General features: G+C 57.8%; 103 protein-coding genes, 5 tRNA genes, 3 pseudogenes and 1 riboswitch (1 of these 112 only partly in view). Of the genes and pseudogenes, 71 read left to right on the top strand and 40 right to left on the bottom strand.

The genetic code is table 11. The annotated features are described in order from the left end of the window. The 8 genes from CKW38_RS06620 to CKW38_RS06585 all read left to right on the top strand — a co-directional run. A protein-coding gene (locus tag CKW38_RS06620; protein ID WP_007917878.1) for an ATP-binding protein crosses the window boundary here: on the top strand, positions 1–1,398 show its 3' portion. 72 nt of this gene lie to the left of the window's left edge; only the last 1,398 of its 1,470 coding nucleotides appear in the window; its start codon lies off the left edge, out of view; the stop codon is at positions 1,396–1,398. A gap of 295 nt (positions 1,399–1,693) precedes the next feature. Continuing rightward, positions 1,694–2,953: an AGE family epimerase/isomerase gene (locus tag CKW38_RS06615; protein WP_095112264.1), complete on the top strand. Its 1,260-nt coding sequence runs from the start codon at positions 1,694–1,696 to the stop codon at positions 2,951–2,953. Between the two features lie 118 nt (positions 2,954–3,071). Next, entirely contained in the window at positions 3,072–4,373 is a 1,302-nt protein-coding gene (locus tag CKW38_RS06610; RefSeq protein WP_007917875.1) for an ABC transporter substrate-binding protein, read from the top strand. Between the two features lie 150 nt (positions 4,374–4,523). Beyond that, complete coding sequence (locus CKW38_RS06605; protein ID WP_007917874.1) at positions 4,524–5,432, top strand: carbohydrate ABC transporter permease; 909 nt, start codon at positions 4,524–4,526, stop codon at positions 5,430–5,432. After that, positions 5,425–6,270 (top strand): carbohydrate ABC transporter permease, encoded by an 846-nt coding sequence (locus tag CKW38_RS06600; RefSeq protein WP_007917872.1) that lies wholly within the window; start codon positions 5,425–5,427, stop codon positions 6,268–6,270. The genes CKW38_RS06605 and CKW38_RS06600 overlap by 8 nt, the downstream gene beginning before the upstream one ends. A 2-nt stretch (positions 6,271–6,272) precedes the next feature. Further along, complete coding sequence (locus tag CKW38_RS06595; RefSeq protein ID WP_095112263.1) at positions 6,273–7,433, top strand: ABC transporter ATP-binding protein; 1,161 nt, start codon at positions 6,273–6,275, stop codon at positions 7,431–7,433. Between the two features lie 223 nt (positions 7,434–7,656). Further along, on the top strand, positions 7,657–9,006 hold the full coding sequence (locus CKW38_RS06590; RefSeq protein WP_007917870.1) for a carbohydrate porin: 1,350 nt from the start codon (positions 7,657–7,659) through the stop codon (positions 9,004–9,006). A 113-nt stretch (positions 9,007–9,119) separates the two neighbouring features. Then, complete coding sequence (locus CKW38_RS06585; RefSeq protein ID WP_007917868.1) at positions 9,120–9,974, top strand: D-hexose-6-phosphate mutarotase; 855 nt, start codon at positions 9,120–9,122, stop codon at positions 9,972–9,974. A gap of 217 nt (positions 9,975–10,191) precedes the next feature. Here the strand turns inward: CKW38_RS06585 and CKW38_RS06580 are convergent, their stop codons facing one another. After that, positions 10,192–11,052 (bottom strand): MurR/RpiR family transcriptional regulator, encoded by an 861-nt coding sequence (locus CKW38_RS06580; RefSeq protein WP_171057240.1) that lies wholly within the window; start codon positions 11,050–11,052, stop codon positions 10,192–10,194. 226 nt (positions 11,053–11,278) lie between these two features. On the opposite strand from CKW38_RS06580, the gene zwf reads away from it, so the two are divergent. From zwf to CKW38_RS06560, 4 genes are all read left to right on the top strand, one after another. Then, positions 11,279–12,745, top strand: coding sequence for a glucose-6-phosphate dehydrogenase (gene zwf / locus CKW38_RS06575; protein ID WP_007917863.1), 1,467 nt, complete (start codon positions 11,279–11,281; stop codon positions 12,743–12,745). Beyond that, positions 12,732–13,445 carry a 6-phosphogluconolactonase gene (gene pgl, locus CKW38_RS06570; RefSeq protein ID WP_095112262.1) on the top strand — a complete coding sequence of 238 codons (714 nt, stop codon included), beginning with the start codon at positions 12,732–12,734 and terminating at the stop codon, positions 13,443–13,445. The genes zwf and pgl overlap by 14 nt, the downstream gene beginning before the upstream one ends. A gap of 17 nt (positions 13,446–13,462) precedes the next feature. Beyond that, a complete protein-coding gene (locus tag CKW38_RS06565) occupies positions 13,463–14,128 on the top strand; it encodes a bifunctional 4-hydroxy-2-oxoglutarate aldolase/2-dehydro-3-deoxy-phosphogluconate aldolase (RefSeq protein ID WP_008082815.1) in 666 nt (221 codons plus the stop codon). Positions 14,129–14,408: 280 nt separating this feature from the next. Continuing rightward, the gene (locus tag CKW38_RS06560) at positions 14,409–14,987 is read left to right on the top strand and encodes a hypothetical protein (protein WP_095112261.1); all 579 of its coding nucleotides are present in this window, start codon (positions 14,409–14,411) and stop codon (positions 14,985–14,987) included. Here CKW38_RS06560 and CKW38_RS06555 read toward each other — a convergent pair. Further along, positions 14,984–16,165 carry an aminotransferase class V-fold PLP-dependent enzyme gene (locus tag CKW38_RS06555; RefSeq protein WP_095112260.1) on the bottom strand — a complete coding sequence of 394 codons (1,182 nt, stop codon included), beginning with the start codon at positions 16,163–16,165 and terminating at the stop codon, positions 14,984–14,986. The two genes, CKW38_RS06560 and CKW38_RS06555, sit on opposite strands and share 4 nt — an antisense overlap. A gap of 29 nt (positions 16,166–16,194) precedes the next feature. Beyond that, positions 16,195–16,431 carry a DUF3820 family protein gene (locus CKW38_RS06550; protein ID WP_095112259.1) on the bottom strand — a complete coding sequence of 79 codons (237 nt, stop codon included), beginning with the start codon at positions 16,429–16,431 and terminating at the stop codon, positions 16,195–16,197. 205 nt (positions 16,432–16,636) lie between these two features. Between CKW38_RS06550 and CKW38_RS06545 the strand changes: the two genes are divergently transcribed. After that, positions 16,637–17,104 carry a PA2169 family four-helix-bundle protein gene (locus CKW38_RS06545; RefSeq protein WP_095112258.1) on the top strand — a complete coding sequence of 156 codons (468 nt, stop codon included), beginning with the start codon at positions 16,637–16,639 and terminating at the stop codon, positions 17,102–17,104. Between the two features lie 378 nt (positions 17,105–17,482). On the opposite strand, the gene CKW38_RS06540 is transcribed toward CKW38_RS06545, so the two are convergent. After that, entirely contained in the window at positions 17,483–17,953 is a 471-nt protein-coding gene (locus CKW38_RS06540; protein ID WP_003227420.1) for a MaoC family dehydratase, read from the bottom strand. A 42-nt stretch (positions 17,954–17,995) separates the two neighbouring features. Next, complete coding sequence (locus CKW38_RS06535) at positions 17,996–18,940, bottom strand: alpha/beta hydrolase (protein WP_095112257.1); 945 nt, start codon at positions 18,938–18,940, stop codon at positions 17,996–17,998. 200 nt (positions 18,941–19,140) lie between these two features. Between CKW38_RS06535 and fadD2 the strand changes: the two genes are divergently transcribed. After that, positions 19,141–20,829 (top strand): long-chain-fatty-acid--CoA ligase FadD2, encoded by a 1,689-nt coding sequence (gene fadD2, locus CKW38_RS06530; protein WP_095112256.1) that lies wholly within the window; start codon positions 19,141–19,143, stop codon positions 20,827–20,829. A gap of 347 nt (positions 20,830–21,176) precedes the next feature. Beyond that, complete coding sequence (gene fadD1, locus CKW38_RS06525) at positions 21,177–22,874, top strand: long-chain-fatty-acid--CoA ligase FadD1 (RefSeq protein WP_095112255.1); 1,698 nt, start codon at positions 21,177–21,179, stop codon at positions 22,872–22,874. A gap of 246 nt (positions 22,875–23,120) precedes the next feature. On the opposite strand, the gene CKW38_RS06520 is transcribed toward fadD1, so the two are convergent. After that, on the bottom strand, positions 23,121–23,498 hold the full coding sequence (locus tag CKW38_RS06520; RefSeq protein ID WP_007917843.1) for a hypothetical protein: 378 nt from the start codon (positions 23,496–23,498) through the stop codon (positions 23,121–23,123). Positions 23,499–23,695: 197 nt separating this feature from the next. On the opposite strand from CKW38_RS06520, the gene CKW38_RS06515 reads away from it, so the two are divergent. The 3 genes from CKW38_RS06515 to def all read left to right on the top strand — a co-directional run bounded on the left by CKW38_RS06515 (position 23,696) and on the right by def (position 25,544). Beyond that, positions 23,696–23,887 (top strand): CsbD family protein, encoded by a 192-nt coding sequence (locus CKW38_RS06515; RefSeq protein ID WP_007917841.1) that lies wholly within the window; start codon positions 23,696–23,698, stop codon positions 23,885–23,887. 164 nt (positions 23,888–24,051) lie between these two features. Then, the gene (locus tag CKW38_RS06510) at positions 24,052–25,002 is read left to right on the top strand and encodes a YihY/virulence factor BrkB family protein (RefSeq protein ID WP_007917840.1); all 951 of its coding nucleotides are present in this window, start codon (positions 24,052–24,054) and stop codon (positions 25,000–25,002) included. Positions 25,003–25,004: 2 nt separating this feature from the next. Next, on the top strand, positions 25,005–25,544 hold the full coding sequence (gene def / locus CKW38_RS06505; protein ID WP_038362614.1) for a peptide deformylase: 540 nt from the start codon (positions 25,005–25,007) through the stop codon (positions 25,542–25,544). Positions 25,545–25,667: 123 nt separating this feature from the next. Here the strand turns inward: def and CKW38_RS06500 are convergent, their stop codons facing one another. Continuing rightward, positions 25,668–26,084, bottom strand: a complete 417-nt coding sequence (locus CKW38_RS06500; RefSeq protein ID WP_095112254.1) for a GNAT family N-acetyltransferase — start codon at positions 26,082–26,084, stop codon at positions 25,668–25,670. Positions 26,085–26,409: 325 nt separating this feature from the next. Here CKW38_RS06500 and CKW38_RS06495 point away from each other — a divergent pair, with 325 nt between their 5' ends. The 6 genes and pseudogenes from CKW38_RS06495 (at position 26,410) to CKW38_RS30610 (ending at position 31,919) form a co-directional block, all read left to right on the top strand. Continuing rightward, on the top strand, positions 26,410–27,351 hold the full coding sequence (locus CKW38_RS06495) for a fatty acid desaturase (RefSeq protein WP_095112253.1): 942 nt from the start codon (positions 26,410–26,412) through the stop codon (positions 27,349–27,351). A gap of 140 nt (positions 27,352–27,491) precedes the next feature. Then, positions 27,492–28,283 carry a phosphate/phosphite/phosphonate ABC transporter substrate-binding protein gene (locus CKW38_RS06490; protein ID WP_095112252.1) on the top strand — a complete coding sequence of 264 codons (792 nt, stop codon included), beginning with the start codon at positions 27,492–27,494 and terminating at the stop codon, positions 28,281–28,283. Positions 28,284–28,479: 196 nt separating this feature from the next. Next, positions 28,480–29,007, top strand: a complete 528-nt coding sequence (locus CKW38_RS06485) for a sigma-70 family RNA polymerase sigma factor (protein ID WP_095112251.1) — start codon at positions 28,480–28,482, stop codon at positions 29,005–29,007. Then, on the top strand, positions 29,004–30,017 hold the full coding sequence (locus tag CKW38_RS06480) for an ABC transporter substrate-binding protein (RefSeq protein WP_095112250.1): 1,014 nt from the start codon (positions 29,004–29,006) through the stop codon (positions 30,015–30,017). The genes CKW38_RS06485 and CKW38_RS06480 overlap by 4 nt, the downstream gene beginning before the upstream one ends. Before the next feature lie 582 nt (positions 30,018–30,599). Continuing rightward, positions 30,600–31,376: pseudogene (locus CKW38_RS30615) on the top strand (PAS domain-containing protein); the annotation flags it as partial. Between the two features lie 3 nt (positions 31,377–31,379). After that, positions 31,380–31,919 carry a methyl-accepting chemotaxis protein gene (locus CKW38_RS30610; RefSeq protein ID WP_225919999.1) on the top strand — a complete coding sequence of 180 codons (540 nt, stop codon included), beginning with the start codon at positions 31,380–31,382 and terminating at the stop codon, positions 31,917–31,919. A 139-nt stretch (positions 31,920–32,058) separates the two neighbouring features. Here the strand turns inward: CKW38_RS30610 and CKW38_RS06470 are convergent, their stop codons facing one another. The 3 genes from CKW38_RS06470 to CKW38_RS06460 all read right to left on the bottom strand — a co-directional run bounded on the left by CKW38_RS06470 (position 32,059) and on the right by CKW38_RS06460 (position 34,750). Beyond that, the gene (locus tag CKW38_RS06470; protein ID WP_007917816.1) at positions 32,059–32,604 is read right to left on the bottom strand and encodes a hypothetical protein; all 546 of its coding nucleotides are present in this window, start codon (positions 32,602–32,604) and stop codon (positions 32,059–32,061) included. Between the two features lie 155 nt (positions 32,605–32,759). After that, the gene (locus tag CKW38_RS06465; RefSeq protein WP_095112249.1) at positions 32,760–34,184 is read right to left on the bottom strand and encodes an MFS transporter; all 1,425 of its coding nucleotides are present in this window, start codon (positions 34,182–34,184) and stop codon (positions 32,760–32,762) included. A gap of 125 nt (positions 34,185–34,309) precedes the next feature. Continuing rightward, the gene (locus tag CKW38_RS06460; protein ID WP_095112248.1) at positions 34,310–34,750 is read right to left on the bottom strand and encodes a PACE efflux transporter; all 441 of its coding nucleotides are present in this window, start codon (positions 34,748–34,750) and stop codon (positions 34,310–34,312) included. A gap of 122 nt (positions 34,751–34,872) precedes the next feature. Between CKW38_RS06460 and CKW38_RS06455 the strand changes: the two genes are divergently transcribed. Beyond that, entirely contained in the window at positions 34,873–35,745 is an 873-nt protein-coding gene (locus tag CKW38_RS06455; protein WP_095112247.1) for a LysR family transcriptional regulator, read from the top strand. Between the two features lie 147 nt (positions 35,746–35,892). Here the strand turns inward: CKW38_RS06455 and CKW38_RS06450 are convergent, their stop codons facing one another. Further along, entirely contained in the window at positions 35,893–36,924 is a 1,032-nt protein-coding gene (locus CKW38_RS06450) for a LacI family DNA-binding transcriptional regulator (protein ID WP_095112432.1), read from the bottom strand. Positions 36,925–37,139: 215 nt separating this feature from the next. On the opposite strand from CKW38_RS06450, the gene CKW38_RS06445 reads away from it, so the two are divergent. Both CKW38_RS06445 and CKW38_RS06440 read left to right on the top strand, forming a co-directional pair. Then, a complete protein-coding gene (locus tag CKW38_RS06445) occupies positions 37,140–37,673 on the top strand; it encodes a gluconokinase (protein ID WP_095112246.1) in 534 nt (177 codons plus the stop codon). 82 nt (positions 37,674–37,755) lie between these two features. Continuing rightward, positions 37,756–39,111, top strand: a complete 1,356-nt coding sequence (locus CKW38_RS06440; protein WP_095112245.1) for a GntP family permease — start codon at positions 37,756–37,758, stop codon at positions 39,109–39,111. 176 nt (positions 39,112–39,287) lie between these two features. Here CKW38_RS06440 and alaC read toward each other — a convergent pair whose 3' ends face one another. Then, complete coding sequence (gene alaC / locus CKW38_RS06435) at positions 39,288–40,505, bottom strand: alanine transaminase (RefSeq protein WP_077574233.1); 1,218 nt, start codon at positions 40,503–40,505, stop codon at positions 39,288–39,290. 139 nt (positions 40,506–40,644) lie between these two features. On the opposite strand from alaC, the gene CKW38_RS06430 reads away from it, so the two are divergent. From CKW38_RS06430 to CKW38_RS06420, 3 genes are all read left to right on the top strand, one after another. After that, positions 40,645–41,307, top strand: a complete 663-nt coding sequence (locus tag CKW38_RS06430) for a LysE family translocator (protein WP_007917797.1) — start codon at positions 40,645–40,647, stop codon at positions 41,305–41,307. Between the two features lie 67 nt (positions 41,308–41,374). Further along, positions 41,375–41,869 carry a GyrI-like domain-containing protein gene (locus CKW38_RS06425; protein ID WP_007917791.1) on the top strand — a complete coding sequence of 165 codons (495 nt, stop codon included), beginning with the start codon at positions 41,375–41,377 and terminating at the stop codon, positions 41,867–41,869. 310 nt (positions 41,870–42,179) lie between these two features. Then, entirely contained in the window at positions 42,180–42,668 is a 489-nt protein-coding gene (locus CKW38_RS06420) for a GNAT family N-acetyltransferase (RefSeq protein WP_095112244.1), read from the top strand. Positions 42,669–42,808: 140 nt separating this feature from the next. On the opposite strand, the gene CKW38_RS06415 is transcribed toward CKW38_RS06420, so the two are convergent. Continuing rightward, positions 42,809–43,414: a pyridoxamine 5'-phosphate oxidase family protein gene (locus CKW38_RS06415; protein WP_095112243.1), complete on the bottom strand. Its 606-nt coding sequence runs from the start codon at positions 43,412–43,414 to the stop codon at positions 42,809–42,811. Between the two features lie 18 nt (positions 43,415–43,432). Continuing rightward, entirely contained in the window at positions 43,433–43,918 is a 486-nt protein-coding gene (locus tag CKW38_RS06410) for a GNAT family N-acetyltransferase (protein WP_007917784.1), read from the bottom strand. Between the two features lie 142 nt (positions 43,919–44,060). Here CKW38_RS06410 and CKW38_RS06405 point away from each other — a divergent pair, with 142 nt between their 5' ends. From CKW38_RS06405 to CKW38_RS06395, 3 genes are read left to right on the top strand one after another with little or no spacing between them, the layout of a single operon-like run. Further along, positions 44,061–44,486 carry a nuclear transport factor 2 family protein gene (locus CKW38_RS06405; RefSeq protein ID WP_095112242.1) on the top strand — a complete coding sequence of 142 codons (426 nt, stop codon included), beginning with the start codon at positions 44,061–44,063 and terminating at the stop codon, positions 44,484–44,486. 40 nt (positions 44,487–44,526) lie between these two features. Continuing rightward, positions 44,527–44,871 carry a YciI family protein gene (locus CKW38_RS06400; protein WP_095112241.1) on the top strand — a complete coding sequence of 115 codons (345 nt, stop codon included), beginning with the start codon at positions 44,527–44,529 and terminating at the stop codon, positions 44,869–44,871. After that, a complete protein-coding gene (locus CKW38_RS06395) occupies positions 44,864–46,105 on the top strand; it encodes an RNA polymerase sigma factor (protein WP_095112240.1) in 1,242 nt (413 codons plus the stop codon). The genes CKW38_RS06400 and CKW38_RS06395 overlap by 8 nt, the downstream gene beginning before the upstream one ends. 234 nt (positions 46,106–46,339) lie before the next feature. Here the strand turns inward: CKW38_RS06395 and CKW38_RS06390 are convergent, their stop codons facing one another. Beyond that, entirely contained in the window at positions 46,340–47,194 is an 855-nt protein-coding gene (locus CKW38_RS06390; protein WP_095112239.1) for a LysR family transcriptional regulator, read from the bottom strand. Positions 47,195–47,283: 89 nt separating this feature from the next. Here CKW38_RS06390 and CKW38_RS06385 point away from each other — a divergent pair, with 89 nt between their 5' ends. Further along, on the top strand, positions 47,284–47,721 hold the full coding sequence (locus CKW38_RS06385) for a multidrug/biocide efflux PACE transporter (RefSeq protein ID WP_095112238.1): 438 nt from the start codon (positions 47,284–47,286) through the stop codon (positions 47,719–47,721). 119 nt (positions 47,722–47,840) lie between these two features. Here the strand turns inward: CKW38_RS06385 and CKW38_RS06380 are convergent, their stop codons facing one another. Continuing rightward, positions 47,841–48,599 (bottom strand): SDR family NAD(P)-dependent oxidoreductase, encoded by a 759-nt coding sequence (locus CKW38_RS06380; RefSeq protein ID WP_095112237.1) that lies wholly within the window; start codon positions 48,597–48,599, stop codon positions 47,841–47,843. Between the two features lie 120 nt (positions 48,600–48,719). On the opposite strand from CKW38_RS06380, the gene CKW38_RS06375 reads away from it, so the two are divergent. Continuing rightward, entirely contained in the window at positions 48,720–49,616 is an 897-nt protein-coding gene (locus CKW38_RS06375; RefSeq protein WP_007917769.1) for a LysR family transcriptional regulator, read from the top strand. A 124-nt stretch (positions 49,617–49,740) separates the two neighbouring features. On the opposite strand, the gene CKW38_RS06370 is transcribed toward CKW38_RS06375, so the two are convergent. Together CKW38_RS06370 and CKW38_RS06365 are read right to left on the bottom strand one after the other, a co-directional pair. Further along, positions 49,741–51,354 carry an inorganic phosphate transporter gene (locus CKW38_RS06370; RefSeq protein WP_007917765.1) on the bottom strand — a complete coding sequence of 538 codons (1,614 nt, stop codon included), beginning with the start codon at positions 51,352–51,354 and terminating at the stop codon, positions 49,741–49,743. Positions 51,355–51,578: 224 nt separating this feature from the next. After that, positions 51,579–52,601, bottom strand: coding sequence for a transporter (locus tag CKW38_RS06365; RefSeq protein WP_007917764.1), 1,023 nt, complete (start codon positions 52,599–52,601; stop codon positions 51,579–51,581). A 276-nt stretch (positions 52,602–52,877) separates the two neighbouring features. Here CKW38_RS06365 and CKW38_RS06360 point away from each other — a divergent pair, with 276 nt between their 5' ends. Both CKW38_RS06360 and CKW38_RS06355 read left to right on the top strand, forming a co-directional pair. Next, complete coding sequence (locus tag CKW38_RS06360) at positions 52,878–54,500, top strand: methyl-accepting chemotaxis protein (RefSeq protein ID WP_095112236.1); 1,623 nt, start codon at positions 52,878–52,880, stop codon at positions 54,498–54,500. A gap of 110 nt (positions 54,501–54,610) precedes the next feature. After that, a complete protein-coding gene (locus tag CKW38_RS06355) occupies positions 54,611–55,054 on the top strand; it encodes a hypothetical protein (protein ID WP_095112235.1) in 444 nt (147 codons plus the stop codon). 280 nt (positions 55,055–55,334) lie between these two features. On the opposite strand, the gene CKW38_RS06350 is transcribed toward CKW38_RS06355, so the two are convergent. Continuing rightward, positions 55,335–55,640: a PepSY domain-containing protein gene (locus tag CKW38_RS06350; RefSeq protein ID WP_007917758.1), complete on the bottom strand. Its 306-nt coding sequence runs from the start codon at positions 55,638–55,640 to the stop codon at positions 55,335–55,337. A 162-nt stretch (positions 55,641–55,802) separates the two neighbouring features. Beyond that, positions 55,803–56,930, bottom strand: coding sequence for a glycerophosphodiester phosphodiesterase (locus CKW38_RS06345; protein ID WP_007949923.1), 1,128 nt, complete (start codon positions 56,928–56,930; stop codon positions 55,803–55,805). A 221-nt stretch (positions 56,931–57,151) separates the two neighbouring features. Between CKW38_RS06345 and CKW38_RS06340 the strand changes: the two genes are divergently transcribed. Then, the gene (locus CKW38_RS06340) at positions 57,152–57,478 is read left to right on the top strand and encodes a DUF2025 family protein (RefSeq protein ID WP_095112234.1); all 327 of its coding nucleotides are present in this window, start codon (positions 57,152–57,154) and stop codon (positions 57,476–57,478) included. Between the two features lie 130 nt (positions 57,479–57,608). Here CKW38_RS06340 and CKW38_RS06335 read toward each other — a convergent pair whose 3' ends face one another. Continuing rightward, positions 57,609–57,914, bottom strand: a complete 306-nt coding sequence (locus CKW38_RS06335; protein ID WP_095112233.1) for an antibiotic biosynthesis monooxygenase — start codon at positions 57,912–57,914, stop codon at positions 57,609–57,611. Continuing rightward, on the bottom strand, positions 57,914–58,618 hold the full coding sequence (locus CKW38_RS06330; RefSeq protein ID WP_095112232.1) for a CTP synthase: 705 nt from the start codon (positions 58,616–58,618) through the stop codon (positions 57,914–57,916). The genes CKW38_RS06335 and CKW38_RS06330 overlap by 1 nt, the downstream gene beginning before the upstream one ends. A 15-nt stretch (positions 58,619–58,633) precedes the next feature. On the opposite strand from CKW38_RS06330, the gene CKW38_RS06325 reads away from it, so the two are divergent. Then, the gene (locus CKW38_RS06325) at positions 58,634–59,575 is read left to right on the top strand and encodes a LysR family transcriptional regulator (protein ID WP_095112231.1); all 942 of its coding nucleotides are present in this window, start codon (positions 58,634–58,636) and stop codon (positions 59,573–59,575) included. Here the strand turns inward: CKW38_RS06325 and CKW38_RS06320 are convergent, their stop codons facing one another. The 5 genes and pseudogenes from CKW38_RS06320 to CKW38_RS06305 all read right to left on the bottom strand — a co-directional run bounded on the left by CKW38_RS06320 (position 59,576) and on the right by CKW38_RS06305 (position 63,614). After that, the gene (locus CKW38_RS06320) at positions 59,576–60,109 is read right to left on the bottom strand and encodes a DUF1003 domain-containing protein (protein WP_095112230.1); all 534 of its coding nucleotides are present in this window, start codon (positions 60,107–60,109) and stop codon (positions 59,576–59,578) included. Between the two features lie 162 nt (positions 60,110–60,271). Then, positions 60,272–60,709, bottom strand: a pseudogene (locus CKW38_RS30605) (methyl-accepting chemotaxis protein); the annotation flags it as partial. Between the two features lie 108 nt (positions 60,710–60,817). After that, positions 60,818–61,501 (bottom strand): annotated as a pseudogene (locus CKW38_RS30600) (PAS domain-containing protein); the annotation flags it as partial. A gap of 280 nt (positions 61,502–61,781) precedes the next feature. Next, positions 61,782–62,849, bottom strand: coding sequence for a diguanylate cyclase (locus CKW38_RS06310; protein ID WP_095112430.1), 1,068 nt, complete (start codon positions 62,847–62,849; stop codon positions 61,782–61,784). A 156-nt stretch (positions 62,850–63,005) separates the two neighbouring features. After that, a complete protein-coding gene (locus tag CKW38_RS06305) occupies positions 63,006–63,614 on the bottom strand; it encodes a TetR/AcrR family transcriptional regulator (RefSeq protein WP_095112228.1) in 609 nt (202 codons plus the stop codon). A gap of 215 nt (positions 63,615–63,829) precedes the next feature. Between CKW38_RS06305 and CKW38_RS06300 the strand changes: the two genes are divergently transcribed. After that, positions 63,830–64,885, top strand: a complete 1,056-nt coding sequence (locus CKW38_RS06300; RefSeq protein ID WP_095112227.1) for an MBL fold metallo-hydrolase — start codon at positions 63,830–63,832, stop codon at positions 64,883–64,885. A 36-nt stretch (positions 64,886–64,921) separates the two neighbouring features. On the opposite strand, the gene CKW38_RS06295 is transcribed toward CKW38_RS06300, so the two are convergent. Continuing rightward, positions 64,922–65,239 (bottom strand): hypothetical protein, encoded by a 318-nt coding sequence (locus CKW38_RS06295; RefSeq protein WP_095112226.1) that lies wholly within the window; start codon positions 65,237–65,239, stop codon positions 64,922–64,924. A gap of 93 nt (positions 65,240–65,332) precedes the next feature. Continuing rightward, the gene (locus CKW38_RS06290; protein ID WP_095112225.1) at positions 65,333–66,100 is read right to left on the bottom strand and encodes a helix-turn-helix transcriptional regulator; all 768 of its coding nucleotides are present in this window, start codon (positions 66,098–66,100) and stop codon (positions 65,333–65,335) included. Between the two features lie 112 nt (positions 66,101–66,212). Between CKW38_RS06290 and CKW38_RS06285 the strand changes: the two genes are divergently transcribed. From CKW38_RS06285 to CKW38_RS06275, 3 genes are all read left to right on the top strand, one after another. Continuing rightward, positions 66,213–67,028, top strand: coding sequence for a sulfite exporter TauE/SafE family protein (locus tag CKW38_RS06285; protein WP_095112224.1), 816 nt, complete (start codon positions 66,213–66,215; stop codon positions 67,026–67,028). Positions 67,029–67,105: 77 nt separating this feature from the next. Next, the gene (locus tag CKW38_RS06280) at positions 67,106–67,780 is read left to right on the top strand and encodes a hypothetical protein (protein ID WP_095112223.1); all 675 of its coding nucleotides are present in this window, start codon (positions 67,106–67,108) and stop codon (positions 67,778–67,780) included. A gap of 132 nt (positions 67,781–67,912) precedes the next feature. Beyond that, complete coding sequence (locus tag CKW38_RS06275; RefSeq protein ID WP_095112222.1) at positions 67,913–69,061, top strand: hypothetical protein; 1,149 nt, start codon at positions 67,913–67,915, stop codon at positions 69,059–69,061. A gap of 3 nt (positions 69,062–69,064) precedes the next feature. On the opposite strand, the gene CKW38_RS06270 is transcribed toward CKW38_RS06275, so the two are convergent. The 3 genes from CKW38_RS06270 to CKW38_RS06260 all read right to left on the bottom strand — a co-directional run bounded on the left by CKW38_RS06270 (position 69,065) and on the right by CKW38_RS06260 (position 71,601). Then, positions 69,065–70,051, bottom strand: coding sequence for a hypothetical protein (locus CKW38_RS06270; protein WP_095112221.1), 987 nt, complete (start codon positions 70,049–70,051; stop codon positions 69,065–69,067). A 186-nt stretch (positions 70,052–70,237) separates the two neighbouring features. Further along, entirely contained in the window at positions 70,238–70,954 is a 717-nt protein-coding gene (locus CKW38_RS06265; protein WP_095112220.1) for an HNH endonuclease signature motif containing protein, read from the bottom strand. A gap of 113 nt (positions 70,955–71,067) precedes the next feature. Next, on the bottom strand, positions 71,068–71,601 hold the full coding sequence (locus CKW38_RS06260; RefSeq protein ID WP_095112219.1) for a Bro-N domain-containing protein: 534 nt from the start codon (positions 71,599–71,601) through the stop codon (positions 71,068–71,070). A gap of 448 nt (positions 71,602–72,049) precedes the next feature. Between CKW38_RS06260 and CKW38_RS29535 the strand changes: the two genes are divergently transcribed. From CKW38_RS29535 to CKW38_RS06245, 3 genes are all read left to right on the top strand, one after another. Next, the gene (locus tag CKW38_RS29535) at positions 72,050–72,886 is read left to right on the top strand and encodes a sce7726 family protein (RefSeq protein ID WP_141232654.1); all 837 of its coding nucleotides are present in this window, start codon (positions 72,050–72,052) and stop codon (positions 72,884–72,886) included. Positions 72,887–72,897: 11 nt separating this feature from the next. Next, on the top strand, positions 72,898–73,812 hold the full coding sequence (locus tag CKW38_RS06250; protein WP_095112217.1) for a sce7725 family protein: 915 nt from the start codon (positions 72,898–72,900) through the stop codon (positions 73,810–73,812). Between the two features lie 101 nt (positions 73,813–73,913). Further along, entirely contained in the window at positions 73,914–74,852 is a 939-nt protein-coding gene (locus tag CKW38_RS06245; RefSeq protein ID WP_176472300.1) for an RES family NAD+ phosphorylase, read from the top strand. 101 nt (positions 74,853–74,953) lie between these two features. Here the strand turns inward: CKW38_RS06245 and CKW38_RS06240 are convergent, their stop codons facing one another. Both CKW38_RS06240 and CKW38_RS06235 read right to left on the bottom strand, forming a co-directional pair. Beyond that, entirely contained in the window at positions 74,954–76,204 is a 1,251-nt protein-coding gene (locus CKW38_RS06240; protein ID WP_047599662.1) for a ribonucleotide-diphosphate reductase subunit beta, read from the bottom strand. Between the two features lie 562 nt (positions 76,205–76,766). Further along, on the bottom strand, positions 76,767–77,027 hold the full coding sequence (locus tag CKW38_RS06235; RefSeq protein ID WP_007912695.1) for a DUF2790 domain-containing protein: 261 nt from the start codon (positions 77,025–77,027) through the stop codon (positions 76,767–76,769). A 464-nt stretch (positions 77,028–77,491) separates the two neighbouring features. Between CKW38_RS06235 and acs the strand changes: the two genes are divergently transcribed. From acs to argR, 7 genes are all read left to right on the top strand, one after another. Then, on the top strand, positions 77,492–79,447 hold the full coding sequence (gene acs, locus CKW38_RS06230) for an acetate--CoA ligase (protein WP_007912698.1): 1,956 nt from the start codon (positions 77,492–77,494) through the stop codon (positions 79,445–79,447). A 1,158-nt stretch (positions 79,448–80,605) separates the two neighbouring features. Continuing rightward, positions 80,606–81,379 carry an ABC transporter substrate-binding protein gene (locus CKW38_RS06225; protein ID WP_007912701.1) on the top strand — a complete coding sequence of 258 codons (774 nt, stop codon included), beginning with the start codon at positions 80,606–80,608 and terminating at the stop codon, positions 81,377–81,379. A 91-nt stretch (positions 81,380–81,470) separates the two neighbouring features. Further along, positions 81,471–82,160: an ABC transporter permease gene (locus tag CKW38_RS06220; protein WP_007912702.1), complete on the top strand. Its 690-nt coding sequence runs from the start codon at positions 81,471–81,473 to the stop codon at positions 82,158–82,160. Beyond that, a complete protein-coding gene (locus CKW38_RS06215; protein ID WP_007912703.1) occupies positions 82,157–82,855 on the top strand; it encodes an ABC transporter permease in 699 nt (232 codons plus the stop codon). Before CKW38_RS06220 ends, CKW38_RS06215 begins: the two co-directional genes overlap by 4 nt. Before the next feature lies 1 nt (position 82,856). After that, the gene (locus CKW38_RS06210) at positions 82,857–83,969 is read left to right on the top strand and encodes a M14 family metallopeptidase (RefSeq protein ID WP_095112215.1); all 1,113 of its coding nucleotides are present in this window, start codon (positions 82,857–82,859) and stop codon (positions 83,967–83,969) included. Positions 83,970–83,996: 27 nt separating this feature from the next. After that, positions 83,997–84,761, top strand: a complete 765-nt coding sequence (locus tag CKW38_RS06205) for an ABC transporter ATP-binding protein (protein ID WP_007912705.1) — start codon at positions 83,997–83,999, stop codon at positions 84,759–84,761. A 266-nt stretch (positions 84,762–85,027) separates the two neighbouring features. After that, entirely contained in the window at positions 85,028–86,008 is a 981-nt protein-coding gene (gene argR, locus CKW38_RS06200; RefSeq protein WP_007912706.1) for a transcriptional regulator ArgR, read from the top strand. A 19-nt stretch (positions 86,009–86,027) separates the two neighbouring features. Here the strand turns inward: argR and CKW38_RS06195 are convergent, their stop codons facing one another. After that, positions 86,028–93,830, bottom strand: a complete 7,803-nt coding sequence (locus tag CKW38_RS06195) for a dermonecrotic toxin domain-containing protein (RefSeq protein WP_095112214.1) — start codon at positions 93,828–93,830, stop codon at positions 86,028–86,030. A 304-nt stretch (positions 93,831–94,134) separates the two neighbouring features. Between CKW38_RS06195 and CKW38_RS06190 the strand changes: the two genes are divergently transcribed. The 7 genes from CKW38_RS06190 to astE all read left to right on the top strand — a co-directional run bounded on the left by CKW38_RS06190 (position 94,135) and on the right by astE (position 102,013). Beyond that, positions 94,135–95,355 (top strand): aspartate aminotransferase family protein, encoded by a 1,221-nt coding sequence (locus CKW38_RS06190; protein WP_007912711.1) that lies wholly within the window; start codon positions 94,135–94,137, stop codon positions 95,353–95,355. Between the two features lie 214 nt (positions 95,356–95,569). Beyond that, entirely contained in the window at positions 95,570–96,589 is a 1,020-nt protein-coding gene (gene aruF / locus CKW38_RS06185; RefSeq protein WP_016983955.1) for an arginine/ornithine succinyltransferase subunit alpha, read from the top strand. Between the two features lie 51 nt (positions 96,590–96,640). After that, positions 96,641–97,666, top strand: coding sequence for an arginine N-succinyltransferase (gene astA, locus CKW38_RS06180; protein WP_007919351.1), 1,026 nt, complete (start codon positions 96,641–96,643; stop codon positions 97,664–97,666). Continuing rightward, positions 97,663–99,132 carry a succinylglutamate-semialdehyde dehydrogenase gene (gene astD, locus CKW38_RS06175; RefSeq protein ID WP_176472305.1) on the top strand — a complete coding sequence of 490 codons (1,470 nt, stop codon included), beginning with the start codon at positions 97,663–97,665 and terminating at the stop codon, positions 99,130–99,132. Before astA ends, astD begins: the two co-directional genes overlap by 4 nt. 163 nt (positions 99,133–99,295) lie before the next feature. After that, positions 99,296–100,642 (top strand): N-succinylarginine dihydrolase, encoded by a 1,347-nt coding sequence (gene astB / locus CKW38_RS06170; RefSeq protein WP_007919347.1) that lies wholly within the window; start codon positions 99,296–99,298, stop codon positions 100,640–100,642. Positions 100,643–100,699: 57 nt separating this feature from the next. Continuing rightward, a complete protein-coding gene (locus CKW38_RS06165; protein ID WP_007919345.1) occupies positions 100,700–100,990 on the top strand; it encodes a hypothetical protein in 291 nt (96 codons plus the stop codon). Between the two features lie 12 nt (positions 100,991–101,002). Further along, positions 101,003–102,013, top strand: coding sequence for a succinylglutamate desuccinylase (gene astE, locus CKW38_RS06160; RefSeq protein ID WP_095112212.1), 1,011 nt, complete (start codon positions 101,003–101,005; stop codon positions 102,011–102,013). A 121-nt stretch (positions 102,014–102,134) separates the two neighbouring features. Here the strand turns inward: astE and CKW38_RS06155 are convergent, their stop codons facing one another. After that, on the bottom strand, positions 102,135–102,644 hold the full coding sequence (locus tag CKW38_RS06155; RefSeq protein ID WP_007919335.1) for a 6,7-dimethyl-8-ribityllumazine synthase: 510 nt from the start codon (positions 102,642–102,644) through the stop codon (positions 102,135–102,137). A gap of 104 nt (positions 102,645–102,748) precedes the next feature. Further along, positions 102,749–102,920: riboswitch (FMN riboswitch) on the bottom strand. A gap of 198 nt (positions 102,921–103,118) precedes the next feature. On the opposite strand from CKW38_RS06155, the gene ltaE reads away from it, so the two are divergent. The 8 genes from ltaE (at position 103,119) to CKW38_RS06115 (ending at position 109,230) form a co-directional block, all read left to right on the top strand. Beyond that, a complete protein-coding gene (gene ltaE / locus CKW38_RS06150) occupies positions 103,119–104,123 on the top strand; it encodes a low-specificity L-threonine aldolase (protein ID WP_095112211.1) in 1,005 nt (334 codons plus the stop codon). 146 nt (positions 104,124–104,269) lie between these two features. Further along, the gene (alaS, locus tag CKW38_RS06145) at positions 104,270–106,888 is read left to right on the top strand and encodes an alanine--tRNA ligase (protein ID WP_007919333.1); all 2,619 of its coding nucleotides are present in this window, start codon (positions 104,270–104,272) and stop codon (positions 106,886–106,888) included. 90 nt (positions 106,889–106,978) lie between these two features. Next, positions 106,979–108,220 (top strand): aspartate kinase, encoded by a 1,242-nt coding sequence (locus CKW38_RS06140; RefSeq protein ID WP_007919332.1) that lies wholly within the window; start codon positions 106,979–106,981, stop codon positions 108,218–108,220. A gap of 187 nt (positions 108,221–108,407) precedes the next feature. Beyond that, a complete protein-coding gene (gene csrA / locus CKW38_RS06135; protein ID WP_002554426.1) occupies positions 108,408–108,596 on the top strand; it encodes a carbon storage regulator CsrA in 189 nt (62 codons plus the stop codon). A 62-nt stretch (positions 108,597–108,658) separates the two neighbouring features. Further along, a tRNA-Ser gene (locus CKW38_RS06130) sits at positions 108,659–108,749 on the top strand. A 107-nt stretch (positions 108,750–108,856) separates the two neighbouring features. Continuing rightward, positions 108,857–108,933: transfer RNA gene (locus CKW38_RS06125), tRNA-Arg, on the top strand. Between the two features lie 71 nt (positions 108,934–109,004). After that, a tRNA-Arg gene (locus CKW38_RS06120) sits at positions 109,005–109,081 on the top strand. A 72-nt stretch (positions 109,082–109,153) separates the two neighbouring features. Next, a tRNA-Arg gene (locus tag CKW38_RS06115) sits at positions 109,154–109,230 on the top strand. 19 nt (positions 109,231–109,249) lie between these two features. Here CKW38_RS06115 and CKW38_RS06110 read toward each other — a convergent pair. Continuing rightward, on the bottom strand, positions 109,250–109,768 hold the full coding sequence (locus tag CKW38_RS06110; RefSeq protein ID WP_095112210.1) for a cell envelope protein SmpA: 519 nt from the start codon (positions 109,766–109,768) through the stop codon (positions 109,250–109,252). Positions 109,769–110,089: 321 nt separating this feature from the next. Here CKW38_RS06110 and mgtE point away from each other — a divergent pair, with 321 nt between their 5' ends. Further along, positions 110,090–111,532 (top strand): magnesium transporter, encoded by a 1,443-nt coding sequence (gene mgtE, locus CKW38_RS06105; RefSeq protein ID WP_007919330.1) that lies wholly within the window; start codon positions 110,090–110,092, stop codon positions 111,530–111,532. A 113-nt stretch (positions 111,533–111,645) separates the two neighbouring features. Here the strand turns inward: mgtE and CKW38_RS06100 are convergent, their stop codons facing one another. Beyond that, positions 111,646–111,972, bottom strand: coding sequence for an Arc family DNA-binding protein (locus tag CKW38_RS06100; protein WP_003178899.1), 327 nt, complete (start codon positions 111,970–111,972; stop codon positions 111,646–111,648). 390 nt (positions 111,973–112,362) lie between these two features. Between CKW38_RS06100 and phnN the strand changes: the two genes are divergently transcribed. Then, positions 112,363–112,932 (top strand): phosphonate metabolism protein/1,5-bisphosphokinase (PRPP-forming) PhnN, encoded by a 570-nt coding sequence (phnN, locus tag CKW38_RS06095; protein WP_095112209.1) that lies wholly within the window; start codon positions 112,363–112,365, stop codon positions 112,930–112,932. Here the strand turns inward: phnN and CKW38_RS06090 are convergent. Next, positions 112,907–113,086 carry a PA3371 family protein gene (locus CKW38_RS06090; RefSeq protein ID WP_095112208.1) on the bottom strand — a complete coding sequence of 60 codons (180 nt, stop codon included), beginning with the start codon at positions 113,084–113,086 and terminating at the stop codon, positions 112,907–112,909. The two genes, phnN and CKW38_RS06090, sit on opposite strands and share 26 nt — an antisense overlap. A 20-nt stretch (positions 113,087–113,106) precedes the next feature. Continuing rightward, positions 113,107–113,343 carry a hypothetical protein gene (locus tag CKW38_RS06085; RefSeq protein ID WP_007919322.1) on the bottom strand — a complete coding sequence of 79 codons (237 nt, stop codon included), beginning with the start codon at positions 113,341–113,343 and terminating at the stop codon, positions 113,107–113,109. Between the two features lie 294 nt (positions 113,344–113,637). Here CKW38_RS06085 and CKW38_RS06080 point away from each other — a divergent pair. Then, a tRNA-Arg gene (locus CKW38_RS06080) sits at positions 113,638–113,714 on the top strand. Positions 113,715–114,327: the final 613 nt, after the last annotated feature.

Below are 114,327 nucleotides of genomic sequence, written 5' to 3'. Positions count from 1 at the left end.
CTGCTGACGTTGCTCGCGGTGTTGTTTGCGCAGACCTTGTCGAGCGTGATCTGGGTCTCGCAGCTGCGCGCCACGCAGCTCGAAGGTCTGGTCACCAGCGCCCGCAGCCTCGCCCATTCGATGACCGCCAGCGTCAGTTATTTCCGCTCGTTGCCGGTGGCTTATCGGCCGTTGGTACTCGACCAATTGCGCAGCATGGGCGGCACCCGATTCGTCGTGACGCTCAACGACAAGCCGCTGGGCATGGACGTACTGCCGGTCACGCCGCGTAAAGCGGCGGTGATGAAAGCGGTCGACGAAGTGCTGCGACAGACCTTGGGCCATGACACCGATATTTCGGTGACCTTCGTCAGCCCCGAGGATCTGCGAATCTTCAACGCCGGGCTGAAACTCGATGAATTGCCGCGTTCGTGGGCGCATTACGCGCTGACCCTGGAACCGGTCAATCCACCCGTGCTGGTCACGCAGATTCAAATGGCCCCGGGCGAATGGCTGTACATCGCCTCACTGTTGCCCGAGCCGTACACCAGTCTTGAAGAACAGGGACTGCCGTCGCAACAAGTGTGGTTCATCGTCCTCACCAGCGGATTTTTGCTGCTGTTCATCGGCCTGTTGGTGCACTGGCAGAGCCGGCCGCTCAAGCGTCTGGCACGTGCCGCACGGGATCTGTCGCTGGGTGCCGACGTCGAACCGGTGGCCGAGGGCGGTGGCAGTGAAGTGGTGGAAGTGGGGCGCGCCTTCAACACCATGCGCGAGCGCATCAGCCGTTACCTGACTGAACGCAGCCAGTTGTTCAGCGCGATTTCCCATGACCTGCGCACGCCAATCACCCGTTTGCGTTTGCGCGTCGAACTGCTGGAAGACGAAAAGCTGCAAGCCAAATTCGGCCGCGATCTGGATGAGCTGGAGTTGTTGGTCAAAGGCGCGCTGCAATGCGTGAAAGACACTGACATCCACGAGAACATCGAACCGGTGGATCTCAACCATGTGCTTGATTGTCTGGTCGAACCGTACCTGGCGCCGAACGGCAACGGCCGGGTGACTCAGCATGGCCGTGCGTTGGCGGCGTATCCGGGCAAACCTTTGGCGTTGAAGCGTTGCATTGGCAATCTGATCGACAACGCGTTGAAGTATGGGCAGAACGCACATCTGCATATCGATGACGATGACAGCGCGTTTGTCTTACACGTTGATGATGAAGGGCCGGGAGTGCCGGAGCAGCGCTTGGAGCAGGTGTTTGAGCCGCACTTCCGGTTGGCGGGGCAGCAGCAGGGATATGGCTTGGGGTTGGGCATTGCACGCAATATTGCCCACAGCCATGGCGGGGAGGTGACGTTGCAGAATTTGCGTGAGGGTGGGTTGCGGGTGACCCTGCAGTTGCCGCGTTCGGCGGATTGAGTCAAAAGCTTTCCCTCACCCTAGCCCTCTCCCAGAGGGAGAGGGGACTGACCGCGTTCTTCATTCGAATTGCGCCGACCTGATGCATTGAGTCGATTATGGATTCGGTACAGCTCTTTCAGGTCGGCGCAACTCTTCAGCATCCTGCGATCGGCCCCCTCTACCTCTGGGAGAGGGCTGGGGTGAGGGCCGCTCTTTGTCACGATCTGGTGACAAACCCCGCCCCCTTCGTTACAAGCCCACCCCGACCCGTTGTTTAGACTCCCCGCAGTCATAACAACAAAAAAGGCCCCCCATGGATCTCTTCCAACCCGGCTTCAGCAGTTGGCTGAACGCCCCTGCGCACCAGCAATGGCTCGCCGCCGAAGGCCTGCGTCTGCTGGATTTCGCCAAGGCATCAAAACTGCCCGAAGGCTTCGGCAACCTCGACGGACGCGGCCGTCTGCCAGCGAACGCGCAAGCCGAAACCATGAACACCGCGCGCATGACCCACAGCTTCGCCATGGCCCACATTCAGGGCTTGCCGGGTTTTGCCGAGCTGGTCGATCACGGCATCGCCGCCCTGCGCGGACCATTGCGTGATGCGTTGCATGGCGGCTGGTTCGCGGTCGCCGAACACCGCGATGACAACACCGGCAAGAACGCCTACCTGCATGCCTTCGTTGCGCTTGCGGCCAGCTCTGCGGTGGTCGCACAGCGTCCCGGCGCCCAAGCGTTGCTGGATGATGCCATCGACATCATCGACACGTATTTCTGGAGCGAGGAAGAGGGCGCCATGCGCGAATTCTTCAATCGTGACTGGAGCGAAGAAGAAGCCTATCGCGGCGCCAACAGCAACATGCACGCGACCGAAGCGTTCCTCGCGCTGGCCGATGTCACTGAAGATCCGCGCTGGCTGGTGCGCGCGCAACGCATCGTCGAGCGGGTGATCCACGGTCACGCTGCCGGCAACGGTTACATGGTCATCGAGCATTTTGACCGCGACTGGCAACCACTGCGTGACTACAACCTCGACAATCCTGCTGACGGTTTCCGCCCCTACGGCACCACGCCGGGTCACGGTTTCGAGTGGGCGCGGCTGTTGCTCCATCTCGAAGCCGCGCGGGTGCAGGCCGGTATGCTCACGCCCGGTTGGCTCGCCACCGATGCGCAAAAACTGTTCGAGAACAATTGCCGCAACGGTTGGGACGTCGATGGTCTGCCAGGCATCGTCTACACCCTCGACTGGGACAACAAAGCCGTGGTCCGCCACCGCTTGCACTGGACCCACGCCGAAGCCAGCGCCGCCGCCAGTGCCTTGCTCAAACGCACCGGCGATGCGCAATACGAAAGCTGGTACCGGCTGTTCTGGGAATTCTGCGAGATGAATTTCATCGACCGTTGCGACGGCAGTTGGCACCACGAACTCAATCCGCAAAACATCCCAAGTGCCGATATCTGGCCGGGCAAACCCGATCTGTATCATGCCTGGCAAGCGGTGCTGATCCCTCGTCTACCCTTGTCGCCCAGTATGGCGACCGCGCTGGCACAGTTATCCCAGAGCAGTCCTGTGTAACCATGTGGTGACATTCGCGCGTCCCTTCGTTACCTGCGAAGGGAAACGTCCTGTTTAAACTCCTGTGCAGCGCAAGCACCAGACTTGCATGCATAACAACAAGAAAGGTACATCTCAGATGAATGCGATTTCTCGCCTCGCTACTGTCATTTCTGTCGCCTCCCTGTTCCCGCTCGCAATTCTGCCTCTCAGTGTTTCCGCTGCCGAATCCAAAGGTTCGGTCGAAGTCGTGCACTGGTGGACGTCCGGTGGCGAAAAAGCTGCCGTTGATGTGCTCAAGGCCCAAGTCGAAAAAGACGGTTTCACCTGGAAAGACGGCGCTGTCGCCGGTGGTGGCGGTGCGACTGCCATGACCGTGCTGAAAAGCCGCGCAGTCGCTGGCAACCCGCCTGGCGTTGCCCAGATCAAAGGCCCGGACATCCAGGAATGGGCATCCACTGGCCTGCTCGACACCGACGTTTTGAAAGACGTCGCCAAGTCGGAAAAGTGGGACAGCCTGCTCGACAAGAAAGTCTCCGATACCGTGAAGTACGACGGTGATTACGTGGCCGTGCCGGTGAATATTCACCGCGTGAACTGGCTGTGGATCAACCCGGAAGTGTTCAAGAAAGCCGGGATCACCAAGAACCCGACCACCCTCGAAGAATTCTATGCCGCTGGCGACAAGCTCAAGGCTGCGGGCTTCATTCCGCTGGCTCACGGCGGTCAGCCTTGGCAGGACAGCACCGTGTTCGAAGCTGTAGTGCTTTCGGTCATGGGTGTCGATGGTTACAAGAAAGCCTTGGTTGACCTGGACAACGCCGCGCTGACTGGCCCGGAAATGGTCAAGGCGCTGACCGAGCTGAAGAAAGTCGCGACCTACATGGACGCCGACGGCAAAGGTCAGGACTGGAACCTGGAAGCGGCCAAGGTCATCAACGGCAAGGCCGGCATGCAGATCATGGGTGACTGGGCCAAGTCCGAATGGACCGCCGCGAAGAAAGTCGCGGGCAAAGACTACGAGTGCGTAGCTTTCCCGGGCACCGACAAGGCGTTCACCTACAACATCGACTCGTTGGCCGTGTTCAAGCAGAAAGACGCCGGCACTGCGGCCGGTCAGCAGGACATCGCCAAAGTCGTGCTGGGTGAAAACTTCCAGAAAGTCTTCAGCATCAACAAAGGCTCGATCCCGGTTCGCAACGACATGTTGAACAACATGGACAAGCTCGGCTTCGACTCCTGCGCACAGACTGCTGCCAAGGACTTCCTCGCGGACGCCAAGTCCGGCGGCCTGCAGCCAAGCATGGCGCACAACATGGCGACCACGCTGGCCGTGCAAGGCGCGTTCTTTGATGTCGTGACCAACTACATCAACGACCCGAAAGCCGACCCGGCCGACACTGCCAAGAAACTCGGCGCTGCGATCAAGTCCGCCAAGTAATGCTTGGCCCCGGTAGGAGTGAGCCTGCTCGCGATAGCAGTTGGTCAGGTAACAGATTTATCAACTGACACACCGCAATCGCGAGCAGGCTCACTCCTACAAGGGGGCGAGTTGCCCAAGTAGTCCTTTTCTCTCGTACTGGATTTCCCCATGAGTTCTGTTGCTGTGTTCAGCAAGGCCTCGCCGTTCGATGCATTGCAACGCTGGCTACCCAAACTGGTGCTGGCGCCGAGCATGTTCATCGTGCTGGTGGGCTTCTATGGCTACATCCTGTGGACGTTCGTGCTGTCGTTCACCACCTCGACTTTCCTGCCCAACTACAAGTGGGCCGGTCTGGCGCAATACGCGCGGTTGTTCGACAACGACCGCTGGTGGGTCGCGAGCAAAAACCTCGCGGTGTTCGGCGGTATGTTCATCGGCATCACCCTGGTGATCGGCGTGCTGCTGGCGGTGTTCCTCGATCAGCGCATCCGTCGCGAAGGCTTTATCCGCACCATTTACCTGTACCCGATGGCGCTCTCGATGATCGTCACCGGTACCGCGTGGAAATGGCTGCTCAACCCGGGCATGGGCCTGGACAAATTGTTGCGTGACTGGGGCTGGGAAGGCTTCCGTCTCGACTGGCTGATTGACCCCGATCGCGTGGTTTACTGCTTGGTGATCGCCGCTGTGTGGCAAGCCTCGGGCTTCATCATGGCGATGTTCCTTGCCGGCCTGCGTGGTGTTGATCAATCGATCATCCGTGCCGCGCAGATCGATGGCGCGAGCATGCCGACGATCTACTGGAAAGTGGTGCTGCCAAGCCTGCGTCCGGTGTTCTTCAGTGCGGTGATGATTCTGGCGCACATCGCGATCAAGAGCTTCGACCTGGTCGCGGCGATGACTGCCGGCGGCCCGGGTTACTCCTCCGACCTGCCCGCGATGTTCATGTATTCCTTCACCTTCAGTCGCGGCCAGATGGGCATGGGCTCGGCCAGTGCGATTCTGATGCTCGGTGCGATCCTCGCGATCATCGTGCCTTACCTGTATTCCGAGCTGAGGACCAAGCGCAATGACTAGTCTCGCTGCCAAACCTGCTATCAGCCTGAGTCGCATCGCGATCTACGCGGTACTGATCCTCGCCGTACTGCTTTATCTGGTGCCGCTGGTGGTCATGTTGCTGACCAGCTTCAAGACTCCGGAAGACATCAGCACCGGCAACCTGCTGAGCTGGCCGACCGTGGTCAGCGGCATCGGCTGGGTCAAGGCCTGGGCCACGGTTGACGGTTACTTCTGGAACTCGATCAAGATCACCGTTCCGGCCGTGATCATCTCCACCGCCATCGGTGCGTTGAACGGTTACGTGCTGTCGTTCTGGCGCTTCCGTGGTTCGCAGCTGTTCTTCGGTCTGCTGTTGTTCGGCTGCTTCCTGCCATTCCAGACCGTGCTGCTGCCAGCCTCGTTCACCCTCGGCAAAATGGGCCTGGCAAGCACCACCACTGGCTTGGTGTTTATCCATGTGGTTTACGGTCTGGCGTTCACCACGCTGTTCTTCCGTAACTACTACGTGAGCATTCCGGATGCGCTGGTGAAAGCTGCACGTCTGGACGGCGCGGGTTTCTTCACGATTTTCCGGCGGATCATTCTGCCGATGTCGACGCCGATCATCATGGTTTGCCTGATCTGGCAGTTCACCCAGATCTGGAACGACTTCCTGTTTGGTGTGGTGTTCTCCAGTGGTGATTCGCAGCCGATTACGGTAGCGCTGAACAACCTGGTCAACACCAGCACCGGCGCCAAGGAATACAACGTTGATATGGCAGCGGCGATGATCGCCGGCCTGCCGACCCTGCTGGTCTATGTGGTCGCAGGCAAGTATTTCGTGCGCGGGCTGACGGCCGGCGCAGTCAAGGGGTAATCATGGCAACGCTCGAACTTCGCAACGTCAACAAGACCTACGGTGCCGGCCTGCCGGACACCCTGAAGAACATTGAACTGTCGATCAAGGACGGTGAGTTCCTGATCCTCGTCGGCCCGTCGGGCTGCGGCAAATCGACCTTGATGAACTGCATCGCCGGTCTGGAAACCATCACCGGCGGCGCGATCATGATCGGTGATCAAGACGTCAGCGGCATGAGCCCGAAGGATCGCGACATCGCCATGGTGTTCCAGTCCTACGCGCTGTACCCGACCATGAGCGTGCGCGAGAACATTGAGTTCGGTCTGAAGATTCGCAAGATGCCGCAGTCGGCGATCGATGAAGAAGTCGCGCGCGTGGCCAAACTGCTGCAGATCGAACACTTGCTCAATCGCAAGCCGGGTCAGCTTTCCGGTGGTCAGCAACAGCGTGTGGCGATGGGCCGTGCACTGGCACGTCGACCAAAGATTTATCTGTTCGACGAACCGCTGTCCAACCTCGACGCCAAGCTGCGCGTCGAGATGCGCACCGAAATGAAACTGATGCACCAGCGCCTGAAAACCACCACGGTCTACGTAACCCACGACCAGATCGAAGCGATGACCCTGGGCGACAAGGTTGCGGTGATGAAGGACGGCATCATTCAGCAGTTCGGCACGCCAAAAGAGATCTACAACGACCCGGCCAACCTGTTCGTCGCGAGTTTCATCGGTTCACCGCCGATGAACTTCATTCCGCTGCGTCTGCAACGCAAGGACGGTCGTCTGCTGGCGCTGCTCGACAGCGGTCAGGCGCGTTGCGAGCTGCCGATGAGCATGCAGGACGCCGGGCTCGAAGATCGCGAAGTGATCCTCGGCCTGCGCCCGGAGCAAATCGTGTTGGCGAACGGCGAGGGCAATGGCCTGCCAAGCATTCGTGCCGAAGTGCAGGTGACTGAGCCGACCGGCCCGGACACGCTGGTATTCGTCAACCTCAATGAAACCAAAGTCTGCTGCCGTCTGGCGCCGGACGTGGCACCGCAGGTGGGCGAGAACCTGACGCTGCAATTCGATCCGTCGAAAGTGTTGTTGTTCGATGCCAAGACCGGTGAGCGCCTCGGCAATGCCGGCCAACCACAGACCGATGCGCGGTCTGCGAACGTGGCGCAATTCAAAGGCCGCTGAAGATCAATGCTGGAATGCGGTCATGTGGGAGCTGGCTTGCCAGCGATGAGGCCGGCACATCCAACATGGATGTCGCCTGAAGCACCGCCATCGCTGGCAAGCCAGCTCCCACAGGGATTGGATTCCAAAAGGAGCACGCGGTGGATTGCCTGTAATCCATCGCAATTTATGTAAACCGCGTTAGATAAAAACAGTTAATAACAATAAAGACGAGGATGTAGGGATGAAAAAGAAACACGTCAATGCCCGGTTGATCTGCCAAGTGTCGGCTGCGGCGGCCTTGGTGCTGGCCGGTAACGCCATGGCGGCGGATGCCTTCAGTTCCGATTCGAAATGGATGACCGGCGACTGGGGTGGCGAGCGTACCAAGCTGATCGAGCAGGGTATCGACATCAAGGCTGACTACGTTGGGGAAGTCGGTGGCAACCTGAACGGTGGCTACAACGACGACAAGACCGCGCGTTACGCTGACCAGTTCGGTCTGGGCGTGGCACTCGATCTGCAAAAGCTCTGGGGCTGGGATAACACCCAGGCGAAGATCCAGCTGACCAACCGTAACGGTTACAACATCTCCAACGACCGCGTTGGCGATCCGCGTGCCGGCACCTTGAGCTCCTCGCAAGAAGTTTACGGTCGTGGCCACATGGTGCGTCTGACCCAGTTGTGGATTCAGCACCAGTTCTTCGACAACAAACTCGACGTCAAGGCCGGTTACTTCGGCGAAGGCGAAGACTTCAACACCTTCCCGTGCGACTTCCAGAACCTCGCGTTCTGCGGTTCGCAAGTGGGTAACTGGGCAACCAACATCTGGTACAACTGGCCGGTCAGCCAGGCCGCGATCCGTGTGAAGTACAACATCAACGACGAGCTCTACGCGCAAATCGGTGCGTACAACCAGAACCCGTCGCAGCTGGAACACGGCAACGGCTTCAAACTCAGCGGCAGCGGCACCAAAGGTACTGTGTTGCCGGTTGAGTTGGTCTGGTCGCCGAAGGTCAACAGCCTGCCGGGCGAATACCGCGTCGGTTACTACAAGAGCACGGCCGATGCCGACGACGTTCGTGAAGACGTCAACGGTTTCGACGCCGCCACCACTGGCGACGCGTACAAAACCCACAGCAGCAAAAGCGGCTACTGGTTCGTGGCGCAACAGCAACTCACCAGCCACAACGGTGATGCTTCTCGCGGTCTGAATATCGCGGCCAACGCCACGTTCCACGACAAAGACACCAACTTCATCGACAACTACCAGTCGGTGATGTTCGTCTACAAAGGCCCGTTCGACGCGCGTCCGAAGGATGACGTCGGTATCGGCGCGGCGCGTATCCACGTCAACGATGACGTGAAGAAAAACGCCGAGCTGCTGAACGCTTCCAACGGTGTGTCGGACTACGACAATCCGGTGTTCTCGCCAATTCGCGAAACCGAATACAACTACGAGATCAACTACGGCTTCCACGTCACCAACTGGCTGACCGTACGTCCTAACCTGCAGTACATCACTCACCCGGGTGGTGTGGATGAAGTTGATAACGCTTTGGTCGCTGGCCTGAAAATTCAGTCTACGTTCTGACGCGTCTGCGATAAGCTCCTCTCTATGTGCGCATATTTGCGGACAGCCAAGGCTGTCCGCTTTTTTTTGAGGGGCAGTAATCCCCGTGACAGTTGAATTCGGAACCGTGGCCAATGCATGAGCATCCGCTACAACGCTTCTTCAAATCCCTGCGTGAACAACCGGTGTTCGCCTGGGAGCGCTATCAGATGCGCGACGTGTTGGTGATCGATCACCCGCTGTGTCAGGCGGTGTTCAGTCGTCAGGGCGCGCAGTTGCTGCACTTTCAGCCGCGTGGGCAAAAGCCGTGGTTGTGGTGTGCGGCGAAGTGGCCGCACGTGGGTGCCATTCGCGGTGGTGTGCCGGTGTGCTGGCCGTGGTATGGCCGTCATCCGAGCGAAAACGCCTGGCCATCGCATGGTTGGGCGCGCTTGCTCGACTGGAAGTTGCTCGACAGCAGCAGCGCCGAAGACGGCGTGCGCCTGCACTGGCAATTGCAGCTGTGCGACTGGCAGGTCGACCTGCACGCGCATCTGGGGGAGCGCATGGAATTACGCCTGAGCACCGAGCATCAGGACGACATGCCGTGCCAGTTGAGCCAGGCTTTGCACGCTTACTGGCGTATTGGCGATGTCGGTGAGATAGCGCTGTCTGGGCTCGAAGGAGCGCAGGGTTATGACCAGTTGAATCGCCAGGTTTGCCAGCAGGAAGGTGAGTTGCGAGTGGATGGCGGCTGTCAGCGGGTGTTCCAGCACGACGGCGAATTGCAGTTGAAAGATCACGCCTGGCAGCGTGAGTTGTGCATCGATACCGGAGACAGCGCGGACACGGTGGTGTGGCATCCGGGAGCGCGGCCGTTGTTGGGCGTGACGTGGGATGAGATTTCCGAGTTCGTGTGCGTGGAAGCGGCGGCGGGCGGGACGGACAGTCTGCATCTGGCGCCGGGGGAGAAGGCGCATTTGAGTTTGCAGGCGTGGGCGGCGGCTTGAGAGTGTCAAGTACACCGATACCCTCACCCTAGCCCTCTCCCGGGGGGAGAGGGGACCGAATGGGGGATATTCGAGAGATGCACCGACATGAACGAATGTCGGTGAATCCATAATCGACTCAGTGTTTCAGGTCGATGTATAGCGCAAGACACCTCGGTCGGCTCCCTCTCCCTCCGGGAGAGGGCTGGGGTGAGGGTTGGCTTTCGCTTTTAGCGCCTTAGTTGAACTCGTCACCCACCGGATACCGGCTGGCATTCAAGCTCTCTTTGATCTTGCGCAGATGCGGCTGGAAATCCACGCCACGACGCAAGGTCATCCCGGTCGCCAACACATCCAGCACCGTCAACTGAATGATCCGCGACGTCATCGGCATATAAATGTCGGTGTCTTCCGGCAACGGAATATTCAGGCTCAAGGTACTCGCCTTGGCCAGCGGCGAATTCTCCGCCGTCAAACCCAACACCGAAGCGCCGTTCTCGCGAGCAATGCGCGCCACTTCGACCAGCTCACGGGTACGGCCGGTGTAGGAGATGATCACGAACAACTCACCGGTGTGCGCCACCGAGGCAATCATCCGTTGCATCAACACATCGGCGTGCGCGGTGACGGCGAGGTTGAAGCGGAAGAACTTGTGCTGCGCATCCAGCGCCACCGGCGCCGAAGCGCCGAGGCCGAAGAAGTGGATCTGTCGTGCTTGAATCAACAGGTCGACGGCGCGGCTGATCAGGTTCGGATCGAGCGCCTGGCAAGCACTGTCCAGCGACGCGATGGCGCTGCCGAAAATCTTCTGCGTGTACGCCTCGGGATTGTCGTCGGCCTCGACCGCGCGGCTGACATACGCCGCGCCGCTGGCCAGGCTCTGCGCCAGTTGCAGCTTGAGTTCGGGATAGCCGCTGACACCGAACGAACGGCAGAAACGGTTGACCGTCGGTTCGCTCACCGAGGCCGCCTGGGCGAGGGCGGCGATGCTGAAGCGGGTGGCCTGCTGCGGGTTTAGCAGGATCACCTCGGCGACTTTGCGTTCGGCCTTGTTCAGGTCTTCAAGGCGACTCTGGATCTGTTCCAGTAAATTTCGCACGCGGTCCATATGGAATTCCTAATTCACCTGCGCAAAGGTGCGCCGGGCTATGCAAATTGGGCCTTTGATATGGCCCGTAACGGTGGCCTATCCTACTGATGGCTCCGACCGACCACCACTCGGAATCTGTATTTTGCGAAAATGTTGTGGTTATTACTACATTTTCCCTTGAGTGATGCCTTGAAAAAAGGTATTTGTAGCTTAACTTGATAAAAGAACAAACATCATGCCTTCGATTACGGTTGAACCGTGCACCTTTGCCTTGTTCGGCGCGCTTGGCGATCTGGCCCTGCGCAAGCTGTTTCCTGCCCTTTATCACCTCGATGGCGCTGATCTGCTGCACGAGGACACGCGCATCATCGCGTTGGCCCGTGAAGAAGGTTCCGAGCAACAGCACATGGCGTTCATCGCCGCCGAACTGCGTCGTTATGTAGGCAAAGAGCTGGACGAGGCCGTCGCCGAGCGTTTTCTCGCACGCCTGACCTACCTGCACGTCGACTTCCTCAGATCTGAAGATTATGTGGCGCTGGCCGAACTGGCTGGCAGCACGCAACGCATGATTGCCTACTTCGCCACGCCGGCAGCGGTGTACGGCGCGATCTGCGAGAACCTGGCGAAAGTCGGTCTGGCAGAAAATACCCGTGTGGTGCTGGAAAAACCGATCGGCTCCGACCTCGAATCGTCGCGCAAGGTGAACGACGCGGTAGCGCAGTTCTTCCCGGAAAACCGCACCTACCGCATCGACCACTACCTGGGCAAAGAAACCGTTCAGAACCTGATCGCCCTGCGTTTCGCCAACAGTCTGTTCGAAACCCAGTGGAACCAGAATTACATCTCCCACGTGGAAATCACCGTGGCCGAGAAGGTTGGCATCGAAGGCCGCTGGGGCTACTTCGACAAGGCCGGCCAACTGCGCGACATGATCCAGAATCACCTGTTGCAGTTGCTCTGCCTGATCGCCATGGACCCGCCGGCTGACCTGTCCGCCGACAGTATCCGTGACGAGAAAGTAAAAGTGCTCAAGGCGCTCGCGCCGATCAGCCCGGAAGGCCTGACCACGCAGGTCGTGCGCGGCCAGTACATCGCCGGCCACAGCGAAGGCAAATCCGTACCGGGTTACCTCGAAGAACCGAATTCCAACACCCAGAGCGACACCGAAACCTTCGTCGCTCTGCGTGCCGACATCCGCAACTGGCGCTGGGCCGGCGTGCCGTTTTACCTGCGTACCGGCAAACGCATGCCGCAAAAGCTGTCGCAGATCGTCATCCACTTCAAGGAACCGTCGCACTACATTTTTGCGCCGGAACAACGCCTGCAGATCAGCAACAAACTGATCATCCGCCTGCAACCGGACGAAGGCATTTCCTTGCGCGTGATGACCAAAGAGCAGGGCCTGGACAAAGGCATGCAACTGCGCAGCGGGCCGCTGCAACTGAATTTCTCCGACACCTGGCGTAGCGCGCGGATCCCCGATGCCTACGAGCGGTTGTTGCTGGAAGTGATGAACGGCAATCAGAACCTGTTTGTCCGTAAAGATGAAATTGAAGCCGCGTGGAAGTGGTGTGACCAGCTGATCGCCGGGTGGAAAAAATCCGGTGACGCGCCCAAGCCGTATGCGGCCGGGTCGTGGGGGCCGATGAGCTCCATTGCATTGATCACGCGGGACGGGAGGTCGTGGTATGGCGATATCTGATGTGCAACTGCCTGCGGGCGTGAACGCTCACGAATACAAGAGCCCGGTGCTGTTGGCCGAAGGTCTGGCGCTGAACGTCGCCAAGCAATTGAGCGAGGCCATTGCGGCACGCGGTAACGCGGTGCTGGTGGTGTCTGGCGGTCGTAGTCCGGTAGCGTTTTTCCAGCACCTGGCCAAGCAGGATCTGGACTGGTCGAAGGTCGTCGTGACCCTCGCCGATGAGCGCTGGGTACCGGTTGAACACGCCGACAGCAATGCCGGTCTGCTCAAGCAATACTTGCTCAAAGGCCCGGCGGCCAAGGCGCAGTTCCTCAGCCTTTATAGCGCGGCGGCCAACGTCGAGCAGGCTGCTGAACAGGCTGACCGCTTGCTCGCCGAATTGCCGCCGATTGACGTGCTGGTGTTGGGCATGGGCGATGACGGCCACACCGCGTCGCTGTTCCCCGACAGCCCGAACCTGACCGAAGCCTTGCAGGCCGATGGCACACGCCGTTGCTGGCCGATGCTGGCGCCGAGTGTGCCGCGTCAGCGCCTGACCATGAGCCGTGCGCTGCTGGCCTCGGCCCGGCACAAGATTCTGTCGATTTCCGGTCAATCGAAACTGACCACCCTGAATGCCGCACTGGCATCCGACGACGTCGCCGCCATGCCGGTGCGCGCGTTTCTGCAACCTACGTTAGAGATTTACTGGTGCCCATGAGCCAAGGAACAGCCGCTATGACAACCCCATCCCCGACCGTTTCCATGGCGGACAAAGTTGCCCTGATCGACAGCCTCTGCGCCAAGGCGCGGATCCTGCCGGTGATCACCATCGCTCGCGAACAGGACGTGCTGCCACTGGCTGACGCTCTGGCTGCCGGTGGTCTGACCGCGCTGGAAGTGACCCTGCGTTCGCAGTTCGGCCTCAAGGCCATCCAGATCCTGCGCGACCAGCGTCCGGAACTGATGACCGGTGCCGGTACCGTGCTCGATCGCAACATGCTCGCGGCTGCCGAAGCCGCTGGTTCGCAGTTCATCGTCACTCCGGGCATTACCCGTGACCTGCTGGAAGCCAGCGTCGACAGCCCGATTCCGCTGTTGCCGGGCATCAGCAACGCTTCCGGCATCATGGAAGGCTACGGTCTGGGTTATCGCCGCTTCAAGCTGTTCCCGGCTGAAGTCAGCGGTGGCGTGGCGGCAATCAAAGCTCTCGGCGGCCCGTTCGGCGAAGTGAAATTCTGCCCGACTGGCGGCGTGGGTCCTGCCAACATCAAGAGCTACATGGCGCTGAAAAACGTCATGTGCGTGGGCGGTAGCTGGATGCTTGATCCGGAGTGGATCAAGAACGGCGACTGGGCCCGTATTCAGGAATGCACCGCCGAGGCGTTGGCACTGCTGGACTGATTGTTACCAGACACTTCGTTGTGTGTTCTACGGCTTTACGGTGCGCTTGGTCGGTGCACCGTTTTTTTTTGCCTGAAAATTGCTGTGTAGAAGCTATGTAGGAGCTGTCGAGTGAAACGAGGCTGCGATCTTTTGACCTTGCTCTTGAGCGCCAACATCAAAAGATCGCAGCCTTCGGCAGCGCCTACATCGACACCGTTACGACGCGATACATAGTTACCGCACAGCCGCGTTGGCGTGACGCTAATCTGCGTTCATCTTACGGAAGAGAGAACGCCTCATGGACGACCATCAATCAGCAGACTTGCCCCATCAGCCTCTTCGGCAACGGCACACTCATATCCCTGGCAGCTTCGATTGGCGCAAAACCGAAGGCAAGGTGCGCAACATCAGTGGCGGCATCGAAGGCCTGCCCCTGATTTTGCGTCTGGTCCTGGTCGACGCCATGACCGGTGAGCCAGTGGTTGGCGCCGAGGTCCGGATCGAACAGAACATCGGCGCCGACAGCCTGTGCGGCGCCCAGTCGACCGACAGCCAAGGCATCGTGCGGTTTACCAGTATTTACCCGGATCAGCACTCTGGCGGGGCCTCGTGCATCGCCATGACCGTGTGCATCGCCAGTGATGATCAACACCCGCAGTCACATCAGGAGGCCTGGGCAGGACGGCTGCATCTTCCCAGTGTATGTGGCTGTGAAGCGGTGGGCGATGACGCCTCGCGGCTGTCGTTGCGAGCGATTGGCGGGGAAGGTCTTGAGGACGGCTACTTCGGCAGCCTGACGATCGGCGTCGACACCTTTGCGGTGTCGTCGCAGATCGGCCTTGCTGGCTACGAGAAGTCCACAGGCGCGGTGTTTTAGCGCAGCTCGTTCAGCGCGCGGACCAGCAACTGCATGTCGCCAGCGGTGGTGGTCAGCCCCGGTGTAATGCGGATGCTCGGTCCGCTGGCGGCGCCGTTACGCACCACGGTGAACAGGTTGTAATCATTGAGCAGGCGCTCCGCCATCGCTTGTTGATCGTCGTGCCGGGTGAAACGCAGCGATGTGATGCCGCAATACAGCCTTGGATCGTCTGGCGTCATGACTTCGATGCCCGGCAAGTGCCTTACCGCGCTGACCCACAGATTGCGCAGATAATTGACGCGAGCGCCTTTGGCCGGTGCACCGCCGAGGGAGCGGTGCTCCTCGAACACCAGCGGCAAGGTCATCAGTGCTGGAATGTTGGGCGTGCTGTACGACGTGCGCGCACGGATGTCATTAGCCGGGTAATGCATTTCACCCATATCCGGATCAATGTCGGCCAGGCGTTGCGGTGCGATATAGAGGAAGCCGAGGGTGAGCGGGGCACCGATCCATTTGTGCAGGTTGTATCCGGCGAACGCGATGCCGAGGGAGTCGAGGTCGAACTCGATCTGACCGAGTGCATGGGCGCCGTCGAGGATGACATCGACGCCATGCTCTTTGGCCAGCGCGGCGATGGCTTGTACCGGCATCACCAGACCGGTGCGGTGAGTGACGTGAGTAAGGGCCATCAGCTTGATCTTCGGGTGGCCGCTGAACGCTTCGCGGTAAGTCTCCACCAGGCTGTCGTAACTCGCTGGGTGCGCGTGGGCAATCTCGATCACATCGGCGCCACGATGTCTGGCCAGCCAGCGCATGGCGCCTTTGACCGTGTCGTATTCCAGATCACTGATCAGCACCTGATCGCCCGGTTGCAAGCGGTTGTAGTTGCGGATCAGCGACTGCAGGCCTTCGGTGGCGTTACGGGTGAAGGCTACGCTCTGCGCGCGCACACCGATCAGCTCGGCCAGTTGCGCACGGATATCGAGGTTGTCGTGCTGCTCGAAACGCTGGCGCACGTACACCGAATTGCTGGTGTTGATCAGCTCGATATTGCGCTGGTATTCCTCGATTACTGTGCGCGACATGCGCCCGAAGTAACCGTTTTCCAGGTTCACGGGACCGGGTTGAACGTCGTAACGGTCGGCGAACGTTTGCCAGAAGGCTTCGTCACGGGCACGGCGGGTGTTATCGGGCATGGTCGGCTGACTCTACAGAGGAGGGCGCTTCAATGGCGCGGGGCAGGTTTGCCGTGTTTGGCGCGCAGCGGTTCGAGCAAGTCCGAGAGGCCGTTATGGTCGATCTCTTGCATCAGCGCGAGCAGGCCGCCGAGTTCGCCGCGAGGGAAACCTTCCCGGGCAAACCAGTTCAGGTACGGCCCCGGGAGGTCGGCAATGATTCGGCCCTTGTACTTGCCGAAGGGCATTTCGCGGGTGATCAGCAGTTCGAGTTTTTCGGGATTCATCAGGGATTTCGTCTGGCTTCAAATCAGCTTGGAAAATACAGGCATTCTGCATGCAGGCCAAATGACAGATCATGCAAATAACCGTGATACAGATAGTTCACTTATATTTAACTCATTGATAATTAAAGAAATTCTATAAATAAAAAAGCTGGCACGCACACTGCAATATCCCTTGCATCTTCAACCAATCGCAAGGAATTGAAAAATGACCGACATGAATAAAGAAGCCATCTCTGTACTCAATGACCTGATTGAAACCTGCAAGGACGGTCAGGAAGGGTTCAAGACTTGCGCCGAAGACATCAAACATCCAGAACTGAAAACCCTGTTTGTCACCCGCTCTGCCGATTGCGCAACCGCTGCAGCAGAACTGCAGGCCGAAGTTCGCAAGCTGGGCGGCGATCCGGAAACTTCCACCAGCGTCAGCGGTGACCTGCACCGTCGTTGGGTCGACGTCAAAGCCATGTTCACCGGCAAGGACGAAGAAGCTGTGCTGAACGAAGCCGAGCGCGGTGAAGACCACGCACTGAAGGCCTACAAAGAAGCCCTCGAGAAAATCACCAAGCACAACCTGGTGGGTATTCGTGATCTGGTTGAACGCCAATACCACGGCGTACAACGCAACCACGACCAGGTGAAAGCCCTGCGTAACGAGGCTCGCGCTCGCTCTTAAGCGTTCGCCGGGTACAAAAAACGCCAGCGAGTCTGGCGTTTTTTTATGTCTGGGGGAAAGCCAAAGCAAGGGCCCCTCACCCTAGCCCTCTCCCGGAGGGAGAGGGGACTGATCCAGGTGTTCTGTCGAGGTACGCCGACCTGAAATATCCAGTCGAACTCAAGATCTGAAAACCACGGAGATCGGCTCCCTTTCCCCCTCGCCCCTTGGGGGAGAAGGGACTGATTGGGGTGAATGTGGGAGATACACCGACTTGAACGATCTGAGGTGAACTCAGGTTTTGAAAAGCATCGAGATCGGCTCCCTTTCCCCCTCGCCCCCCAGGGGGAGAGGGCTGGGGTGAGGGGGAAAAGCTCTCACTGACACACCACAAATCAATCAGCCAATGCTGATCGCCGGCAAAGTCGGCAACGTCACCGTCTGTTGCTTGCGCGGCGCCAGAATCTCCGCCTCACCATCCACTACCAACTCATCGCGCTGGTTGAACACACGAGTGGCAATGCGCACACGAAACTTTGGCAGCTTCTCGAGAATTTCCAGGCGCACGGTCAGCGTGTCACCGATCTTCACCGGCTTCTGAAAGCTCATCTGTTGACCGATATAAATAGTCCCCGGCCCAGGCAGCTCGCAGGCAACGGCGGCACTGATCAGCGCGCCACTGAACATACCGTGAGCGATACGCTCCTTGAACATGCTCGCGGCGGCAAATTCGGCGTCAAGGTGCACCGGGTTGTGGTCACCGGACATGGCGGCGAACAGTTGAATATCGCGTTCTTCGACGGTCTTGCTGTAGCTGGCGGTCTGGCCGACTTCGAGGGCTTCGTAAGGGATGTTGGTAACCTGGGTCATCGGTCTCGATTCCTGTGACGGATTCAGTGAATCCACAAAAAATTATTCGCTGCGCTGAGGGCGCGGATGGCTCAGGGCCTGATCGATCCAGGCCAGCACATCAGCGATCACTTCGTCGCGATTGGTTTCGTTGAACAATTCGTGCCGCGCCTGCGGGTAGATCTTCAGTTGCAGGTGCTGGCTGCCGGCCGTGCGCAAGGCATTGGCCAGATCTGTCAGACGCTTGCCTTCACTCACCGGATCACATTCGCCGCCGATTACCAGCAGCGGCAGGCCCGGATCGATCTGCGCGAGATTGGACGCTTTGCTGATCTGCTGCAAGCCGCCGAGCAGGTCGATCCACAGTTGATTGGTGCAGCGAAAGCCACACAGCGGGTCGTTGGCGTACAAGTCGACCTCCGCCGGATCGCGGCTGAGCCAGTCGAAGCGTGTGCGCACCGGTTTGAATTGGTTATTGAACGAGCCGAACGACAGCCATTCGATCAGCGCACTGCGGCCCTTGCCACCCTGACGGAGTTTTTCCAGGCGGGCGATCTGCCGCGCAGCGCGGTACAGCGCAACAGGCTGAAAGTTGGAACCACTGAGAATCGCTCCGTGCAGACTGGCGCTGTGATGCAGCAAATAACCTTGGGCGATGTAACTGCCCATGCTGTGGCCCAGCAGGATGATCGGCACGCTGGGGTGCTGCTGGCCGATGTGCTGATTGAGGCTGGCCAGATCGCCGAGCACTTTGCACCAGCCATCGTCATCGGCGAAGTGGCCGAGGGTACCGTGATTGGCGGTTTTGCCATGTCCGCGTAAATCCGGCGCATACACGCCATATCCTTTGTCGCAAAACGTGTCGGCCAGTCGTGCGTAGCGGCCGCTGTGTTCCGCCATGCCATGGGCCAGCAGGATCACCGCTTTCAACGGCGCCGCCGGCAGCCATTGATTGACGAACAGGCGGCTGCGGTCACTCGCGTCCAGCCATAGGGTGTCGTGGATCATGGCGATTCCTTTGCTCAGAGTCGGATCATTGTATAGCGCGTCTGATCAGCCCACGCCACGGCAGGAAGATTCACACGATCAATGACGGCTTTGCCCATATTTGCCTCAATGGCCATAACTGCTAGTGTCCGTGAAGCTCCGCTTTTTCAGAAATGACAGAAAGCGGCCCCGGATCAGCTCAGGTAAAGAGGACAAGAACAATGCAACCTGATTTCTGGAACGACAAACGCCCGGCCGGCGTACCGCTGGACATCGACATGGGAGAGTTCAAGTCGGTGATCGAGGTGTTCGAGCGTTCCTGCAAGAAGTTCGCCGATCGCCCGGCGTTCAGCAATATGGGCATCACCCTGACCTACGCTGAACTCGAGCGCCAGAGCGCCGCCTTCGCCGGTTACCTGCAGGCGCATACCGATCTGGTTCCGGGCGATCGCATTGCGGTGCAGATGCCCAACGTCCTGCATTACCCGATTGCCGTGTTCGGTGCACTGCGTGCCGGGCTGATCGTGGTCAACACCAACCCGCTGTACACCGCGCGGGAGATGCGCCATCAGTTCAAGGATTCCGGCGCACGAGCACTGGTGTACCTGAACATGTTCGGCCAGAAAGTCCAGGAAGTGCTGCCCGACACCGACATTCAATACCTGATCGAAGCGAAGATGGGCGACCTGATGCCCACTGCCAAGGGTTGGCTGGTCAACACCGTGGTCAGTAAAGTGAAGAAAATGGTCCCGGCGTATTCGCTGCCGCAGGCGATCTCCTTCAAAAGTGCACTGCGCATGGGCCGTGGCCTTGGGGTCAAGCCGCTGAAGGTCGGTCTCGACGACATCGCCGTGCTGCAATACACCGGCGGCACCACCGGCCTGGCCAAAGGCGCGATGCTCACTCACGGCAATCTGGTGGCGAACATGCAGCAAGTGCGCGCCTGTCTCGCGCAACTCGGCCCGGACGGCCAGCCGCTGCTGCGCGAAGGCCAGGAAGTGATGATTGCGCCGCTGCCGCTGTATCACATCTATGCGTTCACGGCGAACTGCATGTGCATGATGGTTTCCGGCAACCACAACGTGCTGATCACCAACCCGCGCGACATTGCCGGCTTCATCAAGGAGTTGAAGAACTGGCGCTTCTCGGCGCTGCTGGGCTTGAACACCTTGTTCGTGGCGCTGATGGATCACGCGGATTTCAAGACCCTCGATTTCTCCAGTCTGAAGCTCACCAACTCCGGCGGCACCGCGCTGGTCAAGGCCACCGCCGAGCGCTGGGAGCAAATAACCGGTTGCCGCATCACCGAAGGTTACGGCCTCACCGAAACTTCACCGGTGGCCTGTACCAACCCGTACGGCGATCAATCGCGTCTGGGCACGGTCGGTTTGCCGGTACCGGGCACGTTGCTGAAAGTCATCAACGATGACGGTGTCGAACAGCCGATGGGCGAGCGCGGCGAGTTGTGCATCAAGGGCCCGCAGATCATGAAGGGCTACTGGCACAAACCGGAAGCCACCGCCGAAGTGCTGGATGCCGAGGGCTGGTTCAAGTCCGGTGACATTGCGGTGATCGATCCGGATGGTTTTGTGCGAATCGTCGATCGCAAGAAGGACATGATCATCGTCTCCGGTTTCAACGTGTACCCCAATGAAATCGAAGACGTGGTGATGGCGCATCCGAAAGTCGCCAATTGCGCAGTGATCGGCGTGCCGGACGAGCGCTCGGGCGAGGCGGTGAAGTTGTTTGTGGTGGCGCGGGAAACGGGGGTCAGTCTTGAAGAGCTCAAAGCCTACTGCAAAGAGAATTTCACCGCTTACAAAGTGCCGAAACACATTGTGTTGCGTGAGTCATTGCCGATGACGCCTGTCGGGAAAATTCTGCGGCGCGAGTTGCGCGATATCGCTTAAAGACCAGAAGCGAAAAGATCGCAGCCTGCGGCAGCTCCTACAGGAAACGCATTCCAGGGTAGGAGCTGCCGAAGGCTGCGATCTTTTGCTTTAAGTCCCCGAAAACCGGGGCTTTAAGGTTGTTCTAGGATTTTTGCTCTAAAATGACTGCTAGATAGTCTTGAGTCATGATAATGACTGTAGGGGCCGTTTTTGGCTCTAGTCGACCCTTGGCAAAGCTGCTACTCTCGGCGCGCTTTGTGACTTCTCGGCCTATATAAAAGCCAGATTCACCAATACCAAACACACACCAATAATAATCGCATCAAATGCGGTGAAGAATTCGCGTTGCTGAGGAGTGGGCTTCCATGATCGAAGACTTTTGGAAGGATAAATACCCGGCTGGAATTGCTGCCGACATCAATCCGGACGAGTATCCGAACATTCAGGCAGTGTTGAAGCAATCCTGCCAACGCTTCGCCAACAAACCGGCTTTCAGCAACCTGGGCAAGACAATCACCTACGGTGAATTGTACGAATTGTCCGGTGCGTTTGCCGCGTATCTGCAACAGCATACCGATTTGCAGCCCGGTGATCGAATCGCCGTGCAACTGCCCAACGTTCTGCAGTACCCGGTAGCCGTCTTCGGTGCGATCCGCGCCGGGCTGATCGTGGTCAACACCAACCCGCTGTACACCGCGCGGGAAATGGAACACCAATTCAATGACTCCGGCGCCAAGGCGCTGGTGTGCCTGGCGAACATGGCGCACCTGGCCGAAGCCGTGGTGCCGAAAACCGGCGTCAAACACGTTATCGTCACTGAAGTCGCCGACCTGTTGCCGCCGATCAAGCGTCTGCTGATCAACAGCGTCATCAAGTACGTGAAAAAAATGGTGCCGGCCTATCACCTGCCCAAAGCCGTCAAGTTCAACGACGTGCTGAGCAAGGGCCAGGGCCAGCCTGTGGCTGAAGCCAATCCCGACAGCGGCGACGTTGCCGTGCTGCAATACACCGGCGGCACCACCGGCGTAGCCAAAGGCGCGATGCTGACCCATCGCAACCTTGTCGCCAACATGCTGCAGTGCAAAGCGCTGATGGGCTCCAACCTCAATGAAGGTTGCGAAATCCTGATCACGCCGCTGCCGCTGTACCACATCTATGCGTTCACCTTTCATTGCATGGCGATGATGCTGATCGGCAACCACAACATCCTGATCAGCAACCCGCGCGACCTGCCGGCGATGGTCAAGGAACTGTCGAAGTGGAAGTTCAGCGGTTTCGTCGGCCTCAACACGTTGTTCGTGGCGCTGTGCAACAACGAAGGTTTCCGCAAACTGGATTTCTCCGCGCTGAAAGTCACCTTGTCTGGCGGCATGGCTCTGCAACTGGCCGCTGCCGAGCGCTGGAAAGCGGTGACCGGTTGCGCCATCTGCGAAGGTTACGGCATGACCGAAACCAGCCCGGTGGCCACGGTCAACCCGATCCAGAACATCCAGATCGGCACCATCGGTATTCCGGTGCCATCGACCCTGTGCAAAGTCATCGACGATAACGGTGTCGAGCAGCCGCTGGGTGAAATCGGCGAACTGTGCGTCAAAGGCCCGCAAGTGATGAAGGGTTACTGGCAGCGTCAGGAAGCCACCGATGAAATGCTCGACAGCGAAGGCTGGCTGAAGACCGGTGACATCGCGCTGATCCAGCCGGACGGCTACATGCGCATCGTCGATCGCAAGAAAGACATGATTCTGGTCTCCGGTTTCAACGTCTACCCGAACGAACTGGAAGACGTGCTGGCGACCCTGCCGGGCGTGTTGCAGTGCGCGGCCATCGGCGTGCCGGACGAGAAGTCGGGCGAGGCGATCAAGATTTTCATCGTTGCCAAACCGGGCGTCACGCTGACCAAGGAAACGGTGATGGAGCACATGCGCGCCAACGTCACCGGCTACAAGGTGCCGCGTTCGGTGGAATTCCGCGATGCGCTGCCGACCACCAACGTCGGCAAGATCCTGCGCCGCGAGTTGCGTGATGAAGAGCTGAAGAAGATCAAGGCCAAGTCCGCCGCCTGAAAACACGAAGCCCCGCAGATGCGGGGCTTTTTGTTGGGGCAGGCTGTAGATTTGCAGTGCTTGGTAAATCTACCCCCTCACCCCAACCCTCCCGAAACGTCGGACCGCCCCCAGGGGGGCGAGGGGGAAGGGAGCCGATCGGGGGCTGTTCAGAACCTGAGTTCGACTCGATATCTCAGGTCGGCGTACCTTGCCCAGACACCTCGGTCAGTCCCCTCTCCCTCTGGGAGAGGGTTAGGGTGAGGGCTATTGACGGAACGGCGCGAAATTCACATTAGTCCCCGCCGGACGCATGTCCTGCAGATACGAATCCTTGTCCGCACTCAATTCCAGGCTCAATGCCGCTTTACGCTTGCCTTCGTTGCGAATCACCAGCCCTTCAAGCTTTTCGCGCAGGAACACCGTCGGCACTTTCAGGTGCAGCAGTTCGTCAGTGGCCGGCGTGTGCATCAGCAAGTGAATCCACTCGTACTGACCGATGGCCAAACGCGACACTGGCAGGTCGAACCACCAGATGTTGCGGTTACGGTTCAGTTCGGCGAAATGGCAGTTGTTGGTGCCGAGCACGGCACCGCCCAGTTCCTTGTTGCGTCGGGCGATGGCCTGCGTTTTATCGAGTTTCATAACATTCCTGCGGGATCAGTTCCTGGCGCTTGGCGCCCATATGTTGCGCATTCTCGGGGCTACGCACGCAAACATAAAGCCCAACCTGCACGCGACGACGAAATGAACCCCTGAAAATAAATGAAACTTGGCGCAAACCCGGCCAGTCAATCATTACGTACTGACTTTTCCCCCTAATTGCACCAAGGAGAAACACCATGAGTAGCACAGGCGATAAAGTAAAAGGCATGGCCAACGAAGCGGTCGGCAACGTTAAGCAAGGCGTCGGTAAAGCCACCGACAACAGCAAGCTGCAGGCCGAAGGCAAGATTCAAGAGAAAAAAGGTGAGGCCCAGCAAGCGGTCGGCAAAGCCAAGGACGCGGTCAAAAAAGGCGTCGACAAGGCGTAATTCAGCCTTGAACGAAAGACAAGAACGGCCATCCAAGGATGGCCGTTTTTGTGTCGAAATTCTGCAGAGACCCGGCAAGGTTCGCCAAACAGGCTACCTTGATGTAAAAAACGGCCCCTGAGTCGCCACGACTTCAACCTGTATTGCGGCGAAAGGAGACGCGAATGATTTTTCCGGACATGAAAGGTCTGCCCCTGCACCGGGTGATGGTGCGCACGGTCACTGAATTCGTCGACGACGAGATGTCGACCTACGCCTCGGCACTGGCCTACCAGATGCTGTTCTCGCTGTTCCCGTTCATTCTGTTTCTGATTGCCTTGATCGGTTTCCTGCACCTGCCGGACTTCTTCTCCTGGCTGCGCCTGCAATCGGAACTGGTCCTGCCGCCACAGGCGCTGGAGCAGGTCAATCCGGTGATCGACCAGTTGCAGCAGTCCAAGGGTGGCTTGCTTTCAGTCGGTATCGTTATCGCCCTGTACACCGCTTCCGCGGGCGTGCGCTTGATGATGAGCGCGATGAACGCCGCGTACGACGTGGTCGAGGGCCGGCCGATCTGGAAGCGTTTCCCGCTGTCGATTGTCTACACCGTCGGCATTGCCGGCATGCTGCTGGTGGCCGCCGCGCTGATGGTGCTCGGGCCGCAAGTGATGGGCTGGATCGCCGCGCAGGTGGGGCTGGAAGACTTCATCGTCACCGTGTGGACCATCGCGCGCTGGCCGGTGATCGTGATTCTGATGATGGTCGCCGTGGCACTGATCTACTACGTCATGCCCGACGTCAAACAGGAGTTCCGCTTCATCACCCCCGGTTCGGTGCTGGCCGTGGTGGTGTGGATCATCGCCTCGTTGGGGTTCGCGTTCTACGTGAAAACCTTCGCCAACTACAACGCGATGTATGGCAGCATCGGGGCGATCATCGTGCTGTTGCTGTATTTCTATATTTCCGCGGCGGTGCTGTTGCTTGGCGCCGAGATGAATGCGGTGATCGAGCACATGTCCAGCGAGGGCAAGGATGCGGGTGAGAAAGTCCCCGGCGAACTCGATGAACATCCCAAACAACACGTCTCGGGCCTGGGCCGCGATCATTCGCTCAAGCCGGACACTGACGAAGTCTGATCATGATTCGTGAAATTCTGAAAATGGGCGACGAGCGCCTGCTGCGTATCGCCCCGCCTGTGCCGGCCGAGATGTTCGACAGCCCTGAGCTGTGGCAACTGATCGACGACATGTTCCAGACCATGGAAAGCGTCGGTGGTGTCGGCCTGGCTGCGCCGCAGATCGGTGTCGATCTGCAACTGGTGATCTTTGGTTTCGAACACAGCGAACGTTACCCGGACGCTGAAGCGGTGCCGCAGACGATCCTGATCAATCCACTGATCACACCGTTGAGTCCGCTGACGGAAGAGGGCTTTGAAGGCTGTCTGTCGGTACCGGGGTTGCGCGGTGCGGTGGATCGTTATCAGCAGATTCGCTATGAAGGGTTTGATCCGAAGGGCGAGCCGATTGTGCGCACTGCGTCGGGCTTCCACGCACGGGTTGTGCAGCACGAATGCGATCACCTGATCGGTCGGTTGTACCCGTCGCGGATCACCGACTTCAGCAAGTTCGGTTTTACTGAAGTGATGTTCCCGGACCTCGATCCCACAGCCGACGACTAATCCCCGAGAACACCACAATCCCCGTGTAGGAGTGAGCCTGCTCGCGATAGCGGTATGTCAGTCACCGAAAATGTCACTGACATACCGCTATCGCGAGCAGGCTCACTCCTACAGGGTTTTGCATCAGATTGACGGTCTCAGCTCCATCGCAATTATCGGCTTGCTCCGCGCATACCGGCTCAAGCGCTCCGCCATCGCCTGGGGCAGCGCCGGGTCGAAGGTGAACCCGCGCCGCTCATAAAACTCACGCAGATCCGGATGGCAGAACAGCCACACCGGCTCGCTCACATTCTGCACCGCCGCCGCGATCAACTGTGCGGCAATCCCCTGCTCACGACATCCCGGATCAACAAAAAGCCCGGTCAACCAGTGCCCTCCCGCCACCGGTCGCAAACACAACGCGGCAACAATCTCGCCCCGTCGCGCGACCCACAATTGCGCATCGCGAACCGCTTTCATCGAGGACTGGTGGTTGCGGTAAAACTTGTTCATCAACGGCCATAACGACTCGTCGAGCAGGCTGTATTGGGTGTCGGGCATGGGATCGGACTGTCGGCGCTGAAAGCGGCGATTATAAAAGAACGCACGCAACAGGATAGGTGTATACCTGAGCCTACATCCCCTGTGAGTGGAGTACGCATCATGTCCAAAGGTATGGATTCAAAGAAAGCCGCGAAGAAGAAACCGGCCAAGACCGCGATTGAAAAACGCGCAGAGAAGAAAGCCAAAAAGGTCGACATCTTCGGTCACTGATCACGCCTTTCCGGAGCCCGGTTCTCGGGCTCCTGCCTGAACCCGAAAATAATCTGCAAGATTGCGCAGCGTCGTTGCACAGAAGGGCAAGAATCCCGTTCCGAGCAATGCCATGCCCCATTACTTCGACGCCGCCCATCGTCAGCAGATCGAAACCCTGCGCCAACGCTTTACCGCCCGCACCGAATGGCCGACCTGGCTGTTGCTGATCGGCGTCTATGGCGGCTGGTTTGCCATTGTTCTCAATAGTCACTGGCTCGGTCGTGGCTTGAGCACGCTGTTGCTGATCCCGTTGCTGGTGCTGTGGCTGTCGTTGCAGCACGAGTTGCTGCACGGGCATCCGACGCGCTGGGTGCGCTTCAACAAGATCCTTGGCTACGCGCCGTTTGCCGTGTGGTATCCGTACACGCTGTATCGCGACAGCCATTTGTTGCATCACCGCGATGAGGATCTCACCGTGCCCGGCGTCGATCCGGAAAGCCGCTATCTGACCCGCGTTGGCTGGCAGCGCAGTTCGCTGTTCGAGCGCAGCTTGCATTGGTTGAACAAAACCGTGCTCGGACGCTTCCTGGTTGGCGCCCCGCTGGCGCTGCTAGCGTTGGCCAAAGAACAGTTGCAGCGGCTGAAAAACGGCGAGCGCCAAGCCTGGTTGATGTGGTTGACTCATGGTGCGTTTACATTATTGATGCTGTGGTTTGTCGCCCGTGTCAGCGCGCTGCCGGTCTGGCATTACCTGCTGCTGATCAGCGTACCGGCGCTGTCAATCGCGATGATCCGCTCCTACTATGAACACCGTCCCCACGCACAACCCGAACAGCGCACGGTGTTGAACGAAGCGGCTTGGCCGTGGCGCTGGTTATTTCTGAATCTGAATTTTCATCTGGTGCATCACGACTTGCCCAAGCTTGCGTGGTACGACTTGCCCAAGGTTTACCGGATGCATCGCGAGCAATGGATCGCGCGCAGTGGCGGGTTTCTCGTGCGCGGGTATGGCGAGTTCTGGCGACGCCATGTTTTGAAGCCAATCGACAGCCCCGAGCATCCTTACCACTAACCCAAGAACACCACAAAACCCTGTAGGAGTGAGCCTGCTCGCGATAGCGGTGTGTCAGGCGCCGAAGATGTCACTGATGCACCGCTATCGCGAGCAGGCTTGCTCCCCCATTGGCTATTTGTAACTCGGAAAATATGTGTATGGCTCAACACCACACCGAACTCCTGATGTACGTCGCCCCCGAGCCAATCCGCGCGGCGAATGAGCGCTGGATTGCGCGCATCCTTGAGCTGCTTGGCCACACTCGCCTGAGCGCTGAAGGTCTGTCGTTGCCCGAACTCTGGTTATCCCCCGATCTGCTGCTCACGCAAACCTGCGGCTATCCGCTTATGACTGCATTGCGCGGACAAGTGCGCATCGTCGGACGTCCTCGCTACGAACTGCCTGACGCCAGCGCCGGCAATCATTGCAGCCTGATCCTCGGCCGCGCTGATGACTCACGCAAAACGCTAGCGGACTTTCAAAACAGTCGAGGGGTGATCAACAGCGAAGATTCCAACAGTGGCATGAACCTGCTGCGTCAGCGTCTGGCGTCGTTGCAGCAAAACGGACAATTCTTTGCCTCGGTCGGCATCAGCGGCGGCCATCGCGAGAGCCTGCGCTGGCTGCGCGAACACCGCGCTGATCTGGCTGCCATCGACAGCGTTACCTACGCCTACCTGGCGCAGCATGCGCCGCAAGAGGTCAGCGCCTTGCGGGTGATTGCGCGCAGCGCCCTGAGCCCGACCCTGCCGTTCATTACCGTCGCCAGCGCCACGGACGAGCAGGTTGAGACGTTGCGGCGGATGATGAATCTGACTTTGCGCGAACTGCCCGAGGTCGCGCAGACCTTGGGGTTGCCTGAGGTGCTTGCTGCCAGCGAAAGCGATTATCAGATCCTGCTCGACTATCAACGTGAGGCTGAAGAATGGGGCTATAGCCACTTACGCTAAAAGATCGCAGCCTTCGGCAGCTCCTACATCGAATGCGTACACCTGTAGGAGCTGCCGAAGGCTGCGATCTTTAGTTTTTATATTCTCGAGTAGAATATAAAAATGAAATTTAAATATTATTAAAGAATAAGGCGCCTTGCTACGATCGCGCCACCGGAACACCGGACATTCAGCGACCCCTCATCAAGGAGCCCCTATGTCCGGCGCCGACCTTTCCCATCGTCACACCGTGGACGGCCTGTTTCGCGCCCACTATCGCTGGCTCTGTGCTTATCTGCACCGTCATCTGCATGACGCGGCCGGCAGCGAAGACATTGCCGCCGAAACCTTCGCCCAATTGCTCGAGGCCCCGGCACTGACGGCCATTCGTGAACCTCGCGCCTTGCTGACGACCATCGCCCAGCGTCTGCTGTATCAGCGCTGGCGACGTGCTGATCTGGAGCGTCGTCATCGCCAGTCAATCGACATTGATTACGCCGCCTCGCCTGAAGAATTCGTCCAGCAATCGCAAACGCTCACTCGACTCGACCACAGCTTGCAGCGCTTGCCCGGCAAAGTCCGCGCGACGTTTCTGCTCGCCCGCATCGACGGCCTGACCTACCCGCAAATCGCCACCGAACTGGGTATCTCCCAGCGCTCGGTCAGCGTTTACATGAACCGTTCCCAAGCGTTGTGCGATCGCCACAGCGCCAACCAATTCCTGCAAGACAAGAGGTCCGCATGAGATCGATCAAAACCCTGCTCGGCACGTCGTTGCTGGCTCTGAGCCTCAGCGTTGGTGCTGTTTCGGCGACGGAGAAAACCGCGCCGATCCATTTCGGCGACATCACTTGGGAGAGCGGCAGTTTCATCACCGAAGTGCTGCGCCTGATCGTTGAAAAAGGCTATGGCTACCCGACCGACACGTTGCCCGGCAGTACGGTCAGCCTTGAGGCCGCATTGGCGAAAAACGATATTCAGGTGATTGGCGAAGAATGGGCCGGGCGTAGTCCGGCGTGGGTCAAGGCGGCCGCCGAAGGCAAGGTGTTCGGTTTGGGCGATACGGTCAAAGGCGCCACCGAAGGCTGGTGGGTACCTGAGTATGTGATCAAGGGCGACCCTGAGCGCGGGATCAAAGCGTTGGCGCCGGAGTTGAAGTCGGTGGCGGATCTGCCGCGCTACAAAGACGTGTTCCGCGACCCGGAAGATCCGTCGCGTGGGCGCTTCCTCAACAGCCCGACCGGCTGGACCTCGGAGATCGTCAACAGCCAGAAGCTCAAGGCTTATGCGCTAAATGACAGCTTCGTCAACTTCCGCACCGGTTCCGGCGCGGCGCTGGATGCCGAGGTGGCATCGTCGATCAAACGGGGCAAACCGGTGTTGTTCTACTACTGGTCACCGACGCCGCTGCTTGGCCGATTCAAACTGGTCAAACTGGAGGAACCGCCATTCGATGCCGAGGCCTGGAAGACCCTGGCCGATGCCAACAATCCCAACCCCAAGGGCACCCGCTCAATGCCGGCGAGCCTGGCGATTGGCGTATCGGCGCCGTTCAAGGCGCAGTATCCGGAGTTGGTGACGTTTTTTGAAAAGGTTGATTTGCCGATCGATCTGTTGAATCAGACCCTGGCCGGGATGAGTGAAAAACGTTTGCAGCCGAGGGTGGTAGCGCAGGCGTTTTTGCGTGATCAGCCGCAGGTCTGGAAGCCTTGGGTGCCTGCAGAGGTGGCGACCAAGGTGACTGGAAGTCTGTAAGTCGTTTCTGTCGTTTTTGTAGTGTTTGTAATGGCCTCATCGCTGGCAAGCCAGCTCCCACAGGAATTGCGCTGATTTGCAGAAGCGCAGAATCCTGTGGGAGCTGGCTTGCCAGCGAAAGCGTCTGCCCCGGCAACAATTCTTCCCGCGCTGAACCGTTTCTTGTGCAAAAAGTGCCAGATACTGGCCGACTAGTGGCCTTGCGCAGGTCTTTGCACTGGCTATGCTTCCCATAACTAACTATGTCGACCGTCATGTCAAAACTTGCCGGACGCACAGCGTTAGTCCGTGAATTCATGCTGCCAGAGTGCGCAACCCAAGGCACCGACACTGAACCAACAAGGAGCGTCGCTTACATGGAAGTTCTTCAACGCGTTAGGGCTGGCCCGCGTGCGGGCTATCAAGAGAAGGATGTCTTGATTAGAGCGTCGCTGCATGGACGCTCCGATTGATCATCATTTATCACCTGACAACTTCCTCCCGTGGAGGAATGCGTGTGCCTGTTCTGTGGAACGTAGTGGTGGATCGTGAAAGAACTGAACTTTCATCAAATCAAAAGTCCGCGCGGAAGGTGATACAACCATGTTCAACCTACATCACAAGGCTGACCTGCAGGAAATCGAGCGCTTCAGCTGCGCCCTGACCGAGGCCAACGCCAAGTTGGCGGCGATCAGCCGCTCGATGGCAATGATCGAGTTCAGCCCTGACGGCATCGTTCTGGATGCCAATGAAAACTTCTGCAAGACCATGGGCTACAGCGCCGATGAAGTGCGTGGCAAACATCATCGGGTGTTTTGTGAAGAGGCTTTCTATCGCAGCGAGGAGTACGCCAAATTATGGCGTGACCTGGCTCGCGGTGAGCCGATCAGCGGGACTTTTCTGCGTTTGAACAAGGCCGGCAGGGAAGTCTGGCTCGAAGCCAGTTACATGCCGGTGTATGGCCCGGACAAGCAAGTCCACAGCGTGATCAAAGTGGCTGCCGACATCACCGCTCGGGTGAATAAAGAGCACGAAGAAGAAAGCATGCTGGCGGCGATCAGCCGTTCCATGGCGGTGATCGAGTTCACCCCGGAAGGCAATGTCATTGCCGCCAACGACAACTTCCTCAAGACCATGCAGTACTCGCTCAACGAAATCGTCGGTCATCACCACAGCCTGTTCTGCCATCGTGCCGAAGCCGAGTCTGCGCAGTACAAGGCATTCTGGGCCTCGCTCAACCGTGGCGAATATCACTCGCACCGTTTCGAGCGCAAGAACAAGTCGGGGCAGATGGTTTATCTCGAAGCCTCGTACAACCCGTTATTCGATGCCAAAGGCCGCCTGTACAAAGTGGTGAAGTTCGCCAGCGACATCACCCATCAAATGACCACCTTGCAGAACGCCGCCGAATCGGCCCACAGCACCTCGGTACAAAACGACGCCTGCGCGCAAAAAGGCTCACAGGTCGTACAGCAAACCGTGCAGATCATTCAGGACATTTCCCGCGACCTCAACGAAGCAGCGGCGAGTATCGATGCGGTGAGCAAACAGTCGGACATCATCGGCACCATCGTTCAGACCATTCGCGGCATTGCCGATCAGACCAACTTGCTGGCGCTCAACGCGGCAATTGAAGCGGCGCGGGCCGGGGAGCATGGGCGCGGATTTGCGGTAGTGGCGGATGAGGTGCGTAGCCTCGCGGCGCGCACCAGTCAGGCGACGCTGGAGATTGTCGAGGTAGTGCGCAAAAACCATGACCTGTCGCTGAGTGCGGTGTCGAGCATGCAATCAAGTCTGAGCCGCACCGGGCTCGGGGTTGAGCTGGCGAATGAGGCGGGGGAGGTGATTCTGGAAATCCAGCAGGGCTCCCGGCATGTGGTGGATGCGATCAGCCAGTTCAATGAAACCCTGCAACTGAACTGATTCCACAAAGTGGCCTGTAGGAGCTGTCGAGTGGAACGAGGCTGCGATCTTTTGATTCGTTGTTGGAAGCAAGATCAAAAGATCGCAGCCTTCGGCAGCTCCTACAGGGATACCGTGCGGTAGCCTGGAATCCGTGGTCTCAGAGCGCAGCGAGAAACTTGCCCGCCTGCTTGTCGCTGTCCTTCACATCGTTGTCTTTCTCCGCCTGCGCCAACTTCATCTTGTCCTGCAAGCGCTCGGCGATCTCTTTGCCGATGGCCAGTTGTTTCTCCGGCGGCATGGCTTTGATGTCGTCTTCGGTCAGCCCCATCGACTGCAGGATACTGTCGCGCAGACGCTGTTCCGGCGTCTTGCTCATGTAATCCTTGAACTCGTCGGTGGCGGACTTTGCCGAGGTTGTGGTGGCATCGGTGGCTTGCAGGTTGACGCGGGTCTTGGCGAACGCTTCGTCGACGTTGTCGCTGATGCGCGTGGCTTCGCTGACTTGCTGAGTGGCAATCTGCGTGGCCGAGTCCTGCACCTTGGCGGTGGCTTCGGCGGTTTGCGCCTGGGTCTGGTTTTGCAGGGTTTGCAGCATGGCGCCGTGCAGACCACCCTGCAGACCGGCGGCAGCAGTGGACGTCGCATCGTCATTCAGCGCTTTGGGCAGATGAATGATTTGCTGTTGTTTGGCACTGATCAACATGATGTGTGGACCTGAAGGTAATTGCTGACTGGCGTATCGGAGCAATTACCGTGCCTTCTAAGTAAGTCCTTTTATTTCAACAAGTTGACCATTGGCCAGGTGTGCGTGGCGGTCATCCCTTGCCGATAAGCGGCAGAGGATGACCGTTGCCACCCTCAGCGATGGGCAATGTTCTCCAGCGCCAGATTGCGTGTACGCGGGCCGAACCAGCCGATGGTCACCATCACGATCAGCATGCTGCTGACGATGAATGCCAATACCCCCGGCGTACCGAAGTTGTCGAGAAACAGGCCGATCAACAGACTGCTGAACACCGTCGACAAACGACTGAACGAATAGCAGAAACCCACAGCGCGGGCGCGGATGTTGGTCGGGAACAGTTCGCTCTGGTAAGAGTGATAACTGAAGCTCAACCAGGCATTGCAGAAGGTGATCATCACCCCGCAGAAGATCAGCCCGAACGCGCTGGTCTGCAGGGCGAACAGGGTGCCAAAGGTCATCGCGCCGAGGGCCGAGCCGACGATCTGCCATTTGTTTTCGAAACGATTGGCGAACTTCACGAACAGCAGCGGCCCGAGCGGGTAGGCGAGGGTGATGATGAACGCATACATCAAACTGTGGGTGACACTGACACCCTGACCGGACAGCAGCGCCGGCAGCCAGTTGCCGAAACCGAAGAACCCAATGGCCTGGAAGATGTGGAAGACAATCAGCATCAACGCGCGGCGGCGATACGGCGGCTGCCAGATGTCGGCGAAGCGACCCTTGCCTTCGACGTCGACCGGAACGGTTTCCGGCGTATCCAGCGGTTTACCGTGATCCTTCTCGCATCGTGCTTCGATGCCATCGAGAATCCGCTTGGCTTCATCAAAGCGGCCATGTTGCGCGAGCCAGCGCGGCGATTCCGGCAGACGCTTGCGCAGCCACCAGATAAACAGCGCAAACACCGCGCTCGCCAACACCACCCAACGCCAGCCGGACACGCCGAATGGCGCCTGCGGCACCAGCCACCATGACATCAACGCCACCGCGGGCACCGACAGAAACTGCACGAAAAACGCAAAAGCAAATGCCGAACTGCGCATGCGTTTGGGCACCAGTTCCGAGAGGTAAGCGTCGATGGTCACCAGTTCGATACCCAGACCGATGCCAACCAGAAAGCGCATGCAAATGATGCCCAGCGCCGAGCTCTGAATGCCCATCAACACCGTCGCCACCGTGTACCAGACCAGCGCGAAGGTGAAGATCGCGCGACGACCAAAACGATCAGCCAAAGGGCTGAGCAGGCTGGCGCCGAGGAACAGACCGAGGAACGTCGCCGAGGCGAACGCCGCCTGATCGGAGAAGCCGAACACGCCCTGATTACCAGTGGCGAAGATGCCATCGCGGATCAGACCGGGGCTGATGTAGGCGGTCTGAAACAGATCGTAGAGTTCGAAGAAACCACCGATTGACAGCAGCGCCACCAAGCTCCAAATCGTCGCGACCGCCGGGAGGCGATCGATGCGGGCGGACACCTGAGCGGCGCGGATCGGGTCGATGCCGTCGCTTTGCGCGGCGGCGGGGGCGTGTGCAGTCATGGGCTGATCCATTTTTTATTGATGGAAAAGCTTAGCCTGCTATCGGAGTTAACGGATTGTGATTATCGGCGGTTTAACCGGGTAAACCGCTGATTCCTTGCAATATCTGTTTACGAATTAACGATTTATGCCGCAGCCGCCGAATCTGGCAACGCCGAGGCCGGCAAGCCGAAGATCCGGTCGAACAGCCAGTTGAAGGCAAACGTGTAGCACGGGATGAAAATGATCAGCGCCAGATCCAGCAGAAACGCCTGCACCAGACTGATGTTCATCCACCAGGCGATCAACGGAATCAGGAACACGATCAGCGTCAGTTGAAAGCCGACGGCGTGAGCAATGCGTCGTTTCACCGTGCGGGTGCGCGATTGCTGGCGGCTTTCCCAGTGCTCGAACATCGAGGTGTAAATGAAATTCCAGGTGACGGCGATGGTGGTGATGATCACCGCCAGCGGCCCGGTGCTGCCCGGGGAGGTGCCGGACAACAGCGCCAGACCAAGGGCGGAGAAGGTCATGCCGATCACTTCGTAGAGCGACACGTAGACCAGTTTGCGTTTGACGCCTTGCATGGGGATTTGCCTCTTTCTTGCCGTTTGTTGGCCAGCGGGACTGGCGAAGGCGGCGAAAGATAGCTTCAATAGGGCTGACAGAAAAAGTCAGCTACTTTCAGTTCTATTGATAGGTGTTCAGGGTGAATTTCAACAGCGACAGTATCGAGCTGTTTCTTGCGGTGATTGAGCGCGGCTCGTTTTCAGCGGCGGCTCGCGCATTGGGTCGGGTGCCTTCCGCCGTCAGCATGAGCATTGGCAACCTTGAAGCCGAACTGGGTTATCTGCTGTTCGACCGCAGCCATCGCGAACCGCAACCCACGGCGATGGCGCTGTCGCTGGTGCCCCATGCGCGGCTGATCGCTGAGCAGCTCAAGCAACTGCAAGTGCACGCGGTGGAGTTGTCGTTGGGACTGGAGAGCAAGTTGTCGATCGGCGTGGTCGCGGACATCGACCGCCGTCGTTTGCTGGCGGCAATCAAGGAGATCGCCGAGCGGCATCCGCTGTTGGATATCGAAGTGCTGACCGCGCCGCAAGATGACGTGCTGGCGATGCTGCACAGCGGCCGGGTCAGCGTGTGCCTGGCGTTCGCCGGGCTGAGCATGAATGTGCTGGAGCGTTTTCAGTTTGTCGGCAGCGAGCGGATGATCGCCACGCTGGCGGCGGACAGCCCGTTGTTGCAGGGGCAGGATGTGTTTCTTGAAGATCTGGTGCATGTGCGGCAGATCATCGTCGCCAGTCGCGACTTGCCGATCAGTGAGACGCGACCGTTGGTGGCGGAGTCGTATTGGCGCACGGACAGCCTTGAGACGGCGATGGAAATGGTCGAGGCGGGATTGGGTTGGGGTAACTTTCCGCTGTCGGTGGTGCAGCCGCGGATCGACTCCGGGCGACTGAAACGGCTGAATTTTCGCAACATCGAAAACGGTCTGGTGATGCCGGTGCACGCGGTGTGGCTCAAGAGCCAGCCATTGCAGAAGGGCGCGCATGCCCTCGTCGAATTGTTGGGCGGTTGATCGTTCCCACGCTATGCGTGGGAATGCAGCCCGGGACGCTCTGCGTCCCATCAAAAGCCGAACGCGGAGCGTCCGTTGAGGCATTCCCACGCAGAGCGTGGGAACGATCGGTGAAGGGTTGTGTTTCAACTCAGCGTTTGTGAAGGGTCAGGTGCTTTCGCGGATCTTCAGTTCAAAGCCCATGTCTTCAACCGGGCGCGCGACGCTGTTACCGGCCATCAACGTCAGCATCTGCTCCGCCGCGCGCCGGCCAATCGCTTCACGCGGGGTATTGATGCTGCTCAAGCGCGGCACCATGTGTTCGGACATCGGCAAGTCGTTGAAACCAAGAATCGCCACTTGCTCAGGAATCTTGATGCCATTGCGCAGCGCTTCCAGCAAAGCGCCCTGGGCCAAATCGTCGTTACCAAAGAAGATCGCATCAACATCCGGATGCGCCGCGAGCAACTGCAAAAACAGTTCCCCGCCCAAGCCCACCGATGAAGAGCGAGGCGTCAGCACTTCCAGATCCGGGTCATAACGCCCGGCCTTCTGCAACGCTTTGCGAAAGCCTTCGCCACGCAACAACGTGCGCTGATCGAGTTGCGCGCCAATGTAAGCCAGACGTTTGCGCCCACGGGAGAGCAAATGCTCGGCCGCCGTTTCACCGGCACTCAGTTGCGAAAATCCGACGCAATTCACCCCGGCGGCGCTGTCCAGTTCCATCATGTACACGCAGGGAATGTTGCTCGCCTCGATCATCCGTCGCGAACTTTCGGTGCGGTCAAACCCGGTCAACAAGAAACCGCGCGGCTGATAGGCCATGTAGTTGCGCAGCAGGTTTTCTTCTTCATCGCGTGAATAGTGGAAGTTGCCGATCAGCACTTCGAAGCCTTTGGGCGTGAGCACCCGATGAATGGCTTCCAGCGTGTCGATAAACAAAAGGTTGGACAGCGACGGTACCAACACCACCACCGAATGGCTCTGCGCCGAGGCTAAAGCGCGGGCGGCCGGGTTGACCACATAGTTGAGTTCGAGGGCGGCTTTCTGCACTTTTTCCACTAGTTCTGTGGCCACGGTGCTGACCCCGCGCAAGGCGCGAGAAGCGGTAATCGGGCTGACACCGGCGAGGCGGGCAACTTCATTCAGGGTGGGACGGCCGGTGGTGCGGGTATTTTTATCGTTTTTAGGGGGGGTCATCGACGGCTTGCCAAACAAAAATCAAGGCACTAAGGTAGCGCTGTCCTGATGCAGCTGTAAATGCGTAAGCGAGGTCCTGCCTGATCTTCGCTTTTTGGTGTTGGGAACAAACCTGCTGCAACCCAAAAAAACGACAAGAAGGCGTCGGCAACTTCTGCCTGTGCACTAGAGTCATAGCTAGCAAAGGTAGCGCTGTCTGCGCGCTGAGGTGTTATATGAGTCATCCCATCACCGCCCTGGTCATCATGGGCGTTGCCGGTTGCGGCAAGACGTGCGTCAGCGAGACCCTGTGCCAATTGAGCGGCGCGACTGCCATTGAAGGCGATACTTTCCATCCGGCCGCGAACATCGAAAAGATGAGCGCGGGGATCCCCCTGAACGACGACGACCGTGCCGGCTGGCTCGACAGCCTGTGCGATGAACTGCGTCGCGTCGATGCATCGGGCAAACGTCCGGTGCTGACCTGCTCGGCCCTTAAACACAGTTATCGCGAAGTGTTGCGCAGTGCCTTGCCGGGCCTGGGCTTCGTGTTTCTCGAATTGACCCCTGAAGTTGCCGCTGAGCGTGTGTCCCATCGTCCGGGCCACTTCATGCCGGCCACGCTGATCGAAAGCCAGTTCGCCACCCTCGAGTCGCCCAAGGGCGAACCGTTGACGTTGGCCCTGAATGCCTCGATCCACAGCGTTGAAGAACTGGCGTCCCAGGCTCACGTCTGGTGGCAGGCCCACGGTCTGAAACAGGCGGTATGAGTGTGTTGAAAGAGATAGCGCTGTCCTCCCGACTTCTGTTTAACCCGCTTTAATAACAACAACAATCCAGGAGACACCCCCAATGTTTGGCATGTCCCACGACGCCTACCTGCTGCTCGATGCAGTGGTCACGGTAATCGGCCTGATTATCCTGATCACCAAATTCAAGATTCACCCATTTATCTCCCTGACCATCGCTGCTGCGTTCCTCGGTCTGACCTCCGGTATGCCGATCGGCACCATCATCAAGGCGTTCCAGGACGGCTTCGGTGGCGTCCTCGGTTTCGTCGGTATCATCCTTGCGCTGGGCACCATGCTCGGCAAAATGATGGCCGAGTCGGGCGGGGCGGATCAAATCGCCCAGACCCTGATCCGTGCGTTCGGCAAAGACAAAGTCCAGTGGGCGATGATGTTCGCCGCGTTCCTGGTGGGCATTCCGCTGTTCTTCGAAATCGGTTTTGTCCTGCTGATTCCGCTGGTGTTCATCGTTGCGCGTCGCACCGGCGTGTCGATCATCAAGATCGGTATCCCGTTGCTCGCCGGCCTGTCCGCCGTGCACGGTCTGGTGCCGCCGCACCCGGGCCCGCTGCTGGCCATCGGCGTGTTCGGTGCTGACATCGGCAAGACCATTCTTTACGGTCTGATCGTTGCGCTGCCGACGGCAATCATTGCCGGTCCGATCTTCGGTACGTTTATCGCCAAGCACATTCCGGGTCACCCGAATCAGGAACTGGTCGATCAACTGGCCCGTGAAAGCGACGACTCGACCAAGCTGCCAAGCTTCAGCATCACCCTGATCACCGTGCTGTTGCCGGTGTTCCTGATGCTGCTGAAAACCTTCGCTGACGTGGCGTTGCCGGACGGTCACTTCTTCCGCACCTGGATGGACATGATCGGTCACCCGATCTCGGCACTGCTGCTGGCGTTGCTGTTGTCGCTGTACACCTTCGGGCACAAGCAGGGCATCGGTTCCCAGCAAATGCTCAAGTGGCTCGACGCAAGCCTGGCGCCAACCGCGGCGATCATCCTGATTATCGGTGCTGGTGGCGGCTTCAAGCAGATGCTGGTCACCAGCGGTGTCGGCGACGTGATCGGCCACATGGCCGTTAGTGCGCAGATCTCGCCGATCCTGCTGGCGTGGCTGGTGGCAGCGGTGATTCGTATCGCAACCGGTTCGGCGACTGTGGCAACCATTACCGGCGCGGGCATTGTGGTGCCGGTGGTGGGGATGATTCCGGGTGTGAACCGTGAGCTGCTGGTACTCGCTACCGGTGCCGGTTCGTTGATTCTGTCGCACGTGAACGACGCCGGTTTCTGGCTGGTGAAGCAGTACTTCAACATGACCGTGGCCGAGACGTTCAAGACCTGGACGGCGATGGAAACCATCCTGTCCATCGTCGCGTTGGGCTTTATCCTGCTGTTGTCGCTGTTCGTTTAAGCGTTTCTTTCAGGCACAAAAAAACCGCAGCGATGCGGTTTTTTTGTGGGTGAAATTTCGAGGCCGGACACATTCCCTTGTAGGAGTGAGCCTGCTCGCGATAGCGGTGTATCAGTGCCATTTACGGTGACTGACACACCGCTATCGCGAGCAGGCTCACTCCTACAGGTTTTGTGTTAGCCGCCAGTTTTTGCGACTAAGCCATCCGCCCGGAACATCCCGCGAATCCCGCGCACCGCCTGACGAATCCGGTCCTGGTTTTCGATCAGCGCAAAGCGCACGTGATCATCGCCATACTCACCAAAACCAACCCCCGGCGAGACGCAAACTTTAGCCTCGGCCAGCAATTTCTTGGCGAATTCCAGCGAACCCAGATGCGCGTACTGCTCGGGAATCTTCGCCCAGACATACATCGACGCCTTCGGGTTCTCGACCATCCAGCCCAGTTCATGCAGACCTTTGACCAGTACGTTGCGACGCTGGCGATACTGCTCGGCGATGTCGCGCACGCATTGCTGATCGCCTTCCAGCGCAGCAATCGCCGCCACCTGCAGCGGAGTGAAAGTGCCGTAGTCGTGGTAGCTCTTGATCCGCGCCAGCGCGTTGACCAGTTCCGGGTTGCCGACCATGAAACCGATGCGCCAGCCGGCCATGTTGTAGCTCTTGGACAGGGTGAAAAACTCCACCGCGATGTCCTTGGCGCCCGGTACTTGCATGATCGACGGGGCTTTCCAGCCGTCGTAGACGATGTCGGCGTAAGCCAGATCGTGAATCACCAGTACGTCGTACTGCTTGGCGAGGGCGATCACCCGTTCGAAGAAATCCAGCTCCACGCACTGCGCGGTCGGGTTCGACGGGAAGCCGAGGATCATCATTTTCGGCTTCGGAATCGAGCCACGAATCGCTCGTTCCAGTTCATCGAAGAAGTCCACGCCCGGCACCAGCGGCACCGAACGCACCTGGGCGCCGGCTATCACCGCACCGTAGATGTGAATCGGGTAACTCGGGTTCGGCACCAGTACGGTGTCGCCCTGATCGAGGGTCGCCAGCATCAAATGCGCCAGGCCTTCCTTGGAACCGATGGTGACAATGGCTTCGCTTTCCGGGTCGATATCGACCTCGTAGCGCTGCTTGTACCAATTGGAAATCGCCCGGCGCAGGCGTGGAATGCCCTTGGATGTGGAGTAACCGTGGGTGTCTTCGCGTTGCGCAACTTGCACGAGTTTTTCGACAATGTGCGGCGGCGTGGCGCCGTCGGGGTTGCCCATGCTCAAGTCGATGATGTCTTCACCACGACGACGCGCGGCCATCTTCAGCTCGGCGGTGATGTTGAAAACGTAAGGGGGGAGTCGATCTATGCGCGCAAAGCGGCGCGGCGAACCTTGTTCAGCCATTGTTGCCTCGGATAACGTAAGCGCCCGGAACCGTCCGAGCGACGCTGGTCACTGCGGTGACCTGTGGCGGAAGATAAGGTCAGTGATGGCATACTGTCCAGCCCGTTTGTAAACAATTTTGTCCCAAGGAAATCGGTAGATGGAATTCACCAGCGGCTTCTTGCTGAGCCTTTCGCTGTGCCTGGATATCGGCGTGGCCAACATCGCGATGATCACCCTGGCGATGCAGCGCGGTTACTTTCAGGGCTTCGCGCTGGGCCTCGGTACCTGTGTCGGCGACCTGATTTACGCGGTGCTGGCGCTGGCCGGCATGACGGTTTTGCTGCAATACGAAACAGTGCGCTGGGTGCTGTGGATTGGTGGTTCAGCGCTGCTGATCTACTTTGCGGCGAAGATGATTTACTCGGCGATTCACCACGAGGCGCAGTTGGCGGCCACGGCGGAAGTGGGGCAGAACTCCCATCGCAAGGAGTTCTTCCGGGGCATTTTTCTCGCGATGTCGTCGCCGAGCGCGATTCTCTGGTTCGCTGCTGTTGGCGGTACGTTGATCGCCCGTTCCGGTGGCGGTGGGCCGGTGAGTTCGGCGCTGTTCCTTGGCGGATTCCTTTGCGCCGGGCTGCTGTGGTCGGCGGGTTTATGCTTTGCCGCGAGCCATGGTGGCAAGCTGTTGGGCGATAAGCTGTTGCGCTATTCCTACCTGGCATCTGCAGCGATCTTCTGCTATTTCGCGGTGTACGTGATCGTATCTGGCTATAACGAATTTGTCGGTTCCGGCGCCGTCGAGCAGTTGCACGCGCTGTAAACGTGCGAATCGGCTTTGGCTTTCTATACTCCCAGCCGAACCCCTCTTTTGTTCCAGGAGTCGAGTCATGGATGAGCAAAAACGCGTCGAAGTGGCTGAACCTCGCTTCGAACATGGACACTTCCTGCTGATTGCAGGTTTTCGCGGTCGATTTACCCAAGACACAGCCAAAGACATTCCGGCGCTGTGGGAAAAGTTCTTGCCGCACCTGGGAAAGATCCAAGGGCAAAAGAACGAAGTGACCTACGGTGTTTGCTGCAATTTCGACGGCAAGGGTGGCTTCGATTACATCGCCGGGGTGGAAATCAGCAAGCTTGATGACCTCGACCAGAAGGTCTATCAGTGGGTGGAAGTGCTGCCCCGGCAATACGCGGTGTTCGAGCACAAGGGACCGCTCGATCAATTGCCGCAAACCCTGCAATACATCTACAAAACCTGGTTGCCGAGCTCTCACTACGTGGAGCTCAACGCCCCGGAACTCGAGCGTTACAGCGCCGACTTCAACCCGAAGGAGCACACCGGCAAACTGGAAATCTGCGTGCCTGTCGATACCAAGGTTTGAGCGGACAAGCATGAGGCGGATCCATGTCCGCCTCATGCTTTCAACGCTGTTTACGTCGCGCCCGCAACAGGTCGATGCCCAAGGTGATAAAGCCGAAAGTACTGATGCCCAACACCATCAACAGGCCGATTTCAACGCTGCTCATAAGCGGTTTCCCCCAAGGGTGATCAGAGACACACCGCAGAAATAGCCCGCTCCGACCGCGAAGAAAAGCGCTTATACGCAAGCTTTACGCCGCCCGTGCGCATCGATATGCAGGCCTTATTCCTTTATGCTTTCGGCACTTTCTTCAGCTGATTTCCGAGCCGCCATGAACACCCTCATCCGCAACGTCACCGCCGCCGACCTGGACCGCTGCTACGCCATCGAAACCGTTGCCTATGAAGGCGACGAAGCGGCGACCCGCGAGAAGATCGCCACGCGCATCGCCACCTGGCCGGAAGGCTTCGTGGTGGCCGAAGTGGATGGCGTCGTCGCAGGCTTCATCAATTCCGGCGCGGCGTTTGATGTGCAGATGTCGGACGAGGCGTTCAAGGAACTGATCGGCCACGACCCGAAAGGGCCGAACGTGGTGATCATGTCGGTGGTGGTGCACCCGGATTATCAGGGGCAGGGGCTGGCCAAGCGCTTGATGGGCGAGTTCATTGAACGTATGCGCGGGATGGATAAAGCGACGATTCATTTGATGTGCAAGGAAAAGCACATTCCGTTGTATGCCGGGTTTGGCTTTGCCTACATCAAACCGTCGGAGTCCGACCACGGCGGTATGGCGTGGCACGAGATGATCCTGACCCTCTAACCCATTTCTTCCTGTCAATGATCGTTCCCACGCTCTGCGTGGGAATGCAGCCGGTGACGCTCTGCGTCCCAAAATCGTGACGCAGAGCGTCACAAGAGGCATTCCCACGCAGAGCGTGGGAACGATCATTCACGGGAGGGTCAGTAAAGGGTGTCGCTTACTCGTTTCGGCGCTTCACGGTCGTAGGTTTCGGCATCGAACTCGCCATCATTCAGGCGCTTGTGGAAGGCGCCAGCAGAGGGCAGGGCCGAGCGCGGCAAGTGCGTTTCCGGGTTCCACGCATCGGAGCGGACGAAGGCTTTCGAGCAATGAAAGAACGCCGCCTCCACTGTCACCAGCAACACCGTTTTCGCCGGTTTGCCATTCACCGCAAAGCTTTCCAGCAACTGTGGATCTGCACTGATCGTCGCTGTGCCATTGACCCGCAACGTTTCACCAATCCCCGGAATGATGAACAGCAACGACACCCGCGAATCCTGCAGCACATTGCGCAAGGTATCGATGCGGTTATTGCCCGGGCGATCCGGCAGCGCGAGCGTGCGCTCATCAATGATCCTCACAAACCCGGCTTTGTCACCGCGCGGCGAATTATCCAGGCCATCGGCGCCCACCGAGCTGACGATCACCAGCGGCGAAACCCGCACCATCGCCTGATAATCCTCGTTGAGAAAACCGATCTGCTTGCGCACCGCCCGCTCGTGGGGCAATCCGTAAATAGCTTCCAGTGCTTCGATTGAATCGATCATCGTGCTTCCCTCGATGACTTAGAAAAACAGCCCCATGCGCCGCTCATAACCGATTCGGCCCTTGTACGCTTCGCCGCTGTCGACGTAACCATGTTTGGCGTACAGCGCGATCGCCGCGTCGTTATCGGCGTCCACTGACAACTCTAACCCTTTGATCTCCGGCCACGCCTGACGCGCAACCTCGGGCAGTGCTTGCAGACACGCCTTGCCGAAACCCTTGCCCTGCGCCCTGCGATCAACCTGCAACGCATGCAAGGTGGCGCTGTGTTCATTGGCCCAGGCCGGCAACACCGGCGGGCGTTTGAGCAGCAGAAACGCCACCGGCACTTCATCCGCCAACAGGGCAAAACCCTTCACGCCGGGGCCGGGCTTCGACAGCAGCGTGTGCAACGCACCATGAATATCGCCAGAGAACTTGATCTGCTCGGCATGGATTTCAATCGCCTCGACTTGCTCACGCTGCAAGGCGTTGAGGCTGTCGTACGGCACGAGTTGGGCTGACACGGGAATTTCCTTTTTCCTACAAAGATGAGCCTCGGATTCTAGCGATTTTGTCTTCTGTAGAATTTTTTTTGTTTGCTCTGTCGATCTGCCGGTTCACCAAGCGACTAAGAGTGTCTTCACAACAAAAACCACGGAGAACACCATGAGCGCACAATCTGAAATCCAGACCGTGATCAACACCTACCGCGAAGCCGTCATGACCAAGGACGTGGAGAAAGTCATGGCGTTGTACGCCGACGACATCGTCTCCTTCGACGCGATCAAGGCTCTGCAATTCAAGGGCAAAGCCGCCTACCGCGCGCACTGGGTCGACTGCATGGAAATGTGCCCCGGCCCGCACATTTTCGAGTTCCACGAAATCGCCATCGAAAGCGCCGACAACATCGCCTTTGCGCACTGGGTGGCCAACTGCGGTGGCACCAATGAGAAAGGCGAAACCCAGAGCTGCTGGATGCGCGTCACCGCCTGCTATCGGCAGGTTGGCGGGGCTTGGAAAATCGTCCACGAACACTGGTCGGCGCCGTTCGATCCGATGAGCGGCGCGACCCTGTTTGATGTGCAGCCCTGATCTTCAGCCATAGTTGAACCGTCCGCTTCAGGAGAACGCCATGAAGTATTTATGCCTGGTCTATAGCGATGAGCACCTGCTGCATTCGTCGCCCGACAGCCCGAAAGACGCTGAGTGCTGGGCCTACGCCGAGTCGATTCAGGGCAGCGGGCGGATGGTTGCTGCCGAGGCGCTGGAGTCGGTGCAGACCGCCACCACGGTGCGCATGCGTAACGGCAAACTGTCGATCACCGACGGCCCGTTCGCCGAAACCAAGGAGCAATTGGCCGGCTTCTACCTGATCGACGCCAAGGACCTCAACGAAGCGCTCCAGGTCGCCGGCAACATTCCGGCGGCGCGGGTCGGCAGCGTTGAAGTACGCCCGGTTCGACAGTTGAATGTCTGAGGTTCGGGCGCGGGTCGAGCAGGTCTATCGCGAAGACTCGCGGCGGATTCTGGCGACACTGATTCGCCTGCTCGGCGATTTCGACCTAGCCGAAGAAGCCTTGCACGAGGCGTTCTTCGTCGCGGTCGAACGCTGGCAGCGCGACGGCGTACCGGACAATCCGCGCACCTGGCTGGTGTCGACCGGGCGCTTCAAGGCGATTGATGTGTTGCGTCGACGTGCACGCTTCAAAGCTTCACAGCCCTTGCTGTTGGCGCAGTTGGAAGAACTTGAGCAGGCCGACTGGAGTGGCGAGGACGTGGAAGATGATCGCCTGCGGCTGATCTTCACCTGCTGCCACCCGGCGCTGGCGGCGGATGCGCAAGTGCCGCTGACCTTGCGCGAAGTCTGCGACCTGACCACCGAGGAAATCGCCCGCGCCTTTCTCTGCGCGCCAGCGGCGATTGCCCAACGCATCGTGCGGGCGAAAGCCAAAATCCGTGACGCAAAAATCCCCTATCAAGTACCGAGCCTGAGCGAATTGCCCGAACGCCTCGACAGCGTGTTGCGGGTGATTTATCTGGTGTTCAACGAAGGCTATTCGGCGTCGATTGGCGCGGAGTTGATCCGTGAGGATCTGACGCGTGAGGCGATCAGGCTGGGGCTGTTGTTGATGGAGTTGCTGCCGGAGCCGGAGGTCATGGGGTTGTTGGCGATGATGCTGTTGCACGAATCACGGCGACCGGCGCGGACTTCGCCGAGTGGTGAACTGGTGCTGCTGGATGATCAGGATCGTGCCTTGTGGGATGCCGGGTTGATTGCCGAAGGGTGTGCGCTGGTTGAGCGTGCGCTGACCACGCGGCGGTTTGGGCCGTATTGTTTGCAGGCAGCGATCGCGGCGGTGCATGCCGAGGCGCCGTCAGCGGCGGAGACGGATTGGGCGCAGATCGTCGGGCTGTATGACGTACTGCTGCGCGCGGTGCCCTCGCCAGTGATTGAATTGAATCGAGCGGTCGCGGTGGCCAAGCGCGACGGGGCGCTATCCGGGTTGAGTCTGATTGAAGGGATTTTGGCGCGCGGCGAATTGCAGGATTACCACTTGGCGCATTCGGCGCGGGCGGAGTTTTGTCGGCAGTTGGGCCGGGTGGGTGAGGCGAGGGCGGCGTATTTGCGGGCGTTGGAGCTTACGCGGCAGGAACCGGAGCGGCGGTTTATTGAAGGGCGGCTTTCGGCGCTGGAATTGCCCTCACCCTAGCCCTCTCCCAGAGGGAGAGGGGACTGATTGGGGGATATTGGAGAATTTCACCGACTTGAACGATCGGTATTGAATCCAGAATCGAGGTGTATACCGTAGCTATACATCCATAATCGACTCGGTCTTTCAGGTCGATGTCTGACGCAAGACACCTCGGTCGGCTCCCTCTCCCTCCGGGAGAGGGCTGGGGTGAGGGGCTTTTGACTTCAGGCTTGCCAGCGATCAGCAGCGCCGTTATTCCAGCATCTTGCTCAATAACCAACTCCCCGCCGGCCCCGGCGGATACAGCCGCGACCACAACGCATCAACAAACACCGGCTTAGGCCAGCCGCGCACCTTCAACTCGACCAGCAAATCATTGCCAAAGCGCTGCGCCAGCCAGCGCGGCAACGGCGCCCAGCCAAAGCCTTTCTCGGCCATCTCCAGCAACATCAGATAACTCGGCGCCGACCATACCCGACCTTTGCCACGGCTGTCATACGGATTGACGATGGTCGCCAGGCGCAATTCACGGTGCTGTTCCAGGATGTGTTGATCGATGTGATCGAGCCTGGCCAGCGCATGGTCGCGATTGACGAACAAGGCGATTTCCGTGCGCTCGGCCACTGTCGACGTCACCAGATCCGGCGGGTAGTTCTCTTGCATCTCAGCGAAGGCCAAGTGCGCGCGACCGCGTTGCACCAGCTCAATCAAGTCATCACATTCGGCAATCAGACATTCCAGTTCCAGATCCGGATAACGCTGCTCAAACCCGACCAACGCCGCTTCAAAACGGTACGACTGATAAGTGTCGGAAATCGCCACCGTCAGCTTCGGTTCGACGCCTTGGGACAACTGTCGTGCGGTCATTTCCAGGCGACTGCTGGCCGCCAGAATCGCCTCGGCGCGTTGCAGCATCACATGCCCGGCCGGGGGCAGCGTCGGTTTACGACTGCTGCGATCGAACAACTGCAGGTCCAGATCGATCTCAAGACTGGCCACTGCCGCGCTGATGGTCGACTGACTGCGCCCGAGTTTGCGTGCCGCTGCGGAAAACGAGCCTTGGGTGGCTGCCTGAACAAATGCCAAGAGCACTTCTTGCGAAATCATCAACTATCGCCTTGGTCGATGGTTATTGGTTATGAAGTATCGATGCGAGCATAGATCATGGCAACCATCTTCACTCAAGGACTCAGGCCATGACTGCCCACAAATCCATCTCTGAACGTATTTTCCAAGCCGTTGGTTTTGAACTGCTGGCCATCCTGATCTGCACACCGTTGCTGGCGTGGATCATGCAAAAACCGATGCTGGAAATGGGCGCGGTGACGGTGTTGATCGCCCTGTTGGCGCTGGGTTGGAACGTGGTGTTCAACCGCTTCTTCGATCGTATGCTTGCGCGCATGAACGTTGCGCACAATGCTTGGGTGCGAGTGGTACACGCGCTGCTGTTCGAGGGTGGTTTGATCGTAATGGGCGTGCCACTGATTGCCTGGTGGTTGTCGGTCAGCCTGTGGCAGGCGTTTTTGCTCGACATCGGCGTGTTGCTGTTCTTTCTGCCGTACACCTACGTGTATCACTGGGGCTATGACGTAGTGCGCGAGCGCTTCATGACGCGCAACGCTTGCCAGAACTGACGCCTACCTTTGTAGGAGCTGCCGAAGGCTGCGATCTTTTGATCTTGATTTTTAACAGCAAGATCAAAAGATCGCAGCCTTCGGCAGCTCCTACAGGGGGTAAGTGTTTTCAGTAAGAGTTAGAGGAACATGCCGCCGGATGCCTCAACCCGCTGGCCATTGATCCACTGTCCACCCGGCGACAGCAGCAACGCCAACGCCCCGCCAATATCGTCCGGTTGCCCGGCACGGCCCAGCGCGGTGTTGCTGGCGACCATCGCATTCACTGCTGAGTTGTCGCGTACTGCGCCACCACCGAAGTCCGTTTCAATCGCCCCCGGCGCAAGAATGTTCACGCCAATCTGCCGCGCACCCAGCTCTTTGGCCTGATAACGGGTCAGCACTTCCATCGCGCCTTTCATCGCCGCATAAGCGCCGTAACCCGGCAGGCTGAAACGGGTCAGGCCGCTGGAAATATTGATGATCCGGCCGCCGTCGTTAATCAGTGGCAGCAATTGCTGGGTCAGGAAGAACGGCCCTTTCAACTGGATGTTCATCAGCAGATCGAACTGCTCCGGCGTGGTTTCGGCAAACAGGGCATGCACGCCGATCCCGGCGTTGTTGATCAGGAAATCAAAACGCTGACGGTCGAACGTCTGCTGCAATGCCTGCTCAACACGTATACCAAAATCGGCAAAGGTTTCGCTGCGGCCGACGTCCAGTTGCAGCATCACGGCTTTCGTGCCGAGTGCCTGCAGTTCGGTTACCAGTGCCTGGGCTTCATCGGCGCGGCTGTTGTAGGTGCCGATGATGTCGATGCCCTGAGCGGCGAGGTGCAGGGCGGCGTTTTTACCGAGGCCACGACTGGCGCCGGTGATCAATGCGATTTTGCTGTTCATGGGACGTCCTCGATTGCAGTGAGTGGTGATGGCGCTCAGTTTATTTATCCGCCATGAGGTGATAAACAGAGTGAATCCGGAATCACTGATCGGCTCAGCCGAACAATCTACGAGTGGCCCATGAACAAACTGGAACTGCTGCGCACCTTCGTCAGGGTCAGCGAGCTGTCGAGTTTCACCCTCGCTGGCGAGAGCTTGGGCTTACCGCGCTCGACCGTGTCCGAACACGTGCAAGCGCTGGAAGCACTGCTCGGTACACGCCTGCTGCAACGCACCACGCGCAAGGTTCAGGCGACGCAGGACGGTTTGGTGTTGTACGAACGCAGCAAGGACCTGCTCTCGCACATGGACGAGATCGAAGGCCTGTTTCGCCAGGACGAAGCGTCGCTGACCGGGCGCATTCGGGTCGACATGCCGAACATTCTCGCGCGGCGCCTGATCATGCCGCGCTTGCCGCAGTTCATGGAGCGTCACCCGAATCTGGAGCTGGAAATCAGCAGCACCGATCGCCGTGTTGATCTGCTCAGCGAAGGCTTCGATTGTGTGGTGAGGATTGGCGCACAGCCAGATCAATCGGTGGTGGCGCGGCACCTCGGTGACTTTCCCATGGTTAACTGCGCCAGCCCGGCCTACCTTGAGCGCTACGGTGTGCCGCAGACCCTGGAAGATCTCGCGCAGCATCGGCTGGTGCATTACGTCGGCGTGCTCGGCTCGCGTTCGGAAGGTTTTGTGTACGAGGAGGGCGGTCAGGTTAAACGCTTGCCGATGGCAGGCAGCATTACTGTCAACAGCACCGACGCTTACGAGTCGGCGTGCCTCGGTGGATTTGGTCTGACGCAGGTGCCGCGTACCGGCATGCAGCCGCATCTGGATAACGGCGAACTGGTGACTGTGTTGCCGCAATTCACCGCGCCGGCGATGGGGATTTCATTGTTGTATGCGCGGCAACGGCATTTGCCATTGCGGGTCAGGGTGTTTATGGATTGGCTCGGCGATCTGATTCGCTCCGCGCTCTGAACCTGATCACCGGTCAAAACTGTAGGAGTGAGCCTGCTCGCGATAGCGGTGTGTCAGTTTAATCAATGTTGACTGATACACCGCTATCGCGAGCAGGCTCACTCCTACAGGGGGTCTTCGTCCGTTAGAAAATTTGGGTGAACAGCCAGTAGAGGCTGCCTGACAGCAGGATCGCCGCCGGCAGCGTCAGCACCCACGCCATCAACAGATTGCGGATGGTCTTCATCTGCAACCCGCCGCCATTGGCGACCATGGTCCCGGCCACACCCGAGGACAAAACATGGGTCGTCGACACCGGCAAACCAAACATGTCCGCCGCACCGATGGTCAGCATCGCCACGGTTTCCGCCGAGGCGCCCTGCGCATAGGTCAGATGGGTCTTGCCGATCTTCTCGCCGACCGTCACCACAATCCGTTTCCAGCCAACCATGGTGCCCAACCCGAGCGCGATGGCCACGGCGATTTTCACCCACAGCGGAATAAACCGCGTGGCGTTGTCGATCTGCTGTTTGAACAACTGCAGTTTGCCGCTGGTGTCGGCGTCGAAATTGCCGACCTTGTTCTTGTCCATCAGGCGAATGCTTTCGCTGGCCAGGTACATGTCGTTACGCACGTTGCCCATGGCTTCGGCCGGGACTTTCGCCAGCGAACCGTAGCCTTTGACCTCTTCACCGATGTGCCCGGTGAGGGCGGCAAGGGCGGGGATCAGTTGTGGCGTGGCGTCCTTGCTGCGCACGTAATCGGAGAGCACTGCACGCGGATCGGCGGGCGTCGGCAGCGGTGCACTTTTCACCAGCGCTTGCTGGGTGACTTGCGCCACGGCGGCAAACTGCAGCGATTGTTCTTCCGGCATGGTGCGGTTCAAGGCGTAAGCCATCGGCAGCGTGCCGACCAGAATCAGCATGATCAGGCCCATGCCTTTCTGGCCGTCGTTGGAGCCGTGAGCGAAGGACACGCCGGTGCAGGTCAGAATCAGCAACCCGCGAATCCACCATGGCGGCGGGGTGTTGCCTTCCGGGGCCTTGTACAGCGAACGATTTTTCACGAACGCGCGCAACGCCAACAGCAACAGCGCCGCACAACCGAAACCCACCAGCGGCGAGAGCAGCAAGGCGTAACCGATTTTGGTCGCCTGCGCCCAGTCGACACCGCTGGTGCCGTCACGGCCGTGCATCAAGGCATTCGCCACGCCGACGCCGATGATTGAACCGATCAAAGTGTGTGACGACGACGCCGGCAAACCCAGCCACCAGGTGCCGAGGTTCCACAGGATCGCCGCGATCAGCAGGGCGAAAATCATCGAGAAACCGGCGGAAGAACCGACCTGCAGAATCAATTCCACCGGCAGCAAAGCGATGATGCCGAACGCCACCGCGCCGCTCGAAAGCAGCACACCGAGGAAGTTGAAGAAACCCGACCAGACCACCGCCACGTTCGGCGGCAGCGAGTGGGTATAGATCACCGTCGCGACGGCGTTGGCGGTGTCGTGGAAACCATTGACGAACTCAAAGCCCAGGGCAATCAGCAGCGCCACACCGAGCAACAGAAACGGCGTCCACGTGGTGACCACCGTGCCGAGTTCGTGCATGTCGTGCATCAGGCTGTAGGCGGTGAACAGCATCCCCATGGCCAACACGGCGAAAAAGATCACGTAGGTGAACGGACCGGTTTTCTTGTCGAGGGCTGGCCTGCCACTGTGGGCGGACGTGGGGCTGACGGTCAGGGAGGGAGTAGCCATGGCAGGACAATCCTGAGCGAGGGAAGGAATGTCGCCCATGATCGTTGCAGAATGTTACAGAGAGACTGCGCCATGTCAGTGTTTGGCTGAATACCCCAACCGTCGGTCTTCTGCTCGTTCCCACGCTCTGCGTGGGAATGACGCCCGGGACGCTCCGCGTCCCTGTGACGCAGAGCGTCACTTGATGCATTCCCACGCAGAGCGTGGGAACGAGCGTTCAGGCGTCAGTAGTCTCCGCGCTTGCGAAACGCCCAACGCCCGGCAATCACGGTAAACGTCGCCACCAGTGCGACCAAAATCCAGAACCCTTCCGGATCCTGCGACAACGGCACCCCGCCCACATTCATCCCGAAAAAACCGGCAATGATGTTGATTGGCAACGCGAGCACAGTCACCACCGTCAAAGTAAACAGCGTGCGGTTGCTCTGTTCGTTGAGGTTGGCGGCGATCTCTTCCTGCAGCAGTTTGATCCGCTCACCCAGTGCAGTGAGGTCGTTGATGATCAGCGCAAACTCCTCGGTGGATTTGCGCAATTCCTTGACGTCCTCCTTCTGCAACCAGGGCGGCGGCCGATTGAGCAAACGCAATAACGAACCCGGTTCCAGCGCCAACAGCCGTTGCAGACGCACCAGCACCCGCCGGTTGGCACCGAGTTCGGCGCGATTGGTCGACAGCCGCGAGGAAAGCAATTCGTCCTCGACCTGATCGACGCTCATGCTGGTCTTGCGCACGATCTGCGTCAGCACTTCGCCTTGATCGCGCAGCAGATGCACAAGCAGTTCCGAGGGGGAACGAAAGCGTTCGCCAGCCTTCACCGACGAGCGCAATTTGTCCACCGAGTGCAGCGGTTGCAGACGTGCACTGACGATCAGTTTGCTGCGCACACAAACCCACAGCGTCGATACGTCCGAGGAGACCATGCTGCTGAGGTTGAACACCACATCGTTGACCACCGCCAGCAACGCCGAATCGACATGCTCGATGCGCGTCGAGCGCGAGCCTTCGTGCAGCGCCTCGAAAAACTCTTCGGGCAATTGCAGATGACTTTTCATCCAGCGCTCGCACGCCGCATGCGCCAGATTGAGGTGCAGCCAAAGGAATTCACCGCTGTCGCTGTCGTCCTGCAAACAGCGCAACGCTGTGGCCGAATCGACTTCGCGACCACGTTCGCCGGGCAGGAAGCGATAGCCGTAGAGCAGGCCAAACAGATCAGGATCGCGATGACTGATGTCGAGGCTGTGGTTCATGGAGGCTCGCTGCGAGGAGGGTGCGTCGGTACGCAAATGGCAGGTTCACTGAGCCGCATCATCGCAATGTCACATGACGTTTATATGACAGCAAAGTGACGTCAAATCAGCGACTTACCGGTGGTCGGATTTTCTTCAAGAAGCGCTCTGGCGCGCCGATCACGCTTGGGTTACGTTGCGCGCGCTTGGCCATGAGCCAAGGCGTGCCGACACGGATGTCCGGCAAAATTTCACGCTCTATCGGGCGTGCCTCATCCTTGTCCTGAGTATCTTTCGATGCTGCAAAAATCCCTGAGAACGCAAATTCTCGCCCTGCTGAGCGGCAGCCTGTTGGCGGTGCTGTTGATTGCCCTGGCCTGTTTTCATTTCCTGTCCAACGGCGTGCAGAGTTACAGCCAGTTGATCGCCGGTCCCTTGCACACTTCGCAATTGATCGACGAGGCGAACCTGCAATTCAAGGTGCAGGTGCAGGAATGGAAAAACGTGTTGTTGCGCGGCAAGCAGCCGGCGGATCTGGCCAAGTACTGGGGGCAGTTCGAAGACCGTCAGCGCGATGTGCAGAACATCCTCGGTGAACTGGCCGGCCAGAAAGGTCTCGAGCCGAGCCTGAAAAACCGCATCGAACGTTTGCGTGATGAGCATCGTCAGTTGGGTTCTGCCTATCAGAAGGGCCGCGATGCCTACGTGGCTGCCGGTGGTGATCCGACGGCAGGTGACGCGGCGGTCAAAGGCGTTGACCGTGCCGCCAGCGATCAGATGAGCGAACTGGTCGCCGAGTTGCGCAAGCAAGGCACCGCGCAGTCGGCGCTGATCAGTGCCGAAGCTGATCGCACGGTGTTGTTGGGGCTGTTGGTGATGCTCGCGTCGGGTCTGCTGATCGGCCTGTTGAGCCTGTGGCTGGTCAACCGCAACCTGGTCGAGCCGATCCGTAAACTGATCGATTACGTCACCCAATTGAGTCGCGGCAAACTGGCCGAACGTGTGGTCAGCGACCGTCAGGATGAACTGGGCAATCTCGCTGCTGCCGCCAACACCTTGCGTGATTTTCTCGCCGAAACCTTCACCCGTCTGCAGCGCAGCGCCAGTGATCTGGACAGCGCCAGCGGCGAGTTGAACGCGATCGCCACGACCATGGCTGGCGGCACCAACGAGCAGTTCAACCGCACCGATCAAGTCGCTACGGCGATGAACGAAATGTCCGCCACCGCACAGGAAGTGGCGCGTCACGCCGCCGATGCCGCGCGTGCGGCCGACGACGCTGATCAGTCCGCCCAACAGGGTGAAAAGGTCATGCAGAGCACCATCCACTCGATCACGCAGATGCGCGGCGAAATCGCCAATACCGCCACGGTGATTCGTCGTCTGGAAGCCGACAGCGGCCGCATCGGCAAGGTGCTGGAGGTGATTCGCGGCATCGCCGAACAGACCAATCTGCTGGCGCTCAACGCCGCGATTGAAGCGGCGCGGGCCGGTGAGGCCGGGCGTGGTTTTGCGGTGGTTGCCGATGAAGTGCGCAACCTCGCACAACGCACCGCCGAGTCGATCATCGAGATCAACCAGATCATTCAGAGCGTGCAGACCGGCGCGGTGGATGCGGCGCAAGCCATCGACAGCGGCCAGACGCGCAGTGATGAAAGCGTTGAGCAAGTGACCCAGGCCGGTGCGATGCTGGAGCGCATCACCCACGCAGTGGAAGCGATTCGCGACATGAACCGTCAGATCGCCACCGCTGCGGAAGAGCAGACCTCGGTGGCCGAGGACATCTCGCGCAACCTCACCGAGATCACCTCGATCGCCAGCACCAACCTCGACAATGTGCAGCGCACTGAAAGCGCCAGTCAGAACCTGCATAGTCTGTCGGGGCAGTTGAACGAAGTCACCGCGCGCCTCAGCGCCTGAGGTCATTGAACGTGTACCGATTCGGATACCGAGTCGGTACACAGTCGATCTCAAATTGATGCAGCCATGGTCGATGACCGGTTATCTATCACCGGCATTGGAGCCTTTCCATGGTCAGCATTACTTCAGTTTCGATCAATCAGACCGTCACGACACCCACCACTAAAACCGCAATCAGCGACGTCGGTGACGAGACCTCGACCACGGCAGCCGCCAGCACTGGCGTGAAAGCGGACACCAGCAAAGTGGCTGCGGGCGGTGGTGCGGCACCGGCGGGTGACAGCGATTCCAGCAGTGAAGAATCGGATTCGGTGAAGGAACTGCGCAAGCAGATTGCCGAACTGCAGAAGCAATTGCAGGAGGAGCAGCAAGCGTTGCAAGCGGCGCAGGCGAAGCAGGAAAGTTCTGATGCCAAGGCTGCCGAAGTAGCCGCTGCACAGGCGCAGATCACCGCTACCTCCGCGTCCCTGTCCACTGCTACTGCCTCGTTGTTGCAGGCGTTGCAGGATTCTGACTCGAGCACCTCGGGTTCGCTGGTCAGCACCTCGGCGTGATGCCCTTTTCCCTCACCCTAGCCCTCTCCCAAGGGAGAGGGAACTGACCGTGGTGACTATTTGAGGTACGTCGACCTGAAATATCGAGGCGCATTCAGGTCTTGAGTAACCCCCGATCGGCTCCCTTTCCCCCTCGCCCCCTTGGGGGCGGTCCGACGTTTCGGGAGGGCTGGGGTGAGGGGGAGAAAATCTCACTGACAACACATCAACCAAGCCAAACACCAGACACAAAAAAAGCCGCACGATCTTTCAATCGTGCGGCTTTTGGTGGTGCGTTCAATCAAGTGTCTTGCTTGTTGCTCAGCACTTTGCCGGTAGTTGCATCAAAGTCCACATCGAACTCTTTGCCATCAGCAGTTTTCAATTCAACTTCATACTCATAACCATTGAAGTGGTTATCCAGATCAGTGTCAGTAATCGTCGCACCCGGATGCAGTTTCAGCGCTTCGGCGTTCATCGACTCCAGCGACTTGATTTTGCCCGACTTAACCAGTTCAGGAATCTGGTCAACGCGAACATCAGCCTGGGCCAGGCCAGCGGTAAGAGTCAGGGCAGCGGCGGTAAACAGGGCAGTCAAAGTTTTCATCGGTTCGTTCCTTGGGGTGATTCGTTTAAGTGGCCTCAGGTTAACCAGTGCAACTTAACTCACCCTTAAAATCCCAAAGCCAAACAAAACGGGCAAGCCATGCACCTGCACAGAACCTGTGGGAGCGTGGCTTGCCCGCGATGAAAACGCCTTGATTTAAGATCAGAAGCCGTTGTTCTTCAGTACCTGATCAACGCTGCCGGCCGCCGGGCGTTTATAGAACTTCAACAGTTCGCTGGCACGGTTGGTGAAGATGCCGTCGACACCGGCCGCCATGACTTTCTCGAAGTCCACCGGCTCGTCGACGGTGTAGACGTGCACTAGCATGCCCTGGTCGTGGGTGTATTTATTCATCCACGGTTGCACCAGATCCGAATAGCTCTGATCGCCACCCTTGGTCAGCTTCGCCGACGGGCCGGTACCGATTGCGCCTTGGGCCTTGGCGTAATCCACCCATTGTTTGAATTCGGCTTCGGACTTCGGCTCTTGTTTGCCGTAGAAAACGTTTTTGTCTTTCTCGCCGGATTCGGCAAACGTCACTTTCGATTTTGGCTCGATGCTGCCTTCGCCCACCCACAACAGGAGGATTTTCGGCACTTGCGGCATTTCTTTTTCCAGCAGTTCGAGGCTGTTTTTCTCGAACGTTTGCAGGATCACTTTGCCCTTGCCTTGACCCACACCCAGCGCACTTTTTGCCAGTTTCGAACCGGCCGGGCTCAGCCAGCCGCGATCCTGCAGTTTCTCTTTCAGGTCTTTCTCGATCCCGGGAAACAGTTGCGGCTCTTTGGTCTCGATGTACAGGCCCGGCTTGTGTTGCGGATTGGCTTGGGCGATGTCGATGATTTCATCAAGGGTCAGAATTTTCAGCCCGGCGTAAGTCGGGCGCGCGCGATCCGGGTACTTGGTGTTGAACCAACTGCCGGCGTCGAGTGTTTTCAGTTCGGCCATGGTGAACGCGGTGGCCGAGGCGTCCTTGCGATCCGGGAATTTGGTCGCAACGTCAGTGGTGCGTTGCAGGTTGTCGTCGTGCAGGGCGAACAACACGCCGTCCTTGCTGCGCTGCAGGTCCATTTCCAGGTAGTCGGCGCCCAGATCGCGGGCCAGTTTGTAGGACGCCGCAGTGGATTCCGGCGCATCGAAAGAGGCGCCACGGTGAGCGATCACCGCCGGGTGCGGGATGCCGTTGGTGGCAGCGATCGCTTTCGGATCAGTCTGGCTGGCGGCGTGCGCCTGACCGAGGCCGAGCAGCAGGCTCAGGACCAGGGCGCTTTTGGTGAAAGTGGCGGGCATGTTCGAGTTCCTTTCGCAGGGCAATTTCAAAGACGTACCTTTTAACAACTGAATCGCTCGGGTGCTATCGCAGGACCGACATAAACGTATTAAAAGCGATTTTTCCTGCACTTTTGTGGCGCGGTTTGCAGTACGCTTGCCCTCGGCAGACGTCCCGGCAGAGGGCGCGCCGCTCAGTTGCCCTGCGTGTAAACCATCGATCAACTTTCGTGAGGTTTACCATGCGCATCACCTCCCAACTCATCTGCCAGGCCGCCGACGATCTCAAGGGCTTTGTCGGCCTCAACCGCAAAACCGGTCAGTACATCGTCAGATTCAGCGAAGATTCGTTCGGCATGGACGTGGCCGATGACGGCATTATTCCTGTGAGCGAATTCGTCTGGGCGCCGGCGACAGCGCAGACCATGACGCTTAAACGCGAGTTGATTCAGTTGCTCCTGGATCAGCATATCGATGAGCGGATCAACATCACCGAGCCGTTGCGCGTTTATATGAGCAAGGTTGAAGTGCCGGAGATTGTCGCGGTGCGGAGTCTGGTGCAGGGCTGAAGTTTTTAGTGGCTGTACCGGCCTCATCGCTGGCAAGCCAGCTCCCACAGGTTATGCGTTGCTTGAAGATCACATCGTACCTGTGGGAGCTGGCTTGCCAGCGATGGGGCCGGTGAGCTCACCACCAACATCACAGGCTGAACCGATACTCGCGTTCGACTTTGCACACCCGCGTATGAAACGCCGAATACCACTGCAGACGCCCACGCTCCTGTATCAGCCGATGCTCAGGGTTCTGCCGCCACGCCAGAATCGCCGCTTCGCTCTGCCAATACGACACCGTAATCCCGAAGCCATCCGCCCCTCGAACCGACTCCACCCCGAGAAACCCCGGCTGTTCGCGCACCAACAAATCCATGCGCTCAGCCGCCTCGGCATAGCCGTTGTCACCCTCGGTGCGAGTCGACGTAAAAATCACCGCAAAGCAGGCCGTCATCAACGTGCCTCCGCGCAAGCTTCAACAAACGCGTGCACCAGCGGCGGCATCAGCCCTTTGAGCGCCGCACGTTCCGGTTGAAACAACGTCGCGACAAAGAAGCGGTGCTCCTTGAGTTCAATCGCGCGCAAATCTCCCGCCGAATCATGACCCACGGCGTGTAGCCGATCGTTCAACAGTTCCTGTTCAAACAGCGGATTCACACCGAAGCGGCAGCGATAACCTTCACGAATCTGCGACGTTTCGTACGCCTTGGCGATCAACGAACCGGGCACCAGGTGAATGCTGTCCACCGCTTCGACCAGCGAACAGGTCAACGGCGTGAGTACCGCGCGATCAGCGTCGGGCGATGTTTCACCGTGTTCCGCATCGACCCAACCCAACACGTTGCGGGAAAACTCCAGCACCGCATGCTGAAAACCGCCACAGGTACCGAGGAAAGGGCGCTGTTGTTCGCGGGCAAAACGGATCGCTCGCAGTGCGCCGGCTTCACTTTTGTAAGGGCTGGCGGGGACGCACCAGAAACCGTCGAACCGCTCGAGCGGCGTATCGGCGTGGATCTGCTCGGTGGGCAGCCATTCGAATTGCACGTTCCTGTTGAGGTGTTCGGCGGCCAGACCGAGGGCGACGGGAATGGCTTGGTGGGCGGTGACTTGCGGGTCGTGATCGCCAATCAGGGCGATACGGATGGCGCTGTTTTCCATGGGGGTTCCCTGCGCTTGTTGATTGATGGCACTCACTATAGATTGGCGTTCACGCACTCAATATGGGCGTTTAGCCAAGTGATTAATGCAGCGACGCACTATCAACTCGACTATCCCGATCTGGCCCTGATCCTCGCCTTGGTGCGTGGCGGCTCGCTGGCCCGGGCCGCGCAGTTGTTGAAAGTCGACGTGTCGACGGTATTCCGCGCCGTGCGTCGTCTCGAAGCCGCACTGGGTCAGCAGTTGTTCGAAAAAAGCCGCTCCGGCTATTTACCGACAACTCTCGCGCAGACGCTGGCCGAGCAAGCCGAACGCGCCGAACAGGCACTGGAAGCCGCACGTATCGGCGTGGAGCAGGGCGGGGAAGTGGTCAGCGGTACGGTGCGCCTGACCTGCACCGATTCGGTATTGCAGGGTTTGCTGCTGCCGGCGCTGGCGCAGTTCATGCCCAATTACCCAGCGCTGACCATAGAACTGAGCACCTCCAACGATTTCGCCAACCTCAGCCGCCGCGATGCCGACATCGCCCTGCGCCTGACGCGTACACCTCCGGAGCATCTGGTCGGACGGCAACTGGCGAAGATTTCCTACCGGGTCTGCGCCAGTGCGCGCTATCTGCAAAACGTCGATGCGACGGATCTGGCCGCGCTGAACTGGATCGCCCCGGATGACTTTTTGCCCGATCATCCGACCATCGCCTGGCGTCGCCAGCACTTGCCCGGCGTCACTCCGGGGTATCGCTGCAACAGTATGTTGTCGGTGACGGAGTTGGTTCGTGCTGGCCTCGGCGTGGCGGCGTTACCGGACTTTCTGATCACCGACGGTTTGCAACCATTGAGCGAGCCGTTGCACGGTTACGACACCGCGTTATGGCTGCTGACTCGCCCGGATTGCCGGGCGTTGCGCTCGGTGGTGACGTTGTTCGATGAGCTCGGGCGGGCGTTACGGTTGCCGTGATCAGCGCTGCGGATTCTGGCGCATGTGATCGTGCAGCTCGCTGGTCAGGCTGGCGATGCGTTCGGTGAGGTTTTTGGTCATCTCGGTCAGGCGGGTGTTCTGCTCCAGCAGTTCAAGCAGTTGCGCGGTGTTCTTCGCCGCTTCGGCCTGCCGCTCGGTATTGGCCGATGCCAACGCTTCACGGTGTTGCGCGTCGGCATCGGCTTGCGCCTTGTCGCGCGCAGCCTGGCGTGTTTGTGCGAGCAGAATCAGCGGCGCGGCGTAGGCCGATTGCAGGCTGAAAGCGAGGTTCAACAGGATGAACGGGTAAACGTCGAAAGTGGTCACGCCAAACACGTTCAGGCAGACCCACAACAGCACAATCAGGGTTTGCGCGCCGAGGAACATTGGCGTGCCGAAGAACCGCGCAAACGCCTCGGCGCGCAAGGCGAAGGTGTCGTTGCCGAAAGTCGTGTTGAGGTGGGCGTGGGGGCGGTGGAAGCGCAGGTGATCGACGGGAGCTGTATCAGGTGTGGCGGGTTTTTCAGTGGTCATGATGCACTCGGCAGGACTTGAGACTGAAGCTCACTATAGTCCTGCATTGCGGCTCATGACCTCTTCGCGAGCAGGCTCGCTCCCACATTGGAATGCATTTTCCCTGTGGGAGCGAGCTTGCTCGCGAAGGCCGCGACGCGGTCTACCTGCCTTGCACAAGCCTTAACCCGGCACCCGCTCATTGGCAAACATACTCACCGCATCCACCGCCTCACTGGCGCCATCACGAATCTGCAGAATCACCGTGCCCGCCTGATTCGCCAACTCGACCCCTTCAGCCGCGCGACCCCGGGTGCCTTCCATGCTCTTGATGGCCTGGCGAGTTTCGCTCTGGATCAAACCGATCATGGTGGATATCTCCGCCGTTGAGCCACTGGTACGTGCCGCCAGTTGGCGTACTTCATCGGCAACTACGGCAAATCCGCGACCTTGCTCACCGGCGCGCGCGGCCTCAATGGCGGCATTGAGCGCCAGCAGATTGGTCTGGTCGGCAATCGCGCGGATCGTGTTGACGATGGCGGTGATCTGCTCAGAGCGCTCGCCCAGTTGCGCAATCAACGTTGAAGATTGGGCAATGTCCTCGGCGATTTCACGCATTTCACTGGCCGCTTGCTGGATCACCTGCGTACCTTGCTCGGCGACTTTTCGCGTCGCCACCGAGATGTGATACGCCGCGCTGGCACTGCGCGCGTCCTGCTCGTGTCGCTCGACCCGGGCGGTGACGTCGGAGGCGAATTTCACCACTTTGCACAAGCGCCCGGCAGCGTCATAAACCGGGTTGTAATTGGCTTCGAGCCAGACGATTTGCCCGCGTTTATCCACGCGTTCGAACTGCCCCTGGAAAAGCTCGCCCTGATTCAAGCGCCGCCAGAAATCCTCATAGGCGCTGCTGTTGACCAGTTCCGGCGTGCAGAACAAACGGTGATGTTTGCCTTTCAGCTCGGCGAGGGTGTAACCCATGCGCGTCAGAAAATTCTGATTGGCCGTAAGAATGCTGCCGTCGAGGTTGAATTCGATGACCGCCATTGCCCGGTCAATCGCCTGCAACTTGGCGTTGGCCTCACTTTCCTGCTGCACCTTGGCGGTCACGTTCATGGCGTACTTGACCACTTTCACCACGCGACCCGAGGCATCCTTGATCGGGTTGTAGCTGGCTTCAAGCCAGATAGGCTGACCCTTGCTGTTGACGCGTTCAAATGTACCGGACTGAAACTGGCCGTTTTTCAGGCGTGACCACAAATCAGTGTATTGAGCGCTACGCCCGAATTCTGCTGTGCAAAAGCGCCGGTGCGGTTGGCCGATCGCTTGTTCGGCGGTGTAACCCATGGTCTGGAGAAAGTTGTCATTGGCACGCAACACCACGCCATCGAGGTCGAACTCGATTACCGCCATCGAGCGATTGATCGCATCGAGCAGGCCGGCTTGTTCGGTGAGGGTGCGCTGAAGATCGTCGACGACGGCTTTGTGGCGATTGAAGAACATGTTCGCAGTACTCTGGAAGTGGGGAAGATCGAGGATTCAGTCCCTATTTCCGCGCCGGCAGACCGAATGCGCGGACGGCATTCGGCGATGACTGCTCAATGCCAGCATTCCATAGCTGGCAGATGGCTACTTATACAAAACTTCATAAAGTTGTACAAGGAAGTAATTATTTGTAAGTTTGTATAACTTTTTAGGCGCTGGCGTTGTCTGTCGCGGCACGGCTCAAGGCCACGCTAATGGTGTTGCGACCCGTGTGTTTAGCGGTGTAGAGCGCTTTGTCGGCATCGTCCAGCCAGTCCAGTGGATCCTTGTACAAGGATTGATAGCGCGCCAAACCGATACTCAGGCCCACTCGCAACTCTGGCACGTGCGGATGACGATACTGCTGCAATGCCTCGCGCAATTGCTCCATCAGCGCTTCGGCTTTGTGCAGTGGCAGTGTCGGCAGGATCACGCAGAATTCGTCACCGCCGTAGCGCCCGGCCAATTCGTACTGATCCAGCAGGCGCTTGAGCTCTTTACTCAATTGCCGCAGCACCTCATCGCCGACGATGTGCCCGAAGCTGTCGTTGATCTCCTTGAAATGGTCGATGTCGATCAATGCCAGCGTGGCTTGGGAGTTGTGTTGGCGGCACTGTTTGAATTTCAGGTGCAGCAGGTCTTTCCAGGCCCCGTGGTTGAGCAGGCCGGTGAGGCTGTCAGTACGGCTGAGGGCGCTCAGTGCGCGTTTGTGTTGGGAGAGTTTGATCGCCAGGCGATAACAGACCATGCCCAGCGCCAACGGATACAGGGTGAGCATTGGCAGGCAGGCCCAGACCTGAGGCTGCGTCATCGTCAGACTGAATTTGACGCCGAAAATCGCCCAGCCCAGCAGAACACCGGCGAGTTGCGCGAGGGCGCCGAACACGAACAGACGTTGGCCGCCGGCGGCAACATTGTTCATGGTCATCATCGACAGGATGGTCACGGTGGTTAGCGGGTTGAACTGAAAGCACGCCGCCCAGAAACCGCCGAACATCGAGTCGTATAACAAATTGCGCCGTTCAGCCTGATACGGGAACGCCGAGCGCGTGGAGATCTGGTAAGCGAAGTGCGGCCAGGCGAAACCGTTGAATAACAACAGCGCCCACAGCCAGCCGGGTATGTTCAGCGGATACAGCGCCGCAGCGACGCTGAAGAATCCCACGCCCAGACCAATGGCCCTGGGCAGGTAAATGCGCCGGGCGAATGACAAGCCTTTGCCGCGTTGGTTTTCCATGATGCCCTGCGCGAAATTCATCCTGAAATACTTTGCAGTATTTTCTCAGGCTGACCGTTCGTCGGTCGATTGTCGGACATTGTCATTTATTCCAACGGGAATAATCAGTGTCCTTCCGAGCCATTTAATCAGTGACTCGCGCAGGAGAAGGGCGATTTAGAGCTGATAGCAGGCCAGAAACATCTCCAGCGCCGATTCGGCGACGGTGTTCTGCATATCGACATCGAGGGCGGCACGGCCCATCGACATCTGCGGCCAGAAGCCGAAGGTCTTGAGCAAGCCTTGTACTTGATGGGCGGCAAACTCCGGGTCGACCGGTTTCAATCGGCCGTCGGCCTGCGCGGCGCGAATCCATACGGTCAGGCCTTCCTCGCGCTCGCCCATGCGCTCGATCATGTTCTGCGCGCGCTCCGGCGAGTGAATGGTGGCGGCAATTGCCACCCGGGCCAGGGTCAGGAAATTCTCGTCCGCCATCAACTGCACTTTGGCCTGGAGCATCTGCCGTAATTGCTCGCGCAACGGCTGATCACGGTTATACACGACCGATTGTTCTGCGCTGATTCGTGCCCACAACTGGTTGAGAATTTCGGCGAACAACTCTTCTTTGCTGGGGAAATGGTTGTACACCGTACGCTTCGACACACCGGCGGTGGCAGCAATCTTGTCCATGCTGGTGATCTCGAAACCGTTCGCGCGGAATTCGGCAATTGCCGCCTGAATAATGGCTTCGCGTTTACGGTCGGTGAGGCGCTGTGGAGCTGTCATAAGTACGCTTCGGCAGAGAAAAGATGAAATTACACTTGGCAGTTTACTTGTCATCCGCTTTGATGCAACCTAGAAACTACACCGAGCAGTGTAATGTTGCGTTAATCCTCGCAACCTAAAAAACAGCAGTTCGGCCTATGCGTGCAGCTTTGGCCATTTATCGTCCCACCGTGGAAAAACCGCGAATTGCGCGGTTTTTCTGGAGTCACTCAGTCATGGCCAATCCAGTTTCGATCCCGGATCACACATCCACGCCTGAAGCCTCGCGGCAGCATCAGGGGCTGTTTCGCAATCACGCACCCGTGCAACGCGAAGGTGTGCGCAAAATGCTGCGGATCATGTGGAACATGATTTTCCACAAACCGCGCAACACCCGGCCCGCAGCGCCGATCCCGGTGCAAGCGTTGACCCGGGAAGAACTGCTGGCAGCGCCCAATCACAGCGTCTATCGCCTCGGTCACTCGACCCTTTTGCTGAAGCTGCGCGACAAATTCTTCATCACCGACCCGGTCTTCGCCGAGCGCGCATCGCCGGTGCAGTGGGCCGGGCCGAAACGCTTCCACCAGCCCCCGATCAGCATCGACCAGTTGCCGCCGATCGAAGCGGTGATCCTGTCGCACAACCATTACGACCACCTCGATTACCAGGCCGTGCTCAGACTGGCCGCCAAGACCAACCTGTTCCTGACACCGCTGGGCGTCGGCGACACCCTGATCAAATGGGGCATCGATGCCAGCAAAGTCCGCCAGTACGATTGGTGGCAGGGCGCCGAGATTGCCGGCATCCGTTTCGTCGCCACACCGTCTCAGCACTTTTCCGGCCGTGGCCTGTTCGATGGCAACAGCTCCCTGTGGGCGTCCTGGGTGATGATCGACGGTGACACGCGGATCTTCTTCAGCGGCGACAGCGGCTACTTCGACGGCTTCAAACGCATCGGCGAACAATACGGCCCGTTCGACCTGACCCTGATGGAAACCGGCGCCTACAACGTCGAATGGCCACACGTACACATGCAGCCCGAAGAAACCCTGCAAGCGCACATTGACCTCAAGGGCCGATGGCTCTTCCCGATCCACAACGGCACCTTCGACCTGGCCATGCACGCCTGGCACGAACCGTTCGACCGGATCCTGGCATTGGCGTGGGAACGCAGTATTTCCATTACCACGCCGCAGATGGGCGAGGCGTTTAACATCGCTCAACCGCAACGCGGGGAGGCGTGGTGGTTGGCGGTTGAAGGGGAGAGTGAGGGTGTGGTGCAAAGCGCTTGATAGCTCGCCCAGTTCGCCCCTTCGGGGGCGATTGTCTTACTCAGCCATCGCAAAATCCCCACGCCCCGCCGATTCCAATGGCGCACCCTGAAAACTCGCACTACGCCCCGGTGCAAACCCGGGAAAGAACACCAGCCCCTGCGCCTCGAACCGGTAAGCCAACGCCAGTCGCGCCGCATCCGCGACATCCTGCTGCGCTTCAAAGCGTTGAATGTCTTCAACCGAAACCTCTGCCTCCCGCGATAGCTGGTCCACGCTCCAGCCCAGCATCGCTCGGGCCTGGACGCAGTGCGTCGGGGTGAACTGGAAAAGGGCAATGCGTTCGAGGATGTGGTTCATCGCAAGAGAGGCCATGGTGTGCTCCGGGCTCAAGAGTGCTGATTGAAAATGTACTGTGTTTTTGTACAGTTGTTTTCGGCCGGGATCAAACGCATTTTTTGATTTGCGCTAATTCGCCGCCTCCAACCAGACGGACGGTGCCTGCCCGAGGATCCGCCGGAACATCGTCGAGAACGCCGCCGGGCTTTCATAACCGAAGTCCAGGGCGATGCGTGTCACCGCTTCACCCGAGGCCAAGCGCGCCAGCGCCAGGACCACGCATGCCTGCTGCCGCCATTGTCTGAAGCTCAGCCCGGTTTGTTGGCGAAACAGTCTGTTGAAGGTACGCAAGCTTATGTGTAATTGGTCAGCCCAATGCTGTGGCGATTGGTGGGCGTACGGCTGATGCAGAAAGTTCTGACACAGAGAGAGGAGCTTTCCGTCAGTCGGCAGCGGAATGTGCAACGGTAGCGGCGCACTGCGCGTCAATTCATGCAGCAACAGATCAATCAACACACCGTCGCGGCCGCCCAAGTCATAGGTCAGCGGCACTTCCACCGCCTCCATCAACAAATGCCGCATCAACGGCGACACACTGATCACCTGGCAGCGCTCCCCCAAATCCACCGCACCGGGTTCGATGTACAAGCTGCGAGTGCTGACCCCAAGCATCAACACCTCATGCGCCACCCCCGGTGGAATCCACACCGCCCGCTGCGGCGGCACCACCCAGTTGCCGTCATGGGTGCTGACCTGCATCACACCAGTCGCGCCGTACAACAACTGCGCCCGTCGATGCGTATGAAAAGGCAGCAAGTGACCGTGGGAATAATCCGTACCGATCGCCACCACCGCGCGCGGCGTTTCATCCAGCAGATTGATCGAAACATTGCGCATCAGGCGTTTCCCGGTGGTTGGCGTAAACGCAAACATTATTGGCTGACTTGCTGAAGCAGGCCAAGCGCTGCCGCTCTATCGTCGAGCGCTCTCCCTACACGGACGCCTCGACATGTTCTATTTACTGCTGACCCTCTTCGGTTGCCTGACCGGCATTACCGCCGTGCTGTTCGGCTTCGGCGGCGGCTTCGTCGTGGTGCCGCTGCTGTATCGCCTGCTCACCGCCAGCCACGGCGCCGACGACCCGATCGGCCAATCGGCGATGCACATCGCCGTCGCCACCTCGACCTGCGTGATGATCGTCAACGCCCTGATAGCCACCGACAAACATCGCCGCGCCGGCAACCTGATCCGTCATTACCTGTGGCCGTTGGGTGGGTTTATCGGGATGGGTGCGGTCGTTGGCGCAATAGCGGCGGTGTGGGTCAGCGGCGACGTGATTCGCTACGCATTCATCGGCTACCTCGGCGTGACCATTGTCGATTGCCTGCTGCGACGCGGCTTTCTCACTCAGAACGCAGACGTCATCCCACGCCGACTTGGCGCTACGGAAACTTCCGCAGGTGGTGTAGGCATTGGCGCCATCGCGACGTTTCTCGGTGTAGGAGGCAGCGTCATGACCGTGCCGCTGCTGCGCCGTTGTGGATTGAGCATGTCGCAAGCGACGTCTATGGCCAATCCGTTGAGTGTGCCGGTGGCATTGGCCGGGACGCTGACGTACATGGCGTTAGCCGGGTTCAGTCAGGCTGACTTGGGCGCTTGGTTTGTCGGGTATGTGGATTTGCTGGCGTTTGCGGTGCTGACGGTTGGCTCGCTCATCGGGATTCGATTGGCCGCGCCATGGATTGGGCGGATTCCGGATCGGGTGCATGCCTGGGTTTATATCGGGTTGCTGATTATTGTGCTGCTGTGCATTTCGCTTAAATGAACCATTGCCAGGTTACAGCGGAAGAAATCAAAATCGATGACCGAGCGTTGTCCTCCAGCATTAACCAGAGAACCAGGATGTTGATCTTCAATTGCACCGAAGCCGCCAGTAAGTTTTTCAGCCGAGTTCACAAAGGCAAAAAGATTACGCCGGTGGACAACAAACCGCCGTCGCCGGCCATCGAAGATGACGAAGCCTCCAGTTCCGTAGAGCAGTGGCTAGTCCATGCGATCACTGTGCAACGCAAGCATGTTTTGTTGGTTATCCATGTGAAAACCCGTTACTGCATGGTCTTCGCCAATGCGCAAAAGGCTGACACAGAAGGTTTCGTTGCCTGGTTTGCTGATCGTTGGCGCGAAGGATTGATCCGCGATGCGATCAATCACGGTCTTATGGATTGGGTCGATGGCGGCATCATGCCGGAGCGTATGGATCAAGTCTGTCGCGACTACAAGTTTTATCGGCGCAGTCATCGCAGTGCACAAAAACATATTGATGAAATTGCCTGGTATTTCCAGGGCAATGCAGCCGAGTGGGGCTGTTTACCACAGAGTGAGCGTGAAGAGATTGGTTTCGATGCCGCGATGAATGACACGCCCAGAAGCAGCAAAGGTCAGAAAGATACCTACTGGCCGAATGTTGAAATGGTCGCTCACTGGTTGCGTGAATATTGCGCTGTTGATGAGGCGGGTATCGAAAGTGCTTTGAAGCGACGCCTGGAGGCATGGCGAGAGATCAGGGCTTTTCATTAAGCGCCCAAGTGCAGCCGAAATGTACGGTTGCACTCGATTCTCTGGCTTTGCCTCGCCATAATCCGCCCCGACATTCGCCGGGCCGGCGTGCAAACCCCAGGCGCGGCCTCCGCCTCTTTCAAGGAACGATCAATGCTCAAGGGACTGATGCGCCTGGCAACTTGCGCTGCTGTGCTGTTTTCAATGCTGTCTATCGCTCAGGCTGATGACGGCCGGCGCGTATTCACCGGTACGCTGGGTAAGACGCCGATTGTCGTGGAGCTTAATACCACACAGCCGGATGAAGTGACTGGGCGGTATTTCTACGAGAAATATCATCGCGATTTGCCTCTCAGCGGCGCATTGCAGGGCAGCACACTAACCCTGACCGAAGGTAATAATCGCTACGGCGACGACAAGCCGCTGCCGACGCTGAAGCTGAAACCCATTGCCGAAGGCTGGCAAGGCGAGTGGCAAAGTCCGCAGGGCAAGAAGTTGTCGGTGAACTTGGCCGAAGCCAAACTTCCAGCGCCGACATCAACGACTTTGCCTTTCTTTGCCACACTGCCGAATAGCGAACCCTACGAGTATCTGCGTTTACAGGGACTCAAGCTCAAGCCCGCGAAAACAGAAAGCTTCATGGGTTATAACCTGCAGTGGTGGGTCGAACCGGAATCGAAAATTTCGTTGTTCAGCGTCGCGTCCGGCTACCCGGCGCAAGATCAACTACGCATCAATCAGCTATTGCTTGAGCGACTTTGGCGAGAGGTCATTAGCTACCACGCCTGCATGCTGCAGGGTGGCGAAAATGCCGAGCAGTATCAGAGTGTCGCGCCCACGTTCCTGTCGCCGGACGTGGTCAGTCTGAACATCAATACCGGGTATGACTGTGGTGGCGCGCACCCCGATGTCAGTAACTCCCCCGTCAACCTCAATGTTCACACGGGCCAAGACATGAAGCTGCAAGACGTGTTGTGGGTTGGTGAGCGCGAGAATACCTCGGCTGGAAAAAACGTGAGCAGTCAGAGCGATGTGTTGACGCCGTGGCTGATCAAACAATTCACAACGCTGTATCCCAACGAAATGAAAAAACCAGCCGATGGTGATGAGGACAGCTGCGATTACACCGATGAAAATGTTTGGAGCGTTTTAAATTGGCACTTCACCGCCAAAGGCATTTACCTGGGACCGTACTTTCCGCGCGTACAACGTGGTTGCGATGAACCAGAGTGGTCGATCCTGCCGTACTCACTCGTCAAACAACACCCCGGCGCCGTCAACCTGCAACTACCCCAAGGCTAACCATCATTCCAGCCCCGGCGCCTCACGAATAATAAAGTGATCCAGGTTCTCGATATTGGCATTGAAGACCTCGAAAGGCTTTTCGGGGTTCTTCTTGCCGGGCACCTGCTTCAACTCCGGCGTCACCCCATAGAAGAAACAGAACAACGCCTTGTCGCTATCCACCGCGTGCTTGATCTCCTCCAGAAACGCCTTGCGCTTGCGGTAGTTGTCGATCAGCTTCTTGTTCAGATAAACGCTGACCGGATACGGCTTCTTCTTACTGTCCTCGGGCTTCTTGAACCAGACCTTGTCCTCGAAATCGATACGAAAACTGGCACTGTGAAAATCCTCGATCTTCTTGATCCGCCCCCAGTAAATCAGCCCCTTGTTGTCCGTCAGATACTCAATCTTCTTGAAGAACGAACTGTACGGCGCCGAATGCTCGCCGACCTTCAACGGCATTCGCTTGAGCAACTCCTTGTCCGCGAAGTTGGAAACAAAACACTCTACCGGATGCGCAAACACACTGGTCTTGTCCGGCGCCGACTCACGCCCCGACGACTCTTTACCACTCTCCGCCGCCGCCCGCACCGGATCATCGCGCAACACATCCGCCGCCCCCGCTGGCGCGACAGGCTTGCGCACATACTCGCGCCGGGTCAGCAGCAACTCTGATGGGAAGTGTTCCTCACGCCCCTCATCCACCTCGCCATCCGCCGTCTCAACGCCAGACGCTGAAGCCTTCAAACTCACATACGGACAACCTGCCACATGCTGCGTAGTGGGCAGATTCTTAAAGTGCGGCGTGCGCACGTAATTCACGTTCTTGGCGTTGAACGTACCCAACTCATTGGACGCCTCGAACGCCGAACGACAGGCATCGTTGGGGCACTGGAAGTGTTCCTTCGCGGAGTCGAAGGCAACCGTCTCATCGAAATTGAGATCGCGAACGTCATAGATCGACAACTTGTCGTCGAGGCTGAGGCAGTAGGCGAGATCGAATTTCATGGTGGGGCTCGGATCCTTGAGTGGGGGAGGGGTATTAATAGCGGGAGGCGGCGCGGGTTGCACTGATTGTTTTTCAGGATGATGCGGGATTTGTGGGAGCCAGCCTGCTGGCGAATTGTTGGTATCAACTCATTACCGAATCCAGACACCCACTCAGCAGCAAAAACTCCCGCTAGTCACAGAGTTTTACTCCTCTGGAATCAGCCTTTTCACCCTTTTATAAAGCGAAGCTGTAAACGCCACGCGATCATTCGAATGGTGACAACGACGATGGCAATTCGGACAAAGTGCTACAGCGTTCGAGACTTGATCCGAACCCTTATCTGCAAGTGGTTTGACATGGTGGACTTCTAGAAATGGCAGATCATGCATTTGAAACGGAGCCGGGTCGCCACAGCCTTCGCAATGCCCCTCAGCTTCATTTCGAACCCAGGCTCTAACCTCGGGATCGCGAACGTAAACCGTGCGAGTACTCGACGCTTTCTTTGGTTTCTTTATGCCTTTCGGCGGCTCTTTTATGTGCTTCTTCTGAATTGCAGCAGCGCGACGCTCTAGTGTTTCTTCGTCGGCTGTCGGAATAGCAGGGTCGCCCGGCTGGAAGCCGCGATTTGTGAGAGCTGTTCGAATTAACTGCTCAACATTCGAACCAACGTTTTTCGCCGGTTTGTAACCCTTAATGGGTTTCCGATCCATCGTCATCAGGACTTTGGAAATGTTCTGCATTCGGAATTCGACAGAGCCTTTTGTACGAGTCGACAAGGCTGATGCGCGTAGTTCGCGATTCTCATGTGCCTTGTTGAATTTGTGACCCGCGAGTTCTAAATCAAGCATTCTGAGATAGGTGTCAACCGCTGCCTCAATCTCAGCAACAGTCCAGTCAGTGTCTTTTTTCTTGTCGCTCATAAAATCGCCGAGGGTTGAAAACCCTCGGACGATACTGAGTGGCCATCATGGCTGTCTAGGAAAATTCCTACATAGATTTGCGACAGTTCTCGCAAGTGATCTCACAAGTAGCACTAACTCATCAGATGCTTCGACGACTGAAATACCTCTGCAGCCTTCCGCCACCAAGACTTCGGGGCAGTCGCTCGCTGCTGTGTCTGACCCTGCAACAGATACGGCATATCTCGTAGCCGAATCCAGCTTTCATCTTGCCAATGCAACAGACTCACAGACATCTCAGGCCATTTCAAAAAACTCAGCATAGGTAGATCTGAATTTTTTGAGGACGCAGCATCGCGTAAGGCCGGAACCACCTGATGGGTCAGCCATTCACGCAACAGCCGATTCCCTGGGACGTAGTGATACACCAACAACGCATACACGCCTGACTCACTGAGCATCAGCTGCTTTTCAGGTTGTCGGTGATACTCAATCCACAGAAAACGATGCTGATCTTTGTCCAGTTTGCTGACCATCCGATCACTGAGATGGACACCCATCAAGCGACCGATATCGCGTGCGCAAAACCATGGCTGGCCTTCAAGAAGGAGGGCGTGGAGAGAGAGTTTGTGCAGAGTGAAGACAGTCGAACTGTGAGGTTCAGACATGGCAGACCTCCAATGCTGGAAGCATGTAGATCATATTGAGGTTGAAGCTGATTTCCTTCGTGCCGAAGGAGACATTTCTAGGCATATCCATTTACCTCTGTGTGATGTCAGCTTTCTTAAGGCTGGGTGCCGGGAGCTAAGAAACCCCACACAGAGGGCCGGACATATTCCCCTTTCGGGTCTTGTATTCGCCCACTCCCGGCATAACAGAGTTTTTGATGCGCACGGGGAAACCGTAGGCACAAAAAAGCCGCGACTGTCGGGTGCGGTGAGTCCGCTGTGTGAGGTGTTTCTTAGGCACCAGACAAAAGGGTAGGGGGTGGGGGATGGATGGTCAAGGCTAACCTCTGACGATTATTGTGTTTCAAAATAGAGCTTGGCCTGAGGCTCTCTGCTAGCATGAGTTCTGAATTCGAGCGTTGGCAGTACACGGTAGGTAGTGATAGAAATGAGAAATTATCGAGAGCTAAGTAAGATCTTTTCAACCAGTAATGTGGAAGAACTTGCTAGTGGGAATGTCGAGCATATTATTAATGTTGCGCACTCTTACACCGATTTTTTGTCTAAGGGCTTTACTCCTGCCGAGGTTTACGATGTTTGCTACAAGGATCTCAGTAGAAATTATAGGTTCGAGTATTTTTTTAAGAATGTTGTGGCTAATAAAATAGTTATTGGTCGTCATAGGCTTTCTACTGCCACTCTGCTATCCGAGTTTAGAGTAGGTAGTAATAAGGCTGATTGTGTTGTTTTGAACGGCAATAGTACTTGTTATGAAATAAAAACTGATCTAGATAATTTTTCCAGATTGAATGATCAGCTTGAGGCATATGCAAAGATTTTTGATAAGACGTTTGTAGTTGTTGCTGAAGGTCACAGGGAATATGCGCTGAGCAATGTCGCTGATAATGTCGGGGTTATAGTTCTTACCGGTAGAAATACTCTGTCGGAAGTGCGTAGTGCGAGAATTGTTAGTAGTAAAATTGATCCTGAGGTTTTGGTTAGATCGTTACGCCGTTCAGAGTATTTTTCAATTGCTTGCCAGATTGAAGATGCTCCGAAGGGGCTTTCAAATACAGAGGTTTTTAGTTGGTGTGAGTCTGTTTTTAAGAGGGCAGACGCGGCGTTGCTGAGATCCCTTTTTTGCAAGACTTTAAAGGAGTCGCGGCGAAAGAATCCGGATTTTTCGCTCGCCCTACCACGAACATTGTTAATGGCTAGCCTGAGCTTGAAGTTATCAAGCGCTAAAAAAAATAACCTCATGAGGGTGCTTCACTCTCCAATTTAAAGGGATGTTTGATGTATTTTCCAATATTAAAGGGTAAGCAAAATGAGTTGATTGCGTTGCGTGAGCTTTCAGAGGTGATCGACTCTCGATATATAAAGCCTGTTATTGAGCCTGTGAGGGAAAATATTGCTCCTTTGAAAAGGACGATAAAGAAGCTCGCTGAAAATGGAATAGTACCACTGGTCGTGATTAATCCTTCGTTAGGCGACTATCTCGGAGGTGAAATTTCGATTAGTCAGCTTTTAGAGACTGAGTATGGGCAATATTTGCCGTGTGTGAAAATAAAAAATCCTCAGGATCTCGCTGCAATTAGGCTTTTTCAGTCGTTCGAAGGTCGCGCTGCTGTATATCTGGAAAGTAGTATTGATAGAGCTCTGGTTGATGTGGTCAATGCGTCTATATTTACTCTTGTGAACCAAGCCAGAGTTAACGCGGTCGCGTTTTCACAACTTCGTAATAAAGTCGTATATGGTGATTTCTTCAAGAAAGAGGTTAAAAACTCTGATTATGCGGATGATTCTCTGTTTTCGGGGCTGCATACTGAGTATCGAAATATCGAAAATGCTGTAGGGTTTGGTGATTTCACTATTCTTAGTGAGGATTACTCTGAGTCGGGTGGTCCGGCATATGTTGTGGCGGTGCATTTGTCATATGTAAATCGAGATGAGTATGACGCAATGCACGTTCGGCATTTTTCTTCCTATGACGATCGCACACCTACCAACCCCGGAGGGAAGTTTATGGATGCGTTGAACAAACTTGTTCAATACGTTTCCGCTAATCCAGGAAAGTTTGTTAGGACGTCTGGTCTAGATGAATTCTTCTCTCTCCAAAATTCAAGGCATTTCCCCGGTTTGGGCAGCGTAAAAAAAATCTCAATAAAACATCATATCGAAACTACGTGTGATTATATACAGGGGCATTGAAAATGGCGAAGTGCTGTATTCATTGCTTTAATGATTCAGTTTTGATTGAGATGGCGTCAAGGGGGGAGGTTGCGAACTGCTCGTTTTGTGGTGCAGTTAGAGTGCCCACGATTAGCTCCGATACTCTGTTTTCTTCGGTTGAGTTGATTTTGTACGGCCTGGAAGTTTCTGAAGGTGGTGAGGATCTAACGTCGCTGCTTTACAATCAATTTGGTTTGCTTAATCCTGCAGTTGTCAAAGACGCTCAAAGGCTGGTGCGTGAAATTTTTGGAGAAGAGATCGCAGATTTAAAGTATGTATTTAAGTTTGATGTCTCTTTGTACTCTAGTCAATGGTTGAGCTTCAAGGAAGAACTGAAACATAAGAATAGGTTTTTTCCCCGTAGTGCATTGATTTCTCAGGTACTGAACCCGTCGTCAAGCAACTCAAGCTTTGGAGTTTTTCTGGCGCTGCTTGAGCAGTTAAAGGCTCCTTTCGAAAGGGGGGAGCTACTTTACAGAGCTAGAATATCTGAAAGCGCTCTAACCGCTGAAAAAATGGGAGCCCCGCCTCCGATGGTGGCTTCTGGGGGGCGAGCCAACCCAATTGGAATACCCTATTTATACCTCGCGCAAAATTTAGAAACTTGTGTTGCAGAGGTTAGGCCGAATAACGCTAGCTCTATATATGTATCTGAATTTGTGGCTGTTCGGGATTTAAATCTTCTTAGCCTTACTGATCCTAGATGTGACTCTTCAGTATTAAAATTTGAAGAGCAGCAAATGCAGGATGTTCTGTGTTTTTTAGATTTGTTGGAGCGTTTCTCATTGGAACTGTCCAAGCCAATATTGCCTGACAAGTCTCATATAGAGTACATACCGACTCAGTATATGTGTGAGTTCGTTAAGTCGGTTGCAAACTATGATGGCATTGTCTTTAATAGTTCTTTTGGGCAAGGCCGAAATTACGTCATATTTGATAGTGATAAATTCTTAGCTAAGGAGCCCTATCGGGGGCAAGTAGTTAGTACTCGCCATGATTTTTTAGCTGATCCTGTGTGATTACTAATCATTAGTTATATGATTGTGTGATTCATAAAGTTGCCGATATAAAAAAAGCCCCGATATTTCGGGGCTTTTTTATATTGGGTTATGCAGAGTAATCAATCCCAGCTCAACGCACCACCAGTCTGATACTCAATAACCCGTGTCTCAAAGAAATTCTTCTCTTTCTTCAAGTCCATGATCTCGCTCATCCAAGGGAACGGGTTAGTCGTCCCTGGATACTCTTCCTTCAAACCAATCTGGCTCAAACGACGGTTAGCGATGAACTTCAGGTAGTCCTCCATCATCGCCGCGTTCATGCCCAGTACGCCGCGAGGCATGGTGTCACGTGCGTATTCGATCTCCAGCTGCGTACCCTGCAGAATCATCTGGGTCGCTTCTTCCTTCATTTCGGCATCCCACAGGTGTGGGTTTTCGATTTTGATCTGGTTGATCACGTCGATGCCGAAGTTCAGGTGCATGGATTCGTCGCGCAGGATGTATTGGAACTGCTCGGCGACGCCGGTCATTTTGTTGCGGCGGCCCATGGAGAGGATTTGGGTGAAGCCGCAGTAGAAGAAGATGCCTTCCAGAACGCAGTAGTAGGCGATCAGGTTGCGCAGCAACTCTTTGTCGGTGTCCGGGGTGCCGGTTTCGAACTTCGGATCGGAGATCGAACGGGTGTACTTCAGGCCCCAAGCGGCTTTTTTAGCGACCGATGGGATCTCGTGGTACATGTTGAAGATTTCGCCTTCATCCATGGCCAGCGATTCGATGCAGTACTGGTAGGCGTGGGTGTGGATCGCTTCTTCGAAAGCCTGGCGCAGGATGTACTGGCGGCATTCCGGGTTGGTGATCAGGCGGTACACGGCCAGTACCAGGTTGTTGGCAACCAGGGAGTCGGCGGTGGAGAAGAAGCCGAGGTTGCGCATGACGATGCGGCGCTCGTCGTCGGTCAGGCCTTCCGGGTTTTTCCAGAGGGCGATGTCGGCGGTCATGTTGACTTCTTGCGGCATCCAGTGGTTTGCGCAACCGTCCAGGTACTTCTGCCAGGCCCAGTCGTACTTGAATGGCACGAGTTGGTTGAGGTCGGCGCGGCAGTTGATCATGCGCTTTTCGTCAACGGCGACACGGGCGGAGGCGCCTTCGAGTTCGGCGAGGCCTTCGGCGACGTCGAGGGAGTTCAGTGCAGCCTTGGCGCGGGCGACAGCGGCGGAGTCGTCGGCGGTCACGGCGCGGGCTTCCAGCGCTGCGGCGCCGCCGGCGTTGTCGAGGCGGTCCATGTTGGCTTCAGTAGCGTGGCCGGCGTTGGCGCCTTTCACTGCTGCTACTTCACTGTCTTCTTTGTCGAATTCGTCCCAGCTCAGCATGACGTGTCGTCTCCTGCGTGAGGGCCTGTCGCCCGTGTGAAACCTGATTGGTTGGTTTTTCACACGGTCGTACAGACCGCGTTGGATCTTAAGGAATCGTTTTTTGCAGCAGCTAAGGCAGGCAATAAAACAGAATTTTGTACGGGTTTCCGAGAGCCTCTGACGGGCGCAGATCACGTTGAACGCGACTGCGGGGCTTCAGAATGGCTTTGATTCCTGTAAGGGAATATTGCTGACCCGATTAGGGCGGCATTATAGGGAAAAAAACACGCGCGTGGGGGAGGTGAATCAGCACAGGGCGGTCGATCAGGAGGGGTATTTCAGTCGGAGCGAGGGTTTACAGGGCTTTCGCGGATGTTGGTCGGTGAGAATTTTTTTTGATTAATTTTTTCGTCGGGCTTTGGTTGCTCAAGAAATGAGCAAAAAACCGCGTTTTTCACTATATCTTGTGTTTTGCAACCCTTTTCAACGACTCCAGACACAACTGAGCCCGACCGAAGTCGGGCTGGAATCGACCCTCAATGAAGCGCTGAGAGATCCAATTCGGTGCAGTCTCAAATCATCAATTGGTGCAGCCGTTGCCCATGATGCTGTAACGCAGGATGTGACGCTGACCTTTGGAGTCGTCGTATTCCATTTTGGCCGGAACCACTTCGCAGACATTCGGAACTTCGCTCATGGAAACAACTTTGGCGATGTCCAGGTGCGTGGAGTAAGTGTATTCCTCGATAACCGGTTGTTGCTGCGCGACATCAGTCGGAACCTCATCTGCCATGGCGGTTGCGCACAGACTGCTGAGGGCCAGAACCAATAAAGCTTTCATTTCAGATTTACCTTTTTGAGGTCGAGTGGGGTCACGCAACCTTTTTAGGGTTGCGTGTGGAACTTCATCGTTTGCGGTTATTACTTGAGAGCTGGATTAACGGCCTTCGTGGGGGCTGTAACGTTGTTAATCGCGTTTGCCTTGTCGGCGAGGTGAATTTTAGGGAGATGGGGCGGGGGTAAACAGAGCGGGTTTTGATAAACACCTTTGGCAGATTTGGTAACAATCCCTTGAGATGGGGGTTGATAACCGGGTGTTTTGTCTGTGGGGCCGAGTTGTCTGAATCGCTGGCAAGCCAGCTCCCACAGGGTTTGGGGGTGTTTTAGAGGTTGGTGTCTGGCTTGCAAACGGGGTAGGTGGAGGATTTGTAGGGGCTTGTTACTACCATCGTCGAATGGTTCTATGGCCCCCGCCCCGTTACAACAGGGTCATACAAAAACAACTATTACACCGAGGTAGGAAAGATGAGTGCGGCTTCTCTGTATCCCGTTCGTCCCGAGGTTCTGGCTAACACGCTGACTGACGAGGCGACCTACAAAGCCATGTACCAGCAGTCGGTCGTCAACCCTGACGGCTTCTGGCGCGAGCAAGCCAAGCGTCTCGACTGGATCAAACCTTTCACCACGGTGAAACAGACGTCGTTCGACGATCACCATGTCGACATCAAATGGTTTGCCGACGGCACCCTGAACGTTTCCTACAACTGCCTCGACCGTCATTTGGCCGAGCGCGGCGATCAAGTCGCGATCATCTGGGAAGGTGACGATCCTTCCGAGAGCCGCAACATCACCTACCGCGAACTGCACGAACAAGTGTGCAAACTGGCCAACGCCCTGCGTGGTCAGGACGTACACCGCGGCGACGTGGTGACCATTTATATGCCGATGATTCCCGAAGCCGTGGTCGCCATGCTGGCCTGCACCCGGATCGGCGCGATTCACTCGGTGGTGTTCGGCGGTTTCTCGCCGGAAGCCCTGGCCGGTCGCATCATCGACTGCAAATCGAAAGTGGTGATCACCGCTGACGAAGGCATCCGCGCCGGCAAGAAAATTTCCCTCAAGGCCAACGTCGACGACGCGCTGACCAATCCGGAAACCAGCAGCATCCAGAAAGTCATCGTCTGCAAGCGCACCGGTGGCGACATCAAGTGGAACCAGCATCGCGACATCTGGTACGAAGACCTGATGAAAGTGGCGGGCACCGTTTGTGCGCCAAAAGAGATGGGCGCGGAAGAAGCGCTGTTCATCCTTTATACCTCCGGCTCGACCGGCAAGCCGAAGGGCGTGCAACACACCACGGGCGGTTATCTGCTGTACGCGGCGATGACCCACGAGCGCGTGTTCGACTACCGTCCGGGCGAAGTCTACTGGTGCACCGCCGACGTCGGCTGGGTCACCGGCCACAGCTACATCGTCTACGGCCCGCTGGCCAATGGCGCGACTACGCTGTTGTTCGAAGGCGTGCCGAACTATCCGGACATCACCCGGGTGGCGAAGATCGTCGACAAGCACAAGGTCAACATCCTCTACACCGCACCGACCGCGATTCGCGCGATGATGGCCTCGGGTCAGGCTGCGGTTGAGGGCGCTGATGGCAGCAGTCTGCGTCTGCTTGGTTCGGTTGGCGAGCCGATCAACCCGGAAGCGTGGGACTGGTACTACAAGAATGTCGGCAAGTCGCGTTGCCCGATCGTCGATACCTGGTGGCAGACCGAAACCGGCGGCAACATGATGAGCCCGTTGCCGGGTGCTCACGCGCTGAAGCCGGGTTCGGCGGCACGTCCGTTCTTTGGTGTGGTGCCGGCGCTGGTCGACAACCTCGGTAACATTATCGAGGGTGAGGCTGAAGGCAATCTGGTGATTCTCGATTCGTGGCCAGGTCAGGCGCGCACGCTGTACGGCGATCACGATCGTTTCGTTGATACCTACTTCAAGACGTTCCGTGGCATGTACTTCACCGGTGACGGTGCGCGCCGTGATGCCGATGGTTACTACTGGATCACCGGGCGTGTCGATGACGTGCTCAACGTGTCGGGTCACCGTATGGGCACGGCGGAGATCGAGAGCGCGATGGTTGCGCATCCGAAAGTCGCTGAAGCAGCGGTGGTCGGTGTGCCGCATGACATCAAGGGGCAGGGCATTTATGTCTATGTCACGTTGAAAAATGGCGAGGAGCCGACCGAGCAGTTGCGTCTGGAGCTGAAGAACTGGGTGCGCAAGGAGATTGGGCCGATTGCTTCGCCGGATGTGATTCAGTGGGCGCCGGGGCTGCCGAAGACGCGTTCGGGCAAGATCATGCGCCGGATTCTGCGCAAGATTGCCACGGCGGAATATGACGGGTTGGGGGATATCTCGACCTTGGCAGATCCGGGTGTGGTGCAGCATTTGATTGATACGCACAAGACCATGAATGTTGCTTAAGCGTTAGAAGCATAGGAGCCCTGTCCGGTGATGCTGGGCGGGGCTTTTTTGTGTCTGCTGTTTTTGTGGTGGCTGGTCTGGCCCCATCGCTGGCAAGCCAGCTCCCACAGGTTTTGTGGTGTGTTGGATATTTTGGTTCCAGCGCATATTGGGGGTGGCTGCTCTGGCCTCATCGCTGGCAAGCCAGCTCCCACAGGTTTTGTGGTGTGTTGGAAATTTTGGTTTCAGCGCATATTGGGGGGGGCTGCTCTGGCCTAATCGCTGGCAAGCCAGCTCCCACAGGTTTTGTGGTGTGTTGGAGATTTTGGTTCCAGCGCATATTGGGGGTGGCTGCTCTGGCCTAATCGCTGGCAAGCCAGCTCCCACAGGTTTTGTGGTGTGTTGGATATTTTGGTTCCAGCGCATATTGGGGGTGGCTGCTCTGGCCTAATCGCTGGCAAGCCAGCTCCCACAGAGTTTGTGGTGCGTTGGAGATTTTGGTTCCAGCGCATATTGGGGGTGGCTGCTCTGGCCTAATCGCTGGCAAGCCAGCTCCCACAGAGTTTGTGGTGTGTCGGAAATTTCAGCTTCGCCGAATATCCCTGTGGGAGCTGGCTTGCCAGCGATAGCAATCTGTCAGGCAACTGTGTAGTCCACTGTCGGAACGCAAGAACACCCAACCAATAATTATCGATCTCCCCCGTAAGACCTTTCCCGCTGTTACCCGCCGCGTTCCACGTAACCGAATGTGTAACCGCCCGCCCCGGAGCGGGGCAAAGGGAAACGCATCGCCCCGTTTTAGAGCCTCGAAACCCCCGGTGAAAAATAAGACACAACGCTGCGCTTGCCGGATTAGAAGGGTTTGCGAATAATAGGCCCGCAATTTGCAGCATAGATCGGTTCACTGTCTTTCGCTCTTGCATGAAATTGCAGGGCTGTCAATGTGCCAAAGTCGCTTTCTCTGTGCATCTGTAATTAGTTGTCGCATTGAAGAAATATCGGCTTCGGGCCTGTCGTTAGAATGCCGATCACTCGCTCATCGTGGCTGACGTTGAAATCTCTGACGGTTTCAATGGGAAATTTCCCACCGATGCAGCAACCGATTTCCCGATTCACCCATTCGCATATTGGGCTGTCGCTCACTCTGCCGTTTTTGCCCTTTACCGATGGAGTCCCAAGATGAAGAAACTTGTGCTGCTTGGCGCCCTGGCACTGTCCGTGCTGTCGATGAACGCCTTCGCTGACGAAAAACCTCTGAAGATCGGTATCGAAGCGGCTTACCCTCCGTTCGCTTCGAAAGCACCGGATGGCAGCATCGTCGGTTTCGACTACGACATCGGCAACGCTCTGTGCGAGCAGATGCAGGTCAAGTGTGTGTGGGTCGAGCAAGAGTTCGACGGTCTGATCCCGGCACTGAAAGTGCGCAAGATCGACGCGATTCTGTCGTCCATGTCGATCACTGAAGATCGCAAGAAGTCGGTCGACTTCACCAACAAGTACTACAACACCCCGGCACGTCTGGTCATGAAGTCCGGTACTCAGGTCAGCGAAGGTCTGGCTGAGCTGAAGGGCAAGAACATCGGCGTGCAACGTGGTTCGATCCACGAGCGTTTCGCCCGCGAAGTCCTGGCGCCACTGGGTGCCGAGATCAAGCCGTACGGCTCGCAGAACGAAATCTACCTTGACGTGGCCGCCGGTCGTCTCGACGGTACCGTGGCTGACGCCACCCTGCTGCAAGATGGCTTCCTCAACACCGACGCCGGCAAAGGCTTCGCGTTCGCAGGCCCGGCGTTCACCGACGTCAAATACTTCGGCGACGGCGTAGGCATCGCGGTACGTAAGGGCGACGCCCTGAAAGACAAGATCAACGCGGCCATCGCGGCCATCCGCGAAAACGGCAAATACAAGGCAATCCAGGACAAATACTTCGCCTTCGATATCTACGGCAAGTAACACGTCTCTGCGACAAGTCCGAAATGGCGCAAGCAACAGGATCTCTGCGGTTTGCGCCATTTTTTCATCCCAACTTTCGAGGACCTGAATCATGTTGAAAGGCTACGGGGCTGTCATCCTCGATGGCGCATGGCTGACGCTTCAGCTCGCCTTGTCGTCCATGGCTCTGGCCATCGTTCTCGGGCTGATCGGTGTCGCGTTGCGCCTGTCGCCGGTGCGCTGGCTGGCCTGGCTGGGCGATCTGTATTCCACGGTGATCCGCGGGATTCCCGATCTGGTGCTGATCCTGCTGATCTTCTACGGCGGCCAGGATTTGCTCAACCGCGTCGCACCGATGCTCGGTTATGACGACTACATCGACCTGAATCCGCTGGCCGCCGGTATCGGCACCCTCGGTTTCATTTTCGGTGCGTACCTGTCGGAAACCTTCCGTGGCGCGTTCATGGCCATTCCCAAAGGTCAGGCCGAAGCCGGCATGGCGTACGGCATGAGCAGTTTTCAGGTGTTCTTCCGGGTGATGGTGCCGCAGATGATTCGCCTGGCGATTCCGGGCTTCACCAACAACTGGCTGGTACTGACCAAGGCGACCGCGCTGATTTCCGTGGTCGGTCTGCAAGACATGATGTTCAAGGCCAAGCAGGCGGCAGATGCCACCCGTGAGCCTTTCACCTTCTTCCTCGCAGTGGCAGCGATGTACCTGGTCATCACCAGTGTTTCGTTGCTGATCCTGCGTCAACTTGAGAAGCGCTACTCGGTAGGCGTAAGGGCGGCTGATCTATGATCTTCGACTACAACGTCATTTGGGAGGCCATGCCGCTGTACCTCGGCGGCCTGCTGACCACCCTCAAACTGCTCGCGCTGTCGCTGTTTTTCGGTCTGCTCGCGGCCCTGCCGCTGGGGCTGATGCGCGTCTCGAAGAACCCGGTCGTCAACGGCGCCGCGTGGCTGTACACCTACGTGATCCGGGGCACGCCGATGCTGGTGCAACTGTTCCTGATCTACTACGGTCTGGCGCAGTTTGAAGCGGTCCGCGAAAGCTTCCTCTGGCCGTGGCTGTCCAGTGCAACGTTCTGCGCGTGTCTGGCGTTCGCGGTCAACACCAGCGCCTACACCGCTGAAATCATTGCTGGCAGCCTCAAGGCTACGCCAAACGGTGAAATCGAAGCGGCCAAGGCCATGGGCATGTCGCGCTTCAAACTGTACAAGCGCATCCTGCTGCCATCGGCCCTGCGCCGGGCACTGCCGCAGTACAGCAACGAAGTGATCATGATGCTGCAGACCACCAGTCTGGCCTCCATCGTCACTTTGATCGACATCACTGGCGCGGCGCGTACCGTCAACGCGCAGTTCTATCTGCCGTTCGAGGCGTACATCACCGCCGGCGTGTTCTACCTGTGCCTGACGTTCATTCTGGTCAAGCTGTTCAAACTGGCCGAGCGTCGCTGGTTGAGCTACCTGGCCCCGCGGAAGCACTGATATGGAACGCATCGACCACGTATTGCCGTGGAGCCACCTGGGCAGCGAGCGCAAGATTTCGGTTTTCCGCTTCGGCCACGGCGAGCGCAAGGCCTACATTCAGGCCAGCCTCCATGCTGATGAATTGCCGGGCATGCGCACCGCTTGGGAGCTGAAAAAGCGCCTCGGCGAACTCGAAGCCAAAGGCTTGCTCAACGGTGTCATCGAGCTGGTGCCGGTCGCTAACCCGTTGGGCCTCGGGCAATTGCTGCAAGGCAATCACCAAGGCCGTTTCGAGGCCGGTAGCGGCAAGAATTTCAACCGTGATTTCGTCGAGCTCAGCGCGCCGGTTGCGGCCGCTTTGGCTGAAAGCCTCGGTGATGATCCGCACGCCAATGTGCGTCTGATCCGTCAGGCCATGGCCGATCATCTGGCGGCATTGCCAGAGGCAAGCAGCCAGTTGCAAGGCATGCAGCGGGTGTTGCTCAGCCACGCTTGCACCGCTGATGTGGTGCTTGATTTGCACTGCGATGCTGAAGCCGCGCTGCACATGTACGCGTTGCCGCAACACTGGCCGCAGTGGCGTTCGCTGGCCGCGCACCTGAATGTGAAGGTCGGATTGCTAGCGGAAGATTCCGGCGGCAGCTCGTTCGATGAAGCCTGTTCGTTGCCATGGTTGCGTCTGTCGCGGCAGTTCCCTGATTCGCAGATTCCGCTGGCGTGTCTGGCGACGACCATTGAGCTGGGCGGTCAGGCCGATACCGGTCGCGCCGAAGCGCAGGCGTATGCTGAAGGCATTCTTGCGTTCCTCGCCGAGCAAGGCCTGATCACCGGCGAGTGGCCGAACCCAGCACACGAAGCCTGTGAAGGCATGCCGTTCGAAGGCACCGAGTTGCTCTTCGCACCGCATCCGGGCGTCGTGAGTTTTCTGCGCAAGCCCGGCGAATGGGTCGAGGCCGGCGACGAGATTTTTGAAGTGATTGATCCTCTGTCCGATCGGGTCAGCACGGTATGTGCTGGTACCTCCGGGGTGCTGTTTGCCATTGAACGGCTGCGTTATGCCCAACCCGGTTTCTGGCTGGCCAAGGTGGCGGGGCGCGAAGCGCTACGTCACGGGCGCTTGCTCAACGACTGACTGACTGTTTTTGTGAGAACCGACCGCATGTACAAACTTGAAGTCCAAGACCTGCATAAACGCTATGGCAGTCACGAAGTGCTCAAGGGCGTGTCCCTGAAAGCGGCAGCCGGCGATGTGATCAGCATCATCGGCTCCAGTGGCTCCGGCAAAAGTACTTTCCTGCGCTGCATCAACCTGCTCGAGCAGCCGCACGCGGGCAAGATTCTGCTCAACAACGAAGAGCTGAAACTGGTGGCGAACAAGGACGGCGCGCTGAAAGCCGCTGATCCGAAGCAGCTGCAACGCATGCGTTCGCGCCTGTCGATGGTGTTTCAGCATTTCAACCTGTGGTCGCACATGACCGCGATTGAAAACATCATGGAAGCGCCGGTTCACGTGCTTGGCGTACCCAAGTACGAAGCGCGCGAAAAAGCCGAGTACTACCTGAACAAGGTCGGCGTGGCCCATCGTAAAGATGCGTTCCCGGGGCACATGTCCGGTGGCGAGCAGCAGCGCGTGGCGATTGCCCGTGCGCTAGCGATGGAGCCTGAAGTGATGCTGTTCGACGAACCGACTTCGGCCCTCGACCCGGAACTGGTGGGCGACGTGCTGAAAGTCATGCAAGCGCTGGCGCAGGAAGGTCGCACCATGGTTGTGGTTACGCACGAAATGGGTTTTGCCCGTGAAGTGTCGAACCAGTTGGTGTTCCTGCACAAAGGTGTGGTGGAAGAGAGCGGCAACCCGCGCGAAGTGCTGGTGAATCCGCAATCGGAACGTTTGCAGCAATTCCTCTCGGGCAGCCTCAAGTAATCGCTGCCGTTATGCACCAAATCAGGTCATGCTTCGCGACCTGAAGGTTGGCTCCAATCCACTGTAGGAGCTGCCGAAGGCTGCGATCTTTTGATCTGTTTTTGAAGATCAAAAGATCGCAGCCTCGTTCCACTCGACAGCTCCTACATGGGAATGGCATTCCAGTCCCGATGGTGGATCTGCGTCAGGCTCAAGATTTGTGTTCATTTACGGGCTAGCATTGGCCCATGCCTTCATCACTGTTCTTCGTTTCGGATTGCCCGCCCATGACTGCCCATCGAATTGGTTTCCTGATTTGGCCCAGCACTAAAGCGTTGACGCTGGCGCTGGCGGAGGAAGCCTTGCGTGTTGCTCAGCGGGTGCACCCGGATGTGGTTTACGAACTGTCGTTCCTGCAAGCCGAGCCACCCGCCGAAGGTGCCTGGCAATTACCCGGCGAAGCGTGGGCCGGCAAACTCGAAAATTTCCAGAAACTGTTCCTGCTCGCTGACGAGCCACCGACCACGTTGGCGCCGGCTCTCAGCAGTGCACTGAAGCAATTGGTGCGTGCCGGCACGGTCATCGGCGGTCTGTCCGCGGGTGTGTACCCGCTGGCGCAACTCGGTTTGCTCGACGGTTATCGCGCTGCCGTGCACTGGCGCTGGCAGGACGATTTCGCCGAGCGTTTTCCGAAAGTCATCGCCACCAGTCACTTGTTCGACTGGGATCGCGATCGCCTGACCGCCTGCGGTGGCATGTCCGTGCTCGATCTGTTGCTGGCGGTGCTGGCCCGCGATCACGGTGCGGAATTGGCCGGTGCAGTCTCGGAAGAACTGGTGGTTGAACGCATTCGTGAAGGCGGCGAGCGTCAGCGCATCCCGCTGCAGAACCGTCTCGGCTCCAGCCATCCGAAGCTCACTCAAGCGGTGTTGCTGATGGAAGCCAACATCGAAGAGCCACTGACCACCGACGAAATCGCCCAACACGTGTGCGTGTCGCGTCGCCAACTGGAGCGCATCTTCAAGCAATACCTCAACCGTGTGCCGAGCCAGTACTACCTGGAATTGCGCCTGAACAAGGCCCGGCAGATGTTGATGCAAACCAGCAAGTCGATCATCCAGATCGGCCTTTCGTGTGGCTTCTCCTCGGGGCCGCATTTCTCCAGCGCCTATCGCAACTTCTTCGGCGCCACGCCGCGGGAAGATCGCAACCAGCGGCGCAGCAGCAGTCCGTTCGAATTGTCGTCAGTGCCGCCAGAGCGCGGTTAGGTCTCGGCGTACGTCTGGCTCAATCGGAAAACGACATATCCCTGAAGTTGTCCAGCGCTTGGTAAGCGCTGGCCAGCCATTCTCGCTCCTCCTGCAGTCGCGTTTCGTTGGTCGCATTGTAAATAGTCAAACGCTGCTGACTCTCCAGGCTTAGTGGATTGTTGCTGAAGTCATAGGTGGCACCTCTACCGTCAGCAGGAGAGGGCAGTGGGTCGGGGAGTTCGATGATGGCGTTGGCGGAAAGATCTGCATACGTCAGCTGCGGCATCTCAAAAAGGCCGACCGGTACGTCGGTCAGTCCCGTGTTGCTCAATCGCAGAGAGTGACACGCGTTGAAGTTTCTCAGGTCCGGTGTCAGCCCCAATGGATTGTGGCTCAAGTCAAGAATGCGCAGGTTTTCCATCGCCGCCAGTGCATTCACGGTTTGCTCAGTCAGTACGATGCGGCAATGGGGCAGTTCCAGGCTGGTCAGATTGCTCATGCGCAAGATTGAGGCGGGAATCTCGTTGAGTTGATAGGCGCGAATATCCAGTTTTTTGAGTGACGGGAACAGCTCAAGCAATCGGTCAACCCGGGGGTGCACGTTGGCAGTACTTGTCAGTGTCAGTTTGCTGGTCTGCTCGAAACGCCCGCTCAGTTTCGGCAACTCGCCATGGAAAGACAGATCAAGGGCTACCTCAGAAGAGGCCAGGCCTCCCGGCGCTACGCGCAAGCTTTGTTCCAGGCCATCCCTGAACCAGCTGCGTCTGGCGTTTTCCTGGCGTAGCGCTTCGTCGCCCATGTTAGCGCCTGTGAGCGGATCACGCGGAACCTCCCGCGCCCATACCTCAAGCTCGCGCAGTAGCGTGGCGAGGTCGCTCTGGCGACGCAGTAATTCGATGCGTCCTTCGGCCATTGTCCCGGGCAGGCCATAGACCAGATGGTTGGCATCGGCTTCACTGATGGCGGGATACAGGTCTCGCGCCAGGGCAATGTCAGCCTGCTCAGCCAAAACACCCAGGTTCTGATAACTGAGTTGGTAGAAGGCTTTTATCCGGTTTTTTGAGGCCGTGGACAGTGGATTGGCCCTCAGGACAACCCCGTTGGTGCCAAAGCCAGTCAAGTCTTCCGGCAATTCGACAATGGCGTTTTCGCTGAGGAACGTGTCACGCAGGCGAGGTAACTGCCCCACGCCGGCGGGCACCTGAGTAATACCGGTGCGGGAAAGATCCAGGGCCGACAGCGCGCGTAATGCTCCGACATCCGGCGCAGTGCCCAGAGGGTTGTTGTACAAGTCCAGTCCTTTCAACCCGCTCATCGCGCTAAGCGTGGCCTGGCCCATGGCGTCGAGTACCACACCACAACTGTTCAGCATCAGTGTTTCGAGGGACAGCATGAGTGCCAGCGCCCGTGGCATGCGGCCCAGCTTGAAGCCGCGCAGCTCCATGGCTTGCAATCCCTTGAAGCACATCAGGAAACTGTCCGGGGCATTTAGCGTTTCATTACCCTGAATGGACAAGCGGACGACGTGGCTGAAGTCGGCAGACAGCGACGGCAGTTCCCCCGCAAAGTGAGCAACGATATCTAGCGTATTGAGCCTCAGTTCGGGCTTGTCGGTGTTTCTGGCGCGCCAGAACTGTTCCAGGTTTTGACTGAACTCTCTCCTCTTGAATTGTTCTTCCACGCGCTCAGGCACGCTCAGGATTTCGCCGGTCATGGGATTGCGCAACGGTATGCGTTCGGACCAAGCGCTCAAGTCGCTGATCATCTGGCTGATTTCCGCTTCCCAGCGCAGCAGTTGCGCAGTACCTGCCTGCAGCGTGCCGGGCAAGTGATAGATCATGTGACTGGCATCGTCGATGTCCATCCATGGATACAACCTTTGTGCGCTGGCCAGGTCGCCTACATCCGGCATCACGTCAAAATGGCGTCCGTGCTCGACATAGTAGGTTTTGATGCGCTCGCGAGTGGGCAGGGACAGTGGATTGCTGGCCAGATTGGTGCCGTCGGCGAGGTCCAGATCGAGGCTGAAAAAAGTTTCGGGCAGATTGGTGATGCGGTTGCCGTTCAACAAGGCGTTTTTCAGGTTCGGGTGATCGGCGAAGCCATTGGGCAGTGCCGTAATGCCGGAGTTCGAAAGCAGAATGTCACGCATGGCAGGCAGCGGCTGCAGGTCGGGTATCGCCGCCAGTGGATTGTGACTCAGGTCCAGCAGTTCAAGGTCGCTCAGTGTCGCGAGGGTGTTCTGGTCGGCGGGGCTGAGTGTCACGCCGCAGTCTCTCAATGTCAGTTCCGTGAGCTTCGGCAGGTGGGTCACGGACTGCGGTATTTCACCCAGTGGAAACTGTTGCAGGTCCAGCTCGCGTGTGTTGACGAACAAATCGATGAACGCGTCGGGGGCACCGATAGCGGCATTGCCCTTGAGCTTCACACCAACGACATGAGAGAAGTCCGTTGTCAGTTGCGGCAGGTCACCGATGAACCTCAAGTCGGACTCAAAAAAATCCGCACGCATGCCTGATTCGACCGATCGGCGACGCCAGAAGCGTTCCAGCTGTTGGCCAAATTCGGAGCGGGCGGCGTATTGGTCAAACAGTTCAATGGCCGTGAGAACTTCACCCGTCAAGGGATGAACGCTGGGAACTTGCGGTGCCCAAGCGGTCAGGTCCGAAGTCAGCTGATTAAGCTCGGCCCGCCACCTGACGAGCTGAATCCTGCTATCGGCCAGGGTTCCGGGCAAGTCGTAGATTACATCGCTGGCCTCCTGTTCATCCAGGGACGGAAACAGATCTCGCATGAGGGCGATATCGCTGGTCTCTGCGCGCACATCGAAGTCTTGTCCGGTGCGTCTGTAATAGGTTTTCACTTTGTTGCGTGTGGCCACCGACAGCGGGTTGTCGGAAAAGTCGAAGCCGTCACTCTGATTGGCCGACAGCTCGAACACCGCATCGGGGATTTCGCTGATGCGGTTACCGCTGATAATTGCAGTGCGCAGATTCGGATGACTGGCCAGCCCGTCAGGCGTCACGTTGAGGCCGCAGTTGGACAAATCGAGGTAGGTCAGTTCGGGGAGCAGGTTCAGCTCGGGGAAAGTCCCCAGGGGATTGTTGCTCAGGTCCAGCGTATGCAGGTTGTTCAGGGAAACCAGTGTCGCCTGATTTTCAGGGGTCAGCACCACGCCGCAATCGTTGAGTTCCAATACGCTGAGGCGAGGCATCCTGATCTGCGAAAGGGCAATCGGCTCCAGGTCGAAGGCGTGCAATTCCAGTGTGGTCAGATTCTCAAAGCGCTGAATGAACGGCAGTACTGCCGTGAGGTTTTTATTGCCCGTCAGTGTCAGTCGCGAGACATGCTCGAAATTGGCACTCAAGGCCGGCAGGTCGCCCATGAAATCAAGCGTTGCGGTCAGCTCGCTTTCTCTGAGAGACGCTGATCGGGTGCGCCAGAAACGCTCCAGTTTTTGCCGAAACTCATCCCGTGCACTGCGCTCCAGTGCTTGCTCATCCAGCGTCAAAGGTCGATTGAAAACGGGGTCGAGCGCAGGTGTCTGGTTGGCCCATTCGCCGAGTTCAGTCTTCAACGTTGCGAGCTCGGCCTCCCAACTGGCGAGCTGAGCCTGGCTGTCAGTCAATGTGCCGGGAAGCCGATACAACAATTCACTGGCCTGGTCGGCATTCAGATCAGGAAACAACGTCGTGGTGCGCAAAATATCGGCTGGATCCGGGCGTACTCCGAAATGTTTGCCTGTGTGGTTATAGTACGTTTTCACTTTCTCTCGGGTGGCGGCCGACAGCGGGTTGTCGGCAAAACCGAAGCCGTCACTGAGTGAGCTGGTCAGGTTGAAAAAAACGTCCGGTATGTCGCTGATCTGGTTGCCATCGAAATTGCCGGTGATCAGTCTCGGGTGATCGAGCAGGTTGTCCGGCAGTGTGGAGATGTCTGTCTTGGTCAGATTGAGATAACGCAACGAAGGCATCGCGCTGACGTCGGGAGGCGTGCCCAATGGATTGCCCCGCAGATCCAGCAGCGAAAGGTTGGGTAACGATGCAAGCACTGCCTGATTGGTTGCCGAGTGGGTGATGCCGCAGTCGCGCAAGATCAGCTGGCGCAGGTTGGGCATTGCGGTGAACGATTGGGGCAGGCTCGGCAGATCGAGGTTTTGCGCATCCAGATACAGCAGGCCCGTGAAGCGTTGCATAAAGGTGTCCACTGCCCTGGTATTGGCGCTGCCATTGATGGAGAGCATGACGACGTGGCTGAAGTCCGCTTCCAGTGCGGGTAGCTCCCCCAGTACGGGTTGCGCAATCTGCAACATGTACCCAGCGGGACCCCGGGTTTGCCTGCGCCAGCAACGCAGTAGCGCTTCTCGGAACTGCGCGCGATTCTGCAGGGCTGCCCGGCGTTCGATATAGGTCAACGGCAGGCCGCTGACAGGGTCATTGGCGGGGACGTCGATTTCCCAGTTACGCAGGTCATTACTGAGCTTGAAGTATTCGTTGCGGCGCCTGGCCAGTTCCGCGTTGAACTCAACCGTGTTGTTCTGGAAAACCGCAACGAAATTACGCGCCTCCTCGTTGGACATGCCTCGATAGATCGCCTGCACGCGCTCTTCGGGACTAACGATTCGCTGACCTGTGGTCACCAGGTTGTCCTGGTTTTCGATGCCGATCGCACCGAGTTCACCCGCTTCAAAAAAATCGGCATTTTCAAGGCTTCTGGGTGCGTTCAGTCGATCATTGCCGAAGCCTGCCAGGCGTAGTGTGTCCACGGCCGGTTGGCTGATCGGCGCTTCGAACAGCACGGTGCGTAGCTCCTCGCGTTCAAGTGATCGCTGACGAACTGCGGCACTCAACGCGTCGCCCTGGCCGATCTGCAGGTTCAGATTCTGACGTTCGCCGTCCGGTAATGCGTACAACAGACTGGAGTAAAAATCCGTGGCCGAATGCAGCTCCTGGCCGCGGTCGTCGTAAGATTGATAGCGGCCGTCCTGGTGGCGAACCAGTACTTTCCGAGCGGGCGCATCTTCGCGTCCGATGCTGTCGAGTACCGCGCCTTCGTAACGTCCGTCGCGGATTTCGAGGCGCACATCGCCGCTCCAGCCTGGCAGCAGCTTGAGGCTGTGCAGCGCAAGGGAATCGGAATCGGCATTGCTCAAGGCGTTCAGTTCCAGGCCTTCGTAAGCGCGGGTGACACGCACTTCCTGATTGGCCAGTTGCATGAATTCCTGTTGGCGCGGCGGCAGTTCTCCGTTGCTGATCTGTATCAATTCACTACCGCTGGCGGTCTCGAGCAGTTCACGGACGAGGCTGGCCGGCAGTGTCGGATCGTGGTCGATGATTGTTTGGGCCAATGGATCGTCAATGTGCTGAAGGACCTGATAGCGCGAGTCGAACAGCGAGCTTCGGTGGCGTCGGGCGAGATGGGCCAGTTGCTTGCGCAGCATCTGACTGCGAACTTCCAGCGAGGGCGTCGGCCCGCTGAAAGGTTCTGCGAGCAACGCTTTGATTTGCTGCTCGTCGAGAGAAGCCAGCAGGGTCTTGAGCAGGTCGCCATCGATCAGGCTGTCCAGGCGAAGCTCGGTCAGCGGCAAGGTTGCGTCCGCCGAGGATTGCCAGAGCAGTTCGCCTCGTTGATCAACCAGGCGCAGGCGTTGGCTGCTCGGCCAGCGGCCGTGTTGCGTCAGCAGTTGCAGTTGTGTCGCCGGATCGGCACGCAGGTATTGCTCAGCCACGTTGCTGTCGAGTTGATCGATAAAGCGTTGCAGTTGTTGATCGATCTTGAAGCGCTGAATGCTGTCGGCCAACAGGGGAGGTGGAGTTTGTTGATCGACATGCATCTTGCGTACGGCATCTTCATTGACGCCACTGACACGCAGGATTGTCTCGCGGTCTGGAGGCGAGAATGTCTCGATGGAAGGATTGATTCGCCGCAGCGCCGTGTCGGTGTCCCATTCCAGTGGTTGTTCCAGTTCGGTGTGCCAGGCACCGGCGCCATTGTGCCGCACCGTCGGTTGGTAGGCGTCGGGCCGAGTGGGATGTTCGATCGTGTATTGGCCGGGAATCGCACCTTCGCTCACGGCAAAATGAGCGTCTTCCAGTGGCAGCAGTTGCTTGCCTTGATGCGGGTACAGGCCCAGTTCATTGGGCGTTGAACCGGCATCGGGCACTGCCGTGTGCTGGTAGCGGGCCAGATCGGGATCCCAGTAGCGGGTTTTGCCATTGGCCAGTTGTACAGGCTTGAAGCGGTCGATGAAGGCGACCACTTCCTTGGGCAAGACCTTGCGAAACTCGCCGGCACCAATCGCGCCGCCCATGCCGAAGATACCCAGTTGGATCAGCGATTCGACGGTGCCCATCAGGTGTTCGAACGCTTCGCTCGTGCGTCCCTGTCCCCATTCGATGATGCCCTCGAAAGCTTCATCGAGCATTTGATACGCCATGTACGCCATCATCGCTTCACCCAGGACCGGCACGAACGGCGCGACGATCAGCGCGGCGGCCTGGACGATGCTCGAGATGATGTTGCTCACCGAGTCCCAGAAAGCCCAGCGTGCTTTTTGGTCCACCATGGCGGTGGGCACGGCGATCACCCGGGCGTCATTGAAGATTTTGTTCAGTTTCGATTGATAGAGGTGTTGCCACAGATCGACCTGGAACGGTGTCAGTGTGGTTTGCAGATCCGGTCGTTCTACAGGTGTTTCGCGCCAAGCGGGCAGTGAGCTGCCGGACTCCGGCGGATGCCATGTCATTTGGCTCAAGCGGCTGTTGAGGGTGCTGAAGAAAAAGCCGCGATGTTCGTGGTTCACGAAGCGGCTGAAAAACTGCTGATAGTCTTTCGAACGCAGCTGGCGCGTCAGTTCGACAAACAGTTCGTAGGTCGATGCGTATTCCTTGAAAGGGTGCTCGGGATCATCCGGGACGTAGGCCACCACCCGCGCCGGGGTGCGCGATGCATACAGGTCGGGGGCAAAGACGACGATACCGGTGAGCGGCGCGCACAACATCCCCATGTCATGGCACCGCACGGGCGCGCCACCGACATACAGTCCTCTCATGCCGTCGAGCACGGCGTCGATCAAGCGAAAATAACTTTCCGACACATCGCGGTTCATCCGCGCCCATTGCAGGGCCGCTTTCATCGCGGCCTTCTGACTGTCGTCCAGTTTGCTGCGCAGTACGGACGCCACCATCGGATCGGTATAGCCGAGGTTGTCTTCGAGATGGGCTTTGTACTGAGCACCGAGATCCAGCCTTCGGCACAGCTGGGTGAAGGCGGCAATGCTCAGTTTGGCCTTGATCGACGGCAGGGTCATGAACTGGCCGGTGGTGGAGGGCCGGGTGACGAAGGTCGAGTCAACGTCGAAGGCGTCGTCACGGGTTTCCGCTTCCTCGAAGTTGTGCAGCGCGGCCTCCAGTAACGACACCGTCCAGGCGCGCGTGCCCGTTCTGATCGGGAGCCACGGGGTGGTTGCGGGGATGTACAGGCGCACAAAGGTATTGCGCACATCCAGATCCAGCCCGAAGGATTTGTTCAGTTCCTGTTTGAGCAAGGGCTCGGCAAAGGCGCTGGCGTCTTGCAGGTGTTCGAGGCTTTGATCGACTTGGCTTTGCGCGGCCCAGTGCGCGGCGTTGAGGGTTTTCATCTGTTGATGCTGTTCGGCGGGGACCGATTGGAGTGAAGTGGACAGACGGGGCAGGCTGTCCTGGAGCGCCTGGCGGCGGGTCGATGAAGTGTTGCCGAGCCAGTCGGGTACGGCGTTTTTCAGTGGCAGGTAGTGGTCGTCGTGATGCTGCGCGTCGCTCGCGGCAGTCGAGACTGGCGGTGGTGGCTGAGTCAGGTGCATGGGCCAATCCTTGGCGTTGAAAAGAACGCGCAGCAAATCAGGAAGCGACCCCTCTTGTGCGGTACATATTTATATCTTTGTCGCGGGGTGGAGTTGGTATTCTCTGCAGCCTGCCGCAAATCGGCGGCGCCCGTTAAACTGCGCCTTTGCGACGCTATATGTCGCATTGCCGTAAACCCGTGAAAATCCGGGGTTTGCGCTATAAGAAGTTGTCGCTTGGCGACAAGGCCGGGCTGAAAACTGTCCTTACAATCCTCACCAAGCTCGCCAGTTTCAGGCGAGTGTTTCTCATCAGGAGACTCCGATGTCCGTTGAGCACGCTGCGGTACAACGCGCCGATTTCGACCAGGTAATGGTTCCCAACTACGCGCCTGCCGCTTTCATTCCAGTGCGTGGCGCCGGTTCCCGCGTCTGGGATCAGGCCGGCCGCGAGCTGATCGACTTCGCCGGCGGCATCGCCGTCAACGTATTGGGCCACGCGCACCCGGCGCTGGTCGGTGCACTGACCGAGCAAGCGAACAAGCTGTGGCACGTGTCCAACGTGTTCACCAACGAGCCAGCCCTGCGCCTGGCGCACAAGCTGATCGATGCCACGTTCGCCGAGCGCGTGTTCTTCTGCAACTCCGGTGCCGAGGCCAACGAAGCCGCGTTCAAGCTGGCCCGTCGTGTGGCGTTCGACCGTTTCGGCTCTGAGAAGTACGAAATCATCGCCGCGCTGAACAGCTTCCACGGCCGTACCCTGTTCACCGTCAACGTCGGTGGCCAGTCGAAGTACTCCGACGGTTTCGGCCCGAAAATCACCGGCATTACCCACGTCCCTTACAACGATCTGGCCGCGCTGAAAGCGGCGGTGTCCGACAAGACCTGTGCGGTCGTGCTGGAACCGATCCAGGGCGAAGGCGGCGTGCTGCCAGCTGAACTGGCTTACCTGCAAGGTGCCCGCGAACTGTGCGACGCGAACAACGCGCTGCTGGTGTTCGACGAAGTGCAGACCGGCATGGGCCGCAGCGGCAAGCTGTTCGCCTACCAGCATTACGGCGTGACTCCGGACATCCTCACTAGCGCCAAGAGCCTGGGCGGCGGTTTCCCGATCGCGGCCATGCTGACCACCGAAGCGCTGGCCAAGCATCTGGTCGTCGGTACTCACGGCACCACTTACGGCGGCAACCCGCTGGCGTGCGCGGTCGCGGAAGCGGTGATCGACGTGATCAACACGCCAGAAGTGCTGAACGGCGTGAATGCCAAGCACGACAAGTTCAAGGCGCGCCTTGAGCAGATCGGCGAGAAGTACGGCCTGTTCACTCAGGTGCGTGGCCTCGGTCTGTTGATCGGTTGCGTGCTGAGCGATGCCTGGAAAGGCAAGGCCAAAGACATCTTCAACGCCGCTGAAAAAGAAGGCCTGATGATTCTGCAAGCCGGCCCGGACGTGATCCGTTTCGCGCCGAGCCTGGTGGTGGAAGACGCCGATATCGATGCCGGTCTCGACCGCTTCGAACGCGCTGCCGCAGCACTGACGCAAGCCTGATAGACCCTTCGACGCCTGGAGCTTTTCAGGCGTCGATCAAAATTTTATGCCGGACCAGATCAACTGTAGGAGTGAGCCTGCTCGCGATTGCGGTCTGTCAGTCGACTCATTGGTTTCTGACAGACCGCAATCGCGAGCAGGCTCACTCCTACATTGATCTCCATGTAGGCCCGGTTATTTTTTCTGTGAATTTATAAGAGAAAGGAGTGACACCATGCTGGTGATGCGCCCCGCGCAAATGGCTGATCTGGGCGAGGTACAGCGTCTGGCTGCGGACAGCCCGATTGGTGTCACTTCCTTGCCGGATGACGTGGAACGTCTGAGCGACAAGATCGCCGCGAGCGAAGCTTCGTTCGCTGCCGAAGTGAGCTTCAACGGTGAGGAGAGCTACTTCTTCGTCCTCGAAGACTCCGCGACCGGCAAGCTGGTCGGCTGCTCGGCCATCGTCGCTTCGGCCGGTTATTCGGAGCCGTTCTACAGCTTCCGTAACGAGACCTTCGTGCACGCCTCGCGCGAGTTGAAGATCCACAACAAGATCCACGTGCTCTCGCAGTGCCACGACCTGACCGGCAACAGTTTGTTGACCAGTTTCTACGTGCAGCGCGAGCTGGTCGGTTCACCGTGGTCCGAGCTCAACTCCCGCGGCCGTCTGTTGTTCGTTGCCAGCCACCCGGAGCGTTTCGCCGATTCGGTGGTGACCGAGATCGTCGGTTACAGCGACGAGAACGGCGACTCGCCATTCTGGGATGCGATCGGTCGCAACTTCTTCGACCTCAACTACGCCGAAGCCGAGCGTCTGTGCGGGCTGAAAAGCCGCACGTTCCTCGCCGAACTGATGCCGCATTACCCGATCTACGTGCCGCTGCTGCCGGACTCCGCCCAAGAGGCGATGGGCCAGGTGCACCCGCGTGCGCAGATCACCTTCGACATCCTGATGCGCGAAGGCTTCGAGACCGATCACTACATCGACATTTTCGACGGTGGCCCGACCCTGCATGCGCGTGTTTCGGGGATCCGTTCGATCGCCCAGAGCCGCGTGGTGCCGGTGAAGATCGGCGAGCCGGTGAAAGGTGCCGGGCGCCAGTATCTGGTGGCCAACGCGCAGTTGCAGGATTACCGCGCGGTGCTGCTGGAACTGGATTACGCGCCGGGCAAACCGGTGACTCTGGATCTGGAAGCAGCCGAAGCCCTGGGCGTCGGTGAAGGTGCCAGTGTGCGCCTGGTGGCGGTTTAACGCCTTAGCGAGTTTCACGGGTGGCGAAGGCGGCCCGTTTGAGGAGATAGCATGATTGTTCGTCCCGTACGCAGCAGCGATTTATCCGCTCTGATCGACCTGGCCCGCAGCACCGGCACCGGCCTGACCACGTTGCCGGCCAACGAAGAGCGTCTGGCCCACCGGGTCGGCTGGGCCGAGAAGACCTTTCGCGGTGAAGCCGGTCGTGGTGATGCGGACTACCTGTTCGTGCTCGAAGACGATGACGGCCGCGTGGTGGGGATTTCCGCCATCGCCGGTGCGGTCGGTATGCGTGAGCCTTGGTACAACTTCCGTGTCGGCCTGACCGTCAGTGCTTCGCAAGAGCTGAACATCTATCGCGAGATTCCGACGCTGTTTCTGGCTAACGACCTGACCGGCAATTCCGAGCTGTGCTCGTTGTTCCTGCACGCCGATTATCGCAGCGGTCTTAACGGTCGCATGCTGTCGAAGGCGCGGATGCTGTTCATCGCTGAGTTCCCGGAACTGTTCGGCAACAAGATCATCGCCGAAATGCGCGGTGTCTCCGATGACGCCGGCCGTTCGCCGTTCTGGGAAAGCCTCGGTCGGCACTTCTTCAAAATGGAATTCAGCCAGGCCGATTACCTGACTGGTGTCGGCAATAAAGCTTTCATCGCCGAGCTGATGCCGAAATTTCCGCTGTACACCTGCTTCCTGTCCGAAGGCGCACGTAACGTCATCGGTCAGGTGCACCCGGACACCGAGCCGGCCCTGGCGATGCTCAAGGGCGAAGGGTTCAGCTATCAGGGTTACGTCGACATCTTCGACGCCGGCCCGGCCATCGAATGCGAAACCGGCAAGATCCGCGCGGTGCGTGACAGTGAAGCGCTGGTGCTGGCCGTTGGCACACCGGGCGAAGACGCCACGCCGTTCATCATCCATAACCGCAAACGCGAAGACTGCCGCATCACTGCTGCGCCGGCGCGTCTGGCTGCCGGCACCCTGGTGGTCGATCCGCAGACCGCCAAACGTCTTCAACTCAACGCTGGCGATCAAGTGCGCGCCGTGGCGTTGTCCGCTGCACGGGAGTCGAAATAATGAATTCGCTATACATCGCAGGTGAGTGGCTGGCTGGTCAGGGCGAAGCTTTTCAATCGCTGAACCCGGTGACTCAGCAAGTGCTGTGGTCGGGGGAGGGCGCAACCACCGCTCAAGTCGAGTCGGCGGTGCAGGCTGCACGTCAGGCGTTTCCGGGCTGGGCGCGGCGTTCGCTGGACGAGCGCATCACTGTGCTGGAGGCGTTCGCCGCCGCGCTGAAAAGCCACGCTGACGAACTGGCCCGCACCATCGGTGAGGAAACCGGTAAGCCGTTGTGGGAAGCCGCGACCGAAGTCACCAGCATGGTCAACAAGATCGCGATCTCGGTGCAGAGCTACCGCGAGCGTACCGGCGAGAAGAGCGGCCCGTTGGGCGACGCCACCGCCGTACTGCGCCACAAGCCGCACGGTGTGGTGGCGGTGTTCGGTCCTTACAACTTCCCCGGTCACCTGCCGAACGGTCACATCGTTCCGGCGCTGCTGGCGGGTAACAGCGTGCTGTTCAAGCCAAGCGAACTGACCCCGAAAGTCGCCGAGCTGACAGTCAAGTGCTGGATCGAAGCCGGCCTGCCGGCAGGCGTTTTGAACCTGCTGCAAGGCGCTCGCGAAACCGGTATCGCGCTGGCGGCGAATCCGGGCATCGATGGTCTGTTTTTCACCGGTTCGAGCCGCACCGGCAATCATCTGCATCAGCAATTTGCCGGGCGTCCGGACAAGATTCTGGCGTTGGAAATGGGCGGCAACAACCCGTTGGTGGTCGACCAGGTCGCCGATCTCGATGCGGCTGTTTACACGATCATTCAGTCGGCGTTCATTTCTGCCGGTCAGCGTTGCACGTGTGCGCGCCGCTTGCTGGTACCGCAAGGCGCCTGGGGCGACAGCCTGCTCAAGCGTTTGGTTGAAGTCAGCTCGACGATTGAGGTCGGTGCATTCGATCAGCAACCGGCGCCGTTCATGGGCTCAGTGATTTCCCTCGGCGCGGCGAAAGCGCTGATGGACGCTCAAGAACATCTGTTGGCTAACGGCGCCGTGTCGTTGCTGGCAATGACGCAGCCGCAGGCACAAGCCGCGCTGCTGACCCCGGGCATTCTCGATGTGAGCGCTGTTGCCGAGCGTCCGGACGAAGAATTGTTCGGCCCGTTGTTGCAAGTGATTCGCTACGTTGATTTTGAAGCGGCGATCGCTGAGGCGAATGACACTGCTTATGGTCTGGCCGCCGGTTTGCTGTCGGATTCCGAAGCACGTTATCAGCAGTTCTGGCTGGAAAGCCGTGCCGGTATCGTCAACTGGAACAAACAACTGACCGGTGCGGCGAGCAGCGCGCCGTTTGGCGGTGTCGGTGCCTCGGGCAACCATCGCGCCAGCGCCTATTACGCAGCGGATTACTGCGCGTATCCGGTGGCGTCGCTGGAAACCCCAAGTCTGGTGTTGCCTGCCGCCCTGACGCCTGGCGTGAAAATGGCGTGATGCCCAATCGCTGGCTTGCCAGCTCCCACAGGGGCGGAGGCGTCCACACATTTTGTGTACGACGCGGTCACTGTGGGAGCTGGCTTGCCAGCGATGGCCGCACCGCGGTGTTAAAGAATAGTTACTGAAGCCTATAACAACAGATTCTCGTGGAGCCTCGCTGATGAAATCCTATGAAGTCAATTTTGACGGTCTAGTGGGGCCGACCCATAACTACGGTGGTCTGTCCTACGGCAACGTTGCCTCCCAGAGCAACAGCCAGCAATCTTCGAACCCGAAGGAAGCGGCGCTGCAAGGTCTGGCGAAGATGAAAGCGCTGATGGAAATGGGCTTTCAGCAAGGCGTGCTGGCGCCACAGGAACGTCCGGACGTGGCCGCTTTGCGCCGTCTGGGTTTCAGCGGCACTGACGCGCAAGTGATCGAGCGCGCCGCCAAGGAAGCCATGCCGCTGCTGGTCGCCAGTTGCTCGGCATCGAGCATGTGGGTGGCCAACGCTGCCACCGTCAGCCCGAGCGCCGACACCGCAGACGGTCGCGTGCATTTCACCGCCGCCAACCTCAACTGCAAATACCACCGCAGCATCGAGCACCCGACCACCAGCCGCGTGCTCGGTGCGATGTTCGCCAATCAGCAACACTTCGCTCATCACGCAGCTCTGCCGGCGGTGGCACAGTTCGGTGACGAGGGCGCGGCCAACCACACGCGTTTCTGCCGTGAGTATGGCGAGGCCGGCGTCGAGTTCTTCGTATTCGGTCGCAGCGCGTTCGACAACCGTTTCCCGGCGCCGCAGAAGTACCCGGCCCGTCAGACCCTCGAAGCGTCGCAAGCGGTTGCGCGTCTGCACGGGCTGCGTGACGAAGGCGTGGTCTACGCCCAACAGAACCCGAACGTGATCGATCAGGGCGTGTTCCATAACGACGTGATCGCGGTGGGTAACGGTGAGGTGTTGTTCTATCACGAGGACGCGTTCCTCGACACCGACTCGATGCTGGCCGAGCTGCAAAGCAAACTCGCCAAAGCCGGCGGCAACTTCCAGTCTGTGTGTGTGCCGCGTTCGGCGGTCACCGTAGATGACGCGGTGCGCTCGTACCTGTTCAACAGCCAGTTGCTGTCGCGTCCTGATGGCTCGATGTTGCTGATCGTGCCGCAAGAGTGCCAGGCCAACGAACGCGTCTGGACTTACCTGCAAGAACTGACCAGTTCCGGCGGCCTGATCCGCGAAGTGAAAGTCTTCGATCTCAAGCAAAGCATGCAGAACGGCGGTGGCCCGGCGTGCCTGCGTCTGCGCGTCGCGCTTAACGAAACCGAACTGGCGGCGGTCAATCCAGGGGTTATCATGACGCCACCGTTGTACGGTTCGTTGACCGCATGGGTTGAAAAGCACTACCGCGACCGCCTGAGCGAAACCGATCTGGCGGATCCGCAATTGCTGCTTGAATGCCGGACGGCACTGGATGAACTGACGCAAATCCTTAAACTGGGCGCGGTTTATCCATTCCAGATCAATTGATGGCCAGCGCGTCGCCTGAACGCGGCGCCCGGCTTGTCTCACCTAGAGAGTAAAAACATGAGCGATTCCCTGCAGCTGATCCTTGAAGACACCGACGGCACGCAACTGGAGACCTCCTGCACCCGCGTCGCGGTCATGTGGCAAGGCAAAGAGCTGTGGATCCAGCAGGACGGCCGTGGCCAACTGCTGATCGGCGTGGACGTTGAAGAAGGTGACGCCGAGTACGCCAACCTGCTGCTGCGCCCATTGGCGACTAATCTGGTAAGTCTGCAACTGGAAATGGAACCGGCCGACGTCGGCGACGACGAAGACCACGTGCACGGCCCGGATTGCAACCACGACCACTAAGGAAACCGCTCTATGCTCGCCCTCGGCAAACTGCTTGAACTGACCCTCGCCGGCCGCGAACCGGCGGAGAAGACTCAACTGACTGTCGAAGGCGTGCGTATGCGCTGGTTGAGCGAAGGTGCGCTGGAAGTCCGGCCACCCGAAGCGCGCGACAATGGCCTGGATCTGCTGCTTTCGGCAGGCATCCACGGCAACGAAACAGCGCCGATCGAGCTGCTTGATCGGTTGCTGCACGACATCGCTCGCGGCGATTTGAAGCCGCGCGCACGCATTCTGTTCCTGTTCGGCAACCCGGAAGCGATTCGCAAAGGCGAGCGTTTCGTCGAGCAGGACGTCAATCGGCTGTTCAACGGCCGCCATGAACAAAGCAGTGGTTCGGAAGCGCTGCGAGCTTGTGAGCTGGAACGTCTGGCGGCGAGTTTCTTCAGCCTGCCGGATCGCCAGCGCCTGCACTACGACCTGCACACGGCGATTCGCGGTTCGAAGATCGAGCAATTCGCGTTGTATCCGTGGAAGGAAGGTCGCCAGCATTCGCGTCTGGAGCTGGCACGTCTGCGTGCTGCCGGGATGGAAGCGGTGCTGTTGCAGAACAAACCGTCGATCGTCTTCAGCTCCTACACCTACGACAAGCTCGGTGCCGAAGCGTTTACGCTGGAACTGGGCAAGGCGCGGCCATTCGGGCAGAACGACGGGGTTAACGTCTCGCTGTTGGAAACTCGTTTGAAGCAGATTATCGAAGGCACTGAGCCACAGATGGCTGAAGCGCAGCTGGATGGTTTGCAGCTTTTCAGCGTGGCGCGGGAAATCATCAAGCACAGCGATGCCTTTCGCTTGAACCTGCCGCAGGACATCGAAAATTTTTCCGAGTTGGAGATGGGTTACGTGTTGGCCGAAGACTTGGCCAATACCCGCTGGATCATCGAGGAAGAGGGCGCACGGATCATCTTCCCCAATCCCAAGGTCAAGAACGGCTTGCGCGCGGGCATCCTGATCGTCCCGACCACCGACGAAAACCTCGCCTGACCCTGCGCAAAAACCCTGTAGGAGTGAGCCTGCTCGCGATTGTAATGTATCAGTCACTACAGTGGTCGACTGACACTCCGCTATCGCGAGCAGGCTCACTCCTACAGTTTTGGTTCCGTGTTTACACGGCTACAGCATGCGGCTCTGTACGACGCAGTGCGCGAACCTTGCGCAGCGTATCCGCGCAAGTCCGCGCTGCTTCCTGACCCTTGTGCACAAAGTGCTCGAAGAAGAACTTCTGATGCTCGTCGCCGGCATGGAAGTGATGCGGGGTCAGCGACACCGAGAATACCGGCACTTCGGTTTCCAGCTGCACCTGCATCAGGCCGCTGACCACCGACTGGGCGACGAACTCGTGACGGTAGATGCCGCCGTCAACCACCAGAGCAGCGGCGACGATGCCGGCATAACGGCCGGTTTTGGCCAGCAACTTGGCGTGCAGGGGCATTTCAAAGGCGCCGCCGACTTCGAAGATATCGATGTCCGACTCCTGATAACCCAGGGCAATCATTTCGGCGACGAAGCCTTTTCGGCTCTGGTCGACGATTTCCTTGTGCCAGCAGGCCTGGATGAACGCGACGCGCTCGCCGTGAGGGTGTTTGCTTTTGCTGTCGATAGCGGTGGGTTGCATGTTCTGACTCCTGTTTGTGTGAAAAACAGGGCGTTATGAATCGAAAGGGATTCAAGGGTGCGCACACGCACAACATCATCGTGCGGACGGCCCTTTGGCGTTAATCCCGTTCTCTCTTCATCCGGACTATGACCGTCGGCCCCGGAATCACACCGGGTCTGCTGACCTTGCCGCCGATCTCAACCGAAGTCGTGTTCGTCGCCAAGCGCTCGCGGGCTATGCGCATTGCGCGCAATTACCGCCGGTGGGGAATTGCACCCCGCCCTGAGAACGTTTTTGCCGCCCTTTCTGGGGCGGCGCAGCGTTTTTAACACAGATTGTGTGTCTGTGCATTGCGCCTTTCTGATGATTGTCATCGAATTTTTTGCAGGCTCGAAACGACTTTTCCTTGCCCAAGGCTTGATTAATCCACGCGATGACCGCAGTAATTCCACTTCGTAAAGGGATTTCCCCTGCTGATTTGAGGCCAGGTTCATGAGCGTTATCGATCTTCGCAGCGACACTGTCACCCAACCGACTCCCGCCATGCTCGACGCGATGACTGCGGCGGACACCGGTGATGACGTGTACGGCGAAGATCCGACGGTCAATCGCCTGGAAGCCGAATTGGCCCAACGCTTGGGTTTTGCCGCCGCTTTATTTGTGCCGACCGGCACCATGAGCAACCTGCTGGGTTTGATGGCGCACTGCGAGCGCGGCGACGAATACGTCGTTGGCCAGCAGGCGCACACCTACAAATACGAGGGCGGTGGCGCGGCGGTGCTCGGTTCGATCCAGCCGCAGCCGCTGGAAGTGCAAGCCGATGGTTCGCTGGATCTGGATCAAGTCGCCGCCGCGATCAAACCGGACGACTTCCATTTCGCCCGGACTCGTTTGCTGGCGCTGGAAAACACCATGCAGGGCAAAGTGCTGCCGCTGGAGTACCTGGCCCGCGCACGCCGCTTCACTCAGGAAAAAGGCTTGCAACTGCACCTCGACGGCGCGCGCCTGTACAACGCGGCGGTCAAGCTGGGTGTTGATGCCCGGGAAATCACCCAGCATTTCGACTCAGTGTCGGTGTGCTTGTCCAAAGGGCTCGGCGCGCCGGTGGGTTCGGTGTTGTGCGGTTCGGCCGAGTTGATCGGCAAGGCTCGCCGTCTGCGCAAAATGGTCGGCGGTGGCATGCGTCAGTCCGGGTTGCTGGCAGCGGCGGGGCTGTACGCGCTGGATCACAACGTCGAGCGTCTGGCCGACGACCACGCCAATGCGCAACTGCTGGCCGACGGTCTGCGTGAAGCAGGTTTCATCGTCGAACCGGTGCAAACCAACATGGTTTATGTGCAAATGGGCGACAAAGCCGAAGCGATCAAGGCCTTTGCTGCCGAACGCGGGATCAAGTTGAGCGCCGCCGCACGCCTGCGTATGGTCACGCACATGGACGTCAATCGCTCGCAAATCGAGCAAGTGATCGCGACATTCGTCGAGTTTTCGCGCAAGTGACAGCGTTAGCCGTCCAATTGACCGTTTCTATCGTATAAACACGCTGTACCCCGCGCGCAGGGCCGATATAATGCGGCCCTTTGCCGTCGCTTCGTCTGTTGACGTTTCGAACAGGCCTTTGGCCGCAGCCTCCGTGGAAGAACCTAATGAAAAGCGCAGAAATCCGTGAAGCCTTCCTTCGCTTCTTCGAAGAGCAAGGCCACACCCGTGTAGCCTCCAGCTCTTTGATTCCGGGCAACGACCCAACCCTGCTGTTCACTAACGCGGGGATGAACCAGTTCAAGGACTGCTTCCTGGGCCAGGAAAAACGTGCGTACACCCGTGCGACCAGCAGCCAGAAGTGCGTGCGTGCCGGTGGCAAGAACAGCGACCTGGAAAACGTCGGTTATACCGCTCGTCACCACACATTCTTTGAAATGCTCGGTAACTTCAGCTTCGGTGACTATTTCAAGAAGGACGCGATTACCTACGCGTGGACCTTCCTGACCGGCGTTCTGCAACTGCCGAAGGAAAAACTCTGGGTCACCGTCTACGCCTCCGACGACGAAGCGTATGACATCTGGACCAAAGAAATCGGTGTGCCGGTCGAGCGCATGATCCGCATCGGCGACAACAAAGGCGCGCCGTACGCTTCCGACAACTTCTGGACCATGGGCGATACCGGCCCGTGCGGCCCGTGCACCGAGATTTTCTACGATCACGGCGACCACATCTGGGGCGGCCCACCGGGCTCGCCGGAAGAAGACGGTGACCGTTACATCGAAATCTGGAACAACGTGTTCATGCAGTTCAACCGCACCGCCGATGGCGTGTTGCATCCGTTGCCAGCGCCGTCGGTCGACACCGGCATGGGTCTGGAGCGGATCAGTGCGGTGATGCAGCACGTCAATTCCAACTACGACATTGACCTGTTCAAGAACCTGCTGAAGGCCTCGGCTGAAGCGATCGGTTGCGAAAACGGCGATCAGTCGTCGCTGAAAGTAGTGTCCGACCACATTCGTTCGTGCGGCTTCCTGATCGCCGACGGCGTGCTGCCGTCCAACGAGGGTCGCGGTTATGTGCTGCGCCGGATCATCCGTCGCGCCTGCCGTCACGGTAACAAGCTGGGCGCCACCGGCAGCTTCTTCTACAAGATCGTCGCGGCGCTGGTTGCCGAGATGGGCGAAGCCTTCCCGGAACTGAAGAAGCAGCAGAGCAACATTGAGCGCGTGCTCAAAGCCGAGGAAGAGCAGTTCTCCAAGACGCTGGAGCACGGCCTGAAGATCCTCGAGCAGGATCTGCTGGAACTCAAAGGCACCGTGGTGCCGGGCGACGTAGTCTTCAAACTCTACGACACCTACGGTTTCCCGATGGACCTGACCGCCGACATCGCCCGCGAGCGCAGCCTGACAGTCGACGAAGCCGGTTTTGAGCGTGAGATGGAAGCCCAGCGTGTTCGTGCGCGTTCGGCCAGCTCGTTCGGTCTGGACTACAACACCTTGGTCAAGGTTGATGTGGCCACCGAGTTCACCGGTTACAAAGACACCAGCGGTTCGGCAAAAATCGTTGCTATCTATAAAGATGGCCAGTCGGTCGACGTCTTGAATGAAGGCGAAGAGGCGGTGATCGTGCTGAACCAGACGCCGTTCTACGCTGAATCCGGCGGCCAGATCGGCGACTGCGGTTATCTGCAGGCGGGCAGCGCACGTTTCGACGTTCGCGACACCACCAAGACTGGCGGCGCATTCCTGCACCACGGTGTACTGGATTCGGGCAGCCTGACCATCGGCGCGCCAGTGGAAACTCATGTCGATGCCGAGGTGCGTCACGCTACCTCGCTGAACCACTCGGCCACGCACTTGCTGCACGCTGCTTTGCGTCAGGTGCTGGGCGAGCACGTTCAGCAGAAAGGTTCGTTGGTGGATAGCCAGCGTCTGCGTTTCGACTTCAGCCACTTTGAAGCGATCAAGCCTGAGCAGATCAAGGCGCTGGAAGACATCGTCAACGCCGAAATTCGCAAGAACTCCGCCGTTGAAACCGAAGAAACCGACATCGAAACCGCCAAGAACAAGGGCGCGATGGCGCTGTTCGGCGAGAAGTACGGCGACAACGTACGTGTGTTGAGCATGGGCGGCGATTTCTCCGTCGAGCTGTGCGGCGGTATCCACGCCAACCGTACCGGCGACATCGGCCTGCTGAAAATCATCAGCGAAGGCGGTGTGGCTTCGGGTGTGCGTCGTATCGAGGCAGTTACCGGTGCGCAAGCACTGGCTTACTTGAACGCGGCAGAAGAACAACTCAAGGAAGCGGCCAGCCTGGTCAAGGGCAGCCGCGACAACCTGATCGACAAGCTGTCGGCTGTGCTGGAGCGCAATCGCCAACTGGAGAAGCAACTCGAGCAGTTGCAAGCCAAGGCTGCCAGTGCTGCGGGCGACGATCTGTCTTCCTCGGCGCTGGACGTCAAAGGCGTGAAGGTTCTGGCTGCACGTCTGGATGGTCAGGACGCCAAGGCGCTGCTGGCGCTGGTTGATCAGTTGAAGAACAAACTCGGTCGCGCAGTGATCCTGCTCGGCAGTGTCCATGAGGAAAAGGTCGTACTGGTTGCAGGTGTAACCAAGGACCTGACTGGCCAACTCAAAGCCGGTGATTTGATGAAGCAGGCTGCTGCGGCAGTGGGCGGGAAGGGCGGTGGTCGTCCGGATATGGCGCAGGGCGGCGGTGTCGACGCCGGCGCACTGGATGGCGCACTGGCGCTGACCGTTCCATTCGTCGAGCAGGGTTTATAAGACGGCCCGTCGGGCCCGCAGTCTAGTGGCGGGCCCGGCGGCTGTTCGAGTGATTATTGGGCGCCCTTCATGGGCAGAGGCGGCTTTGAAATGGCTTTGATCGTACAGAAATTTGGAGGCACCTCGGTCGGTACCGTCGAGAGAATCGAGCAGGTCGCCGACAAGGTTAAGAAATTCCGCGATGCCGGCGATGACCTGGTGGTTGTGCTGTCTGCAATGAGCGGCGAAACCAACCGTCTGATCGATCTGGCCAAGCAAATCAGTGGCGACACGCAACCGGTTCCGCGTGAGCTGGACGTGATCGTTTCCACCGGTGAGCAGGTGACGATTGCTCTGCTGGCGATGGCGTTGATCAAGCGCGGTGTGCCGGCGGTGTCGTACACCGGTAATCAGGTGCGGATCCTGACCGACAGTGCGCACAATAAAGCGCGTATCTTGCAGATTGATGACCAAAAGATTCGCGGTGATCTGAAAGCAGGTCGCGTGGTGGTTGTCGCAGGTTTTCAGGGCGTCGACGAGCACGGCAACATCACCACCCTCGGTCGTGGCGGTTCCGACACGACCGGCGTAGCTTTGGCTGCCGCGTTGAAGGCTGACGAGTGCCAGATCTACACCGACGTGGATGGTGTCTACACCACCGACCCGCGCGTTGTGCCGGTCGCTCAGCGCCTGGACAAGATCACCTTTGAAGAGATGCTGGAAATGGCCAGCCTCGGTTCCAAGGTGTTGCAGATCCGTGCGGTGGAATTCGCCGGCAAGTACAACGTTCCGCTGCGCGTACTGCACAGCTTCAAGGAGGGTCCGGGCACCCTCATTACTATTGATGAAGAGGAAACCATGGAACAGCCGATCATTTCCGGCATCGCTTTCAACCGCGATGAAGCCAAGCTGACCATCCGTGGCGTGCCAGACACCCCGGGCGTGGCGTTCAAGATTCTCGGCCCGATCAGTGCCGCGAACATCGAAGTCGACATGATCGTGCAGAACGTTGCGCACGATAACACCACCGACTTCACCTTCACCGTGCACCGCAACGACTACCAGGCCGCACAGACCGTGCTGGAAAACACCGCTCGCGAGATCGGTGCCCGTGAAGTGGTTGGCGACACCAAGATTGCCAAGGTCTCGATCGTCGGCGTCGGCATGCGTTCCCACGCAGGCGTGGCCAGCCGCATGTTCGAATCCCTGGCGAAAGAAAGCATCAACATCCAGATGATCTCGACTTCGGAAATCAAGGTTTCCGTGGTGATTGAAGAGAAGTACCTGGAACTGGCTGTGCGCGCCCTGCACACGGCTTTCGAACTGGATGCTCCGGCCCGTCAAGGCGAGTAATTCCGTTTCTTGAAGGGCGCGGTCTGACCGCGCCCTTTATTTTTTGAATGGCGCGAGCCCTGAACTGTTCTTTTGCTCGCGCTGGTCAATACTCAGGCATGTAGGGCTACGATCGCTCCGGTTGTAGGTCGGGTGCCTTTTTTTTGCAGACTGTTGTCCCTGAACTGAATTGCGTAAGGAGAAAGGTATGCTGATTCTGACTCGTCGGTGCGCAGAAAGCCTGATTATCGGTGATGGCGAAATCACCGTGACCGTGCTCGGCGTTAAAGGAAATCAAGTGCGTATCGGCGTCAATGCCCCGAAAGAGGTTGCCGTGCACCGTGAGGAAATTTACCTGCGTATAAAGAAAGAGAAGGACGAAGAACCAAGCCATTAATTTTTATCGATTTTTATGTTTGCAAACGGGGAAAAGGTTGGTTAAGATACGCCCCGTGTTGCGGAGAGCTGGCCGAGTGGCCGAAGGCGCTCCCCTGCTAAGGGAGTACACCTCAAAAGGGTGTCGGGGGTTCGAATCCCCCGTTCTCCGCCATTATTTGCTTAGTACGTCGTAATCTGGCTTTTTCTGTAAGTTGTTGAAATTAATAGAAAAAGTGGTTGGAATAGAGATTAGACGGGCTATAATGCGGCGCAACAAATGCACTCGTAGCTCAGCTGGATAGAGTACTCGGCTACGAACCGAGCGGTCACAGGTTCGAATCCTGTCGAGTGCACCATTTAAGAGTTAGTTACAGCAATGTAAATAACTTGGCTCCAACCAGATGTGATCTGGTCTAAAAACACAAATGCACTCGTAGCTCAGCTGGATAGAGTACTCGGCTACGAACCGAGCGGTCACAGGTTCGAATCCTGTCGAGTGCACCATTTAAGAGTTAGTTGCAGCAATGTGAATAACTTGGTTTCAGCCAGTTGTGGTCTGGTCTAAAAACACAAATTGCACTCGTAGCTCAGCTGGATAGAGTACTCGGCTACGAACCGAGCGGTCACAGGTTCGAATCCTGTCGAGTGCACCATATACCGAAAAGCCCGCGTTTAACGCGGGCTTTTTGCTGTCCGGGATTTGGTTTTTGCCTTCACGCATCCCCTCTCATCAAAATCTATTTGAGCCGAACGGCCTCGCTTGAGGTCATAGCGATAGCTGGTCGCCGATGTTCGAATATTCACCTTGTCCGGTTTGCCTAACGCGCTTTCGACGTCTTGCTGACTCATGCCGGCAATGACTCGGCGATTGATGATCGCTTCGCGACGTTGTCTCGCGTCGATCAGATTTCCGCATCGGTCTTCTGTGTGGCCAACAATGACGGGTTCCCGAATTCGGTTTGTCATGCCGGATGTTTCTTCGTGGTTGTGCTCCGGCATCACTGCCGCGACTGATCCGGGCAAGTAGGGGTGAACGTCCTGCTCTGAGCGTCGTTCGCCTTGAGCGCAGCTCATTGATGTGAAGGTGATGCTGCCATCGACTGCCTCGCAGCGATGGAGGGTGAGGGCGGCCCCGGTCGGCGGCAGGCAGAACAGGCTGGTGAGTACAAGGTGGGATGGTTTCAATGGCATTCGACGTCCTCCATGACGATCTACGCTCAAGGGTAGTCGCTACATTTTCCAGTGCCGGTGTGTTTTCTTTTCAGGATGAGTCGTCGCATGTGCAGGGATCAGGACAGTGCTCAGGATTGTTTCGCAAGCGCTTGTTTCGACCGCGATTTTTTAACGTTTTAAACCGTCAGGCGGTGTATCATTGCGCCCGTCAGCCCCGCCGGGGCTTGTGGAAAACCTCCATGGACTTACCCAGTAGTTACTCAGTACCCCGTTTCACCAATCATGAATTGACTGATTGATCCTTCCGGCGTGCCCCGCTGCTGGGAGTGGAGTTCGCCTATGTCTGAAATCGAAGTAAAGAAAACACAAGAAAGCCTGCAGGATCGCCTGGCTCAGGTTGTCGAGTTGCTGCAGCGTCAGCGCGTCGTCGAAGACCTGACTCATCGCCAGGAAGGCGCGCATCACGATCGCGTCGAAAACCTGGTTCATCGACAAAATCTCGTCGAGCTGCAACGCAAGCTTGATGATCTGCACTCTGCCGACGTCGCCTACATCCTTGAAGCCTTGCCGCTGGACGATCGTCTGACGCTCTGGCAATTGGTCAAGGCTGATCGCGACGGCGATATCCTTCTCGAAGTATCCGACTCTGTTCGTGAAACGCTGATCGCCGACATGGACGATCACGAGCTCCTGGCCGCGGCCAAGGACATGGACGCCGACGAACTTGCTGACCTGGCTTCCGAGCTGCCGCGAGACGTCGTCCACGAGCTGATGGAGAGTCTGGATAACCAGCAACGTGAACGCGTGCGGTCGGCCCTGTCTTACGACGAGGAGCAGGTCGGTGCGTTGATGGACTTCGAGATGGTGACTATCCGTGAGGATGTCAGTCTCGAAGTGGTTCTGCGCTATCTGCGTCGCCTCAAAGAGCTTCCAGGTCATACCGACAAGCTCTTTGTCGTTGATTACGATGGTGTGCTCAAGGGTGTACTGCCGATCAAGCGCCTTTTGGTCAATGACCCGGACAAACAAGTTGCCGAGGTGATGGCCAGTGATCCGGTGAGCTTCCACCCGGACGAAGATGCCTACGACGCCGCACAGGCCTTCGAGCGTTACGACTTGATCTCCGCTCCGGTAGTCGATAAGAACGGCAAGTTGATCGGCCGTCTGACGATCGACGAAATGGTCGATCTGATTCGTGAGGAAAGCGAGAACGAAGTCCTCAACATGGCCGGTCTGCGTGAAGAGGAGGATATCTTCGCTTCGGTATGGAAGTCTCTGCGTAACCGTTGGGCGTGGCTGGCGATCAACTTGATCACTGCGTTTGTCGCGTCGCGAGTGATCGGTCTGTTCGAGGGTTCGATCGAGAAGCTGGTAGCACTGGCGGCACTCATGCCGATCGTGGCGGGTATTGGTGGTAATTCCGGTAACCAGACGATCACCATGATCGTTCGCGCCATGGCGCTCGATCAGGTCAGTACCGGTAATACTTCGCGCCTGATGCGCAAGGAGTTGGCGGTAGGCTTGATCAATGGCTTGGTCTGGGGAGGTGTGATCGGTGTTGTTGCCTATCTGCTCTACGGGAGTTGGTCCCTGGGCGTGGTAATGACCGCGGCAATGACACTTAACCTGTTACTGGCTGCATTGATGGGCGTTTTGATCCCTATGACCCTGGCGAAGATGGGGCGAGATCCGGCAATGGGAGCCAGCGTGATGATCACTGCGATGACCGACAGTGGTGGCTTCTTCATATTCCTGGGGTTGGCGACAATCTTCCTGCTCTAACCGGCAGCATTGAAACAGCCCGCCAATTGGCGGGCTTTTTTGTGCCTGCGATTACCCAGAATCCGCGCGAAAAAAAGCCAGCAATTAAGCTGGCTTGAGATGTTCGGTATGGCTCAGGACGCGTCTGCTGCCATTTCTGCATCGTGGGCAATCAAGGACACCAGAGCATTTTGTTGACGGTGAGACAGCTGGCGGAAACGTTGCAACAGCTCGCGCTCGTGCAACGACAGCTCCGGGCTGTCCAGGCGCATGCTCAGCTCTTCGCCCAGTGCACCTTCCTGAATAAGACTCTGCTCAAGGCGCGCAATGATTTCGGAGTTCATGCTGCGATGATGATTGCGAGCCACCTCGGCAATGCGTTCCCGCATTCCGTCTGGCAGACGTACGACGAACTTGTCAGCCGTACGGCTGGAATAAATTGCCTGTTTCAATGGGCGCATATATTTAACCGGTTAGTTCAGGGGAGCGGTTCTCGGGATTGGCCGCAGGATGTGTGGTAGGACAAGCATCCGCGCCAAATGGTTCAACCTGAATTGTTAAGAGGCCCGCATCATGCCTCAAAATTGCCAGATCATTGGCGTCAATTCTGTGACAAATATTGAGCTGGGTAAAGGCGTAATGCCAGCACCAATTATCAGAAATGCGGACTGGTTTGAAATCTTCGCCACTGTCCGCATCCTTGTTCGGTTCCTGCCGCACATCAATTGATGTCCGAAGGCATCAGAACGTGCATTCTATGCGGGTTCTAAATCCTTGTTCCTTACCTGTACAGGATAGTGGCAAATTGCCGATTTACTAGTGGCATACCCCTGCTGGAGGGTGTTTTCAGGATGGATGGCAAGCTAATTTATTTGATGGGGCCGTCCGGTTCGGGAAAGGACAGTTTGATTGAAGCGGCGCGGGTGCCATTGCGTGCGTTGAACTGCGAGGTGATGCGTCGGGTGATCACGCGATCCGCTGAATCGGTAGGAGAGGATGCCATTGGGGTGACACCGGAGGAGTTCGAGCGACGCGAGCGCGCTGGCGACTTCTCGCTGGCCTGGCGCGCCAATGGTCTTGCCTATGGAATTACGGTGGAAATGGATCAGCGACTGAAAGCGGGTCAGCATGTGTTGGTCAACGGTTCCCGCGCCAATCTGCGCCAGGCATTGGAGCGCTATCCGGCGCTGCTGCCGGTTTTGCTTACGGTCAGGAATGAAGTTTTGCGAGAGCGTCTGCTCAGACGTGGTCGAGAGACGCTTGAGCAGATTGAAGAAAGACTGGCTCGCAATGCGTTGTTCAAGGATCGGAGGTCAAGTGATGGGCCGGTATATCACATCGATAATTCCGGAAATCTGGCGGAGGCCGTCAATGATCTTCTGCGCCTGATCGGGATCAACGTAAAACCGGATCAAATTTGATTTTCCGTCCGGCAGCCATTGCAAGCACAAACAGCACTGTAAACACACCGCAGCCAATCAGTGGCAGGGTGATTTCGGTACCCTCGAACAACGATAAATGCACAACGCCGCTCAATAAAGCGAGGATCAGAAATCCTGCAGCTGATTTGGACATTTTGTACTCCTGAAGATATTTCAAAAAACCAGATGTTCTGAAGTCAGTGCTGGCAGCGTCTGCCCGGAAATACTGACGGCTTGTGAGGTGGGGTTGACCTGATCGCTCAGCACCGCCAGTTGCGGCGTTCTCTGTACCTGCAGGTAATGTGGCATACGCTGAACCAATGGCTCTGGTGCGGAACTCTCGGGGATAAATTGGGAGCTCACCAAAACCACTAGAGCAATTGCGTTTGCAAGCAAAAGAGTGCTGTTCATGGGGCGTGGCTCCGAATGTTCTTCTATAGAACAGATAAAGCAGCCGTCGTGCCAACAGTTTAACCTCTGTTAAGTCCTTTAAAAACAAGCATTTGAGAGGCTTTTATGGCTTGCTTGGATTGCAATCTGCAATGAAGGCGTTAGGGAGGTGTGCAAAATGCACGGTAATTCTTCCCGCGAAATGGCAGGGCGGCTGCCTACACTTAAAAAGCCCTACGGACGACATGACAAATCCGGGTGCGGTGGTTAACATGCACGCCGTCCGTCATGCAGCGTCTGCTGCGACAAGCGTGTGTCCCAGTAGCTCAATTGGATAGAGCATCCCCCTCCTAAGGGGAAGGTTGGCAGTTCGAACCTGCCCTGGGACACCATCTATTTGTTGAAACTCCTCTCCTTTGATATTCGCTGACCTCGTGCTCAAGCTTTGCTACGAGCCAGGGTGGGTTTGCCTATGCTTTCTGGCTGAAGGCTTGATTCCAGGTAAGGCTCACGTGAGCGCCTCTATATAGAAGGCTTTTCCTTGCTTCGATAGAAAAGCGCAATTAACGCTTGACGGCAGATTTCAGATGTCTATAATTCGCCCCACTTCCGGCGCAGTCGAAACGGAAAACTCCTTGAGATTCAATGAGTTATGTAGGTTTCGGCAGTGAGTTGCTTCAGTTCATCGAAGCCGAAAGGAAGTTGAAAAAGAGGTGTTGACAGCAGCGTGTAACGCTGTAGAATTCGCCTCCCGCTGACGAGAGATCTGAAGCGCAAGTGGTTGAAGTTGTTGAAGAATTCTTCGAAAACTTCTGAAAATAATCACTTGACAGCAAATGAGGCTGCTGTAGAATCCGCGCCTCGGTTGAGACGAAAGATCTTAACCAACCGCTCTTTAACAACTGAATCAAGCAATTCGTGTGGGTGCTTGTGGAGTCAGACTGATAGTCAACAAGATTATCAGCATCACAAGTTACTCCGCGAGAAATCAAAGATGTAACCAAC

Source organism: Pseudomonas sp. Irchel 3H7, assembly GCF_900187605.1.
Lineage (GTDB): Bacteria > Pseudomonadota > Gammaproteobacteria > Pseudomonadales > Pseudomonadaceae > Aquipseudomonas.
The sequence above is the reverse complement of the archived record's forward strand: the minus strand, read 5'-3'. Positions and strand labels throughout refer to the sequence as shown.

Coding starts and splice junctions, on each gene's coding strand:
- CKW38_RS06565 (WP_008082815.1), top strand. CDS start 13,463: ATGACAACCCCATCCCCGACCGTTTCCATGGCGGACAAAGTTGCCCTG.
- argR (WP_007912706.1), top strand. CDS start 85,028: ATGACTGCCCATCGAATTGGTTTCCTGATTTGGCCCAGCACTAAAGCG.
- CKW38_RS06345 (WP_007949923.1), bottom strand. CDS start 56,930: ATGCCCGCCACTTTCACCAAAAGCGCCCTGGTCCTGAGCCTGCTGCTC.
- CKW38_RS06560 (WP_095112261.1), top strand. CDS start 14,409: ATGGACGACCATCAATCAGCAGACTTGCCCCATCAGCCTCTTCGGCAA.
- csrA (WP_002554426.1), top strand. CDS start 108,408: ATGCTGATTCTGACTCGTCGGTGCGCAGAAAGCCTGATTATCGGTGAT.
- alaC (WP_077574233.1), bottom strand. CDS start 40,505: ATGGCTGAACAAGGTTCGCCGCGCCGCTTTGCGCGCATAGATCGACTC.
- CKW38_RS06400 (WP_095112241.1), top strand. CDS start 44,527: ATGAAGTATTTATGCCTGGTCTATAGCGATGAGCACCTGCTGCATTCG.
- CKW38_RS06355 (WP_095112235.1), top strand. CDS start 54,611: ATGGTCAGCATTACTTCAGTTTCGATCAATCAGACCGTCACGACACCC.
- astB (WP_007919347.1), top strand. CDS start 99,296: ATGAAATCCTATGAAGTCAATTTTGACGGTCTAGTGGGGCCGACCCAT.
- CKW38_RS06310 (WP_095112430.1), bottom strand. CDS start 62,849: ATGGAAAACCAACGCGGCAAAGGCTTGTCATTCGCCCGGCGCATTTAC.
- CKW38_RS06280 (WP_095112223.1), top strand. CDS start 67,106: ATGTTGATCTTCAATTGCACCGAAGCCGCCAGTAAGTTTTTCAGCCGA.
- CKW38_RS06540 (WP_003227420.1), bottom strand. CDS start 17,953: ATGACCCAGGTTACCAACATCCCTTACGAAGCCCTCGAAGTCGGCCAG.
- CKW38_RS06205 (WP_007912705.1), top strand. CDS start 83,997: ATGTACAAACTTGAAGTCCAAGACCTGCATAAACGCTATGGCAGTCAC.
- CKW38_RS06155 (WP_007919335.1), bottom strand. CDS start 102,644: ATGCAACCCACCGCTATCGACAGCAAAAGCAAACACCCTCACGGCGAG.
- CKW38_RS06290 (WP_095112225.1), bottom strand. CDS start 66,100: ATGCGCAATGTTTCGATCAATCTGCTGGATGAAACGCCGCGCGCGGTG.
- CKW38_RS06585 (WP_007917868.1), top strand. CDS start 9,120: ATGCATGAGCATCCGCTACAACGCTTCTTCAAATCCCTGCGTGAACAA.
- CKW38_RS06250 (WP_095112217.1), top strand. CDS start 72,898: ATGTATTTTCCAATATTAAAGGGTAAGCAAAATGAGTTGATTGCGTTG.
- acs (WP_007912698.1), top strand. CDS start 77,492: ATGAGTGCGGCTTCTCTGTATCCCGTTCGTCCCGAGGTTCTGGCTAAC.
- CKW38_RS06265 (WP_095112220.1), bottom strand. CDS start 70,954: ATGAGCGACAAGAAAAAAGACACTGACTGGACTGTTGCTGAGATTGAG.
- CKW38_RS06485 (WP_095112251.1), top strand. CDS start 28,480: ATGTCCGGCGCCGACCTTTCCCATCGTCACACCGTGGACGGCCTGTTT.
- CKW38_RS06330 (WP_095112232.1), bottom strand. CDS start 58,618: ATGGAAAACAGCGCCATCCGTATCGCCCTGATTGGCGATCACGACCCG.
- CKW38_RS06110 (WP_095112210.1), bottom strand. CDS start 109,768: ATGCCATTGAAACCATCCCACCTTGTACTCACCAGCCTGTTCTGCCTG.
- CKW38_RS06600 (WP_007917872.1), top strand. CDS start 5,425: ATGACTAGTCTCGCTGCCAAACCTGCTATCAGCCTGAGTCGCATCGCG.
- CKW38_RS06420 (WP_095112244.1), top strand. CDS start 42,180: ATGAACACCCTCATCCGCAACGTCACCGCCGCCGACCTGGACCGCTGC.
- astE (WP_095112212.1), top strand. CDS start 101,003: ATGCTCGCCCTCGGCAAACTGCTTGAACTGACCCTCGCCGGCCGCGAA.
- CKW38_RS06450 (WP_095112432.1), bottom strand. CDS start 36,924: ATGACCCCCCCTAAAAACGATAAAAATACCCGCACCACCGGCCGTCCC.
- CKW38_RS06220 (WP_007912702.1), top strand. CDS start 81,471: ATGTTGAAAGGCTACGGGGCTGTCATCCTCGATGGCGCATGGCTGACG.
- CKW38_RS06275 (WP_095112222.1), top strand. CDS start 67,913: ATGCTCAAGGGACTGATGCGCCTGGCAACTTGCGCTGCTGTGCTGTTT.
- CKW38_RS06305 (WP_095112228.1), bottom strand. CDS start 63,614: ATGACAGCTCCACAGCGCCTCACCGACCGTAAACGCGAAGCCATTATT.
- CKW38_RS06425 (WP_007917791.1), top strand. CDS start 41,375: ATGGATGAGCAAAAACGCGTCGAAGTGGCTGAACCTCGCTTCGAACAT.
- CKW38_RS06380 (WP_095112237.1), bottom strand. CDS start 48,599: ATGAACAGCAAAATCGCATTGATCACCGGCGCCAGTCGTGGCCTCGGT.
- alaS (WP_007919333.1), top strand. CDS start 104,270: ATGAAAAGCGCAGAAATCCGTGAAGCCTTCCTTCGCTTCTTCGAAGAG.
- CKW38_RS06190 (WP_007912711.1), top strand. CDS start 94,135: ATGTCCGTTGAGCACGCTGCGGTACAACGCGCCGATTTCGACCAGGTA.
- CKW38_RS06195 (WP_095112214.1), bottom strand. CDS start 93,830: ATGCACCTGACTCAGCCACCACCGCCAGTCTCGACTGCCGCGAGCGAC.
- CKW38_RS06395 (WP_095112240.1), top strand. CDS start 44,864: ATGTCTGAGGTTCGGGCGCGGGTCGAGCAGGTCTATCGCGAAGACTCG.
- CKW38_RS06460 (WP_095112248.1), bottom strand. CDS start 34,750: ATGCAAGGCGTCAAACGCAAACTGGTCTACGTGTCGCTCTACGAAGTG.
- CKW38_RS06240 (WP_047599662.1), bottom strand. CDS start 76,204: ATGCTGAGCTGGGACGAATTCGACAAAGAAGACAGTGAAGTAGCAGCA.
- CKW38_RS06545 (WP_095112258.1), top strand. CDS start 16,637: ATGACCGACATGAATAAAGAAGCCATCTCTGTACTCAATGACCTGATT.
- CKW38_RS06165 (WP_007919345.1), top strand. CDS start 100,700: ATGAGCGATTCCCTGCAGCTGATCCTTGAAGACACCGACGGCACGCAA.
- fadD1 (WP_095112255.1), top strand. CDS start 21,177: ATGATCGAAGACTTTTGGAAGGATAAATACCCGGCTGGAATTGCTGCC.
- CKW38_RS06415 (WP_095112243.1), bottom strand. CDS start 43,414: ATGATCGATTCAATCGAAGCACTGGAAGCTATTTACGGATTGCCCCAC.
- mgtE (WP_007919330.1), top strand. CDS start 110,090: ATGTCTGAAATCGAAGTAAAGAAAACACAAGAAAGCCTGCAGGATCGC.
- CKW38_RS06510 (WP_007917840.1), top strand. CDS start 24,052: ATGATTTTTCCGGACATGAAAGGTCTGCCCCTGCACCGGGTGATGGTG.
- astA (WP_007919351.1), top strand. CDS start 96,641: ATGATTGTTCGTCCCGTACGCAGCAGCGATTTATCCGCTCTGATCGAC.
- def (WP_038362614.1), top strand. CDS start 25,005: ATGATTCGTGAAATTCTGAAAATGGGCGACGAGCGCCTGCTGCGTATC.
- CKW38_RS06225 (WP_007912701.1), top strand. CDS start 80,606: ATGAAGAAACTTGTGCTGCTTGGCGCCCTGGCACTGTCCGTGCTGTCG.
- CKW38_RS06615 (WP_095112264.1), top strand. CDS start 1,694: ATGGATCTCTTCCAACCCGGCTTCAGCAGTTGGCTGAACGCCCCTGCG.
- CKW38_RS06605 (WP_007917874.1), top strand. CDS start 4,524: ATGAGTTCTGTTGCTGTGTTCAGCAAGGCCTCGCCGTTCGATGCATTG.
- CKW38_RS06370 (WP_007917765.1), bottom strand. CDS start 51,354: ATGGCTACTCCCTCCCTGACCGTCAGCCCCACGTCCGCCCACAGTGGC.
- CKW38_RS06210 (WP_095112215.1), top strand. CDS start 82,857: ATGGAACGCATCGACCACGTATTGCCGTGGAGCCACCTGGGCAGCGAG.
- CKW38_RS06260 (WP_095112219.1), bottom strand. CDS start 71,601: ATGTCTGAACCTCACAGTTCGACTGTCTTCACTCTGCACAAACTCTCT.
- CKW38_RS30610 (WP_225919999.1), top strand. CDS start 31,380: ATGACCACCTTGCAGAACGCCGCCGAATCGGCCCACAGCACCTCGGTA.
- CKW38_RS06295 (WP_095112226.1), bottom strand. CDS start 65,239: ATGGCCTCTCTTGCGATGAACCACATCCTCGAACGCATTGCCCTTTTC.
- CKW38_RS06365 (WP_007917764.1), bottom strand. CDS start 52,601: ATGAACCACAGCCTCGACATCAGTCATCGCGATCCTGATCTGTTTGGC.
- CKW38_RS06495 (WP_095112253.1), top strand. CDS start 26,410: ATGCCCCATTACTTCGACGCCGCCCATCGTCAGCAGATCGAAACCCTG.
- CKW38_RS06440 (WP_095112245.1), top strand. CDS start 37,756: ATGTTTGGCATGTCCCACGACGCCTACCTGCTGCTCGATGCAGTGGTC.
- CKW38_RS06535 (WP_095112257.1), bottom strand. CDS start 18,940: ATGATCCACGACACCCTATGGCTGGACGCGAGTGACCGCAGCCGCCTG.
- CKW38_RS06520 (WP_007917843.1), bottom strand. CDS start 23,498: ATGAAACTCGATAAAACGCAGGCCATCGCCCGACGCAACAAGGAACTG.
- CKW38_RS06350 (WP_007917758.1), bottom strand. CDS start 55,640: ATGAAAACTTTGACTGCCCTGTTTACCGCCGCTGCCCTGACTCTTACC.
- CKW38_RS06285 (WP_095112224.1), top strand. CDS start 66,213: ATGTTCTATTTACTGCTGACCCTCTTCGGTTGCCTGACCGGCATTACC.
- CKW38_RS06465 (WP_095112249.1), bottom strand. CDS start 34,184: ATGACTGCACACGCCCCCGCCGCCGCGCAAAGCGACGGCATCGACCCG.
- CKW38_RS06470 (WP_007917816.1), bottom strand. CDS start 32,604: ATGTTGATCAGTGCCAAACAACAGCAAATCATTCATCTGCCCAAAGCG.
- CKW38_RS06550 (WP_095112259.1), bottom strand. CDS start 16,431: ATGAATCCCGAAAAACTCGAACTGCTGATCACCCGCGAAATGCCCTTC.
- CKW38_RS06100 (WP_003178899.1), bottom strand. CDS start 111,972: ATGCGCCCATTGAAACAGGCAATTTATTCCAGCCGTACGGCTGACAAG.
- pgl (WP_095112262.1), top strand. CDS start 12,732: ATGGCGATATCTGATGTGCAACTGCCTGCGGGCGTGAACGCTCACGAA.
- CKW38_RS06490 (WP_095112252.1), top strand. CDS start 27,492: ATGGCTCAACACCACACCGAACTCCTGATGTACGTCGCCCCCGAGCCA.
- CKW38_RS06610 (WP_007917875.1), top strand. CDS start 3,072: ATGAATGCGATTTCTCGCCTCGCTACTGTCATTTCTGTCGCCTCCCTG.
- CKW38_RS06320 (WP_095112230.1), bottom strand. CDS start 60,109: ATGACCACTGAAAAACCCGCCACACCTGATACAGCTCCCGTCGATCAC.
- CKW38_RS06500 (WP_095112254.1), bottom strand. CDS start 26,084: ATGCCCGACACCCAATACAGCCTGCTCGACGAGTCGTTATGGCCGTTG.
- CKW38_RS06140 (WP_007919332.1), top strand. CDS start 106,979: ATGGCTTTGATCGTACAGAAATTTGGAGGCACCTCGGTCGGTACCGTC.
- ltaE (WP_095112211.1), top strand. CDS start 103,119: ATGAGCGTTATCGATCTTCGCAGCGACACTGTCACCCAACCGACTCCC.
- CKW38_RS06270 (WP_095112221.1), bottom strand. CDS start 70,051: ATGAAATTCGATCTCGCCTACTGCCTCAGCCTCGACGACAAGTTGTCG.
- CKW38_RS06300 (WP_095112227.1), top strand. CDS start 63,830: ATGGCCAATCCAGTTTCGATCCCGGATCACACATCCACGCCTGAAGCC.
- aruF (WP_016983955.1), top strand. CDS start 95,570: ATGCTGGTGATGCGCCCCGCGCAAATGGCTGATCTGGGCGAGGTACAG.
- CKW38_RS06090 (WP_095112208.1), bottom strand. CDS start 113,086: ATGTCCAAATCAGCTGCAGGATTTCTGATCCTCGCTTTATTGAGCGGC.
- CKW38_RS06375 (WP_007917769.1), top strand. CDS start 48,720: ATGAACAAACTGGAACTGCTGCGCACCTTCGTCAGGGTCAGCGAGCTG.
- CKW38_RS06445 (WP_095112246.1), top strand. CDS start 37,140: ATGAGTCATCCCATCACCGCCCTGGTCATCATGGGCGTTGCCGGTTGC.
- phnN (WP_095112209.1), top strand. CDS start 112,363: ATGGATGGCAAGCTAATTTATTTGATGGGGCCGTCCGGTTCGGGAAAG.
- CKW38_RS06430 (WP_007917797.1), top strand. CDS start 40,645: ATGGAATTCACCAGCGGCTTCTTGCTGAGCCTTTCGCTGTGCCTGGAT.
- CKW38_RS06590 (WP_007917870.1), top strand. CDS start 7,657: ATGAAAAAGAAACACGTCAATGCCCGGTTGATCTGCCAAGTGTCGGCT.
- CKW38_RS06385 (WP_095112238.1), top strand. CDS start 47,284: ATGACTGCCCACAAATCCATCTCTGAACGTATTTTCCAAGCCGTTGGT.
- CKW38_RS06555 (WP_095112260.1), bottom strand. CDS start 16,165: ATGCCCGATAACACCCGCCGTGCCCGTGACGAAGCCTTCTGGCAAACG.
- CKW38_RS06390 (WP_095112239.1), bottom strand. CDS start 47,194: ATGATTTCGCAAGAAGTGCTCTTGGCATTTGTTCAGGCAGCCACCCAA.
- CKW38_RS06085 (WP_007919322.1), bottom strand. CDS start 113,343: ATGAACAGCACTCTTTTGCTTGCAAACGCAATTGCTCTAGTGGTTTTG.
- CKW38_RS06360 (WP_095112236.1), top strand. CDS start 52,878: ATGCTGCAAAAATCCCTGAGAACGCAAATTCTCGCCCTGCTGAGCGGC.
- CKW38_RS06340 (WP_095112234.1), top strand. CDS start 57,152: ATGCGCATCACCTCCCAACTCATCTGCCAGGCCGCCGACGATCTCAAG.
- CKW38_RS06595 (WP_095112263.1), top strand. CDS start 6,273: ATGGCAACGCTCGAACTTCGCAACGTCAACAAGACCTACGGTGCCGGC.
- CKW38_RS06515 (WP_007917841.1), top strand. CDS start 23,696: ATGAGTAGCACAGGCGATAAAGTAAAAGGCATGGCCAACGAAGCGGTC.
- fadD2 (WP_095112256.1), top strand. CDS start 19,141: ATGCAACCTGATTTCTGGAACGACAAACGCCCGGCCGGCGTACCGCTG.
- zwf (WP_007917863.1), top strand. CDS start 11,279: ATGCCTTCGATTACGGTTGAACCGTGCACCTTTGCCTTGTTCGGCGCG.
- CKW38_RS06235 (WP_007912695.1), bottom strand. CDS start 77,027: ATGAAAGCTTTATTGGTTCTGGCCCTCAGCAGTCTGTGCGCAACCGCC.
- CKW38_RS06335 (WP_095112233.1), bottom strand. CDS start 57,914: ATGACGGCCTGCTTTGCGGTGATTTTTACGTCGACTCGCACCGAGGGT.
- CKW38_RS29535 (WP_141232654.1), top strand. CDS start 72,050: ATGAGAAATTATCGAGAGCTAAGTAAGATCTTTTCAACCAGTAATGTG.
- CKW38_RS06215 (WP_007912703.1), top strand. CDS start 82,157: ATGATCTTCGACTACAACGTCATTTGGGAGGCCATGCCGCTGTACCTC.
- CKW38_RS06480 (WP_095112250.1), top strand. CDS start 29,004: ATGAGATCGATCAAAACCCTGCTCGGCACGTCGTTGCTGGCTCTGAGC.
- CKW38_RS06405 (WP_095112242.1), top strand. CDS start 44,061: ATGAGCGCACAATCTGAAATCCAGACCGTGATCAACACCTACCGCGAA.